Origin of the sequence: Yonghaparkia sp. Soil809, assembly GCF_001429705.1 — a bacterium.
Lineage (GTDB): Bacteria > Actinomycetota > Actinomycetes > Actinomycetales > Microbacteriaceae > Microcella.
This window is the reverse complement of record NZ_LMSV01000001.1, coordinates 351,089-465,052: the sequence shown is the minus strand read 5'-3', so window position 1 is coordinate 465,052 and position 113,964 is coordinate 351,089. Positions and strand designations below refer to the sequence as shown.

General features: G+C 72.0%; 104 protein-coding genes, 1 tRNA gene and 2 pseudogenes. 81 read left to right on the top strand and 26 right to left on the bottom strand.

The window, feature by feature from the left end; genetic code table 11:
• Positions 1-54: 54 nt before the first annotated feature.
• From ASG83_RS02240 to ASG83_RS02225, 4 genes are read left to right on the top strand one after another with little or no spacing between them, the layout of a single operon-like run.
• Complete coding sequence (locus ASG83_RS02240; protein ID WP_055856629.1) at positions 55-990, top strand: carbohydrate ABC transporter permease; 936 nt, start codon at positions 55-57, stop codon at positions 988-990.
• Positions 987-1,811 (top strand): carbohydrate ABC transporter permease, encoded by an 825-nt coding sequence (locus tag ASG83_RS02235; protein ID WP_055856626.1) that lies wholly within the window; start codon positions 987-989, stop codon positions 1,809-1,811. Before ASG83_RS02240 ends, ASG83_RS02235 begins: the two co-directional genes overlap by 4 nt.
• Entirely contained in the window at positions 1,808-2,758 is a 951-nt protein-coding gene (iolC, locus tag ASG83_RS02230; protein ID WP_055856623.1) for a 5-dehydro-2-deoxygluconokinase, read from the top strand. The genes ASG83_RS02235 and iolC overlap by 4 nt, the downstream gene beginning before the upstream one ends.
• On the top strand, positions 2,755-3,642 hold the full coding sequence (locus ASG83_RS02225) for a class I fructose-bisphosphate aldolase (RefSeq protein WP_055856622.1): 888 nt from the start codon (positions 2,755-2,757) through the stop codon (positions 3,640-3,642). The genes iolC and ASG83_RS02225 overlap by 4 nt, the downstream gene beginning before the upstream one ends.
• Before the next feature lie 11 nt (positions 3,643-3,653).
• On the opposite strand, the gene ASG83_RS02220 is transcribed toward ASG83_RS02225, so the two are convergent.
• Entirely contained in the window at positions 3,654-4,439 is a 786-nt protein-coding gene (locus ASG83_RS02220; protein ID WP_055856619.1) for a GntR family transcriptional regulator, read from the bottom strand.
• A 98-nt stretch (positions 4,440-4,537) separates the two neighbouring features.
• Between ASG83_RS02220 and ASG83_RS02215 the strand changes: the two genes are divergently transcribed.
• Positions 4,538-5,530: an alcohol dehydrogenase catalytic domain-containing protein gene (locus ASG83_RS02215; RefSeq protein WP_055856616.1), complete on the top strand. Its 993-nt coding sequence runs from the start codon at positions 4,538-4,540 to the stop codon at positions 5,528-5,530.
• Here the strand turns inward: ASG83_RS02215 and ASG83_RS02210 are convergent.
• Together ASG83_RS02210 and ASG83_RS02205 are read right to left on the bottom strand one after the other, a co-directional pair.
• On the bottom strand, positions 5,517-6,494 hold the full coding sequence (locus tag ASG83_RS02210) for a hypothetical protein (RefSeq protein ID WP_156710913.1): 978 nt from the start codon (positions 6,492-6,494) through the stop codon (positions 5,517-5,519). The two genes, ASG83_RS02215 and ASG83_RS02210, sit on opposite strands and share 14 nt — an antisense overlap.
• The gene (locus tag ASG83_RS02205) at positions 6,491-7,273 is read right to left on the bottom strand and encodes an SDR family NAD(P)-dependent oxidoreductase (protein WP_055856610.1); all 783 of its coding nucleotides are present in this window, start codon (positions 7,271-7,273) and stop codon (positions 6,491-6,493) included. Before ASG83_RS02205 ends, ASG83_RS02210 begins: the two co-directional genes overlap by 4 nt.
• A 78-nt stretch (positions 7,274-7,351) precedes the next feature.
• Between ASG83_RS02205 and ASG83_RS02200 the strand changes: the two genes are divergently transcribed.
• The 3 genes from ASG83_RS02200 to ASG83_RS02190 are packed head-to-tail and all read left to right on the top strand — an operon-like array spanning position 7,352 to position 10,370.
• Entirely contained in the window at positions 7,352-8,539 is a 1,188-nt protein-coding gene (locus ASG83_RS02200) for a Gfo/Idh/MocA family protein (protein WP_055859087.1), read from the top strand.
• Positions 8,536-9,453, top strand: a complete 918-nt coding sequence (locus ASG83_RS02195; RefSeq protein WP_055856608.1) for a sugar phosphate isomerase/epimerase — start codon at positions 8,536-8,538, stop codon at positions 9,451-9,453. The genes ASG83_RS02200 and ASG83_RS02195 overlap by 4 nt, the downstream gene beginning before the upstream one ends.
• Positions 9,453-10,370: a Gfo/Idh/MocA family protein gene (locus ASG83_RS02190; protein ID WP_055856606.1), complete on the top strand. Its 918-nt coding sequence runs from the start codon at positions 9,453-9,455 to the stop codon at positions 10,368-10,370. Before ASG83_RS02195 ends, ASG83_RS02190 begins: the two co-directional genes overlap by 1 nt.
• On the opposite strand, the gene ASG83_RS02185 is transcribed toward ASG83_RS02190, so the two are convergent.
• Together ASG83_RS02185 and ASG83_RS02180 are read right to left on the bottom strand one after the other, a co-directional pair.
• The gene (locus tag ASG83_RS02185) at positions 10,367-11,140 is read right to left on the bottom strand and encodes an amidohydrolase family protein (protein ID WP_082514869.1); all 774 of its coding nucleotides are present in this window, start codon (positions 11,138-11,140) and stop codon (positions 10,367-10,369) included. The genes ASG83_RS02190 and ASG83_RS02185 overlap by 4 nt on opposite strands.
• Positions 11,137-12,222: a Gfo/Idh/MocA family protein gene (locus tag ASG83_RS02180; protein ID WP_055856602.1), complete on the bottom strand. Its 1,086-nt coding sequence runs from the start codon at positions 12,220-12,222 to the stop codon at positions 11,137-11,139. The genes ASG83_RS02185 and ASG83_RS02180 overlap by 4 nt, the downstream gene beginning before the upstream one ends.
• A gap of 139 nt (positions 12,223-12,361) precedes the next feature.
• Between ASG83_RS02180 and ASG83_RS02175 the strand changes: the two genes are divergently transcribed.
• From ASG83_RS02175 to ASG83_RS02125, 11 genes are all read left to right on the top strand, one after another.
• The gene (locus ASG83_RS02175) at positions 12,362-13,060 is read left to right on the top strand and encodes an HAD hydrolase-like protein (protein ID WP_055856599.1); all 699 of its coding nucleotides are present in this window, start codon (positions 12,362-12,364) and stop codon (positions 13,058-13,060) included.
• Positions 13,057-14,097 carry a Gfo/Idh/MocA family protein gene (locus ASG83_RS02170; protein ID WP_055856598.1) on the top strand — a complete coding sequence of 347 codons (1,041 nt, stop codon included), beginning with the start codon at positions 13,057-13,059 and terminating at the stop codon, positions 14,095-14,097. The genes ASG83_RS02175 and ASG83_RS02170 overlap by 4 nt, the downstream gene beginning before the upstream one ends.
• Positions 14,094-15,458 (top strand): glucuronate isomerase, encoded by a 1,365-nt coding sequence (uxaC, locus tag ASG83_RS02165; protein ID WP_055856596.1) that lies wholly within the window; start codon positions 14,094-14,096, stop codon positions 15,456-15,458. The genes ASG83_RS02170 and uxaC overlap by 4 nt, the downstream gene beginning before the upstream one ends.
• A gap of 20 nt (positions 15,459-15,478) precedes the next feature.
• Positions 15,479-16,786, top strand: coding sequence for a mannitol dehydrogenase family protein (locus ASG83_RS02160; protein WP_055856593.1), 1,308 nt, complete (start codon positions 15,479-15,481; stop codon positions 16,784-16,786).
• A complete protein-coding gene (manD, locus tag ASG83_RS02155) occupies positions 16,783-18,021 on the top strand; it encodes a D-mannonate dehydratase ManD (RefSeq protein WP_055856590.1) in 1,239 nt (412 codons plus the stop codon). The genes ASG83_RS02160 and manD overlap by 4 nt, the downstream gene beginning before the upstream one ends.
• Positions 18,018-18,512 carry a gluconokinase gene (locus tag ASG83_RS02150; protein ID WP_235459992.1) on the top strand — a complete coding sequence of 165 codons (495 nt, stop codon included), beginning with the start codon at positions 18,018-18,020 and terminating at the stop codon, positions 18,510-18,512. Before manD ends, ASG83_RS02150 begins: the two co-directional genes overlap by 4 nt.
• Positions 18,509-19,549 carry a lactonase family protein gene (locus tag ASG83_RS02145; protein ID WP_055856587.1) on the top strand — a complete coding sequence of 347 codons (1,041 nt, stop codon included), beginning with the start codon at positions 18,509-18,511 and terminating at the stop codon, positions 19,547-19,549. The genes ASG83_RS02150 and ASG83_RS02145 overlap by 4 nt, the downstream gene beginning before the upstream one ends.
• Positions 19,550-19,786: 237 nt before the next feature.
• The gene (locus ASG83_RS02140) at positions 19,787-21,208 is read left to right on the top strand and encodes an L-serine ammonia-lyase (RefSeq protein ID WP_235459991.1); all 1,422 of its coding nucleotides are present in this window, start codon (positions 19,787-19,789) and stop codon (positions 21,206-21,208) included.
• 36 nt (positions 21,209-21,244) lie between these two features.
• Complete coding sequence (locus ASG83_RS02135; RefSeq protein ID WP_055856585.1) at positions 21,245-21,646, top strand: SRPBCC family protein; 402 nt, start codon at positions 21,245-21,247, stop codon at positions 21,644-21,646.
• A complete protein-coding gene (gene glmU, locus ASG83_RS02130; RefSeq protein ID WP_055856582.1) occupies positions 21,643-23,070 on the top strand; it encodes a bifunctional UDP-N-acetylglucosamine diphosphorylase/glucosamine-1-phosphate N-acetyltransferase GlmU in 1,428 nt (475 codons plus the stop codon). The genes ASG83_RS02135 and glmU overlap by 4 nt, the downstream gene beginning before the upstream one ends.
• Before the next feature lie 69 nt (positions 23,071-23,139).
• Entirely contained in the window at positions 23,140-24,117 is a 978-nt protein-coding gene (locus tag ASG83_RS02125) for a ribose-phosphate diphosphokinase (protein ID WP_055856579.1), read from the top strand.
• 180 nt (positions 24,118-24,297) lie between these two features.
• Here ASG83_RS02125 and ASG83_RS02120 read toward each other — a convergent pair whose 3' ends face one another.
• Complete coding sequence (locus tag ASG83_RS02120) at positions 24,298-25,659, bottom strand: transaminase (RefSeq protein ID WP_082599017.1); 1,362 nt, start codon at positions 25,657-25,659, stop codon at positions 24,298-24,300.
• 245 nt (positions 25,660-25,904) lie between these two features.
• Complete coding sequence (locus ASG83_RS02115; RefSeq protein ID WP_055856577.1) at positions 25,905-26,279, bottom strand: hypothetical protein; 375 nt, start codon at positions 26,277-26,279, stop codon at positions 25,905-25,907.
• A gap of 219 nt (positions 26,280-26,498) precedes the next feature.
• On the opposite strand from ASG83_RS02115, the gene ASG83_RS02110 reads away from it, so the two are divergent.
• From ASG83_RS02110 to ASG83_RS02100, 3 genes are all read left to right on the top strand, one after another.
• The gene (locus tag ASG83_RS02110) at positions 26,499-27,881 is read left to right on the top strand and encodes an APC family permease (protein ID WP_055856574.1); all 1,383 of its coding nucleotides are present in this window, start codon (positions 26,499-26,501) and stop codon (positions 27,879-27,881) included.
• 24 nt (positions 27,882-27,905) lie between these two features.
• Positions 27,906-29,957 (top strand): CoA transferase, encoded by a 2,052-nt coding sequence (locus ASG83_RS02105; protein WP_055856571.1) that lies wholly within the window; start codon positions 27,906-27,908, stop codon positions 29,955-29,957.
• Positions 29,958-30,081: 124 nt separating this feature from the next.
• A complete protein-coding gene (locus tag ASG83_RS02100) occupies positions 30,082-31,338 on the top strand; it encodes a low temperature requirement protein A (protein ID WP_055856568.1) in 1,257 nt (418 codons plus the stop codon).
• A gap of 64 nt (positions 31,339-31,402) precedes the next feature.
• Here ASG83_RS02100 and gndA read toward each other — a convergent pair whose 3' ends face one another.
• Positions 31,403-32,851, bottom strand: a complete 1,449-nt coding sequence (gene gndA, locus ASG83_RS02095; protein WP_082599016.1) for an NADP-dependent phosphogluconate dehydrogenase — start codon at positions 32,849-32,851, stop codon at positions 31,403-31,405.
• A gap of 124 nt (positions 32,852-32,975) precedes the next feature.
• Between gndA and ASG83_RS02090 the strand changes: the two genes are divergently transcribed.
• The 5 genes and pseudogenes from ASG83_RS02090 to ASG83_RS02070 all read left to right on the top strand — a co-directional run bounded on the left by ASG83_RS02090 (position 32,976) and on the right by ASG83_RS02070 (position 39,079).
• Positions 32,976-33,491, top strand: coding sequence for a gluconokinase (locus ASG83_RS02090; protein WP_055856565.1), 516 nt, complete (start codon positions 32,976-32,978; stop codon positions 33,489-33,491).
• A 150-nt stretch (positions 33,492-33,641) separates the two neighbouring features.
• A pseudogene (locus ASG83_RS02085) lies at positions 33,642-34,106 on the top strand (50S ribosomal protein L25/general stress protein Ctc); the annotation flags it as partial.
• A gap of 167 nt (positions 34,107-34,273) precedes the next feature.
• Positions 34,274-34,861 (top strand): aminoacyl-tRNA hydrolase, encoded by a 588-nt coding sequence (gene pth / locus ASG83_RS02080; protein ID WP_055856559.1) that lies wholly within the window; start codon positions 34,274-34,276, stop codon positions 34,859-34,861.
• Positions 34,862-34,933: 72 nt separating this feature from the next.
• Complete coding sequence (gene mfd / locus ASG83_RS02075; RefSeq protein WP_055856557.1) at positions 34,934-38,476, top strand: transcription-repair coupling factor; 3,543 nt, start codon at positions 34,934-34,936, stop codon at positions 38,474-38,476.
• Between the two features lie 120 nt (positions 38,477-38,596).
• Positions 38,597-39,079, top strand: coding sequence for a CHRD domain-containing protein (locus ASG83_RS02070; RefSeq protein ID WP_162242496.1), 483 nt, complete (start codon positions 38,597-38,599; stop codon positions 39,077-39,079).
• Between the two features lie 45 nt (positions 39,080-39,124).
• Here ASG83_RS02070 and ASG83_RS02065 read toward each other — a convergent pair whose 3' ends face one another.
• Entirely contained in the window at positions 39,125-40,009 is an 885-nt protein-coding gene (locus ASG83_RS02065; RefSeq protein ID WP_055856552.1) for a CPBP family intramembrane glutamic endopeptidase, read from the bottom strand.
• A gap of 188 nt (positions 40,010-40,197) precedes the next feature.
• Here ASG83_RS02065 and ASG83_RS02060 point away from each other — a divergent pair, with 188 nt between their 5' ends.
• The 10 genes from ASG83_RS02060 to ASG83_RS02015 all read left to right on the top strand — a co-directional run.
• On the top strand, positions 40,198-41,610 hold the full coding sequence (locus ASG83_RS02060; RefSeq protein ID WP_082514876.1) for an MDR family MFS transporter: 1,413 nt from the start codon (positions 40,198-40,200) through the stop codon (positions 41,608-41,610).
• Between the two features lie 187 nt (positions 41,611-41,797).
• The gene (locus tag ASG83_RS02055) at positions 41,798-42,538 is read left to right on the top strand and encodes a MazG family protein (RefSeq protein WP_055856546.1); all 741 of its coding nucleotides are present in this window, start codon (positions 41,798-41,800) and stop codon (positions 42,536-42,538) included.
• Positions 42,539-42,585: 47 nt separating this feature from the next.
• Entirely contained in the window at positions 42,586-43,509 is a 924-nt protein-coding gene (locus ASG83_RS02050) for an ABC transporter ATP-binding protein (RefSeq protein ID WP_055856543.1), read from the top strand.
• On the top strand, positions 43,506-44,591 hold the full coding sequence (locus ASG83_RS02045; RefSeq protein WP_235451388.1) for an ABC transporter permease: 1,086 nt from the start codon (positions 43,506-43,508) through the stop codon (positions 44,589-44,591). Before ASG83_RS02050 ends, ASG83_RS02045 begins: the two co-directional genes overlap by 4 nt.
• Positions 44,592-44,654: 63 nt before the next feature.
• Positions 44,655-45,989, top strand: coding sequence for a histidine--tRNA ligase (gene hisS / locus ASG83_RS02040; protein ID WP_055856540.1), 1,335 nt, complete (start codon positions 44,655-44,657; stop codon positions 45,987-45,989).
• Between the two features lie 94 nt (positions 45,990-46,083).
• Positions 46,084-47,364, top strand: coding sequence for a phosphopyruvate hydratase (gene eno, locus ASG83_RS02035; RefSeq protein WP_055856537.1), 1,281 nt, complete (start codon positions 46,084-46,086; stop codon positions 47,362-47,364).
• 78 nt (positions 47,365-47,442) lie between these two features.
• Entirely contained in the window at positions 47,443-47,961 is a 519-nt protein-coding gene (locus ASG83_RS02030; protein ID WP_082599013.1) for a septum formation initiator family protein, read from the top strand.
• Positions 47,958-48,476, top strand: coding sequence for a DUF501 domain-containing protein (locus ASG83_RS02025; RefSeq protein ID WP_055856535.1), 519 nt, complete (start codon positions 47,958-47,960; stop codon positions 48,474-48,476). The genes ASG83_RS02030 and ASG83_RS02025 overlap by 4 nt, the downstream gene beginning before the upstream one ends.
• On the top strand, positions 48,449-49,729 hold the full coding sequence (locus ASG83_RS02020) for a S8 family serine peptidase (protein WP_235451389.1): 1,281 nt from the start codon (positions 48,449-48,451) through the stop codon (positions 49,727-49,729). The genes ASG83_RS02025 and ASG83_RS02020 overlap by 28 nt, the downstream gene beginning before the upstream one ends.
• Before the next feature lie 67 nt (positions 49,730-49,796).
• On the top strand, positions 49,797-51,027 hold a 1,231-nt coding region (locus tag ASG83_RS02015), incomplete at its 5' end, for an NAD(P)/FAD-dependent oxidoreductase (RefSeq protein ID WP_156711002.1).
• 8 nt (positions 51,028-51,035) lie between these two features.
• On the opposite strand, the gene ASG83_RS02010 is transcribed toward ASG83_RS02015, so the two are convergent.
• Positions 51,036-52,058 (bottom strand): LacI family DNA-binding transcriptional regulator, encoded by a 1,023-nt coding sequence (locus tag ASG83_RS02010; RefSeq protein WP_055856533.1) that lies wholly within the window; start codon positions 52,056-52,058, stop codon positions 51,036-51,038.
• Positions 52,059-52,232: 174 nt separating this feature from the next.
• Here ASG83_RS02010 and ASG83_RS02005 point away from each other — a divergent pair, with 174 nt between their 5' ends.
• The 6 genes from ASG83_RS02005 (at position 52,233) to ASG83_RS01980 (ending at position 57,744) form a co-directional block, all read left to right on the top strand.
• Positions 52,233-53,588 carry an ABC transporter substrate-binding protein gene (locus ASG83_RS02005; protein WP_235459989.1) on the top strand — a complete coding sequence of 452 codons (1,356 nt, stop codon included), beginning with the start codon at positions 52,233-52,235 and terminating at the stop codon, positions 53,586-53,588.
• A gap of 142 nt (positions 53,589-53,730) precedes the next feature.
• Positions 53,731-54,570, top strand: a complete 840-nt coding sequence (locus ASG83_RS02000) for a carbohydrate ABC transporter permease (protein WP_055859057.1) — start codon at positions 53,731-53,733, stop codon at positions 54,568-54,570.
• A complete protein-coding gene (locus ASG83_RS01995) occupies positions 54,567-55,391 on the top strand; it encodes a carbohydrate ABC transporter permease (RefSeq protein WP_055856531.1) in 825 nt (274 codons plus the stop codon). Before ASG83_RS02000 ends, ASG83_RS01995 begins: the two co-directional genes overlap by 4 nt.
• A gap of 63 nt (positions 55,392-55,454) precedes the next feature.
• Positions 55,455-56,438 carry a glycosyl hydrolase family 32 gene (locus ASG83_RS01990; protein WP_055856528.1) on the top strand — a complete coding sequence of 328 codons (984 nt, stop codon included), beginning with the start codon at positions 55,455-55,457 and terminating at the stop codon, positions 56,436-56,438.
• Positions 56,435-57,601 (top strand): serine hydrolase, encoded by a 1,167-nt coding sequence (locus ASG83_RS01985; protein WP_055856525.1) that lies wholly within the window; start codon positions 56,435-56,437, stop codon positions 57,599-57,601. The genes ASG83_RS01990 and ASG83_RS01985 overlap by 4 nt, the downstream gene beginning before the upstream one ends.
• A gap of 69 nt (positions 57,602-57,670) precedes the next feature.
• Positions 57,671-57,744, top strand: a tRNA-Leu gene (locus ASG83_RS01980).
• 48 nt (positions 57,745-57,792) lie between these two features.
• On the opposite strand, the gene ASG83_RS01975 is transcribed toward ASG83_RS01980, so the two are convergent.
• Positions 57,793-59,913, bottom strand: coding sequence for a hypothetical protein (locus ASG83_RS01975; RefSeq protein WP_055856522.1), 2,121 nt, complete (start codon positions 59,911-59,913; stop codon positions 57,793-57,795).
• Positions 59,914-60,087: 174 nt separating this feature from the next.
• Between ASG83_RS01975 and ASG83_RS01970 the strand changes: the two genes are divergently transcribed.
• Both ASG83_RS01970 and ASG83_RS01965 read left to right on the top strand, forming a co-directional pair.
• Positions 60,088-60,654 carry a LemA family protein gene (locus ASG83_RS01970; protein ID WP_055856519.1) on the top strand — a complete coding sequence of 189 codons (567 nt, stop codon included), beginning with the start codon at positions 60,088-60,090 and terminating at the stop codon, positions 60,652-60,654.
• 47 nt (positions 60,655-60,701) lie between these two features.
• Positions 60,702-61,460 (top strand): annotated as a pseudogene (locus ASG83_RS01965) (M48 family metallopeptidase); the annotation flags it as partial.
• Between the two features lie 197 nt (positions 61,461-61,657).
• Here the strand turns inward: ASG83_RS01965 and ASG83_RS01960 are convergent.
• Entirely contained in the window at positions 61,658-62,866 is a 1,209-nt protein-coding gene (locus tag ASG83_RS01960; protein ID WP_055856516.1) for a winged helix-turn-helix domain-containing protein, read from the bottom strand.
• Positions 62,867-63,065: 199 nt separating this feature from the next.
• On the opposite strand from ASG83_RS01960, the gene ASG83_RS01955 reads away from it, so the two are divergent.
• From ASG83_RS01955 to ilvA, 6 genes are all read left to right on the top strand, one after another.
• Complete coding sequence (locus tag ASG83_RS01955; protein ID WP_055856512.1) at positions 63,066-64,190, top strand: ABC transporter substrate-binding protein; 1,125 nt, start codon at positions 63,066-63,068, stop codon at positions 64,188-64,190.
• Positions 64,191-64,344: 154 nt separating this feature from the next.
• The gene (locus ASG83_RS01950) at positions 64,345-65,166 is read left to right on the top strand and encodes an ABC transporter permease subunit (protein WP_055856509.1); all 822 of its coding nucleotides are present in this window, start codon (positions 64,345-64,347) and stop codon (positions 65,164-65,166) included.
• Positions 65,163-65,978, top strand: coding sequence for an ABC transporter permease (locus ASG83_RS01945; RefSeq protein ID WP_055859050.1), 816 nt, complete (start codon positions 65,163-65,165; stop codon positions 65,976-65,978). Before ASG83_RS01950 ends, ASG83_RS01945 begins: the two co-directional genes overlap by 4 nt.
• Positions 65,975-67,036 (top strand): ABC transporter ATP-binding protein, encoded by a 1,062-nt coding sequence (locus ASG83_RS01940; RefSeq protein ID WP_055856505.1) that lies wholly within the window; start codon positions 65,975-65,977, stop codon positions 67,034-67,036. Before ASG83_RS01945 ends, ASG83_RS01940 begins: the two co-directional genes overlap by 4 nt.
• Positions 67,037-67,062: 26 nt before the next feature.
• Positions 67,063-68,226 (top strand): AI-2E family transporter, encoded by a 1,164-nt coding sequence (locus tag ASG83_RS01935; RefSeq protein WP_235451390.1) that lies wholly within the window; start codon positions 67,063-67,065, stop codon positions 68,224-68,226.
• Positions 68,223-69,530, top strand: a complete 1,308-nt coding sequence (gene ilvA / locus ASG83_RS01930) for a threonine ammonia-lyase (RefSeq protein WP_055856503.1) — start codon at positions 68,223-68,225, stop codon at positions 69,528-69,530. Before ASG83_RS01935 ends, ilvA begins: the two co-directional genes overlap by 4 nt.
• A gap of 65 nt (positions 69,531-69,595) precedes the next feature.
• On the opposite strand, the gene greA is transcribed toward ilvA, so the two are convergent.
• Complete coding sequence (gene greA / locus ASG83_RS01925) at positions 69,596-70,090, bottom strand: transcription elongation factor GreA (protein WP_055856500.1); 495 nt, start codon at positions 70,088-70,090, stop codon at positions 69,596-69,598.
• 83 nt (positions 70,091-70,173) lie between these two features.
• Positions 70,174-70,683 carry a DUF4307 domain-containing protein gene (locus tag ASG83_RS01920; protein WP_156376737.1) on the bottom strand — a complete coding sequence of 170 codons (510 nt, stop codon included), beginning with the start codon at positions 70,681-70,683 and terminating at the stop codon, positions 70,174-70,176.
• Between the two features lie 98 nt (positions 70,684-70,781).
• Between ASG83_RS01920 and ASG83_RS01915 the strand changes: the two genes are divergently transcribed.
• Positions 70,782-71,114, top strand: coding sequence for a hypothetical protein (locus ASG83_RS01915; RefSeq protein ID WP_235459985.1), 333 nt, complete (start codon positions 70,782-70,784; stop codon positions 71,112-71,114).
• Here ASG83_RS01915 and ASG83_RS01910 read toward each other — a convergent pair.
• A complete protein-coding gene (locus ASG83_RS01910; RefSeq protein ID WP_082599009.1) occupies positions 71,058-71,834 on the bottom strand; it encodes a hemolysin III family protein in 777 nt (258 codons plus the stop codon). The two genes, ASG83_RS01915 and ASG83_RS01910, sit on opposite strands and share 57 nt — an antisense overlap.
• 85 nt (positions 71,835-71,919) lie before the next feature.
• Between ASG83_RS01910 and ASG83_RS01905 the strand changes: the two genes are divergently transcribed.
• From ASG83_RS01905 to ASG83_RS01895, 3 genes are all read left to right on the top strand, one after another.
• Positions 71,920-72,702: an isoprenyl transferase gene (locus ASG83_RS01905; RefSeq protein WP_255357365.1), complete on the top strand. Its 783-nt coding sequence runs from the start codon at positions 71,920-71,922 to the stop codon at positions 72,700-72,702.
• A gap of 13 nt (positions 72,703-72,715) precedes the next feature.
• Entirely contained in the window at positions 72,716-73,846 is a 1,131-nt protein-coding gene (locus tag ASG83_RS01900; protein ID WP_055856493.1) for an aminotransferase class V-fold PLP-dependent enzyme, read from the top strand.
• Between the two features lie 166 nt (positions 73,847-74,012).
• Complete coding sequence (locus ASG83_RS01895; RefSeq protein ID WP_082599007.1) at positions 74,013-75,392, top strand: PhoH family protein; 1,380 nt, start codon at positions 74,013-74,015, stop codon at positions 75,390-75,392.
• Positions 75,393-75,447: 55 nt separating this feature from the next.
• Here the strand turns inward: ASG83_RS01895 and ASG83_RS01890 are convergent, their stop codons facing one another.
• Positions 75,448-75,744, bottom strand: a complete 297-nt coding sequence (locus tag ASG83_RS01890; RefSeq protein ID WP_055856490.1) for a winged helix-turn-helix domain-containing protein — start codon at positions 75,742-75,744, stop codon at positions 75,448-75,450.
• 125 nt (positions 75,745-75,869) lie between these two features.
• On the opposite strand from ASG83_RS01890, the gene ASG83_RS01885 reads away from it, so the two are divergent.
• The 3 genes from ASG83_RS01885 to ASG83_RS01875 are packed head-to-tail and all read left to right on the top strand — an operon-like array spanning position 75,870 to position 79,953.
• Positions 75,870-77,195, top strand: coding sequence for a proton-conducting transporter membrane subunit (locus ASG83_RS01885; RefSeq protein WP_055856488.1), 1,326 nt, complete (start codon positions 75,870-75,872; stop codon positions 77,193-77,195).
• Positions 77,192-79,633 (top strand): putative inorganic carbon transporter subunit DabA, encoded by a 2,442-nt coding sequence (locus ASG83_RS01880; protein WP_055856485.1) that lies wholly within the window; start codon positions 77,192-77,194, stop codon positions 79,631-79,633. The genes ASG83_RS01885 and ASG83_RS01880 overlap by 4 nt, the downstream gene beginning before the upstream one ends.
• A complete protein-coding gene (locus ASG83_RS01875) occupies positions 79,630-79,953 on the top strand; it encodes a hypothetical protein (RefSeq protein ID WP_055856483.1) in 324 nt (107 codons plus the stop codon). Before ASG83_RS01880 ends, ASG83_RS01875 begins: the two co-directional genes overlap by 4 nt.
• Positions 79,954-80,038: 85 nt before the next feature.
• On the opposite strand, the gene ASG83_RS01870 is transcribed toward ASG83_RS01875, so the two are convergent.
• Genes ASG83_RS01870 through xseA form a run of 5 tightly spaced genes read right to left on the bottom strand, consistent with a single transcriptional unit; the run spans position 80,039 to position 84,404 of the window.
• Complete coding sequence (locus ASG83_RS01870; RefSeq protein WP_082599006.1) at positions 80,039-81,442, bottom strand: aspartate ammonia-lyase; 1,404 nt, start codon at positions 81,440-81,442, stop codon at positions 80,039-80,041.
• Positions 81,443-81,489: 47 nt separating this feature from the next.
• Positions 81,490-82,128, bottom strand: a complete 639-nt coding sequence (locus ASG83_RS01865; protein WP_055856481.1) for a carbonic anhydrase — start codon at positions 82,126-82,128, stop codon at positions 81,490-81,492.
• 48 nt (positions 82,129-82,176) lie between these two features.
• Positions 82,177-82,818, bottom strand: coding sequence for a DUF4245 domain-containing protein (locus ASG83_RS01860; RefSeq protein ID WP_055856479.1), 642 nt, complete (start codon positions 82,816-82,818; stop codon positions 82,177-82,179).
• Positions 82,819-82,828: 10 nt separating this feature from the next.
• Positions 82,829-83,095 (bottom strand): exodeoxyribonuclease VII small subunit, encoded by a 267-nt coding sequence (locus ASG83_RS01855; protein WP_082514884.1) that lies wholly within the window; start codon positions 83,093-83,095, stop codon positions 82,829-82,831.
• A gap of 19 nt (positions 83,096-83,114) precedes the next feature.
• Positions 83,115-84,404, bottom strand: coding sequence for an exodeoxyribonuclease VII large subunit (xseA, locus tag ASG83_RS01850; protein WP_055856476.1), 1,290 nt, complete (start codon positions 84,402-84,404; stop codon positions 83,115-83,117).
• 88 nt (positions 84,405-84,492) lie between these two features.
• Between xseA and ASG83_RS01845 the strand changes: the two genes are divergently transcribed.
• The 5 genes from ASG83_RS01845 to ASG83_RS01825 all read left to right on the top strand — a co-directional run bounded on the left by ASG83_RS01845 (position 84,493) and on the right by ASG83_RS01825 (position 89,954).
• On the top strand, positions 84,493-85,404 hold the full coding sequence (locus tag ASG83_RS01845) for an ATP-binding cassette domain-containing protein (RefSeq protein WP_055856473.1): 912 nt from the start codon (positions 84,493-84,495) through the stop codon (positions 85,402-85,404).
• On the top strand, positions 85,401-86,252 hold the full coding sequence (locus tag ASG83_RS01840; RefSeq protein WP_055856469.1) for a hypothetical protein: 852 nt from the start codon (positions 85,401-85,403) through the stop codon (positions 86,250-86,252). Before ASG83_RS01845 ends, ASG83_RS01840 begins: the two co-directional genes overlap by 4 nt.
• A gap of 138 nt (positions 86,253-86,390) precedes the next feature.
• Positions 86,391-87,395 carry a 4-hydroxy-3-methylbut-2-enyl diphosphate reductase gene (locus ASG83_RS01835; protein WP_055859030.1) on the top strand — a complete coding sequence of 335 codons (1,005 nt, stop codon included), beginning with the start codon at positions 86,391-86,393 and terminating at the stop codon, positions 87,393-87,395.
• A gap of 70 nt (positions 87,396-87,465) precedes the next feature.
• Complete coding sequence (locus ASG83_RS01830; RefSeq protein WP_055856466.1) at positions 87,466-88,665, top strand: ATP-binding protein; 1,200 nt, start codon at positions 87,466-87,468, stop codon at positions 88,663-88,665.
• Positions 88,662-89,954, top strand: a complete 1,293-nt coding sequence (locus ASG83_RS01825; protein ID WP_055856463.1) for a hypothetical protein — start codon at positions 88,662-88,664, stop codon at positions 89,952-89,954. Before ASG83_RS01830 ends, ASG83_RS01825 begins: the two co-directional genes overlap by 4 nt.
• 4 nt (positions 89,955-89,958) lie before the next feature.
• On the opposite strand, the gene fbaA is transcribed toward ASG83_RS01825, so the two are convergent.
• The gene (gene fbaA / locus ASG83_RS01820; RefSeq protein ID WP_055856460.1) at positions 89,959-90,987 is read right to left on the bottom strand and encodes a class II fructose-bisphosphate aldolase; all 1,029 of its coding nucleotides are present in this window, start codon (positions 90,985-90,987) and stop codon (positions 89,959-89,961) included.
• A gap of 155 nt (positions 90,988-91,142) precedes the next feature.
• On the opposite strand from fbaA, the gene glpX reads away from it, so the two are divergent.
• From glpX to ASG83_RS01805, 3 genes are all read left to right on the top strand, one after another.
• Positions 91,143-92,135, top strand: a complete 993-nt coding sequence (gene glpX / locus ASG83_RS01815) for a class II fructose-bisphosphatase (RefSeq protein WP_055856457.1) — start codon at positions 91,143-91,145, stop codon at positions 92,133-92,135.
• A gap of 99 nt (positions 92,136-92,234) precedes the next feature.
• Positions 92,235-93,968 carry an ABC transporter ATP-binding protein gene (locus ASG83_RS01810; protein ID WP_055856454.1) on the top strand — a complete coding sequence of 578 codons (1,734 nt, stop codon included), beginning with the start codon at positions 92,235-92,237 and terminating at the stop codon, positions 93,966-93,968.
• Complete coding sequence (locus ASG83_RS01805) at positions 93,965-95,872, top strand: ABC transporter ATP-binding protein (protein WP_055856452.1); 1,908 nt, start codon at positions 93,965-93,967, stop codon at positions 95,870-95,872. The genes ASG83_RS01810 and ASG83_RS01805 overlap by 4 nt, the downstream gene beginning before the upstream one ends.
• A 128-nt stretch (positions 95,873-96,000) precedes the next feature.
• On the opposite strand, the gene ASG83_RS01800 is transcribed toward ASG83_RS01805, so the two are convergent.
• The gene (locus tag ASG83_RS01800) at positions 96,001-96,411 is read right to left on the bottom strand and encodes a VOC family protein (protein WP_055856449.1); all 411 of its coding nucleotides are present in this window, start codon (positions 96,409-96,411) and stop codon (positions 96,001-96,003) included.
• 10 nt (positions 96,412-96,421) lie between these two features.
• The gene (locus tag ASG83_RS01795) at positions 96,422-97,747 is read right to left on the bottom strand and encodes a DNA recombination protein RmuC (protein WP_055856448.1); all 1,326 of its coding nucleotides are present in this window, start codon (positions 97,745-97,747) and stop codon (positions 96,422-96,424) included.
• A gap of 66 nt (positions 97,748-97,813) precedes the next feature.
• On the opposite strand from ASG83_RS01795, the gene ASG83_RS01790 reads away from it, so the two are divergent.
• The 10 genes from ASG83_RS01790 to ASG83_RS12595 all read left to right on the top strand — a co-directional run bounded on the left by ASG83_RS01790 (position 97,814) and on the right by ASG83_RS12595 (position 107,553).
• On the top strand, positions 97,814-98,728 hold the full coding sequence (locus ASG83_RS01790) for a LysR family transcriptional regulator (protein WP_055856445.1): 915 nt from the start codon (positions 97,814-97,816) through the stop codon (positions 98,726-98,728).
• Positions 98,729-98,840: 112 nt separating this feature from the next.
• The gene (locus tag ASG83_RS01785; RefSeq protein ID WP_055856441.1) at positions 98,841-100,331 is read left to right on the top strand and encodes a CoA-acylating methylmalonate-semialdehyde dehydrogenase; all 1,491 of its coding nucleotides are present in this window, start codon (positions 98,841-98,843) and stop codon (positions 100,329-100,331) included.
• A gap of 272 nt (positions 100,332-100,603) precedes the next feature.
• Positions 100,604-101,155, top strand: coding sequence for a TasA family protein (locus ASG83_RS01780; RefSeq protein WP_055856437.1), 552 nt, complete (start codon positions 100,604-100,606; stop codon positions 101,153-101,155).
• Positions 101,156-101,312: 157 nt separating this feature from the next.
• Positions 101,313-101,975 carry a signal peptidase I gene (locus ASG83_RS01775; protein ID WP_055856435.1) on the top strand — a complete coding sequence of 221 codons (663 nt, stop codon included), beginning with the start codon at positions 101,313-101,315 and terminating at the stop codon, positions 101,973-101,975.
• Positions 101,976-102,063: 88 nt separating this feature from the next.
• A complete protein-coding gene (locus ASG83_RS01770) occupies positions 102,064-103,869 on the top strand; it encodes an Ig-like domain-containing protein (RefSeq protein WP_055856432.1) in 1,806 nt (601 codons plus the stop codon).
• 47 nt (positions 103,870-103,916) lie between these two features.
• On the top strand, positions 103,917-104,261 hold the full coding sequence (locus tag ASG83_RS01765; RefSeq protein WP_156376738.1) for a hypothetical protein: 345 nt from the start codon (positions 103,917-103,919) through the stop codon (positions 104,259-104,261).
• Position 104,262: 1 nt separating this feature from the next.
• Positions 104,263-105,024, top strand: a complete 762-nt coding sequence (locus tag ASG83_RS01760) for a response regulator transcription factor (RefSeq protein ID WP_055856427.1) — start codon at positions 104,263-104,265, stop codon at positions 105,022-105,024.
• Entirely contained in the window at positions 105,017-106,309 is a 1,293-nt protein-coding gene (locus tag ASG83_RS01755) for a HAMP domain-containing sensor histidine kinase (RefSeq protein ID WP_055856423.1), read from the top strand. Before ASG83_RS01760 ends, ASG83_RS01755 begins: the two co-directional genes overlap by 8 nt.
• 94 nt (positions 106,310-106,403) lie before the next feature.
• The gene (locus ASG83_RS01750) at positions 106,404-106,955 is read left to right on the top strand and encodes an OsmC family protein (protein ID WP_082599003.1); all 552 of its coding nucleotides are present in this window, start codon (positions 106,404-106,406) and stop codon (positions 106,953-106,955) included.
• 67 nt (positions 106,956-107,022) lie between these two features.
• On the top strand, positions 107,023-107,553 hold the full coding sequence (locus tag ASG83_RS12595) for a hypothetical protein (RefSeq protein ID WP_156710910.1): 531 nt from the start codon (positions 107,023-107,025) through the stop codon (positions 107,551-107,553).
• A gap of 33 nt (positions 107,554-107,586) precedes the next feature.
• Here ASG83_RS12595 and ASG83_RS01740 read toward each other — a convergent pair whose 3' ends face one another.
• On the bottom strand, positions 107,587-108,201 hold the full coding sequence (locus ASG83_RS01740; protein WP_055856417.1) for an exonuclease domain-containing protein: 615 nt from the start codon (positions 108,199-108,201) through the stop codon (positions 107,587-107,589).
• A 106-nt stretch (positions 108,202-108,307) separates the two neighbouring features.
• On the opposite strand from ASG83_RS01740, the gene ASG83_RS01735 reads away from it, so the two are divergent.
• Genes ASG83_RS01735 through ASG83_RS01720 form a run of 4 tightly spaced genes read left to right on the top strand, consistent with a single transcriptional unit; the run spans position 108,308 to position 111,407 of the window.
• Positions 108,308-109,330: a DMT family transporter gene (locus ASG83_RS01735; RefSeq protein WP_055856415.1), complete on the top strand. Its 1,023-nt coding sequence runs from the start codon at positions 108,308-108,310 to the stop codon at positions 109,328-109,330.
• Positions 109,331-109,358: 28 nt separating this feature from the next.
• Entirely contained in the window at positions 109,359-110,417 is a 1,059-nt protein-coding gene (locus tag ASG83_RS01730; protein ID WP_082599001.1) for an LLM class flavin-dependent oxidoreductase, read from the top strand.
• 22 nt (positions 110,418-110,439) lie between these two features.
• The gene (locus ASG83_RS01725) at positions 110,440-110,898 is read left to right on the top strand and encodes a GNAT family acetyltransferase (protein WP_055856409.1); all 459 of its coding nucleotides are present in this window, start codon (positions 110,440-110,442) and stop codon (positions 110,896-110,898) included.
• On the top strand, positions 110,895-111,407 hold the full coding sequence (locus ASG83_RS01720) for a metallophosphoesterase (RefSeq protein WP_055856407.1): 513 nt from the start codon (positions 110,895-110,897) through the stop codon (positions 111,405-111,407). The genes ASG83_RS01725 and ASG83_RS01720 overlap by 4 nt, the downstream gene beginning before the upstream one ends.
• 137 nt (positions 111,408-111,544) lie before the next feature.
• Here ASG83_RS01720 and ASG83_RS01715 read toward each other — a convergent pair whose 3' ends face one another.
• On the bottom strand, positions 111,545-113,386 hold the full coding sequence (locus tag ASG83_RS01715; RefSeq protein WP_055856401.1) for a gamma-glutamyltransferase family protein: 1,842 nt from the start codon (positions 113,384-113,386) through the stop codon (positions 111,545-111,547).
• 116 nt (positions 113,387-113,502) lie between these two features.
• On the opposite strand from ASG83_RS01715, the gene ASG83_RS13005 reads away from it, so the two are divergent.
• On the top strand, positions 113,503-113,964 hold a 462-nt coding region (locus ASG83_RS13005; protein ID WP_235459984.1), incomplete at its 3' end, for a GTPase.

Here is a 113,964-nt window from a genome sequence, read left to right as displayed (position 1 = left end):
GGCTCGTTCACGGCCCGCACCGGCGCCCTCTCCCCCGACGCCCCGGAGGTTCCCATGACCCGCATCCAGCTCGCCCCGAGGGGCCGAGCGCAGAGGCGCAGCACGAGCAGCTACGCACGCAAGGATCTCCGGCTCGCCCTCTATCTCGTGCTGCCCGCGGCCGCCGCGATCTTCATCGTCATGATCGTCCCGCTCGGCTTCGCTCTCATCGCCAGCACGTTCGAGTACAGCCTGGGTCAGGAAGAGTCGGCGGTCTTCGTCTTCCTTGACAACTACGCCAAGTTCTTCGCTGACCCCGTGGCCATCTCCTCGTTGCTCAACACCGCCCTGTTCACCGTGATGTCGCTGTTCCTCTGCATGCTGATCGGCGTCGGCATGTCCGTCCTGCTCAAGAGCCTGAACCCGCGCACCGGCAACATCCTCCGGGCGATCTTCGCGATGCCGCTGCTGATCTCCCCGATCATCGTCAGCCTCATCTGGCGGTACATGTACGACCCCACCTACGGACTCGTCTACTACGTGCTGAGTTGGTTCGGGCTGGAGGAGTGGGGCGGTCTGACCGACACCACCACGGCCCTCTTCAGCATCGTGATCACCGATGTCTGGCACGCCGTCCCGTTCATCATCCTCGTGACGTCAGCGGGTCTGACCGTGATCCCGGAAGAGCTCTACGAGGCGGCCCGCATCGATGGAGCAGGGACGATCGGCACGCTTGTCAACGTCACGCTGCCGCTCCTCGTCAAGACATTGATCGTGCTCATCCTCATCCGCGGCACCGACGCCTTCCGCGTCTTCGACCTCATCTACGGACTCACGGGCGGCGGCCCCGCGAACTCGACCTCATCCCTGAGCATCTACGCCTACAAGCAGGCCTACGAGAACAACGAGATGGGCTACGCCATGGCCGTGGCGATGATCACGCTCATCGCCCTTGTGATCCTGTTCGGACCGCTCATGCGCAACTCCGCTCGAAGCAAGGGCGACTCATGACCAAGCGCGCGCTCGTCACCATTGCGAAATGGCTCGTGATCGTCCTCTTCCTGCTCTGGACGGTCGTCCCGATCGCGCTCATCATCGTCAACTCGTTCAAGCGGGCGAAGGACATCTTCACCGACGTCCCGAAGATCTTTTTCGAACCGACGCTCGATAACTACGTGAACGCCTTCACGAAGAGCGACTTCGGCCTCTACTTCATCAACAGCACGGTCGTCGCCGTGTGCTCGACCTTCATCGTGATCGTGCTGGCGACCTTCGCGTCGTACGGCCTCACGAGCTTCGAGCTGCGGTTCGCGAACTCGGTGGCGAACGGCTTCCTGGTCGGCAAGCTGGTCCCTGGTATCGCGATGATGCTCCCGATCTTCGTGATCATCAACGCGGTCGGATTGCGCGGCACGCTCGTCGGGCCCGTGCTGGCTCACGTGGCGCTGAATCTTCCGTTCGCGGTGTGGCTGCTCATGGGGTTCTTCCGCGACATCCCGCGCGAGCTCGAGCACGCCGCGATGATCGACGGATGCACGCGCATGCAGGCGTTCTGGCGCGTCATGCTCCCTGTCGTCGTCCCAGGGATCGCCGCGGTGTTCATCCTGAGCGCGCAGTACTCGTGGAACGAGCTCCTGTTCTCGCTGCAGCTGACCACCTTGGAGACCTACACGCTGCCCGTCGGCATCGCGAGCTTCGTCGGCGCCATCTCGGTCGACTGGGGGCTGTCGAGCGCCGCAGCCACCGTGACCATGGTGCCCATGATCATCATCGGCTTCTTCGTGCAGAAGTACATCGCTGAGGGCACGACCGGAGGGGCGGTGAAGGGATGACCGCGCCACTGGACGTCCTCACGATGGGTCGGGTCGGCGTCGACCTCTATCCGCTGCAGGACAGCACGCCGCTCGAGGACGTCGCGACCTTCAGCAAGTCGGTCGGCGGAAGCGCCACGAACGTCGCGATCGCGGCCGCTCGACATGGTCGGGCGAGCGCGGTAATCACCGCCGTCGGCGACGATCCGTTCGGCCGCTTCGTCGCACGCGAGGTGGCGCGACTCGGAGTCGACCCGCGGTACATCGCGGTCACGGCTGGCCTCAACACGCCCGTCGCGTTCTGCGAGATGTTCCCGCCCGATCACTTCCCCATCTACTTCTACCGCGAGCCCGTCGCACCCGATCTCATGATCGAGGCCGGGTCCCTGGATCTCGAGGCGGTGCGGGAGTCCAGGATCTACTGGTCGACGGTCACAGGCCTCTCCCGGGAGCCCAGTCGCGCCGCTCACCATGCGGCCTGGTCGGCGCGGGGACGAGCGGGAATCACGGTGCTCGATCTCGACTACCGACCGATGTTCTGGGACAGCGCGCAGCAGGCGCGGGCGCAGGTGGCGAGCGCGCTCGAGCACGTGAGCGTCGCCGTCGGCAATCGCGAGGAGTGCGAGATCGCGGTGGGGGAGACCGACCCGCATCGAGCGGGGGATGCTCTGCTCGAGCGCGGCGTCGAGCTGGCGATCGTGAAGCAGGGCCCGAAGGGCGTTCTCGCGAAGACTCGCGACGAATCCGTCGAAGTGGCACCGTTCCCCGTCGACGTCGTCAACGGCCTCGGGGCGGGGGACGGATTCGGTGGCGCACTCTGCCACGGGCTCTTGAGCGGCTGGTCGCTCGAGGCCACGCTGCGCTTCGCCAACGTCGCGGGAGCGATCGTGGCGAGTCGGCGCGAATGCTCGACCGCGATGCCGAGCACCGACGACGTTGAACGCCTCTTGGAAGGGACGCCTCAGTGACGACTCAGCGAGACTTCGAGGCGGTTCGCCACGCCAGGGCATCCGATCCGGAGGCGATCCGCCGTGCGCTGGTGAACCGATCGCGGCGGCCTCTGCTCGTCGGCGACAACCGGCTGTTCATCCTCGCTGCTGATCACCCGGCGCGAGGGTCGCTGGGTGTCGGCACCGACGGCATGGCGATGGCCGATCGCTACGACCTGCTCGACCGCCTCGCGGAGGGTCTGGCCAACCCTCGAGTCGACGGGTTCCTCGGCACTGCCGACCTCGTCGAGGACCTCGCGCTCATGGGCGCTCTGGAGGACAAGATCGTCGTCGGCTCCATGAATCGCGGAGGCCTCAAGGCCGCGGTGTTCGAGATGGACGACCGATTCACTGCGTACGACCTCGACACCATCCGCGAGCTGAATCTCGACTTCGCGAAGCTCCTCGTGCGGATCAATCTGCAGGACGCCGGCTCGGCTCAGACGCTGCACACCGCCGGCGATATCGTGACGCGCGCCGCCGAGGCGCGGATGCCGCTCATGATCGAGCCGTTCATGAGCGAATGGTCGGAGGGCTCGATCAAGAACGACCTCACGGCCGACGCCGTCATCAGGTCTGTGGCGATCGCGTCTGCGCTGGGCGCGAGCTCGGCGTACACGTGGCTCAAGCTCCCGGTCGTTCCCGATATGGAGCGAGTCATGAAGGCCACGACGCTCCCGACCCTCCTGCTGGGCGGCGACCCGGCGATGGCATCGGAGGACATCTACCGATCGTGGGAGAACGCACTCGGCCTGCCAGGCGTTCGCGGACTGGTCGTCGGTCGGACGATCCTGTACCCCCCGGATGGCGACGTGGGCCGTGCTGTGGAGCGCGCCGCCGAGCTCGTGCACGGCGCCCGCTGACGCCGCTCGTGCTACTTCTCGACGAGCGTGACCTCGAACGAGTAGAGGTCGGGCCGGTAGGAGTGCTCGCCGTACTCGACGGCGTGTCCCGACTGGTCGTACAACGTGCGCGACATGACGAGCACCGGCGAGCCCGCCTTTTGCGCGAACAGCTTCGCCTCCTCCGGCGTCGCGCTCCGCGCGCCGATCGTCTGGCGGGCGACGCGCATGGTCGTGCCACGCGCTCGCATGAGCTGGTAGAGCCCATGCTTCTCGAACTGATCGGCGGTCAACGTCAGAAACTCGGGCGGGAGGAAATTCTCCAGGAGGGCGAAGGGCACGCCATCGGATGCCCGAAGTCGCTTGATATGGAGGACCGACGTCCCGGCGGGGAGGGTCAGCGACTCGAGGACCTCCGCGGACGGCACGACCTCTTCGTGCAGCAGGACGGTTGTGGAGGGGGAGCGGTTCGACAGGCTGAGGTCGTCGTAGAGACTCGTGAGCTCGACGCTGCGCGTGAGCCGTCCCCTGACGACCTGGGTGCCCACCCCGCGTCGTCGCACGAGAAGGCCCTGGTCGACGAGCTCCTGGATGGCGCGGCGGATCGTCGGTCGCGAGATGGCGAGCTGCTCGGCGAGCGCGAGCTCGTTCTCGATCCGAGAGCCGGGCGGCAGCGCCCCGCTCTCGATGGCCGCCTGCATGCGACGAGCGATCTGGTAGTAGAGCGGCACGGGGCCCGAGCGATCGAGGTCCATGAAGAGTTCGGCCGTGGGGATGGTCGGCTCGGCCTGCGAGGCGGACGGCGGAGGCAAGGGCATACCAAAATGATAAGACAAAGAAACATAATGGCAAGTGTGAACGGGTTCGCGAGTGGCGCGGAGCCGATTCGGCCGCACCGAGTACGAGGAGAGAGCGCATGAAGGCAGTGGTCAAGATGGGGCGGGGGCCGGACAATGTCGTCCTGCGCGACGTGGAGGAGCCGGTCGCGGTCCCCGGCCACGTCCGCGTGCGCGTCGTGGCGACGGGCATCTGCGGCACGGACATCCATGTCGCCCACGACGAGTACGCCCACGAAGTCCCGGTGATCATGGGGCACGAGATCCTCGGAGTGGTCGACGCGGTCGGGGACGGGGTCGACGAGCAGTGGATCGGCGCCCGCGTCGCGTGCGAGACCTACTACTCGACCTGCGAGACGTGCGAGTGGTGCCGGGCCGGACGGCGCAATCTCTGCCCGTCTCGCCGATCGCTCGGTTCGTTCGAGAACGGGGGCTTCTCGGCATTCGTCGTCATGCCGGTGACCAACCTGCACCGACTTCCGGATTCGCTCGGGCCGCTGGACGGCGTGCTGGCGGAGCCTCTTGCGTGCGTGGTGCAGTGCCTGCTCGACCCCGCGGTCGTCAACGCCGGCGATCGCGTGCTCGTCACGGGGCCGGGAGCGATGGGGCAGCTCGCGGCGCAGGTGGCTCTCGCGCAGGGAGGGAGGGTGACGCTGATCGGCCTCGCGAAGGATTCCGACCGACTCGCGATCGCCGCGGCACTGGGCATCACCACGAGCACGGAAGCGCCCGAGACGGACGCCTATGACGTCGTCATCGAATGCTCGGGAAGCGCCCCGGGTGCTGCGGCGGCGCTGCGCGCCGCCCGGCGCGGCGGTCGCTACGTCCAGGTCGGGATCTTCGGCAAAGAGGTGACGCTGCCGTTCGACGTCGTGCTCTACAAGGAGCTCGTGGTCTCGAGCGGCTTCGCCTCGACCGCCACGTCCTGGCGCCGCGCCATCGCGCTGATCGAGCAGGGCCAAGTGTCGCTCGGCCCGCTCGTGACGCGAGAGGTGCCGATCGAACGATTCGCTGAGGCCTTCGCCGCGGCGGCCGCCGGCGAGGGCATCAAGACGGTCATCATCCCGTCGTGACGATCCCCTCCCGCGAGATCCCCGTCACCTGATCGTCGGTGGCGGGGAAGACGGTCATCGTGATCCAGCTCGATGTGCTCTCGCCGGGCTCGAGGACGATCTGCTGTCCTCGCTCGATCGCACCGACCAGCCCGTCGAACGGCCACGAGCGCTGTGGCTCGAGGCCGACCATCCGGGCCCGGCCGTACCAGGGGAATCCCGGGTCGCCGTTCTGCAGCCACAGCCACATATGCGGGAAGGTGGCGAGATCCCACGCGAGACCGACTGCGGGCCGGCCGTCGGCCAGCGGAGGTCGCAGCGCCACCCAGCCTTCGGCGAGATTGGGCAGATAGGTCACTCTCACCTGCTCCTCGGCGGGGATGACCGACAGATCGGCGGAGCCGCCGTCCGATCGGGGGAGTGTCGGCCATGCGCCGCTCCCGGTTGCGAGCGGACCGGGGATCGTCGGCTCGACGATCGCCGTGGGTGCGCTGGGGAGGTCGATCCGAGATCCGGTGATGGCGGGGAAGGTCGGATGGTGGCCCCAGATGAAAGGGACGGGCCGGGCGCCGACATTGACGACGGTCTCCTCCACGAGCACGGCGGGGTGGTCTTGCGCGAGACGGATCGTCCTCGTGAGCTCGAGGGGCAGTCGGGCGACCGCACGCAGTGAGCACGAGTCGACGGTCTCGGACAGGACCGAGAGCCGGGCGAGCGCGGTCTCCCCGTGGAAGGCGACAGGTACGCCGTCGACCACTCCTTCGGCGCCCGCGTTCGGGAACAGCACCTGCCAGCCGGCTCGGTACATCGACAGGAAGTCCAGCTCGCTCGAGCCGTACCCGGGCCCGTCCGCGGCGGACAGCGGAGCATCCCATTCGTGCCATGCGAGCAGATTGGGGGATCCATGCGCCACGACGGACTGCAGCTCTCCTCCCCGATTAGGGTCGAGGCGAACCGTCAGATGGGGGGAGCGCAGCGTGATCATGCGCTGCGCTTGTGCCCGACGGAGCCGTTGAGCGTGAGCCCGCCGTCCACCAGCAGCATCTGCCCCGTCACATAGCGCGCGCCCGAGGATGCCATCATCACGATGCAGTCGGCGATCTCCTCCGGAGCCGCGATCCGGGCGAGCGGGATGCGCGCTCGGTAGGTCTCTCGGACGTCATCCGTGTAGCTCTCCGCGTTGAGCGGCGTCTCGGTGGCTCCGGGCGCCACGGAGTTCACGGTGACGCCGGTCGGCCCGAGCTCGACCGCCAGCGCGCGCGTCAACCCGCCGATGCCACCTTTCGCGGTCACATAGGCCGTCATGTCGGTCGGCGGGAGCGGGTCGACCGCCGAACTGACATTGATGATGGTGCCTCGACCGGCGGGGACCATGACGCGCGCCGCCGCACGAGCGCCGCGCACGTACCCGAGCAGGTTCGTGTCGAGAAGCCTCTGCCAGTCCTCGTCCGACATCGACAGGAACGGCTGCACGAGGAGACGTGCCGCGTTGTTCACCCACACGTCGATGCGGCCCCATCGACGAACGACCTCCGCAGCGAGCGCGTCCACGTCGTGCGTCGAACCGGTGTCGCCCACAGCGATGCAGGCCTCGCCCCCGCGTCCGATGATCTCCTGCTCGAGCTCTCGGGAGACCTCCGGATCCGCTCCCCGGTGCATGCCGGCGACGCGGAAGCCCTGCTCGGCGAAGGCGAGGGCGGCTGCGCGTCCGATGCCGCGGGATATCCCCGTGATGACGACGGTCGGCGAATCGGTATTGGCCACGAGCTCCTCCTACGTTAGTATGTAAAGACATTCTGACCGCATGGTCACCCTGATGTCCAGCCGAGAGGGCCGATGCGCATGTCGAGCTCGACCGAGCGGCCCCGTGCCGCCATCGTCGGAACCGGATTCATCGGCGCCGTCCATCTGGACGCGCTGCGGCGACTCGGCGTTCCCGTCGCGGGCGTTCTCGGATCCTCGCACTCGCGCAGCGTGGAGTTCGCGCAATCGTGGGGCCTCGGACGCGCCTATCGCGACTACGACGAGCTGCTGTCGGATGAGGCTGTCGATGTCGTGCACATCACCTCGCCGAACGATCAGCACTTCCCTCAGGCGCGCGATGCCCTGCGGGCCGGCAAGCACGTCGTGTGCGAGAAGCCGTTGGCGATGGATTCGGTCGAGACCGGGCAGCTCGCGGCGCTCGCCGAGTCGACGGGTCTGGTCGCGGCGGTCAACTTCAACATCCGCTTCTATCCGCACGTGCACGAGATGCGGAGTCGCGTCGCGACGGGCTCCGTCGGGCGCCCGTATCTCGTCACCGGGTCATACCTCCAGGACTGGCTGCTGCTGGACACGGACTGGAACTGGAGGCTCGACAGCGCTCGGGGGGGCGACCTCCGCGTTGTCGGAGACATCGGCTCGCACTGGTTCGATCTCGCAAGCTTCGTGACCGGTCAGCGCATCGTGGAAGTCATGGCCGATCTGACGACGTTCATTCCGGTCAGGAGGCGGCCGAGCGGAGAGGTCGCGACCTTCAGCGCCGTCTCGGGGCCCACGACGGACGCGAAGATCGGATCCGAGGACGGCGGAAGCATCCTTCTCCGTTTCGACGGCGGAGCGCGCGGGGCCGTCTCCGTGTCGCAGGTGAGCGCAGGGCGGAAGAACGCGGTGTCGATCGAGGTGAGCGCATCGACGGCATCCCTGTCGTGGCGCGGCGAGCGGCCCGACGAGCTCTGGATCGGTCACCGCGAGTCGCCGAACGAGGTCCTCCTCCGCGACCCCGCCCTGCTCTCTCCTTCGGCAGCGAGTATCACAAGGCTGCCGGGTGGTCATGCCGAGGGGTTCGAGAACGGATTCGCAGCTCTCTACGCGGCCGTCTACGGGGATGTCGCAGCCGGCGGACCTGCCGCAGATCCGACGTACGCAACCTTCGCCGACGGGCACTACGAGGCTCTCGTGATCGATGCCGTCGCGGAGAGCGCACGCACCTCGTCGTGGACGGCCGTCGCCGACCACGGATTCGGAACAACAGGAAGTGAGCGAACATGAAGCTGGGACTCCTCACCGCGGCGTTCCCCACGCTGACCCTCGACGAGGTCGCGGACTGGGCGTCGAGCAACGGGTTCGAGGCGATCGAGATCGCCGTCTGGCCGACCGGCGCCGGCGCCTCGCGGCGGTACGCGGGAACCGCCCACATCGACGTCGAATCGCTCGATGCATCGAGCGCGCAGCGCATCGTCGACGACCTCGCCGAGAAAGGACTTTCGATCTCGGCCCTCGCCTACTATCCCAATCCGCTCTCGGCCGACGAGACGGAGGCCGCGGCCGCCTTCGAGCACCTCAAGGCGGTCGTGCGCGCCGCGAAGCTCCTGGGGGTGTCGACCGTCGGGACCTTCGCGGGCCGCGACAAGGGCACGTCGCTCGACGAGAACTTCGATCGATTCGCCGCCGTCTGGCCGGAGATGGTGCATTATGCGGGGGATCATGGCATTCGGATCGCCATCGAGAACTGCCCCATGATCTTCAGCGGGGATGAGTGGCCGGGGGGGACGAACATTGCCTTCAGCCCGGCGAACTGGCGGCGGATGTTCGAGATCATCCCGGACGAGAACTTCGGTCTGAACTTCGACCCCTCGCACCTTGTCTGGCAGTTCATCGACATCCCCCGAGCCGTCCACGAGTTCGGCGACCGGATCTTCCACGTGCATGCGAAGGACCTGGAGATCCGGAGGGACGGGCTGTACGACCACGGGATCATTAGCGCCGGAGTCGGATGGCAGGTGCCTCGGCTCTGCGGCCTCGGCGAGGTGGATTGGGGCGCCTTCTTCGGAGCGCTCTACGCGGTCGGCTACGACCATGTGGCTTCGGTCGAGCACGAGGATCGCGCGTTCGAAGGGTCAGTGGAACTCGTTCAGCGCGGGTTCCGAATCGCGAGAGACACCCTGCGACCGTTCGTGCACTGATGCCGGCCGCTCTGCGCTTCGGCGTGATCGGCAGCGGCACCTGGGCGCGATCCGTCCACATCCACGCCGCAGCCTCGGAGCCGCTGGTGCAGCTCACCGGTGTGCTCGGCCGCGACGCCGATCGAACGACGGCCGCAGTGGACGGCACGTCGGCGCAGCCGTTCTCTCAGCTCGAGAAGTTCCTCGATGCGGTCGACATCGTCGGATTCGCGGTGCCGCCCGCGGTGCAGATTCGCATGGCACGGAGCGTGATCGAGGCGGGCAAGCACGTGCTGCTCGAGAAGCCCGTCGCGATCGATGCGGACGACGCGGCCGACCTCGCTGCACGCGCTCGCGCACGCTCGATCCGATCCCTCGTGTTCTTCACGCATCGCTTCGTTCCCGAGCTCGCGAAGTGGACGGCGGAAGCGAAGGGCGAGGGCCCGTGGGCCATCGGCCGGGTCGACAGCTACTCGTCGCTGCTCGCAGTCGCAGGCGATGCGGTCGCCGACTCCGCCTGGCGCCACGAGCATGGGTCGCTCTGGGATGTCGGCCCGCATGCGGTGGCTCGTCTGTGCGGCGTGCTCGGCCCGGTTGCGACGGCCGTCGCCCGCCGCGGGAGGGGCGACTGCCGCACGATCGTGCTCCAGCACGACTCCGGGGCGATCGGCATCATCTCGCTCGCCGCCGACCTGCGCATCGCGCCGCCCGGCGGCATGCAGCTGGTCGGCTCGCTGGGCAGCGCCGCTCCGCCAGCGGTCACGGACTGGGTCACCGGTGCGCGGCGCGCGTACCGCTGCGCTCTCCAGCGCCTCGCAGCAGAGGTCACGCACGGCGGCCCTGCGCACGAGTGCAATCTCGAGTTCGGCGCGCACGTCACGCGAGTGCTCTCCGCCGCGGAGCGCTCGACTCAGACCGATCGCGTCGAGGTCGTCTAGAGCGAGGCCAGGAGTGCCTCGGCGTTGCCCGAGAAGATCGCTGCGCGGTCGTCGTCGCTGATCTCGGCCTGCTCCACAGAGCGGATGACGTCTCGAGCGGAGAAGAACGGGGCGTCACTGCCGAACAGCACCCGACTCGCGCCGACCTCGCGAACGAAGTACTCGGTGACCGCTGGGTCGGCCTGATAGGCGATGTCCACGTGCAGGTTGGGCGTGGCCGTGACGGCTCGCACCGCTTGCGACCGCTGATCCTCGGTGAACAGGGGATGGCCCATGACGAACGTGAGCAATGGGTAGTCGGCCGCGACCTGGGCGATCGCGCTCGGGCTGGCCTTCGGATCCGGCGTCGAGTGCAGAAGGATGAGCGCAGGCGTGCTCGCGACGGCGTCCAGCACTGCTGAGAACGCGGCCGACCGCACGGTGAACCCTTCGAAGGTCGCATGAAAGGCGAGCCCCTTAAGCCCCAGCTCATCGATCGCGCGACGTGCTTCGGCAACCCCCGCCAGGCCGTGTCGCACCTCGACGCTGCCGAGTCCGGCGAGGAACAGCCCAGGATGCGCGACCACTGCCGCGGCCACGGCATCGTTCGCGCGGCGGGTGTCGATGATGCCCTCGGTCTGAAGACCGCCGGCTGCGACCGAGATGACCGACCTCGTGACCCCGCTCGCCGCCATCTCGGCGATCCACTCGTCGACTGTCTGGCCGACGTCGGAGGTGATCGTGCGTCCGATGTGCGCGTGCACGTCGATGACGGAGTGCGCCACCGTCACGACCCGATCGGCAGCTTGCGACCCTGCCGACCCGACTCGTAGGCGGCATCGAGGATCAACTGGGTCTTGAGACCGAACCGCGCGTCGCTGCGCACCTCCGTGTCATCCAGGCATGCGTCGACGAAGTGCTGGTGCTGCGGAACCCAGGGGCTCTCCTCGCCGTTGATGTGCATCGAGAACTCGCGGTGGTCCGCGGCCATCACGGGGAGCTTGGGGCTGATCCAGCCGTCTGAAAGCAGTTCGTCGGTCGCCGACTTCTCGCTCGTGAAGACGCGGAACGTGGGCCGCGCCGCGGCATCCCACTGCACGGTGCCCTTCGTGCCGTATACGGCCCACTGATCCTTGAAGGCCATCGTTGCCCCGCCCGGCTCCTGCAGCCGGTTGGAGCCTGAGATCTCGAGGATCGCCGAATCGGTTCGAATCACCATGACCGCCGTGTCTTCGACCTGGATGTCGGCGGTGAGCGCCCCGTACTCGGCGTACACGCTCTGCACCTCGGGATTCCCGAGCAGGTAGAGCGCATTGGAGACGTGGTGCACGCTGCCGTCGAGCATGATGCCGCCGCCCGCGAGCGCCGGATCGAATCGCCAGCTGCTGGTCACGTCGGGAGTGTGCCAGGCCATGATCGCCTTGAAGAGGAAGGGGTCGCCGATGAGCCCTGCCTCGATGATCGCGCGAGCGCGCTCGATGGGGGGGAGGAAGAGCTCGAAGAACGAGACCATGAGCTTGAGGCCGGTCGTGTCGGCGAGCTCGAGTGCGGCGCGCGCCTCGTCGACGTTCGCGGTCATCGGCTTCTGCACGAGCACGTGCTTGCCGGCCTCCAGTGCCTTGATGATCAGCGGGCCGTGCGACTTCGATGACGTCGAGATCACGACGGCGTGGACGTCGTCGCGCTGGAGCACAGCATCCAGGTCGGTCGAGTGCGTCTCGAAACCGAATCGTTCCTTGAATCGGAGCGCGGCCGCCTCATCGATGTCGACGCTCGCGATCAACCGGGCGCGAGCCACCTTGGTGAGCGCGAAAGCGTGGCTGCGGGCGATGCCGCCGCAGCCGACCATGGCGATGCCGAGAGTGTCGGGCATGGAGTGTGGGTCCTTTCGACGGCGAAGATCGGGCGGCTCGGCGGGTTGGCCATCGCGCTACGACTATGACAGAATGTTCGCACATAGTCTGACGCGCCGTCAAACCCCGACGCGTCTCGCCGAGAGATCGGATCCGCTCATGACCGCAGGCGCGCTGACGAGGGTGTCGTGCGTGCTCTTCGACCTCGACGGTACTCTCGTCGATTCGGCGCCCGGCATCACGGAATGCCTTGCGCAGACGGTGCGAGACTTCGGCGGCGACGACCATCCGCCCGAGTCGTTGCGGGAATTCGTCGGGCCGCCCGTCGTCGAGACCCTTCGAGCGTTGACACGGGTGCCCGCTCCCGAGTTGCCCCGGGTGGTTCAGCACTACCGAGCCCTCTACTGGGAGCGCGGCATGCACGAGAGCTCGGTGTTCCCGGGTATCCGCGCGCTGCTGGATGCCATCCATCGCTCGAACGTGCCCATCGCTGTCGCAACCTCCAAGCGGGAGAGTCACGCACGCGCGATCCTGCAGCTCCACTCGCTCGACAGCGGCTTCATCGCGGTGCACGGTGCCGGTGAGGACGACGAGGGAGGAGGGAAGGTGACGGTGATCCGCGCCGCCCTCCGGAGCCTGGCAGCAGCAGCGGAAGCGCCCCTCATGATCGGCGACCGGTCCTTCGACATTCGCGCTGCGAGTGCGGTCGGTATTCCTTCATTGTTCGCGCAATGGGGGTACGGTCGCCGCCACGAGTCCGAGGGCTCGATCGTCACCGCGAGCGACCCCCTGCACGCGCGCGAGCTCATTAGCCCGCTGCTCTCCCGTCACGCCGAGCTGAACCCAGGAGAACGATGACTGCCTTCCCGACCTCGCTTCCCGCTGCGCGAACCGTCGCCCTGCGCGGCGGGCCCGCCCTGCGCTGGGGCATCCTCGCTCCCGGCGACATCGCGAAGGACTTCGTGCGAGCCGTCCACACGCACACCGATCAGCGCATCGAAGCGGTCGCCTCGCGATCCCTCGAACGCGCGCAGCAGTTCGCGGCGACGCACGGCATCGCCCGTGCCTACGGGGAGCACGCTCAGCTCGTCGACGACCCTGACATCGACATCGTGTACGTTGCCTCTCCGCACACCGAGCACAAGCGCCTGGCACTGCTCGCGATCGCGGCGGGGAAGCACGTGCTGATCGAGAAGCCCATCGGCGTCACCGCTCAGGACGCGCGCGACATCCAGGCCGCGGCGCGCCAGGCGGGCGTCTTCGCGATGGAGGGCATGTGGTCCCGCTATCTGCCGCAGACCGACGTCATGCTTCAGCTCTTCGAGGACGGTGTGCTGGGTGACGTTCGGCTCGTGCTCGCCGACTTCGCCACGATCGCGCCGACCGACCCGACCGGCCGGAACTACAACCCCGACCTCGCCGGCGGGTCCTTGCTCGATCTCGGCATCTACCCGATCTGGTTCAGCCAGCTCTTCCTCGGCGCTCCCGACCGCGTGTCGACGTTCGGCAGCCTGACCACGACCGGCGTCGATGCGCAGACCGCCATGGTGCTCGAGTTCGAGGGCGGTGCGCAGTCCGTCCTCACCACGAGCCTGCTGCACTTCAGCCCCGAGCGCGCGAGCGTCAACGGCACCGCTGCGCGCATCGAGGTGAATTCGTGGTTCGTGGTGCCGGCGGGCTTCGACCTGATCGCCCCCGGCAAGGGCGACAAACGCTTGTCGTTCGTCAACGACACCGGGCTCGAGTTCCGCGATGGGATCGCATGGGAGGCCGCGGCGGTCGCGCAGCATGTCGACGACGGTCTGCTCGAGTCGCCGGTCCACCCGCTCGACCTCTCCATCGAGATCATGACCACGATGGATGCGGTGCGCCGTTCGGTCGGGACGCTCGCGTGACGAGCGACGAACCGCTCGACCCCGACCGGCTCTTTCCCGTCGAGGGCCGCACGCGGGCGATCGCCCGCGAGCTCTACGCTCTCGTGGACGAGGCCCCGATCGTCTCGCCGCACGGGCACGTTCCTGCTCGACTGCTGCTCGACGACGCGCCGTTCCCCGACCCGTCGACGCTGCTCGTCTCCGCAGATCACTACGTCACTCGGCTGCTGCACGCCGCGGGAGTCGAGCTCGCCGCTCTGCGGGAGAACCCCGACCCCCGCGAGGTCTGGCGACTGTTCTGCGATCACTGGCATTGGTTCCACGGCACGGCGGTCGGTTTCTGGATGAGGGAGACGCTGTCGACCGTGCTGGGCGTGAACGGAGCACCGCGCGCGACCATGTACGACACCCTCGTCGCGGCACTCGCGCAGCCCGGCATCCGGCCCAGGGCCCTGTTCGATGCGTTCCGAATCGACGTGCTCGCGACGACGGATGATCCGCTCGACGACCTCGCGGCGCATCAGGCGCTTCGTGCGGACCCGAGCTTTCGCGGTCGAGTGCTGCCCACGTTTCGGCCCGACGCCTACCTGGACCCGTCGATGCCGGGCTGGGGCGACCGGGTCGAGCGACTGGGGGCGACGAGCTACGCGACCTACCTCGATGCTCTGCGCGAGCGTCGCGCCTACTTCATCGCGCACGGTGCCGTCTCGGCCGATCACGGGGTCGCGCACGCCGCCGCGATCGACATCGACGACCGCGACGCAGCCGCGCTCTTCGAGCGAGCGCGATCCGGTGACCTTGACGCGAGCGAAGCGGCCATCTTCAGCGCTCACATGCTCCTCGCATCGGCGGAGATGTCGGTCGACGACGGCCTCGTCATGACGGTGCACGCGGGCGTGCAGCGGAATCACCACACGGCCACCTTCGATCGATTCGGTGGCGACACGGGTCACGACATCCCTCTGGCGACATCGTTCACCCAGCCCCTGCGCCCTCTTCTCGAGCGGTTCGGCACGACGCCCGGCTTCCACCTCGTGCTCTTCGCGATCGATGAGTCGGTGTGGTCGCGTGAGATCGCGCCGCTCGCCGGCTTCTATCCATCGGTGTTCATCGGGGCTCCGTGGTGGTTCCTCGACGCGCCGGACGCGAGCCGACGTTTTCGGGAGGCCACCGTCGAGACGGCCGGCTTCTACCGCGGCTCGGGGTTCATCGATGACACCCGAGCCTTCCTGTCGGTGCCGGCTCGACACACCATGGCGCGTCGAATCGACTCGGGCTTCCTCGCTCAGCGGGTCGTGGAAGGTCGGCTGACGATGTCGGAGGCCTCGAGAGTCGCGACGGACCTCGTCGGAGCGATACCGAGAGCGGCCTTCAAGCTGTGAGAGAGCTCAGCCGAGCCGCCATGGGCTCCTCCCCGGCGCCCGTCAGGATCGCTCACCTCGGGCTGGGAGCGTTCCATCGTTCGCACCAGGCCTGGTACACCGACGCGGTGACCGACGAGTGGGGGATCGCCGCATTCAGTGGCCGCCGCTCGACGGCCGCCGACGTGCTCGCGGGCCAGGGCGGCCTCTACACGCTCATCGAGCGGGGAGCGGATTCTGACCGCGCGTCCGTCGTCGCGAGCATCGTCGAAGCGACCGACGGGTCACGGGTCGATCGCCTGGTGGAGGTCGTCGCCGCCGAGACGACCGCGCTCGTCACCCTCACGATCACGGAGGCCGGCTATCGGCTCACGAGCGACGGCCGGCCGGACGAGACCGACCCGATCATGGCCGCCGATCTGGCAGGCGGAGTCCCGATCTCTGCGCTCGGTCGCCTCACCGTCGCTCTCGAAGCGCGGCGCCGAACGGGCGCTCCGATCGCGGTGGTGCCGTGCGACAACCTGCCGTCGAACGGCCCCTTCCTGCGGTCCGGTGTGCTCGCCATCGCCACACGGCGAGACCCCCGACTCGCCGAGTGGATCGAGACCAACGTGTCATTCGTCTCGACCTCGGTCGACCGCATCACCCCGAGACTCACGGAGGACGAGCGAGCGGTCGCCGGACGACTGGGCGGCTGGCTCGACGCGGCACCGGTCGTCACCGAACCCTTCACCGACTGGATCCTGAGCGGGGAGTTCCCGCTCGGGCGGCCTCGATGGGAGGACGCCGGGGCCCGATTCGTCGACCGCATCGACGCCTTCGAGCATCGCAAGCTCTGGCTGCTCAACGGGGCGCACTCCCTCCTTGCATCCCTCGGAGTCGTGCGCGGCTTCGCCGTCGTGGCCGAGGCCATCGTCGACCCGGTGTGCCGCGCGAGTGTGCTCGAGTTCTGGCGCGAGGCTCGTCGAGCTCTCGACGACGAGACGCTGGGGCTCGACGAGTACTGCACGGCGCTGCTCGGCCGCTTCGAGAATCCGCGCATTCGGCATGAGCTCGCGCAGATCGCCACCGACGCAGCCGCCAAGCTGCGGCTCCGCGTCGTGCCGACCGCACGCGCAGAACGTGAGGCCGGTCGCGATGCGGCAGGATGCGCGACCGCTGTGGCCGCGTGGATCGCCACGGTCCGAGCCGGACGATCGGGAGCCGACTCGGCGTCGGATGCCATCGCGGCCAGCGAGGGCGACCTCCGCGCTCTGGTCGCGATCCTCGACTCCGACCTCGCGGCCGATCGCGCCTTTCTCGACACCATCACCAACGCCCTCACGAACCTGCAGAAGGAGTCATCATGATCATCGAGCGTGCCGACGTCATCGTCACGAGTCCGGATCGGAACTTCGTCACCCTCCGGTTGGAGACGAGCGACGGCCACGTCGGACTCGGCGACGCCACCGTGAACGGCCGCGAGCTCGCCGTCGTGAGCTACCTGCGCGACCATGTGGTGCAGCTCCTGATCGGGCGAGATGCCTCACGGATCGAAGACACCTGGCAGTTCCTCTACCGGAGCGCCTACTGGCGACGCGGCCCCATCACCATGGCCGCGATCGCGGCCGTCGACATGGCGCTGTGGGACATCAAGGGCAAGGCGGCGGGCCTGCCGGTGTACCAGTTGCTCGGAGGCGCCAGCCGCACCGGACTGCTGGCTTACGGCCATGCATCCGGCCGAGACAACGAGGAGCTGTTCGACAGCGTCCGCAAGCACCAGGCGGAGGGCTACAAGGCCATCCGGATCCAGGCCGCGGTACCCGGCCTCACCTCGATCTACGGGATCGCGTCCAACGCGACCTTCGAAGCGAACAAGGGTGCCCGGTACGACCACGAACCCGCGCAGCGAGGCGCGTTCCCTGCCGAGGAGGATTGGGACACTCGCTCGTATCTCCGGCACATCCCCACCGTGTTCGAGGCGGTTCGGAACGAATTCGGACCGGAGATCCCGCTGCTGCACGACGGCCACCACCGCATGACACCGATCCAGGCCGCCTCACTCGGCAAGTCGCTCGAACCCTTCGACCTCTTCTGGCTCGAAGACCTCACGCCGGCCGAGAACCCCGAGGCGCTGCGGCTCGTCCGGCAGCACACCACGACGCCCCTGGCGATCGGCGAGATCTTCAACACCGTGTGGGACTACCAGCAGATCATCCGCGAGCAGCTGATCGACTACGTGCGCGGGGCCGTCACGCACATGGGAGGCATCAGCCACCTCAAGAAGACGCTGGAGTACGCGGCGCAGTACCAGATCAAGTCGGGCATGCACGGCCCGACCGACATCTCGCCGGTCGGCATGGCAGCGGCGATGCACCTCGGGCTGAGCATCCACAATTTCGGGATCCAGGAGTACATGAAGCACGGCGCAGCGACGAACACAGTGTTCGAGCAGTCGTTCAGCTGGTCGAACGGCATGCTGCACCCCGGCGACAAGCCCGGTCTCGGCGTCGAACTCAATCGCGATGAAGCAGGCAAGTACCCCTACGAGCAGGCCTATCTGCCCTACAACCGCCTCGCAGATGGAACGGTGCACGATTGGTGAGTCTCGTCGTCGTCATGGGCGTGACGGGTAGCGGCAAGTCCACCGTCGGCGGCCTGCTCGCCGCGCGGCTGGGGGTGCCTTTCGTCGACGCCGACGATCTGCACTCCCACGAGAGCATTGCCAAGATGACCCGCGGCGAGCCGCTCGTCGATGCGGACCGCTGGCCGTGGCTGGAGCGGGTCGCCGACGAGGTGGCCAGCGCGCGCGAGCGTGACGGGCTGGTCGTCGCGTGCTCCGCGCTGCGGGCGTCGTACCGCAAGGCGATCCGGCGCGGCGAGAACGACATCCTCTTCGTTCACCTCGCCCCCTCTGACGAGCTGCTCGCCCTGCGTCTGCATGCGCGTACGGGGCACTTCATGCCCCCGTCTCTTCTCGCGAGCCAGCTCGCCGTCGTGGAAGAGTTGTCGGTGGACGAAGAGGGAGTGACGGTGGATTCGGCGGCTTCAGCGGCGGAGATCGCCGACCTTGTCATGGACCGGCTCGTGCGATGACCGAAACGCTGCTGCTCGGCAGCTACACCGAGGAATTGCCGCACGTGCACGGTCGCGCGCAGGGCCTCATGGTGGCCGAGTACGGCGACCCCATTGGTCCGCTGCGCACGGTTCGCGTGCGCAACCCCTCCTGGCTCGCGGCCTCCGCAGACGGTTCGCACGTCTACGCCGTGATCGAAGCGGGTGGGGGCGACGCAGGGGAGGTGGCAGTCTTCTCGAGCCGCGACGGCTCGCTCGCGCTCAAGCAGCGCGCCTCGAGCGGCGGTCACGAGCCAGCCCACCTCGCCGTCGATCCTTCGGGCAGATTCCTGATCGTCTCCAACTACGCAGACGGGCGTGTGGCAGTCCTCGCACTGCGGTCCGATGGCTTCGTGGATGGTCTGACGCACGTCGTGCAGCATCAGGGTGCGAGCGTGCATCCGCGCCGGCAGCGAAGCGCGCACCCTCACCAGGTGGTGCCAGACGGCCGCACAGGCACCCTCCTCGTCACCGATCTGGGGCTCGATGCGGTCATCAGCTATGCGCTTGACGACTCGGGCAGGTTGAGCGAGCTGGGTCGGGTTGCCCTCCCCGCTGGCTCAGGCCCGCGCCACCTCGCCCTGCACCCCGACGGCCAGCACGTACTCGTGGTCAACGAACTCACGAGCACAGTCGCGGTGCTCGCGCGGTCGGGTAGCACCTTCGTCGTCCGGTCAGTGATCTCGACGTTGCCGGCAGGGCATTCAGCACCGAACCAGGCGAGCGCAGTGGCGGTGACCTCGGTGGGCGACGCGGTGTACGTCAGCAACCGCGGGCATGACAGCATCGCGGTCTTCGCCTGGAACGCGGGAGCGCTCAAGCCGCTGCAGTTCGAGCCGACTCGCGGCCGCACCCCGCGCGACGTCGCCCTGTCTCCCGACGGCGCGCTGTTGCACGTGGGCAACCAGGATTCCGACAGCGTCGTGACATTCGAGCGGACGAGCACCGGTCTCCTCGAGTTCCGCGATCAGTTCTTCGCTCCCACACCCGTTTGTCTCGTCATCGCCTCGCTCTCCTAGGCACTGCTCGCCGCCCCCGAACAACTTTCGCGTCGCTGGTGCGTGCGCGGCGTGACTTCCTCACTGACGCGCACCTGCGCAAGGTCGTGCGCCCCCGAACGATCAGGGCCACAATAGAGACGCGGCTCGACGACGCCCGCACGAGGGGCGTCGCCTGCGCCGCCGACCCGCGCAGCGCGAGCAGAGCGGGTCGCTCCACTCCTCGGCCGTGACCCGGCCCCACCGATCGGAGCCCTCGTGAGCATCCCCGTGGCGGTCAGCCTGCCGCTCGCCGAGCGCGAGTTCATCTCGGTGCACCACCTGTTCCGCGTCGGCATCGGCCCCTCGAGCTCTCACACGGTCGGGCCGCTCCGCGCCGCCAAAGCGTTCGTGAGCGCCCTGAGCGATGCCGAGATCTCCAGAGTGAGCACCGTGCAGTGCACCCTCTTCGGCTCGCTCGGCTCCACCGGCGTCGGCCATGGAACCCCCGACGCCGTGCTCGCCGGGCTCGCCGGCCACGAGGTCGAGCACGTCGTGCGCGACGACGTCGTGGCCGTCCGCGGGCGCGCCGACACCGAGCGGCGCCTCAGGCTCGACGGCCGCCACGACATCGCGATCGACGAGAGCTGGCTGACGTTCGCGCCGCGCGAGCTCAAGCCGCGGCATCCCAACGCCCTCACCCTCACCGCCCGCGACGCGGATGGCGCGGTCGTCGCGGAGGAGACCTACTACTCGATCGGCGGAGGCTTCGTCGAGCAGGAGAGCGCGCCCGCCTCCGAGCGCGCCGGCGACGCGCACGTCGGGGCCCCGCGAGTCCCGTACCCGCACGACACCGCCGCCGAGCTCCTGCGCCTGTGCCGCGCCAACGGGCTCACGATCGCCCAGCTGGCGCGCGCCAACGAGGAGTCGCTGCGCACCTCCGACGAGTCGAGCGCCGCCCTCCGCCGCATCTGGCACGCCATGAACGCGTGCATCGACGCCGGCCTCGAGACCCGCGGAACCCTGCCCGGCGGGCTCAACGTGCCGCGCCGCGCCGCCGCGATGGCCGGCCAGCTGCGCGACATCGACGAGGCGCACACGCGCGACTGCACCCTCGAGTGGCTGCAGGCCTACGCGATCGCCGTCAACGAGGAGAACGCCGCGGGCGGCCGCGTCGTCACCGCGCCGACGAACGGGGCGGCGGGCATCATCCCGGCCGTGCTGCGGTACGCGCTCGACGTCCTGCCGATCACCGACAGGGATGCCGCGGCCGAGGACTTCCTGCTCGTCGCGGGAGCCATGGGCGCCCTCATCAAGAACAACGCGAGCATCTCGGGCGCCGAGGCCGGCTGCCAGGGCGAGGTCGGCTCCGCCGCGTCGATGGCCGCCGCCGGATTCACCCACCTGCTCGGCGGCAGCAACGAGCAGATCGAGAACGCCGCCGAGATCGCCATGGAGCACTCGCTCGGCCTCACGTGCGACCCCGTCGCGGGCCTCGTGCAGCTGCCCTGCATCGAGCGCAACGCGATCGGCGCGGGGAAGGCCGTCGCGGCCTCCCGCATGGCGATGCACGGCGACGGCACGCACCTCATCAGCTTCGACACCGTCGTCGCGACGATGCGCCAGACGGGCGACGACATGTCGCGCAAGTACAAGGAGACGTCCGAGGGCGGCCTCGCTGTGAATTACGTGGAGTGCTGATTCCCTCCGCCCGCGCCCGACCGACAGACTGACCCCATGTTCAGAGCCCGGCACGTCAGCGAGTCGATCGCCCGCCCGCCCTCGGTCGTCATGGCCATCGCCCGCGACCCGCTGAGCCTGCCCGAGTGGGCCGCGGGGCTCGCCGAGGGCATCCGCCGCGAGGGCGACGCGTGGATCGCGAGCTCGCCGATGGGCGACGTGCGGGTCGAGTTCCGCACCGACATCGAGCGGGGCATCCTCGATCACGACGTCACGATGCCCGACGGCACCGTCGTCACGAACGCGATGCGCGTCCTGCCGAACGATGGCGGAAGCGAGGTCGTCTTCACGCTCTTCCAGCGCGACGGGATGTCCGACGCCGAATTCGACGCCGACGCGGCCGCCGTCGCGGCCGACCTGCGATCCCTGCGCGAGCTGTGCGAGAGAATGGCCGGATGACCGATTCTCAGCTCGCCGTCATCGTCCTCGCCGCCGGCCAGGGCACCCGCATGAAGTCGCGCACGCCGAAAGTGCTGCACCGGCTCGCGGGAGTCCCGCTCATCGGGCACGTGCTCGCGACCGCCCGCGCGCTCGACCCCGCGCACGTCGTCGCCGTCGTGCGGCACGATCGCGACACGGTCGCCGCCGCGATCACCGAGCTCGACGCCGACGCGCTCATCGCCGACCAGGACGAGATCCCGGGCACCGGCCGGGCCGTCGAAGCAGCACTGGATGCCCTTCCCGCCGACTTCGCGGGCGACGTGCTCGTCGTCTCGGGCGACGTGCCCCTGCTCGACGCCGACACCCTCGCCCAGCTCATCGCCGAGCACCGGACCCGCGCCGCCGCCGCGACCGTGCTGAGCGCCGTGCTCGACGACGCCACCGGGTACGGCCGCATCGTGCGCTCGGCCGCCGGCGACCTCGACCGCATCGTCGAGCAGAAGGACGCCACCGACGACGAGCGCGCCATCACCGAGATCAACTCGGGCACCTACGTCTTCAGCGTCGCCCCGCTGCGCTCGTCGCTCGCGCTCGTGTCGACCGACAACGCGGCGCAGGAGAAGTACCTCACCGACGTCATCGGCCTGCTGCGCGGCGACGGGCAGGGCGTCGCGGCGCTGCCCGCCGGCCAGTCGTGGCTCGTCGCGGGTGTCAACGACCGCGTGCAGCTCGCCGACGCGGCGCTGCGGCTCAACCAGATGATCGTGCGCGGCTGGCAGCTCGCGGGCGTCACGATCAGCGACCCCGCCTCCGTGTGGATCGACCGCACCGTCACGCTCGAGGCCGACAGCGAGGTGCTGCCCGGCACGCAGCTGAAGGGCGCGACGACGATCGCGGCCGGCGCCGTCGTCGGCCCCGACTCGACGCTCACCGACACCGAGGTCGGGGTCGATGCGCGCGTCAGCCGCACCGACGCCACGCTCGCGGTGATCGGAGCGGGAGCATCCGTCGGCCCCTTCGCCTACCTGCGCCCCGGCACCGTCGTGGGCGAGAAGGGCAAGATCGGCACGTTCGTCGAGACGAAGAACACGACCCTCGGCGCCGGCAGCAAGGTGCCGCACCTGTCGTACATCGGCGACACGACCGTCGGCGAGGGCTCGAACATCGGCGCGGGCACCATCACCGCCAACTACGACGGCGTCAACAAGCACAAGACCGTCGTGGGCTCGCAGGTGCGGACGGGCTCGCACAACGTGTTCGTCGCCCCCGTTAGGATTGGCGACGGAGCGTACTCCGGCGCCGGAACGGTCATCCGCAAGGATGTCGGGCCGGGCGAGCTGGCCGTGAACGTCGCTCCGCAGCGGAACATCGCCGGCTGGGTGGAGAAGAACCGGCCGGGAACCGCGGCGGCCGAGGCGGCTGCCGCAGCCTCGGACGACTAACACCCCCCTGCCGCCACAGTAGAACCACACCGATCGCAACGTCGCCGCGGCGGCAGAAACCGAGGACTCGTGGCCAGCATCAAGATCACCGGCCAGAAGCGCCTCGTCATCATCTCGGGGCGCGCCTACCCCGAGCTCGCCGAGCAGGTCGCGGCGGAGCTCGAGACCGAGGTCCTGCCCACCGACGCGCGCACCTTCGCCAACGGCGAGATCTACGCGCGCTTCGACGAGAGCGTGCGCGGCTGCGACGCCTTCGTCATCCAGTCGCACGCGCGCCCCATCAACGAGGCGCTCATGGAGCAGCTGATCATGGTCGACGCCCTCAAGCGCGCCTCGGCCAAGCGCATCACCGTCGTCGCGCCGTTCTACCCGTACTCGCGACAGGACAAGAAGGGGCGAGGCCGCGAGCCGATCTCGGCCCGCCTCATCGCCGACCTGTTCAAGGCCGCCGGCGCCGACCGCATCATGAGCGTCGACCTGCACGCCGCGCAGATCCAGGGCTTCTTCGACGGGCCGGTCGACCACCTGTTCGCGATGCCCGTGCTGCTCGAGCACTTCCGCGCCAAGCTCGACCCCTCGACCCTCGCGGTCGTCTCGCCCGACATGGGGCGCGTGCGCGTCGCCGACATCTGGAGCGACAAGCTCGGGGCGCCGCTGGCGATCATCCACAAGCGCCGCGACCCGCTCGTGCCGAACCAGGTCTCGGTGCACGAGATCGTCGGAGAGGTCGAGGGCAAGGTCTGCCTCCTCGTCGACGACATGATCGACACCGGCCGCACGATCGTGAAGGCCGCCGAGGCGCTCAAGAAGGCCGGCGCGATCGGCGTCGTCGTCGCCGCGACCCACGCGATCTTCTCCGACCCCGCGTTCGACATCCTGCAGGCGGAGGCGATCGACCAGGTCGTCGTGACCGACACGCTGCCCATCCCGGAGGACAAGCGCTGGGATCGCCTCACCGTCCTGCCGATCGCCCCGCTGCTCGCGCGGGCCATCCACGAGGTGTTCGACGACGGGTCGGTCACGAGCATGTTCGACGGGGCCGCGTAACCGCACCTGCGCCCCGCGCACCGTGCACCTGCGTCCTCGCGCCCCCGCGCCGAACCGCTTGCCCGCGGTTGAGCCCGAAAGTCGCGGTTGAGCCCGAAAATTCGGGCCCAACCGCGACTTTTCGACTCATTCGGCGCTGATCGACGCCCCGCCGACGCCGAGTCCACGCCCCGCGGCGCGCTACGCGGCCACGAGCTCCCGGATGCACTCCTCGAAGACGCGGTGGTGGGCATCCACATCGGCGCGCGTCGTCATGGGAGCCATGAGCGCCATGTTGTGGAAGGGCGTGAGCATGATGCCGCGGTTGGCGAGGTACAGGTGGATCATGTCCTCGAGCTCGCCGTCGGCCGCCTCAGCCGCCTGCGTCCCGTTGAGCGGGTAGGGCCGCGCGAAGCGGTACTCGGCCCGCGCGCCGAGCTGGTTGATCGCCCACGGCAGGTCGTACCGGTCGAAGAGCGCGTTGACCCCGTCGGTGAAGTACGTCGCCGTGTCAATCATGTGCGCGAACGCCTCGTCGGTGAGCACGTGCTCGAGCGTCGCGCGCATGGCGGCGACCGAGACGGGGTTGCCGGCGAGGGTTCCGCCGACGCCGCCCATGTCGACGAGGTCGAGGTCGGTGCGCGCGAGGGCGCGCTCGGCGAACTCGGCCGACAGACCGTAGGCCCCGGTCGGGATGCCCCCGCCGATCGACTTGCCGATGACGACGAGGTCGGGCTCGAGGTCGTAGGCCGTCGTCATGCCGCCGGGCCCGGCCGAGAACGTGTGCGTCTCGTCGATGATGAGCAGCGCGTCGTACTGGCGCGTCAAGGCGCGCACGCCCTCGAGGTAGCCGGGCTCGGGCAGCACGATGCCGATGTTGGTGAGCGCGGGCTCGATGAGCACCGCGGCGACGTCGCCGTGCGCGAGGGCGCGCTCGAGGCCGGGCAGGTCGTTGTACTCGGCGGCGCGCGAGGTCTCCGTCACGGGCACGGGGGCGCCGACGTTGCCGGGGCGCGACATGCTCTCGCCGTCGGGCCCGACGACGACGAGAGACTCGTCGACCGATCCGTGGTAGCAGTACGAGTGGAAGACGATCTTGCGTCTCCCGGTGATCGCGCGCACGAGACGAATCGCCCAGCGATTCGCATCCGTCGCCGTCAGTGAGAAGCTCCAGCGGTCCATCTTGAAGCGGCGCGAGAGCTCGGCGCCGACCCACTCCGCGTCCTCCGTCGGCAGCATCGTCACGAGGCCGCCGAGCTCGCCGATGCGGCGCGTGACGGCCTCGACGACGATCGGGTTCGAGTGCCCGGCCATCGAACCGGTGTCGCCGAGGGCGAAGTCGATGTACTCGTGCCCGTCGATGTCCCACACGCGGTTGCCGTGCGCGCGGTCGAGGTAGATGGGGAAGCCGCCGGCCTTCTTGTTCATCCAGGTCATGGGCACGCGGCCGAACAGGTGCTCGGCGCGCTCGTAGGCGGCCTTCGACTTCGGGCGGGCGGCGGTGAACGCCTCCTGCTCGCGGGCGTACATCTCGGCCAGGCGGGTGCGATCGATCGTGATCATGGGGTCCTCATTCGTTTCGTCGACGGTGCCAGCGCTGCCGGGCGCGGAGTCTCCGCGGGCAGGGCGCACCGGCTCCGTGCTGGTGATCGCATGAGGTGACCGGAAGCGATGAAAGCAACCACCGCTCCTCGACGGGTCAGGCGCTGCGCCCTCCAGGGCGCGGCCTTCGGCGAACACGGAACGCTCTTATCATCGCAAACCGACCCGGCATCCCGAAAGAGGGGCGACGGATGCGCGGCGCGGGTTCAGGCGCCGCTGCGCGGCCGCAGGTCCGGCGCCCCCGGGATCACCCCGAGCACGGCCACGCGCACCTCGCCCGTGGGGGCGAGCGCGTAGCAGTTCCAGCCCACGGTCTCGAGGCTGCCGAGCTCGAAGGCGACGCGGGTGGGGATGCGGGCATCCGCCTGCGTGTCGACGGCGAGGCGGCACGCGCGCGCCGCGGTCGACTGGGCGAGCGCCCACGTCGCGAGGGCGCCCGGGACGATGAGGGAGAGGAGGGCGACGATGCTGACGATGCGCATGACGCGGGCACGGCGCCCCCACGCGGGGGAGCGACCGTCGGCACCGTCTCCGTCGTCGGGCCAGTCGGCCTCGCGGAGCTCGCGGGGGTCGTCGTCCATCCCGGCCAGTCTCGCACGCGGGGTCGCGGGCCGCGTGCCCGGGGGANCCCGCCGCACTCATGATGTGGAGGAATGACGAAAAAGCATTACGTCACTCCTCCGCATCGTGAACGGGTGCGCGACTGACCGTGGTCGCCGGCGGCCTGGACACCCCGACGTGCGTCGCGCGCCCGCCCCGTCCACCCCGCCCCGTCCACCCCGCACCGGTAATCTGCGCGCGTGACCTCCGACGCCGACGCCGACGCCGACGAACCGCCGACCGGCGCCGAGCCGCCGACGCCGCCAGGTCGCTCCGCCCTCGCGCGCAGCGTCGCGCTCGGCGGCGCGATCGGCATCGGGCTCGCGTCGATGATCGGGGCGGGCGCGTTCTTCGTGTGGGCTCCCGCGGCGGCAGCGGCCGGCGAGCTTCTCCTGCTCGCGCTGCTCATCGCCGCCATGGTCGCGACGCTCAACGCCTTCAGCTCGGCCCAGCTCGCCATGGCGCACCCCACCTCCGGAGGTGCGTACGCGTTCGGCCGCCGCTACGTCGGCCCGTGGATCGGCTTCAGCGCGGGCTGGCTCTTCGTCGTCGGCAAGACCGCCTCGGCCGCCGCGATCGCCTCGGTCGCCGCCACGTACCTCGGCACCGCCCTCGGGCTCGACGCCGTCCCGACCCGCATCCTCGCCGCCGCGTTCATCGCTGTGCTCGCCGCACTCAACATGTCGGGAGTCCGCACGACCGCGCGCGTCGCGATCACGATGGTGAGCATCGTGCTCGCGGGCCTCGCGGTCTGGTTCGTCGTGACGGCGCTCACGGCGGCCCCCGACTTCGGCGGCGTCGACGGCCCCGTCGTCGGCTCGGTGGGCGACCCGGGGTCGGGCGACGGAGCCCCACCGCCCGCGCCCGAGCCGACGCTCGGAGGCCTCCTCGAGGCCGCGGCCCTCCTCTTCTTCGCCTTCGCCGGATACGCGCGCATGGCGACCCTCGGCGAGGAGGTCCGCGCGCCGCGCCGCACGCTCCCCCGCGCGATCCTCATCGCGCTCGGGGTCGTGCTCGCGCTCTACGCGGCCCTCGCGCTCGTGCTCGTCGACCGGCTCGGGGTCGACGCGCTCGCCGCGAGCAGATCACCGCTCGCCGACGCGATCGACCCGCGCTGGGCGCTGCCGATCGCGCTGCTCGCGGCGCTCGCGTGCCTCGGGTCGCTCGCGGGCATCCTCGCCGGGCTCAGCCGCACGAGCCTCGCGATGGCGCGCGAGCGCGACCTGCCCGGCCCGCTCGCGCGCATCTCGACCCGCACCGGGGCGCCCGTCGTCTCGGAGGCGCTCATCGCGCTCATCGCGATCGGCATCGCGTTCCTCCTGCAGCCCGCCCAGCTCGTCGCCGCCTCGAGCGCCGCCGTGCTCGTCTACTACGCCATCGCCCACCTCTCCGCGCTCCGCCAGCCCGCGGGCGAGCGGTGGCAACCGCGGCTCCTCGCCGGCGCCGGGCTCGTGGGGTGCCTCGTCCTCGTCGCCGCGCTGCCGGCGGCGTCGCTCCTCGGCACGGCGGGCATCCTCGTCGTCGGGCTCGTCGCCCGGGCCGTCGCCCTCCGGGTCCGCGCCGGAACGAGCGGCGCGCGCTGAGCGCGACTGGGGCAGACTGAGGGCGTGACCCGACACGCCCACCCCGGCGCGCCCGGCGCGGCGAACGGCGAGCCCGACGACCCCGGTCGGCTCGGCGACAGCGGCGACGTGCGCGCGCTCGAGCTCGCCGCCGCCGCCCTCGCGGCGAGCGCGGGCGTCGCGGGCGGCGTCACCGCCCGCGGACGGCCCGCACTCGGCGGCGCCTACCCCGTCGGCGCCTTCGCGGCCGCCGCCGTCTCCACGACCGCGCTCGCGCTCGCCGACCTCATCGACCACGACGGGCCCGTGACGGTCGACGCGGCGCTCGCGGGAGCCTGGTTCCGGGCGGCCGTGCGGCCGCGGGCCGAGCAGCCGAGCCCGTGGGACCCGCTCAGCGGCGACTACCGCGCCGTCGACGGCTGGATCCGGCTGCACATGAACGCTCCGCACCACCGGGCGGCGGCCCTCGCCGTGCTCGGCCTGGCCCCCGCCGGCGTGACGGCCGACACCGCGGCGGCGCAGCCCGACCGCGAGACCGTCGCTCGCGCCGTCGCGCCCTTCGGCTGCGACGCCCTCGAGGCCGCGGTCGTGCAGGCGGGCGGGGCGGCCGCCCGACTGCGGTCCGTCGCGGAGTGGAGCGAGCATCCCCAGGGCGTCGCCGTCGCCGCCGAGCCCCTCATCGCCGTCGAGACGACCGCGATCGCGCGGCCGGACCAGCCGTTCCCGCCCGGCGTGCCCGAGCGCCCCCTCGTCGGCGTGCGCGTGCTCGACCTGACGCGCGTGCTCGCCGGGCCCGTCGCGACGCGCACGCTCGCGATGCTCGGGGCCGATGTGCTGCGCATCGACCCGCCCGGCTGGGACGAGCCCGCCGTCGAGCCCGACATGACCCTCGGCAAGCGCTGCGCCCGCGTCGACGCGCACACCGTCGAGGGGCGCAGCGAGCTCATCGCGCTCGTCGCCGAGGCGGACGTGATCGTGCACGGCTACCGGCCGGGGGCCCTCGCCGGGCTCGGCCTCGACGACGACACCCTGCGCGCGATCCGCCCCGGGCTCGTCGAGGTCCAGCTCGACGCGTGGGGGTACTCGGGGCCGTGGGCGGGCCGGCGCGGGTTCGACTCGCTCGTCCAGCTCGCGACCGGCATCGCCGATCCCGCGACCGCGAGCGTCGCGGCCCCCGCGCCCTCCGAGGGGGATGCGCACCGCGCACCCGACGCCCCGATCGCCCTGCCCGTCCAGGCCCTCGATCACGCCACCGGGTGGCTGGCCGCGACGGCCGCCCTGCGCGCTGTCGCGCACGCGCGCCGCACGGGGGAGGGGTCGCGCAGCCGCCTGTCGCTCGCCCGCACCGGCCTCGAGCTCGAGCGCTTGCGCGACGCGCTCGGGCCCGCCGAGGCGCACGCCGAGCCGCGCGTGCCGTCGACGCCGCTCGACACCCCGTGGGGGCTCGCCGACGTGCTCGCCTCGCCGCTCGAGGTCGGGGGAGTCCGCTTGCACACCGTCCACCCGCCGCGCCACCTCGGCTCCGACGACCCGTTCTGGCTCGTCGACGAGCGGCACGACGAGGCGGAGGCCGAGCGGGTCGCTCCGCGCGGGCCGCGCGCGGTCATCATGCGGCCGACGCGCGCGATCGTGTGGGCGCTGCTGAGCGCCGCGCTCGTGTGGGCGATGCAGGGGCTGCCCGAGACGCTCGGCGCCGCGCTCCTCGCCCAGCCCGACATCGGCGCGCGCTGGTGGTCGAACCCCGGCTGGGCGGTCGGCGCCGCCGCGCAGGCGCTCGCGCTCGCGCTCGGCTGGGTCACCCTCTCGCGCCGCCTCGCGGTCGGCCCGACGCTCGCGATCACGAGCGCGCTGGGTCTCGTCGCGCACGTGGTCGGCGCGACGCTCGCCTACACCGGGTCGCTGCCGACCTCCGGCGAGGCGGCCTGGAACCTCGGGGTCGGTCTCGGCCTCGCGGTCGCCGTCTCGGGGGCGGCGCTCATCCAGCTCGCCGTCCCCGTGCTGCTCGCGCTGACCCGACCGTTCCTGGGGCGAGCGTCCGCGCGGTCGCGCGCGGTGACGCCGGGCTACGCGCGTCGCCGCGGCCGCCGGGCCCGCTGAACGCGCGGGAGCGCCTCGCCCGAGACGACGGGGGAGGCACGCCGTTCCGCTCCCCGTCGCGGTCACGTGCCACAATCGGGCGGCGGCTCCATCGCGGCGAGGGGCGCAGGACAGGAGCATCCTCATGACGTCGTCCCAGGCCATCGCACGTGGACGCATCGGACGCATCGGTCTCATGGTCGGGCGGGACCCGCGCGAGCGCGGTCGGGTCGTCACACCGCTCGAGCTTCTCTTCGATCTCGCCTTCGTCGCGGCGATCGGGGTCGCCGCCGACCAGTTCGCCCATCTGCTCACGCACGGGCACCCGGCCGAGGGCGTGTTCGGCTTCGGATTCGCGATGTTCGCGATCTCGTGGGCCTGGATCGCGTTCTCGTGGTTCGCCTCGGCGTTCGATACCGACGACTGGTTCTATCGCATCACGACGATGGTTCAGATGACCGGCGTCATCATCCTCGCGCTCGGGCTCCCCGTCTTCTTCCACTCGCTCGAGGAGGGGCAGCCGCCAGCCAACCTCGTGGTGGTCTCCGGGTACGTGGTCATGCGCGTGGCCATCGTCGTGCAGTGGCTCCGCGTCGCCCGGCAGGACCCCGAGCATCGGGCGACCGCCATCGGCATGTCCGTCACGACCCTGGTCATTCAGCTCTTCTGGGTCGCCCTGGCGATCGCCGCGCTCCCGCTGCCGCTGTTCATCGTCATCGGCGTCACGCTCACCGTGATCGAGCTGGCGGCCCCCCGCGTCATCGAGCGGCGCTCGGGCAGCACCCCGTGGCATCCGCATCATCTGGCGGAGCGGTACGGACTGTTCGCGATCATCGTTCTCGGTGAGGGGGTCTTCGGAACGATCGCCGCGGTCAACGCGCTCGTCGACGTGCAGGGCTGGAGCGGCGACGCGATCATGGTGGTCGTCGCCGGCACCGCACTCACCTTCGCCATGTGGTGGGCGTACTTCACCCTGCCATCGGGGCCCGTCCTCGCGCGGTATCGCGACCGTCTCGTCAGCTGGGGCTACGGGCACATCGTCCTCTACACCTCGATCGCCGCCGTCGGCGCCGGCCTGCACGCGGCCGCGTACTTCATCGAGGGCGAGTCCGAGCTGAGCTCGCTGCTCACGGTGGTCGCGGTCTCGCTTCCCGTGCTCGTCTTCGTGGTCGCGCTCTTCGTGCTCCACACCGCGCTCGTCGGCGAGGGCGACCCGTTCCACTGGGGCCTGTTCGCCGGAACGATCGCGCTGCTGGTGCTCGCGGTGGCCCTCGCCGCTGCGGGCGTCGCCCTGTCGATCTGCCTCGTGGTCGTCACGCTCGCGCCGATCCTCATCGTCGTGGGCGATGAGACCGTCGGGCATCGCCACCGCACGGAGCTCCTGTCGCGCGTGCTCTCCTGATCTCGGCGCGTCGTCGAGTGCCCCCCGCCGCAGCGGCGGCCGCGCGACGACGCAACCGTGAGGCTCAGTGCGCGTCCGCCGCCGAGATCTCGCTCCGGTCGCCGCTCCACAGCGTGTGGAACGTGCCCTCGCGGTCGACGCGCTCGTACGTGTGCGCGCCGAAGAAGTCGCGCTGGCCCTGCACGAGCGCGGCCGGCAGGCGGTCGGCCCGCAGCCCGTCGTAGTACGAGAGCGACGACGCGAACGTCGGGGTCGGGATGCCCGCGAGCGCGGCCCCCGAGACGACGCGCCGCCAGGAGGGCAGTGCGCCCGCGACCGCGTCGGCGAAGTACGGCGCCGTGACGAGCGCGACGAGCTCGGGGTCGTCCGCGTAGGCCTCGGTGATGCGGTTGAGGAACTGGGCGCGGATGATGCAGCCCGCACGCCAGATCTTCGCGATCTCGCCCTTCCTGATGTCCCAGTCGTACTGCTCGGCGCCGGCGACGATCGCGTCGAAGCCCTGGCTGTAGGCGATGATCTTCGAGGCGTAGAGGGCGCGGCGCACGTCCTCGACGAACGCGGCGCGGTCGCTCACCTCCCACGCGTCGACGGCGCCCGGGAGGTCGCGCGCGGCGAGGCGCTGGGCCGGCTTCGACGAGAGCGAGCGGGCGAACACGGCCTCCGCGATGCCCGACACGGGAACGCCGAGGTCGAGCGCCGACTGCACGGTCCATGCGCCGGTGCCCTTGGCGCCGGCCTGGTCGAGGATGACGTCGACGAGCGGCTTGCCGGTCGTCGCATCCACCTGCTTCAGCACCTCGGCGGTGATCTCGATGAGGTAGCTCTCGAGCTCGCCGCGGTTCCACTCGGCGAAGATCTCGGCGATCTCGGCCGGCTCGAGGCCTCCGACGCGGCGGAGCAGGTCGTACGCCTCGGCGATGAGCTGCATGTCGGCGTACTCGATGCCGTTGTGGATCATCTTGACGAAGTGGCCGGCGCCGTCGGTGCCGACGTGGGTCACGCACGGCTCGCCGTCGGCGACCGCCGCGATCGAGCGCAGGATGGGCCCGAGCGTCTGCCACGCCTCGGCCGAGCCGCCGGGCATGATCGAGGGGCCGTTGAGGGCGCCCTCCTCGCCGCCCGAGATGCCGGCGCCCACGAAGTTGATGCCCGTCGCCCGCACGGCCGCCTCGCGGCGGATCGTGTCGGTGAAGAGCGCGTTGCCGCCGTCGACGATGATGTCGCCCGGCTCGAAGACCGTCGTGAGGGCGTCGATCACGGCGTCGGTTCCGCGACCGGCCTGCACCATGATGATCGCCGTGCGCGGCTTCTGCAGCGCCGCGGCGAACTCGTCGTACGTGCTCGTCGCGATGAACCCGGCCTCGGGGTGGTCGGTGATGAGCGTCTCGGTCTTCTCGTACGAGCGGTTGAAGACGGCGACCGTGTTGCCCTCGCGGCTGGCGAGGTTGCGGGCGAGGTTCGAGCCCATCACGGCGAGTCCGACGACTCCGATGTTGGCCTGGGGCTGGGTCACGAGGTGCTCCTGAGGGGGTGGGGGCGCTCGGCGCCGCGGTCAGAGAGGTGGTGGCACGACCGTCTCCAGCCTATTCCCTGAACGCTCGGCGCCGGCCCGACGGCCTCCCGCCTACGGTGGAGGCATGCCCGATCGCCCCTCCCTCGTGCTCATGGGCGTCTCGGCCGCCGGCAAGACGGTCGTCGGTCGTGACGCGGCGGCCCGCGCGGGCGTCGTCTTCCTCGACGCCGACGACCTGCACCCGGCCGCCAACGTGGCCAAGATGGCGGCGGGGCATCCGCTCGACGACGCCGACCGCGCCCCCTGGCTGGATGCCGTGGGCGCGGCCCTCCGCGACCACCGCCCCTGCGTCATGGCCTGCAGCGCCCTCAAGCGCTCCTACCGCGCACGACTGCGCGAGCTCGCCCCGGGCACGCTCTTCGCGCTGCTCGACGTCCCCCGCACCGTCCTGGAGGGGCGGCTCGCGCGGCGTCAGGGCCACTACATGCCGGCGAGCCTGCTCGACTCGCAGCTCGCGACGCTCGAGAGCCCCGCGCAGGGCGAGCTCGTCACGGTGCTCGACGGCGAGCGGAGCATCCCGCAGCTGGCACAGGAGGTCGCCGACCTGCTGCCGGTGCCGGCGTCGCCGGATGTCGCGTAGACTGGCCCACTGAACTTCGGCGAGGAAGGGCGCGTGCCCTTCGTTATCGACGCGGTGGGCGAGGCGCCAGGTCTTTCCTCACGCGTGAACGCGTTCGAGTCGACACACACGACCGGGTCTCAACGGCCCACTGATCACAAGGAGTCCGGCATGTCCGAGAACACCCACCTCGCAGCGGAGGTGCGCTCGAGCTTCGGCAAGGGCGCCGCGCGCAAGATCCGTGCGACGAACAAGATCCCCGCCGTCATCTACGGCCACGGCACCGAGCCCCGCCACGTCACCCTGCCGGGTCACGAGACGGCTCTTCTGCTCCGCAAGAAGAACGTCGTGCTGACGCTCGACATCGAGGGCGACGAGCAGCTCGCGCTCGTCAAGGACGTGCAGAAGGACCCGGTGCGCCAGCTCATCGAGCACATCGACCTCATCGTCGTCCGCAAGGGCGAGAAGGTCGTCGTCGACGTGCCCGTGCACCTCGAGGGCGAGAGCTTCGCCGGCACCATCGCGATGCTCGAGCACACGACCCTCTCGGTCGAGGCCGAGGCCACGCACATCCCCGAGAGCTTCGTCGTCTCGATCGAGGGCCTCGAGGAGGGCACGCAGATCCTCGCGGGCCAGNCCCCGCAGCTCGACACGACCTCCGACGCCGACGGCACGACCGAGGCCGAGGGCGCCGAGGGCGAGGCCGCTGAGGGCGCCGAGGGCGAGACCGCCGAGGGCGAGTCGACCGAGGCCGCCGAGTAGGCATCATCGTCGGATTCACGAGGCGTCAGGCACCTCCGGCTGTGGCCGACGACGTCTGGCTCGTAGCCGGGCTCGGGAACCCCGGGCCCGGCTACGCCGGCAATCGGCACAACGTCGGCCAGATGGCGCTCGACGAGCTCGCGCAGCGGCTCGGCGGGAGGTTCTCGCGCCACAGGTCGACGACGATGCTCGCCGAGGTGCAGCTGCGCCCCGGCGGCCCGAAGCTCGTGCTCGTCAAGCCGCTCAGCTACATGAACACCTCCGGCGGGCCCGTCTCGAGCGCGGCCAAGTACTTCGGCATCCCGCCCGAGCGCGTCGTCGTCCTGCACGACGACCTCGATCTGCCGTTCGAGTCGATCAAGCTCAAGGCCGACGGCGGGCACGGCGGCCAGAACGGCGTGCGCGACATCATCAAGGCGCTCGGCACGCAGGAGTTCCCGCGCGTCCGCATCGGCATCGGCCGCCCGCCCGGGCGGCAGGATGCCGCCGATTACGTCCTGAAGGACTTCCCGGCCGCCGAGAGGGCGCGCCTGCCGTTCCTCCTCGGCGACGCCGCCGACGCGGTCGAGCTGCTCGTCGAGCAGGGGCTGCTCGCGGCGCAGCAGAGGTTCCACGGCCCGCGCGCCTGACCCGCAGCGCACCCGCTCCGCGCCGCCCGCCACCCGCGCAACCCTCAGCCGCCCGCGCGTACACTCACTTCAGTGAGTCTCGAGCGGTTGATCCCGGCCCTGTCGCGCGCCCGCACGCTCCAGGAGGCGCTCGAGGCCGCGAGGGTCTCGACCGATTTCTCGGTCGTCGAGGGCCTCCGCGCTCCGCTCGTGGCGAGCATCCTGACTGCTCGTGACGCCCCGAAGTGCCTGCTCGCGATCACCGCGACCGGCCGCGAGTCCGAGGGCCTCATCGACGCGCTTCGCTGCCTGCTGCCCGACGCGACGATCCTCGACCTCCCCGCGTGGGAGACCCTGCCCCACGAGCGCCTGAGCCCGAGCGCCGAGACCGTCGGCCGCCGCATCCGCACCCTGCGGGCGCTCGCGCAGTGGGCGGATGCCCCCACCGGCCACCTCGTCGTCGTCGCCTCCGTGCGCGCGGCGCTGCAGCCCCTGCCCACGGGTCTCACGAGAATCGAGCCCGTCGTGCTCGCCGCAGGCGAGCGCGGGCACGAGCTCGCCCCGACGGTCGAGCGGCTCATCGACCTCGCCTACGCGCGCGTCGACATGGTCACGCGGCGCGGCGAGTTCGCGGTGCGCGGAGGCATCCTCGACGTCTTCCCGGCCGTCGCCGAGCACCCCGTCCGCATCGAGTTCTTCGGCGACGAGGTCGAGCAGCTGCGCGAGTTCTCCGTCGCCGACCAGCGCTCGCTGCCCGAGCCCGTCGCGCGCATCGAGCTGCCGCCGACGCGCGAGCTCCTGCTCACTGAGAGCGTGAAGCAGCGGGCGCGCGAGATGCAGCACGAGTTCCCGAGCCTCGCGCAGATGCTCGCGAAGATCGGCGAGGGGATCCCGGTCGAGGGCATGGAGAGCCTCGCCCCCGCGCTCGTCGACGAGCTCGTCCCCCTCACGCACTACCTCCCGGCCGGCGCGGCGGTCGCCGTCCTGAGCCCCGAGCGCGTCGCGAGCCGGGCCACGAACCTTGTCGAGACCAACCGCGAGTTCCTGTCGGCGGCGTGGCACGCGGCCACGGCCGGAGCCGAGGCGCCCATCGACCTCGACGCGGGCGACTTCCTCACCGTGAACGGCCTGCGCGCAGCATCCGGTGACCGCCCCTGGTACACGATCAGCGCGTTCGACGCCGACGACCCGGATGTCCTGCGCATCGACGCGACCGAGCCGCCGAGCTTCGCAGGGCTGGCCGGGGGAGCCGTCGACCACGTCGTCGATCGCGTGCGTGACGGGTGGGCCATGGTCGTCGTCGCGGGCGGCGCGGGCCTGCTCGAGCGCGCGAGCGACGTGCTCTCCGAGCAGCAGGTCGCCGCGCGCATCGTCGACGAGCTGCCCGAGACGCTCGAGCCCGGCGTCGTGCACCTCGTGCGCGGCAGCGTCGAGCACGGCTTCGAGCTGCCCGAGCTGCGGATCGGCCTGCTGAGCGAGACCGAGTTCTACGGCCGCGCCGTCGGCTACGACTCGCGCCAGCCGAAGAAGCTCGCGAGCCGACGGAAGAACGTCGTCGACCCGCTGCAGCTGAAGACCGGCGACTTCGTCGTGCACGCCACGCACGGCATCGGGCGCTTCCTCGAGCTCGTGCAGCGCGAGGTGTCGACCGGCGGCGGGCGCAGCGCGGTGAAGAGCACGCGCGAGTTCTTGGCTCTCGAGTACGCGCCCTCCAAGCGCGGCTACCCGGGCGACAAGCTCTACGTGCCGACCGACCAGCTCGACCTGCTCACGCGGTACGTCGGCGGCGAGGCGCCCGCGCTCAGCAAGATGGGCGGCAGCGACTGGGCGGCCGCGAAGGGCAGGGCGCGCAAGGCCGTGCGCGACATCGCCGTCGAGCTCGTGAAGCTGTACTCGGCGCGCATGTCGAGCCGCGGGCACGCGTTCGCGCCCGACACCCCGTGGCAGCGCGAGCTCGAGGAGGCGTTCCCGTACGCCGAGACCCCCGACCAGCTCACGACGATCGATGAGGTCAAGCGCGACATGGAGTCGCCCATCCCGATGGACCGCCTCCTCGCGGGCGACGTCGGCTACGGCAAGACCGAGGTCGCCGTGCGCGCCGCGTTCAAGGCCGTGCAGGGCGGCAAGCAGGTCGCGATGATCGTGCCGACGACCCTGCTCGTGAAGCAGCACATGGAGACCTTCGCCGACCGCTTCGCCGGATTCCCGGTGCACGTGCGGGCGCTCAGCCGGTTCCAGACCGACAAGGAGGCGAAGGAGACGATCGAGGGGCTCGCCCGCGGCACGGTCGACGTCGTCCTCGGAACCCACCGCATCCTGAGCCAGGGCGTCACCTTCAAGGACCTCGGCCTCGTCATCATCGACGAGGAGCAGCGCTTCGGCGTCGAGCACAAGGACGCGCTCAAGAAGCTCAAGACCAACGTCGACGTGCTCGCGATGTCGGCCACGCCCATTCCCCGCACCCTCGAGATGGCCGTGACGGGCATCCGCGAGATGTCGACCCTCGCGACGCCGCCGGAGGACCGCCACCCGATCCTGACCTTCGTCGGGCCGTACAGCGACAAGCAGGTCGCCGCGGCGATCCACCGCGAGCTGCTGCGCGAGGGCCAGGTGTTCTACGTGCACAACCGCGTCTCGAGCATCAACCGCGTCGCCGCCCACCTCGCCGAGCTCGTGCCCGAGGCGCGCATCGCCGTCGCGCACGGGCAGATGAGCGAGTCGAGCCTCGAGCAGGTCATGGTCGACTTCTGGGAGCGCCGCTTCGACGTGCTCGTCTCCACGACGATCATCGAGACCGGCCTCGACGTCGCGAACGCCAACACGCTCATCATCGACCGGGCCGACAAGTACGGGCTCAGCCAGATGCACCAGCTGCGCGGGCGCGTCGGCCGCGGCCGCGAGCGCGCGTACGCGTACTTCCTCTACGACGAGCTCAAGCCGCTCACCGACACCGCGAACGACCGCCTGCAGACCCTCGCCGCGAACACCGACCTCGGCGGCGGCATGCAGATCGCGATGAAGGATCTCGAGATCCGCGGTGCAGGCAACCTGCTCGGCGCCGAGCAGGCCGGCCACATCGCGGGCGTCGGCTTCGACCTCTACCTGCGCATGATCGGCGAGGCCGTGAGCGCCTTCCGCGGCGACGCGGCCGACGAGCAGACCGAGCTGCGGCTCGAGCTGCCGGTCGACGCGCACATCCCCGAGGAGTTCATCGAATCCGAGCGCCTGCGCCTCGAGGCGTACCAGAAGCTCTCGGCGGCGGCGGGCCCCGCGAGCCCCGATGACGCGCTGGATGCCGTGCTCGACGAGCTCACCGACCGCTACGGCGACCCGCCGCAGACGGTGCTCGCGCTCCTCGCGGTCTCTCGCCTGCGCCGCCAGGCCCAGGCTCTCGGACTCAGCGACGTCGTCGTCATGGGCTCCAACCTCCGCATCGTCGGCAAGGAGCTCCCCGATTCGCGTCAGCTGCGCCTGCAGCGCATGTACCCCGGCTCGAAGTACTTCGCGCAGCAGAAGGTCGCGACGATGCCGCTGCCGAAGGACGCGAGCGACGACGACCTCATCGCGTGGGTCGGCTCGGCGCTCACGAACCTCTACGCGGTCGAGCCCGCGCCGTCGGCCGCGCCCTCCACCTGACGATCGAGTGCGACATCGCTCCCGGTTCGCTGGGGGCGGGGGTCGCTCTCGGGAGGGCCGGGTGAGCATCATCGGGCGCGGCGCTGCGCCGCGGTTCCCCCGATGAGTCTGGAGCACCACATGATCGCCACTCGAACCCGCTCGATCATCACCGCGGCCGCGGTTCTCGGCCTGCTGAGCGCGCCCGCGGCCGCCCATGCCGCCTCGGTCAGCGACGACGGATCCTCCGGCCGCCCGCTCGCCGCCGAGCTCAGCGGCGCCAACGAGGTCGGCGCGACCCCCGGCGCCGTCGTCGGCGACCCCGACGGCATGGGCACGGCGAACGTCACGGTGAACGTCGGCCAGGGCGAGCTCTGCTACGACATCGCCTTCAGCGGCGTCGCGCCGATCTTCGGGCACGTCCACGCGGGCGGGGCCGGGGTCAACGGACCCGTCGTCATCACGCTCGCCGCGGTCGCCGGAGCCGACGGCGTCGCCGCCGGGTGCGTCGACGCGCCGCGCGAGCTGCTGCGCGACATCGTCCGCGATCCGGGCGCGTACTACGTCAACATCCACAGCGACGAGTTCCGCGCGGGCGCGATCCGCGGTCAGCTCGAGCGCTGACGCAGGTCGAGGGGTGAGGGGCGGGGCGCTTCGGCGCTCCGCCCCTCATCGCGTCTCGGGTGTCTCCGCGTCCGCGTCCGCGTCGGCCTCGGCAGTCGGCTCCGGCTCCGGCTCCGGCTCCGGCTCGCTGAGCGACAGCGCCGCGAGCGCCGGAGGGAACCGCCGAGTCCCCGGCACGCGGTGCACGTCGTACACGGCGACCGGCACGAGCACGAGCGTGCGCAGGTCGAGCAGCGCGTGCAGCACGATCGCGACGACGACGCTGCCGCTCAGCACGTACGCGGCCGTCAGCAGGAGCCCGACGACGAGCGTGCCGATCACGCCCGGAACCCCCTGGTAGGCGTGCAGCGCCGCGAACAGCAGCGCCGCGAGCCCGAACGCGCTGAGCGGCTCGCCCGTCACGACGAACAGCAGCGCCGGCAGGCACAGCCGGAACAGCAGCTCCTCGACGACCCCCGCGTTGACCGCGAGCGCCGACGCCCAGCCGAGCTCCGGGCGGTTGCGGGGCAGCAGCGCCGCGATGTCGCCGATCATCACGACGCCGCCCTCGCGGCGGGCGGAGCGCACGCCCACGATCGTGAGCGCCACGGCGAGGGCGGCGGCGAGCGCGAGGACGAGCATCCCGACCGGGCTCGAGAGCCAGCCCACGACGGCCGCGACCCACCCGACCGCGCGGGCCGCCTCGAGGACCGACCCCGTGAGCGGATGCACGACCGCGGCCAGCACGATCGCCGAGCCGCCGAACAGGAGCAGCGACTCGATCAGCCAGCGCCGCATCATCGCCCGGCGCTTCGCGCTCGAGCGGTAGCGACGGAAGCGGGAGTACTCGCGGCGGTCCTTGCGGATCGCCCGCCAGATCAGCAGCGCGACGAGCCCGACCGCGATCGCGGCCGCGATGCCGCGGCTGAGCGGGTCGTCGGGGGTGAGCACGGGGCCATCCTGACAGGGAGCGGATGATCGGCTCCCGAGCGGTCGCCTCCCAGACTGCGGTGCCAGCATGAGCCGACCGCGCGCAGCGGCCAGCAGCGCGCCGATGACGGCCCCGAACCGAGGAGCGACCCCTGAGCACTGCCGACGTCGGACTCCGCTCCTCGCGCGGGCCGATCCTGCTCTCGCTCATGGTCACCACGGGCCTCGTCGCGATCGACGCGACCATCCTCGCGACCGCCGTGCCGACCCTCGTCGCCGAGCTCGGCGGGTTCGAGCAGTTCCCGTGGCTGTTCTCGATCTACCTGCTCGCCCAGGCCGTCTCGGTGCCGATCTACGCGAAGCTCAGCGACGTCGTCGGGCGCAAGCCGATCATCCTCACCGGCATCGCGCTCTTCCTCGTCGGCTCGATCCTGTGCGGCCTCGCCTGGAGCATGCCCGCCCTCATCGCCTTCCGCGCCGTGCAGGGCCTCGGCGCCGGTGCGGTCGGCCCCATGTCGATCACGATCGCAGGCGACATCTACTCCGTCGCCGAGCGCGCCAAGGTGCAGGGCTACATCGCGAGCGTGTGGGGGGCATCCGCCGTCATCGGGCCCCTGCTGGGGGGCCTGTTCGCCGAGCTCGACGCGTGGCGCTGGATCTTCCTCGTCAACGTCCCGCTGTGCGTGCTGGCGGGGTGGATGCTCATCCGCCACTTCCACGAGACCGTCGAGCGCCGCACCCACCGGGTCGACTACCTCGGCGCCGTGCTTCTCACCGCCGCACTCGCGCTGCTCCTCGTCGGAGTGCTCGAGGGAGGCCAGTCGTGGCCGTGGCTCTCGTGGCAGAGCGCGCTCGCGTTCGGAGGGGGCGGGGCGCTGCTCGTCGCGTTCGGCCTCGCCGAGCGGCGCGCATCCGAGCCCATCCTGCCGATGTGGGTATTCTCGCGGCGGCTGCTGCTCACCACGACGCTCGTGTCGACGGGCATCGGCGCGGTGCTGTTCGGGCTCACCTCGTACGTGCCCACCTACCTCGAGGGCTCGCTCGGGGTCTCGCCGCTCATCGCCGGTCTCGCGCTCGGCGCCCTCACGATCGGCTGGCCCATCTCGGCCGCGCAGTCGGGGCGGCTCTACCTGACGGTCGGATTCCGGAACACGGTGCTCATCGGCATGGTGCTCGTGATCGCGGGGCCCGTCGTGCTCGCCGCCACGGCCGGGGTGCCGTCGGTCGCCGTCGTCGCGGTCGCGTGCTTCGTCAGCGGCCTCGGCATGGGGCTCGTCGCCACGCCCTCGCTCATCGCCGCGCAGTCGAGCGTGCCCTGGAACGAGCGCGGAGTGGTCACCGGCACCAATCTCTTCGCCCGCTCGATCGGCAGCGCCGTCGGCGTCGCCATCTTCGGAGCCATCGCCAACGGCATCATCGGCCGCGAGGGCGCTCCGGCGGGGGAGGGCGTGAGCGCGGAGGCGATCATCGCGGCGTCGTCGGCCGTCTTCGCCGCGACGCTCGTCGCCGCCGTCGTCACCCTCGTCGCGGCGTCCACGATGCCGCGCACGCCCGCGCCGAAGGGCGACGAAGCGCACGCCGCGCCCGACCGCGCGGCCGCGGACGCTGCCGCGCCCGCCTGAGCTGCACCCGCCGAACTGGGTGGGCCGGCCCACCCCGCGCGCGCCCTGACGACCAAATGAAGGGCGGCGACACCTCGGCATCGGCGTGTCGCGGCGACACGCCGGGTGCGCCGCCGCGTCGTCCTGCATTTGGTATCGAGAGCCGCGAGGGGGCCGGGGAGTGGCGAGCCGATGCCAGGATGACGGCATGAGTTCGCCGACCCCCGCCGCCTCCGCCGCGCCCCCGGCCGGCACCCCGGTCGAGCCGCACCCCGCGCTCGACGCGCTCATCGGCGTGATGGCGCGGCTGCGCGCCCCCGGCGGCTGCGCGTGGGATGCCGAGCAGACCCACGAGAGCCTCACGAAGTACCTCATCGAGGAGGCGCACGAGCTCATCGAGGCGATCGAGCACGGATCCCGCGACGACCTGCTCGAGGAGCTCGGCGACGTGCTCTACCAGGTGCTCTTCCACGCCGACATCGCCGCCGCCGACTCCGACGCGCCCTTCACGATCGAGGATGTCGCCGCCCGCAGCATGCTCAAGATGGTCGGCCGCCACCCGCACGTCTTCGCCGACGTCGTCGCCGACACCGCCGACGAGGTCTCCGCCAACTGGGAGACGTGGAAGGCCGCCGAGAAGCCCACCCGCACGAGCGTGCTCGACGGGCTGCCGGGCGGACTGCCGGCGCTCGTGCGCGCCGACAAGGTGCTGAGCAAGGGCGGCGCGCTCGGCGTCGCGCCGCAGACTGCGGGGCGCGAGCGCCCTGACCTCGCCGACGAGCGGGCCCTGGGCGAGGAGCTCCTCCACCTGGTCGCGGTCGCCCGCGAGCGGGGGTGGGATGCCGAGCGCGCCCTCCGCACGGCGACGCGCGATCTGGAGGCGGGCATCCGCGCCGCCGGTTCGACGGCCGCGACCGCGACGGTGTCCGGCGAGGAATCGTCGCCATAGGCGAGTCCTCCTCGACACCGGGTGCCGTGAGTGCTTGACTCACCCCCATGACCACCCAACCCGCGATCGCGGTCGAGGGCGTCGCGCGCAGCTTCGGCGACGTGCACGCCGTGCGCGACGTGACCTTCGAGGCGCGAGCGGGCGCCGTGACGGCCCTCATCGGGCCCAACGGCTCCGGCAAGACGACGCTGCTGCTCATGCTCGCGACCCTCCTCGAGCCCGATCGCGGCTCGATCCGCATCGAGGGCCACGACCCGATCTCCGACCCCCGCGCCGTGCGGCGCGTCATGGGGTGGATGCCCGACGTGCTCGGTTCCTGGGCCACGCTGACCGTGCGCCAGACCCTCGAGACCACCGCGCGCCTGTACGAGATCGAGGCCGCGCAGGCCCGCGTCCGCGCATCCGAGCTCATCGATCTGGTGGGCCTGGAGGCGCTCGCCGACCAGCCGACGCGCGTGCTGAGCCGCGGGCAGAAGCAGCGCCTGAGCCTCGCGCGGGCCCTCGCGCACCGCCCGAGCGTGCTGCTGCTCGACGAGCCCGCGTCGGGTCTCGACCCGGCCGCGCGCATCGACCTCCGCGTCCTCGTGCGGCGGCTCGCGAGCGAGGGCGCGGCGATCCTCGTCTCGAGCCACGTGCTCGCCGAGCTCGACGAGATGGCCGACGAGGCCGTGTACATCGACGCCGGCGTCACCGCGTCGCGCGCGAGCGTCGAGGCGAGCCGCGCGACGGTGCGCGACTGGCGCATCCGCGCGCTCGACCCCGCCGCCCTGACCGCGGCGCTCGCCGAGTTGGGAATCCCCAGTTCCGGCGCCGACCATCTGGGCGTGCTCGTGCCCGTCGCGGGCGAGCCGGAGGCCGCGGCCCTGCTGGCCCGGCTCACGGCGCACGGCGTCGGCATCAGCGCGTTCGGGCCCGCGGTCGGCGACCTCGAGCACACCTTCCTCGACCTCGCGAAGGGCGGCCGCTCGTGAACCGCTGGATCATCGGCCTCGGCACGATCGCGAGCCTCGAGCTGCGCCAGCGCGTCCGCTCGGTCGCGTGGATCGTCCTGCTCAGCGTCGTCTTCGTCGTGGTCGGCGTCGTCACGCTCCTGCTGTGGCTCGCGCTCACGCAGTTCGGCGCAGGCAGCCTCGACAACGCGGCGATCTACTCGAGCATCATCTTCTTCGTGCTGCTCGTCGGCACGCTCGTCACGCCGGCGGTCTCGGGCGGTGCGATCAACGCCGAGCGCGACGCCGGCACTCTCGCGACCACGCAGGTGACGCTCGTCAGCGCGGGGCAGATCGTGCTCGGGAAGTTCCTCGCCGCCTGGACGATCGCCCTGACGTTCCTGGCGGCGAGCCTCCCGTTCATCGTCCTCGCGGTCGTCCTCGGCGGGGTGCCGTTCCTGACGATGCTCACCTCGCTCGGCGTGCTCGTGCTCGAGCTCGGCGTCGTCGCGGCGGTCGGCGTCGGTCTGTCGGGCCTGCAGACCCGCGCGCTGTTCTCGGTCGTCACGACCTACCTCGTCGTCGCTGCACTCAGCATCGGCACGCTCATCGCGTTCGGGCTCGGCGGCCTCGTCAACCAGACCGAGGTGCGCAACGTCTACATCGGGCTCGACTACTCGGGCGAGATCGACCCCGAGACGGGCATCCCCGAGGAGATCCGCTGCCTCGAGCCGGAGGTCACCACCTACCAGTCGCCGCGCTTCGACCGGGTGTGGTGGCTGCTCGCCGCGAACCCCTACATCGTGCTCGCCGACGCCTCGCCGACGACGTTCGACAGCAACGGCAACCCGGAGGACCTCTTCGGCGGCATCGGGCTCGGCATCCGTCAGGCGCAGATCGCGCCGGACGCCGAGACCGTCTACGACGAGTGCGAGAGCGCCCGCAACGGCTTCCAGGATCCGTACGACTACCCGACGCCGGAGGAGATCTACGCCTCCACGGTGCCGAGCTGGTTCGTGGGTCTGCTGATCCACGCCGGTCTCGCGGCACTCGCGCTGTGGGGCGCGGTCGCCCGCACGCGGACGCCCTCCCGACGTCTGCCGAAGGGCGCGCGCGTCGCGTGAGGCTCCAGGCGGAGCATCCGCCGCTCGCCGGGACCCCGCCGCGCGCTCTGACAGAATCGAGGCATGGCCAGCCCGGTGACCCCGCCCCGCGGGATGCGCGACTTCCTGCCCGGTGACAAGGCCCGCCGCGAGCACGTGCTCGCGCGGATCCGCGGGGTCTACCGCGCGCACGGCTTCGACGAGATCGAGACCCCTGTGATGGAGGACGCCTCGCGCCTGCATGCGGGCCTCGGCGGCGACAACGAGAAGCTCGCCTTCGCGGTCATGAGGCGGGCGCTGACGACGGATGACCTGCGCTCCGCCGCGACCGCGCTCGACCTCGCCGACCTCGGCCTGCGGTTCGACCTCACGGTGCCGCTCGCGCGCTTCTACGCGAGCAACCGCGGACAGCTGCCCGGCGTCTTCCGGGCCATCCAGATCGCGCCCGTCTGGCGCGCGGAGCGCCCGCAGAAGGGCCGGTTCCGCCAGTTCGTCCAGTGCGACATCGACATCATCGGCGAGCCGGGAGTCATCGCCGAGATCGAGCTCATCGCGGCGACGTCGAGCGCGCTCGACGCCCTCGGGATCCCCGGCTGCAGCATCCGCATCAACGACCGCCGGTTGCTCACGAGCATGCTCACGGTGCTCGGCTTCGCCCCCGAGAGCCCCGCCGAGGTGCTCATCACCCTCGACAAGCTCGACAAGATCGGCACGGCCGGCGTGCTCGCCGAGCTGCGCGAGCGCGGCCACGCGACCGACGCGATCGAGGCCCTCGCCGCGGTTCCGGCGTTCGCCGCGTTCGGGGCGGAGGCGGCGTCCGCCGCCGACGGCTCGGGGGAGCGCCGCGCGCCCGCCGCCGGCGGCGCCCTCACCGCCGAAAGCATCGCCTCGCTCCTCCCGGCCGGCGTCGACGAGGCGGCCCTGACCGACCTGGCCGCGATCGCCGCGGGCCTCGGCGACGCGGTGCCGCTCGTCTTCGACCCCTTCCTCGTGCGCGGCATGGGCTACTACACGGGCCCGATCTTCGAGGTCGCTCACCCCGAGCTCGGCTACTCGCTCGGCGGCGGCGGGCGCTACGACGGCATGATCGGCCGCTTCCTCGGCAGCGACGTGCCCGCGACGGGCTTCTCGCTCGGCTTCGAGCGGCTCATCGACCTCGTCGAGCTGCCCGAGGGCGACGGCGACGGCGACGCGGCCCTCGTCTACGACCGCGACGTGAGCGCCGCCGACCTCATGGCGCTGAAGTCGACGCTCGTCGCCGAGGGCGCCCGCGTGCGGCTCGTGAAGCGCCCGAAGAACATGAGGACGGCGCTCCACCAGCTCGCCGCCGACGGCTTCGCCCGGTTCGCGACGGTCAGCGCGAGCACCGGGGCGGATGCCTCGGCTCTCGACTGGCGGCCGCTCGAGCGCAGCGCCTGAGGCGACCGGGGCCGCGTTCCTCGCGGCGAGTAGGATTCCCTGCGGACGACCACCACCGTCGCGTCCGCACCCCCACTGGTTAGGAGACCCATTCGTGGCAGCTATCGAGGCCGTTGGAGCCCGTGAAATCCTCGACTCGCGAGGCAACCCGACCGTCGAGGTCGAGGTCCTGCTCGACGACGGAACCGTCTCGCGCGCGGCCGTGCCCTCGGGTGCGTCGACCGGTGCGTTCGAGGCCTACGAGCTGCGCGACGGCGACAAGGGCCGCTACCTGGGCAAGGGCGTGCTGAAGGCCGTCGACGCCGTCATCGACGTGCTCGGCCCGGCGATCGAGGGCCTCGAGGCCAGCGACCAGCGCCTGATCGACGGCGAGCTGCGCGCCGTCGACGGCACCGAGAACAAGTCCAAGCTCGGCGCGAACGCCATCCTCGGCGTCTCGCTCGCGGTCGCGAAGGCCGCCGCCGACTCGGCCGACCTGCCGCTCTTCCGCTACCTCGGCGGCCCCAACGCCCACGTGCTGCCGGTGCCGATGATGAACGTCATCAACGGCGGCGCGCACGCCGACACCGGGGTCGACGTGCAGGAGTTCATGATCCTCCCGATCGGCGCCGAGAGCTTCACCGAGGCCCTGCGCTGGGGCGCCGAGACGTACCACGCGCTCAAGGGCGAGCTCAAGGCCGGCGGCTTCGCCACGGGCCTCGGCGACGAGGGCGGCTTCGCCCCCGACCTCGCGGGCACGACCGCCGCGCTCGACTTCCTGCTCGCCGCGATCGAGAAGGCCGGCTTCACGCCCGGCACCGACATCGCGCTCGGCCTCGACGTCGCCGCGACCGAGTTCTACCGCGACGGCGCGTACCACTTCGAGGGCTCGCAGCGCTCGGCGACCGAGCTCGCCGCGTTCTGGGCCGACCTCGTCAAGAACTACCCGCTCGTCACGATCGAGGACCCGATGTCGGAGGACGACTGGGACGGCTGGGCCGCGCTCACGACCGAGATCGGCGGCGCCGTGCAGATCGTCGGCGACGACCTCTTCGTCACCAACCCCACGCGCCTCGCCGACGGCATCGCGCGCGGCACGGCGAACTCGCTGCTCGTGAAGGTCAACCAGATCGGCTCGCTCACCGAGACGCTCGACGCGGTCTCCCTCGCGCAGCGCAGCGGCTACACGGCCGTGCTCTCGCACCGCTCGGGCGAGACGGAGGACACCACGATCGCCGACCTCGCCGTCGCGACCAACTGCGGGCAGATCAAGACCGGTGCGCCCGCCCGCAGCGAGCGCGTGGCGAAGTACAACCAGCTGCTCCGCATCGAGGAGGAGCTGGGCGACGCCGCCGTGTACGCGGCGCGGACCGCCTTCCCGCGCTTCCGCGGCTAGTCCGTCCGCCGCGTCAGCGCTCCGGGGCCCGCCCTCTCCCTCCCGGGAGGAGGCGGGCCCCTCGCGTAGGCTGGAGGCATGGCCGGCCGCTCGCGACACCTCCCCGTCGAGCTGCCCGCCGACGCTCCGGCCTCCACCCCGTGGTTCCGCAATCTCGAGATCTCGGGCTTCACCGTCACGGTGCTCGTGCTCATCATCGGCGCCCTCGTCGTGCTCGCCCCGTCCCTGCGCATCCTCGTCGAGCAGCAGCAGGAGATCGCGGCGCTCGAGGCCCGCGTCGCCGAGCAGGAGCGCGCCGTCGAGGGTCTCTCCTCCGAGATCGACCGGTGGTCCGACCCCGCCTACATCGAGTCGCAGGCCCGCGACCGCCTCCTCTACGTCAAGCCCGGCGACATCAGCTACCTCGTGATCGACGACGGCGCGACGATCGACGTGGGCCCCGTGCAGCCGGTGAGCGACGAGATCCAGCGCACCCGCATCGACTGGAGCCGCGCCGTGCTCTCCTCCGTGCTCACCGCCGCCCTCACCGACCTCCCGGCCGTCGAGCTCGTCGGCCCCGAGACCGAGACCCCGCCCGCGACGGAGCCCGCCCCGTGAGCCGTCCGCCCTTCGACCCCGCGAGCGAGCGGGATGTCCGGATCGTCTCCGCGCAGCTGGGCCGGCCCGCGCGCGACGTCATCGGCATCCCCGCCCGCTGCGTCTGCGGCGCTCCGACGGTCGTCGCGACCGCCCCGCGGCTCGAGAGCGGCACGCCCTTCCCGACCCTGTACTACCTGACGCACCCGGCCGCGACCGCCTCCGCCTCGCGGCTCGAGGCGAGCGGCGTCATGGCCGAGTACCAGGCCGAGCTCGCCGACGACCCTGCGCTCGCCGCGGCCTACGCCCGCGCCCACGAGAGCTACCTCGCCGATCGCGCGACCTTCGGCGACGTCGACGAGATCGCGGGCATCAGCGCCGGCGGCATGCCGACGCGCGTGAAGTGCCTGCACGCCCTCATCGGCCACAGCCTGTCGGTCGGCCCCGGCATCAACCCGATCGGGGATCGCGCTCTGGCCGAGTGCGACTGGAGTCCCGAGGTGTGCGCGTGCGCCCCCGACCAGCGCGGCTCGTAGCGGCCGCGCTCCTCCTCGCCGCGATCGCCGGCGCGGCGCCCGCGGTGCCCGCCTCCGTCGCCGTCGCGGCCCCGGGCATCCTCGCCGCCGACGCCGTCCGCGACCGGCAGTACTGGCTCGACGAGTACGGGATCCGCGCGGCGTGGGCCGTGACGCGCGGGGCGGGCGTCACGATCGCGATCATCGACTCGGGGGTGGATGCGACGCATCCCGATCTGCGCGGAGCCGTCGTCGACGGCATCGACCTCTCCGGCGTCGGCTCGTCCGACGGCACGCGGCCGGTCGGAAGCGATGCTCCCGATCACGGCACGATGGTCGCCTCGCTCGCCGCCGGCCGGGGGAGCGCGCCCGGCGACGGGGTCATCGGCGCGGCCCCCGAGGCGAGCCTCCTCAGCGCCTCGCTCGCGTTCGGCCCCGAGCAGCGCGACGGCGACGCCCAGGTCGCCGAGGCCGTGCGCTGGGCCGTCGACGCGGGCGCCGACGTCATCTCGCTCTCGCTCACCCGCAACACGCTGTCATGGCCGGAGAGCTGGGACGACGCGTTCGGGTACGCCGAGGCCAACGACGTCGTCGTCATCGCCGCGGCCGGCAACCGCGGCAGCGGCACCGAGCAGGTCGGCGCGCCCGCGACCATCCCCGGCGTCGTCGCCGTCGGGGGAGTCGACCGGCGCGGTGTCGCGAGCGACACGGCGAGCGCGCAGGGCATCTCGATCGCCGTCATGGCTCCGAGCGAGCAGCTCGTCGGCGCCGTGCCCGGGGGCGGCCACGTCATCTGGCAGGGCACGAGCGGCGCGGCGCCCATCGTCGCCGGCATCGCCGCGCTCATCCGCTCGGCGCACCCCGAGGCGACCGCCGCCGACGTCGTCGCGCGCCTCATCGGCACCGCCAGACCCGTCACCGCGACCGTGCCGGACCCCCTGTACGGCTACGGGCTCGTGGATGCCGCCGCCGCCGTGCGCGCCGACCTCCCTCCCGTCGCCGAGAACCCCCTCGGCAGCCTCGCGGAGTGGATCTCGCTCAACCGACGGGCCGACGCCGAGGTGCGGAGCGTGCGCGTCGAGAGCGCGCGCGAGGCGGTCGGGCGCGCCGGGCATCCCGGACTGGGTAGGATCGGTGAGGCAGTGCGCCCCGTCGTGGCGGCCATCGCCCCCCTCGCAACCGTCGGGGCAGCCGTGCTCGGCGGCTCGCTCCTCGTCATCGCGGCCGTCTCGATCGGCGCCGCGCGATTCGTCAGGCGTGCTCGCTCGGGGTAGATTGTCCGGGTCCCTCACCACAAGGAGATCGTTCCCCCGTGCCCAGAATCCTGATCGTCGGTGGCGNCGTCGTCGTCGACCCGCTCCCCTACATGACCTACCAGCCCTTCCTGCCGGAGGTCGCCGCCGGTCAGATCGAGCCGCGGCACGCGGTCGTCTCGCTGCGCCGCCACCTCGACAGGACGCGGATCATCACGGCCAAGGTCACGGGCATCGACCACGCCGCGAAGACCGCGACCATCACGCCCGAGGCGGGCGAGCCCTGGCAGCTCGAGTACGACCACATCGTCGTCACCGCGGGCTCCGTGTCGCGCACGTTCCCCATCCCGGGCGTCGCCGACGAGGCCATCGGCATGAAGGCGATCGAGGAGGCCGTCGCCGTGCGCGACCGCCTCATCGACAACTTCGCCCGCGCCGCGCTCCTGCCGGCCGGCCCCGAGCGCGACCGCCTGCTCACGGTCGTCGTCGTCGGCGGCGGCTTCGCCGGCATCGAGACCTTCGCCGAGCTGCGCAGCCTCGCGAGCTCGCTGCTGAAGGAGTACCCGCAGCTCTCGATCGACGACACCCACTTCCACCTCATCGAGGCGATGGGCCGCATCATGCCCGAGGTGTCGCTCGAGACGAGCCAGTGGGTGCTCAAGAACCTCGCGCAGCGCGACGCGATCGTGCACCTCGACACCCAGCTCACGAGCGCCGTCGACGGCGTCATCGAGCTGTCGACGGGCGAGAGCTTCCAGAGCGACCTCATCATCTGGACGGCCGGCGTGATGGCGAACCCCGTCGTTCGCTCGACCGACCTGCCCGTCGAGGAGCGCGGCCGCATCCGCGCCCGTGCCGACCTCCGCGTCGTCGACGAGAGCGGTGCCGTCGTCGAGGGCGCCTGGACGGCCGGCGACGTCTCGGCCGTTCCCGACCTCACCGGCGGCGGCGTGGGCGGCTTCTGCGTGCCCAACGCCCAGCACGCCGTGCGCCAGGGCAAGCGCCTGGCGAAGAACCTCGTCGCGGTCCTGCGCGGGGAGGAGCCCCAGGACTACGTGCACAAGAACCTCGGCGCGGTCGCGGGCCTCGGCCTCGGCCACGGCGTCTTCCAGTCGGGCAGGATCGCGATCAAGGGCTTCCCGGCGTGGGTCGCGCACCGCGGCTACCACGGCCTCGCGATCCCGATGTGGGAGCGCAAGATCCGCGTGTTCAGCGGCTGGCTCTGGAACCTCCTCCTCGGCCGCGACAACGTCACGCTCGCCGCGCGCGAGGAGCCGCAGGAGTACTTCCAGGCCTTCGCCACGCGCCCGAAGGCGTAGTCCGCGGTTCAGGCGGGGGCGATTGACGCCCGCTCGATGACGGGCATCGGGACGAGGATCTCCCCCGACTGCGAGCGGTCGAGCAGCGCCTCGATCGCCGCGCGCCCCATCTGCTCGTGGGGGAGGGCGATGGTCGTGAGGCCGGGTCGCATGTAGGAGGCGAGCTCGTCGTTGTCGAACGACACGATGGAGACGTCCTCCGGGATGCTCAGCCCCGCCTCGGCGAGCGCCTGGCTCGCGCCGAAGGCGAGCCGGTCGTTGAGGGCGAGCACGGCGCGGATTCCTCGCCCGTGCTTCTTGATCATGCGCTTCATGACCGCGTAGCCGTTCTCGGGCTCCCACAGCCAGATCGACTCCTCGGCGAGGAACTCCATGCCGTGCTCGTGCATCGCCTCGCTGATGCCGGCGATGCGGCGCGAGACCGTCATCGAGCGGAACAGGCCCTTCTCCTTCTCGGCGTTGAATCCGAGCAGCAGGATGCCCGATCGATGCCCCGCGCGATGCAGCAGCTCGACGGCCGCTCGCCCGCCGGCCTGCTCGTCGGGGAGGATCGAGACCGGGAAGGCCTCGTTGGTCGCGTTGAGAAGCACGACCCGCGTTCCGTCCGGTACCGGCGGCACGTAGAGCTCGCGCGAGCGCATCGTCGCGAAGATGATGCCGTCGACCTGGCGGTCGAGGACGGCCTCGACGGCCTCGGCCTCGCGCTTGGGGTCTCCCGCGGTCTCGAGCACGGTCATGACGTATCCGGCGGCGTGCGAGGCATCGAGGGCGCCCTTGATGAGTCCGCTCGCGAAGCGCGTGGTGGCGACGACGTCCGAGACGAAGCCGATCGTGTGCGTGCGGTCGGTGCGCAGCCCACGGGCCGCGATGTTCGGGCGGTAGCCGAGCTCGGCCGCCGCCTTGATGACGCGGTCGTGCGCGTCCTGCGACAGCCGGGTATCGGGGCGACCGTTGAGGATCATCGATGCCGCCGACGATGAGAGGCCCGCGCGGCGGGCGACGTCGGCGAGCGTCACGCGTCTGCCGGCCATTCGGATCCTTTCCGGCGCGAGTCTAGAGTGCGCAGTGTGCACCCTGGCTTGACAACACGGTCGAGTGTATTGCTAAATGGATTTAGCAGGGCGGTGTGCCCGTGCAGGACGGCGCGGTCCCTGGCGACCGGACGCTCGTCTGATACCAAGAGTCACGACAAAGGAGTCCCCACGATGCGTTCTCACATGACGCGGCGCGCCACCCCGCGCGCAGCGATCGGGGCGTCGATCGCGTTCGCGATGCTCGCCCTCGCCGGCTGCGCTCCCGGCGCCCCCGCCGCCGACCCCGCCGAGACCGACGACGTCACCGTCAGCACGGAGCTGACCGACGAGGAGGTCGTCCTCACGATCGCCGACGAGACCGGCTTCCCGGCCACCGACGCGCTCACCGAGGAGTTCACGCGTCAGCACCCGAACGTCACGTTCGAGATCACGCGCGACACGTTCCAGAACCTCACCGCGAACGCCCCGCGCCTGCTCGCGGGCGACAACCCGCCCGACCTCATCCGCCTGCCGACGATCGGCGACACGGTGAAGGACGGCCTGCTCGCGAACCTCGACCCGTACTTCGACGCCTACGGCTGGGACGCCTGGCCGGCCTCGCAGCTCTCGCCGCTGCGCATGTCGGAGGAGGGCGTGCGCGGCTCGGGCTCGCTCTACCAGCTGGGCCTCGGCTACAGCGTCACTGGCGTGTACATGAACCTCGCGATCGCCGAGAGCCTCGGCTTCACGGAGCCCCCGACGACCATCGCCGAGATGGAGGAGATGATGGAGGCCGCCAAGGCCGCCGGCGAGCTCCCGATCATGGCCGGTGACAGCGACGGCGTCGTGAACTTCGTCGTGCAGGCGCTCATGAACCAGTACGCCGACCAGGACGAGTTCCTGAGCTGGATGTTCAACGAGCCGGGCGCGACCTACGCGACCGAGGGCAACATCCAGGGCGCCGAGAAGGTGCGCGAGTGGGCCGACGCCGGCTACTTCCCGTCCGACATCAACGCGATCGACTACTTCACGTTCGTCACGCGCTTCTCGGAGGGCGAGGGCCTGTTCACGTTCAACGGCAACTGGGCCGCGGCCGGCTACCAGGAGGCGCTCGGCGATGACGTGACCTTCTTCCTCGCCCCGCCCGCCAACGAGGGCGACCGCTTCATCGCGATGGGCGCCGCGAACTCGTTCTCGGTCGCCGCGGGCAGCGACAACATCGATGAGATCGTGTACTTCCTGAACTGGGTGCACACCGACCCGGCCGCGCGCCAGATCGTCGTCGACGTCACGGGCGCCTCGCCCGGTGGCGACCCGACCCTGCCGCTGCCCGAGGTCGAGCCCGGCTCGCTCATCGAGCGCGCGCTCGAGATGTCGGCGCAGATCGGCGCCGACAACGGCCAGGTCGACTTCATGGCCAACACGACCGCGGGCATCTACGCCGGCTCGATCATCCCCGAGTCGCAGCTGCTCGTCACCAGCCAGATCACCGGGCAGGAGTTCGTCGAGCGCGTCCAGGCGTTCTACGAGCAGGAGATCGCGGGCTGACCATGAGCGCGTTCGAGCGGCGTCCGGCCGCCTCCTCTCGCCTGGATGAGGGCGCAGCGTGATCGCGACTCGAGTCTCGAACGCACCCCGTCGGGCCGCCGCACGCGCGGCGGCCCGACGGGGTGACCTCTCGGGCTGGCTCATGCTGGTGCCGGCGCTCGCCGCCTACGGGGGGTTCGTCATCTACCCGCTCGCCACGGGCATCCAGTACTCGTTCTACGACTGGAACGGCATCGGCGTCGCCACCTGGGTCGGCCTCGACAACTACGCGCAGGTGTTCACGAACCCCGACCTGCTCGGGGCGATCCGCAACTCCTTCGTGCTCATCGCCTTCTTCACGATCATCCCCGTCGGCACGGGACTCGTGCTCGCCACGCTCATCCGCAGCATGCGCGACGGATTCGTGCTGCGGGCATCCCAGACCGTCCTCTTCCTGCCGCAGATCATCCCGCTCGCCGCGGCCGGCATCGCCTGGTCGTGGATGTACGCGCAGACCGGCGCCGTCAACCAGATCCTCAGCGGCCTCGGGCTCGGATTCATCACCCGGCCCTGGCTCGCCGACTACGGCACGGCGCTGCCCGCGGTCGGGCTCATCGGCTCGTGGGTGCTCACGGGCCTCTGCACCGTGCTTCTGCTCACCGGCATCGGCAAGATCGACCAGTCGCTCTTCGAGGCCATCCGCCTCGACGGCGCCGGATGGTGGCGCGAGTTCTTCACCATCACGCTGCCGGGCCTGCGGCAGGAGATCGCGGTGCTCGTGACGCTCACGGTCATCGCCGCGCTCAGCACCTTCGACATCATCTACACCTCGACCCAGGGCGGGCCGGGGCGCGCGACGCTCGTGCCCGGCCTGCTCATCTTCCGCATCGGATTCACGCAGAGCGACGTGGGCCTCGCCTCGGCGTTCGGCATCGTCATGATGCTGCTCGTGCTCGCCCTCGTGCTGCCGATCCAGCGCCTCTCGAGAGCGAGCGACCGTTGATCATCTCCCGCACCGAGGTCGTCCTCGGCCGTCTGCTGCTGGCCCTCGCGGTCGTTCTCACCCTCATCCCGCTCGCCAACATGCTGTCGGCGGCGCTGCAGCCGGCCGACCGCAACCCGATCGGTCTGACGTGGCCCACCGATCCGCAGTGGGGCAACTTCGTCACCGCCTTCGAGGTCGGCAACGTCTGGCGCCTCATGGGCTCGAGCGCGTTCATCGTGATCTGCGTCGTGCCCGTCGCGCTCATCATCGCGACGCTCGCGGGCTATGCGCTCGGGGGCCTGCGGGTCCGCGGGGCGCGCGGCATCCTCATCGTCTTCGTGCTCGGGCTCACCATCCCGTTCGAGGCGCTCATCATCCCGCTCTACTACCAGGCGCAGGGGCTCGGCACCCTCAACACCCAGTGGGCGGTGATCCTCCCGCTCATCGGCCTGTTCATGCCGTTCTCGGTGTTCTGGATGCGCGCCCACTTCGTGAACGTGCCGCGGGAGCTGTCGGAGGCGGCGCGCGTCGACGGCGCGACGATGTGGCAGGAGTTCTTCCGCATCCAGCTGCCGCTCGCGCTGCCCGCCGTCAGCGCGCTGACCATCCTGCTGTTCATCTGGACGTGGAACCAGTTCCTGCTGCCGGTCGTGCTCATCGCCGACCCGCTCGACCGCACGGTCGCGGGGGCGCTGACCTTCTTCCAGGGCCAGTACTACCTGAGCATCCCGCTGCTCAACGCGGGCGCGCTCCTCATCATCCTGCCGGCCATCGCGGTGTTCCTGATCTTCCAGCGCCAGTTCATCCGGGCGCTGCTGCAGGGAGCGGTCAAGGGCTGACCGCCCCGCCGCACTCCGCTCCGCCCCCACACTGCTCACCCCCCTCAGTCAGAGAGACTCGCCATGCCCTTCTCCCTTCGCGACCACTGGGTCTGGGACTTCTGGTTCGCCGACGACGGCGAGCGGTTCCACCTGTACTACCTGCACGCGCCGTGCTCGCTCGGCGACCCGCACCTGCGGCACCGCAACGCGCGGCTCGGCCACGCGATCTCGACCGACCTGCGCGAGTGGGAGGACCTCGGGCCGTGCCTGCTGCCGAGCGGCGGCGACGCCGTCGACGCCGACGCGACCTGGACGGGCAGCATCGTGCGCGACCCCGCGGGCGGCTGGCGCATGCACTACACGGGCTCGCGGTTCCTGCGCCCCGACTCCCACGCGAACATCGAGACGGTCGCCGTCGCGACCTCGACCGATCTGCACACCTGGGTCAAGCATCCCGAGCTCTCGCTCTCGGCCGACCCCGCGCTCTACGAGACGCTCGGGCACTCGGTCTGGCCGGAGGAGGCGTGGCGCGACCCGTGGGTCATGCCCGCGCCGGGCGGCGCGACCGGCTGGTGGATGCTCGTGACGGCGCGATCGCGCGACGGCGCCGATGAGCTCGATCGCGGCGTCGTCGGGCTCGCGGTCTCGGACGACCTCGTGACCTGGCGCGCCGCTCCCGCGCTCTCGGCGCCGGGCGCCGGGTTCAAGCACCTCGAGGTGCCGCAGATCATCGACATCGACGGCCACGACGTGCTGCTGTTCTCGTGCGACACCCCCGCGCTCGCCGGAGCGCGCGAGGCGCGCGGCGAGACGGGCGGCGTGTGGGCGGTCGAGGTGCCGCGCGAGGGCGGGCCGTACGCGCCGGAGGGCGCGCGGCTGATCCTCGACGAGTCGACGTACGCGGCGCGGGCGGTGCGGGATCGCTCCGGCCGCTGGCAGCTGCTGGGCTTCCGCAACCTCGACGAGTCCGGAGCGTTCGTCGGCGGCATCACGGATCCGATGCCGCTGAGCTGGTCCGCCGAGTCGGGGCTCGTCGTCGGCGCGGTCGCGGAGGTCGGCCGATGAGCGCGCTCATCGCCGGCGCCGTCGAGCCCGGCTTCGAGCCCGTGGCCGACGCCTTCGTCCGCGCGTTCGACGGCCATGAGCGCATGGGCGCGGCGCTGAGCATCCGCGTCGGGGGCCGCGCGGTCATCGATCTGCACGGCGGCGTCCGGGATGTCCGGACCGCCGAGCCCTGGACCCCCGAGACCGCGAGCGTCATTTTCTCGTGCACGAAGGGTCTCGCCGCGCTGCTCGCCGCTCGGCTGGTGCAGGAGGGGCGCCTCGACTACGACGCCCCGGTCGCGCACTACTGGCCCGAGTTCGCCGCCGCCGGCAAGGAGGGCGTGCTCGTGCGGCACGTGCTCGCGCACCGGTCGGGGCTCAGCGCGCCCGACGTCGATCTCTCGACCGAGGACATCCTCGACTGGTCGACGGTGACGAGCGCGCTCGCCGCGCAGCGACCGCTGTGGGAGCCGGGGGAGGCCTACGCGTACCACGCGATCACGCAGGGCTGGCTCGTCGGCGAGGTCGTCCGGCGCATCGTCGGCACGAGCGTGGGCGACTACTTCCGTGACGCCGTCACGGCCCCGCTCGGCGTCGACGCCTGGATCGGCCTGCCGCCCGAGCAGGAGCACCGCGTCGCCCACCTCACGGTCGGCCCGACCCTGCGCGGGCTCGTCGACCGGCAGACCGCCGAGCGCGACCCGTCGCAGATCGACTGGCTCGACCGCGCCATGACCCTCGGCGCCGCGCTGCCGGCGACGCTCGTCGAGGACACCGAGGGCTTCAACGACCCGCGGCTGCACGCCGCGCAGATTCCGGCCGCGGGCGGCATCGCGACCGCGAGCGCGCTCGCCACGATCTGGTCGGCGACCGTCGTCGACGAGGGCGGGATGCGCCTGCTCGACGACGCGACGCTCGATCGCGCTCTCGAGGTGCAGACCAGCGGCGCCCCGCACTTCGCCGCGCCGCCCCCGTGGCCGCGCTGGGGCATGGGCTTCCAGCTCGACTCGGAGGCCCGTCGCTACCTCACCGGCGCGAGCTTCGGCCACGACGGAGCGGGCGGGCAGGTGAGCTTCGCCGACCCCGTGCACGGCGTCGGCTTCGCCTTCCTCACGAACGTCATGGAGGCCGAGGATCCGCGGGCGACGCGCATCATCGACGCGCTGCGGGCGTGCCTGTCCTGAGGGCGCTCCCGTGTCGCGCCGTGCTCGCCGCGTAGGCTCGGGGGCGTCCCCGGCGTCGCACGGGGGCGCGCCCCGGTAGCCCAACCGGCAGAGGCAGCCGACTTAAAATCGGCCCAGTCTGGGTTCGAACCCCAGCCGGGGCACGCAGCGGGGTCTCGTCGTGCGCGTCGCGCCGCCCGCCCGGCGGCCGCTCACGCGAGCGCGGGCTCGACCCACTGCACCCACAGCGTCGTGCCGACGAGCACCGCGCCGATTCCGGCAGCGGCGAGCCCGAGACCGACGAGCGGGAAGCTCGCACCGGAGGCGAGGACGGCCCCGGTCACCGTCGCGACGGCGAGCGACGCGAGCGCCCACGTCGTGCGCGAGATCTGGAACACCGCACGGCCGGGGAACGCGCCGACGGGCAGCAGCATGAGCAGGAGCGACCCGAGCCCGCCGAGCGCGACCGTCGCGGCCGTCTCGGCCGCGAAGCTCACCCAGAACCCGGTGCTGGGCGTCAGCGCATCGTGCACCGCCCACCCGACGAGCGCGAGCACCGCGACGGCCACGAGCTGCGCGACGGCGAGGCCCACGCGCACCCGGAACCGCGCGGCCCCGACGACGCTCGCGGCGACGAGCACGCCGATGAGGATGGCCGGCCGCAGCTCGGCCACGCGCGAGAGCAGAGCGGCCGCGATCGCCGCGACGAGGATGCCCGGCAGCAGTCGCGTGACGACCGGGACCCGCGAGACCCGCCGGACGGCGGCCGCCGGCATCAGCACCCCGGCCGTCGCGAGCACGAGGAGCCCGAGCCCGATCGCGGCGGTGAGGCGCAGGTAGCGCACCTCGAGGTCGAGACCGCCGCCGACCGCGGCGACGACGGCGGCCCCGGCGAAGACGCCGATCGCGGTGATCGCGGGGGAGAGGACGGGGTCGTCCTCGCTCAGCAGCGTCCCCCGGTTGCGTCCCGTGAGTCGGGGCATCGCGAGGCGGATGCGCGGCGCGGCCCGCGTCGCGAACCAGCGCAGCGGCAGCGCGATGAGCGCGAGGTATCCGAGCGCGATGAGCGGCGCGATCGCGAGCCGCTCGCGCTCGAGGATCTGCGCGACGGTCGGCAGCGTGCCGCCGAAGCCGGTCGGGGTGCCCCAGTTCGACGCGGGCTCGTCGCTGGACGCGCCGGGCGTCGCGGGCTCGGCCGGGGGAGCGGCCGCGTCGCCGTCGCCCTCGCCGGGCGGCCCGCCGCCGGCCCCGGGGTCGCCGCCGGATCCGGACCCGCCCCCCTCGCCGCCGGGCGCGGGCGCCGCGGTCGGCCCTCCGGGCTCGGCGGGGTCGCTCGGCGAAGCGGGAGCCTCGCCGGGTGGCACCTCGCCGGGGCCCTCGCCCGGCCCGGCACCCGGCTCCTCGCCCGGGAGCGCCCACTCGACCCGCACGCCCGTGCTCGCCGAGCTGAAGTTGCCGGCCGGGTCGCGCTGCAGCGCCCGGAGCTCGCGCACCCCGGGCGCGGGGAGGCGCGCCTCGCACGCCCAGAGCTCGCCGGGGTCGACGGTCGTCGCGCACACCATCTCCCCGTCGACGTAGAGCTGGAGCGTCGCGCCGGGCTCACCGGCGCCCTCGGCGCGGACGATCGCGGTGGCCGTCCGCGTTCCCGTCCGCGGGACGTCGATGGTCGGAGCCGCCGGCACATCGCGGTCGACCGTCGCGACGGTCGCCGCCGACCAGCCGGACGGCTCCGGCCCGATCTCGGCGAGCGACTGCCGGGCGCTCGTGCGGTACTGCCCGCTCGGCACCGTCACGATGCACGACCAGTATCCGTCCGGCAGCGCGGCCGGGCAGTCGTGCACGATCGAGCCCCGCGGCCCGATCGTGCGTACCTCGATCGCCGCCCCGGACGCCGCCGTGCCGGTGAAGCGCCCGGCCGTGAGCAGCGTCCCGCCGCCCCCGTCGATGCGCGGAGGGCCGAGCACCCGCACCGGCAGGGGCCCGAACTCCTCCGTCGTGCCGTCGTCGAGCGTCTCGACGCCCGCGAGCTCGATGACGCCGTCGGGCAGATCGACGCCCTCGCAGCGCCAGACGGTCGAGGCGTCGGCGACGATGCAGACGACGGGGCCGCCGACGACGGCGACGCGCACGCCGCTGCCGGCATCCTTCGTGCCCGCGACGGTCACGCGATCGCTGCCCACGAATCCGCCCGACGGCTCCGCGAAGGATGCCGCCGCGGCGGCCGGCGACGCCGGCAGCGCGATCGAGGCGAGGGCCGCGATCGCGGCGAGGGCGATGACGAGGGCGCGGGTCGCACCGCGGCGCCGCGCGGGGCGGTGCGGGTGCGCGCGCATGCCGCCTCCTCGGGCCGATGGTGCTCGGTCGTCGTGCGGGGGAGGTGCTGCCCTCCCGCCGCTCGACATTCTTCCAGGTGCGTGCTGAGCGATCGTCGCGATCCGGGCGGATCCATAGCCGGGGTCGAGCGGGCCACCTGTCGGCGGGTCGGCGGCGGCCCTAAGCTGTGCCGCATGGAAATCCTCATCCTCGTCGGAGTGGTCGTCCTGCTCGCGGTCATCGTGGGCATCTACCTCTGGGCGACGTACAACTCGCTCGTCACGCTGAACGTCCGCGTCGACGAGGCATGGAGCGACATCACGGTGCAGCTCAAGCGCCGCGCCGACCTCCTGCCGAACCTCATCGAGGCCGTCAAGGGCTACGCGGCCCACGAGAAGCAGGTGTTCGAGAGCGTCACGCGCGCCCGGGCCGAGACGCTCAGCGCGCAGGGCCCCGCCGATGCCGCCGTCGCCGAGGGGCACATGCAGCAGGCGCTCAAGAGCATCTTCGCCGTCGCCGAGGCCTACCCGCAGCTGCAGGCGAGCCAGAACTTCCTCCAGCTCCAGGGCGAGCTCGTCGACACGGAGGACAAGGTGCAGGCCGCCCGCCGCTTCTACAACGGCGGCGTGCGCGAGCTCAACGTCAAGATCAAGCAGTTCCCGCACACCCTGTTCGCGCGCCGCCTGGGCTTCCACGAACGCGACTTCTTCGAGGTCTCCGACGCCGCGGCGATCGCCGAGCCGCCCCGCGTCCAGTTCTGACCCCGCCCCGAGCATCCTGACCCCGATCCCGCCCGAGGAGGGCTGACGTGTATCGCGCGATCGCCGCGAACAAGCGCAACACCATCGTCATCATGCTCGTGTTCCTGGTGCTCATCGGGCTGCTCGGCCTCGTCGCCGACTACCTCTACGGGGGCGGCTACAGCATCTTCATCGGCACCCTCATCGGCGCCGCGGCCTACACCGCCTTCCAGTACTTCGCCGCGGGCAGGCAGGCGCTCTCCATGGCGGGCGCACGGCCGATCGAGAAGGCCGATAACCCGCGGCTGTACCGCATCGTCGAGAACCTCGCCATCACCGAGGGGATGCCGATGCCGAAGGTCTACCTCGTGGAGGACCCGGCGCCGAACGCGTTCGCGACCGGGCGCGACCCCGAGCACGCGAGCGTCGCCGCCACCACCGGGCTCCTCGAGATCATGACCGACCGCGAGCTCACGGGCGTCATGGCGCACGAGCTCGGGCATGTGAAGAACTACGACATCCGCGTCTCGACGATCGTGTTCGGCCTCACCGTCGCCGTCGGCCTCATCGCCGACATCCTCGCCCGCATGGCCTTCTTCGGCGGCAACCGCAACAGCAACGGCGGCAACCCGATCGTGCTCGTCTTCGGCCTCGTCGCGATGCTCGTCGCCCCGCTCGTCGCGGCGATGATCCAGGCGGCGGTCTCCCGGCAGCGCGAGTACCTCGCCGACGCGACCGGGGCGCTCACGACGCGCGACCCCGAGGGTCTCGCGAGCGCGCTGCAGAAGCTCGGCGACTACGCCCGCCCGATGCGCCGGCAGAACTCGNCCCGCCGATCCCCGACCGGGTCAAGCGCCTGCTGGAGAACTCGGCGCGCTTCTAGCGGAGGCGCTGGCTCCGCCGCCGGCTCCCGCCCGCGCTCGCGAGTGAGCCCGTTCGTCGCATCTGAGCCCGAATTTTCGGGCGCATTCGCGACGAATGGGCTCAGGTGCGCGAGTGCGGTGGTTCTGCGGCGGCCGCGGCCTCAGCCGCGGTCGAGGGCCGCGCGCACGGCGGCCGCCGCGTCGCCGCGGTCGGCGACCACGACATCCCCCAGCCCCTGCCACGCGGCGGCCGCCCGCAGGGCCGGCGCGACGCGCTCGGCCATCGCCCCCGCGTCGGCGCCCTCCTCGGCCCACGCCGACTGGACGCGCAGCACGCCCGCCGCGCGGTCGCTCTTGAGGTCGATGCGGCCCGGGAGCGCGTCGTCGACGAGCACGGGCAGCGAGTAGTAGCCGTACACGCGCTTCGGAGCGGGCGTGTAGATCTCGATGCGGTAGTGGAAGCCGAAGATCCGCAGCGCGCGGTCGCGGTTCCAGACCACGGGATCGAAGGGCGACAGCAGCGCCGTCGCGTCGATGCGACGGGGGATGCGCGTGCCCGGCACCCGGAACGCCGGCAGCGACCTGCCGCCCCGCTCCCACCCCTCGACCGCGACCTTCTCGACGTCGCCGGCCTCCACGAGCTCGCGGAGCGCGGCCTGCGTCGGAGCGATCTTCAGCCGGTGGTAGTCGGCGATGTCGCCGACGGTGCCGACGCCGAGGGCGCGCACGCCGCGCAGCACGAGCTCGCGCACCGCATCGGCCTTCGGCACGGCGACCTCGTGCAGCTCGGCGAGGCCGACGTGCTCGGGCAGGGCGTAGACGCGCGAGAAGCCGCGGCGACCGCCGCTCACGACGTCGCCGAAGGCGAAGAGGTACTCGAGCCCGTTCTTGACGTCCGACCAGCCCCACCAGGGCCCGCGCCGCCCGGTGGCGTCGTGCTCGACCTCGGCGACCGTCAGCGGGCCCTTGTCGGCGAGCTCGGCGCGCAGCCACGCCATGAGCGCGGCGTTCTCGCCGACCCACGGCACCTTCCGCGTGAAGCGCTCGCGCAGCTCGCCGCGCTTCCAGTGCCAGAGCGGCCAGTCCTCCCGACGGATGACCGCCGCCTCGTGCGCCCAGTACTCGGTGTAGCGGCCGCCGTGGGCGAACAGCAGCCGGTCGAGGACGGCGCGGTCATAGGCGCCGAGCCGCGCGAGGAGGGGCAGGTAGTGCGAGCGCGCGAACACCGACACCGAGTCCAGCTGCAGCACCTGCAGGCGGTCGACTGCGGCCGTCAGCTGCCGCGACCCGACGGCGGCGGGATGCGCGCGGTCGAAGCCCTGCGCGGCGAGCGTGAGGCGGCGCGCGGCGGCGGCGGAGAGGTGGTCCACGCCGCCACGGTAGCGGCTCGCTCCGACAGCGACGCGGCGCCCGGCCCAGTCGTGAAGCACGCTCGTCCACCGATGGTTGGTTCGGCGTTCACCCGCCGGGGGCCGCCCGGTCACGGCGCCTTCGTACGGTTCGACCAGTCGCGGTTCCCCGTGCTCGTCAGCCCTCGAGCCGCCGCGACGCACCCACGGAGGAAACACAGTGATCCGTTCTCGCACTCTCGCCGGCGCCGCCCTGCTCGCCGCGACCGCGATCAGCCTGTCGGCGTGCGCCGCCGACGCCGAGCCCGTCTCCGACGTCGACGCCGCCGGCGCGACGAGCCTGGCCGACTTCGGCTCGTTCGAGGCCCTCGAGGCCGCAGCGAAGGCCGAGGGGCAGCTCAACGTCATCGCCCTGCCGCGCGACTGGGCCAACTACGGCGAGATCCTCGACCTCTTCGCCGAGCGCTACCCCGAGATCACGATCACCGAGGCCTCGCCCGACGCCTCGAGCGCCGAGGAGATCCAGGCCGCCGAGAACCTCAAGGGTCAGGACACCGCGCCCGACGTCTTCGACCTCGGCCTCGCGGTCGCGCTCAGCAGCACCGACTACTTCGCCCCCTACACGGTGCAGCGGTGGGATGAGATCCCCGCCGAGCTCAAGCACCCCGACGACCTCTTCGTCGGCGACTACGGCGGGTACATGGCCGTCGGCTACGACCCCGACGCGGTGCCCGCGCCGGAGTCGCTCGACGACCTGCTCGGCGAGGAGTACCGCGGCAAGGTCGCCATCAACGGCGACCCCACGCAGGCCGGCGCGGCGTTCGCGGCGGTCGGCATGGCCACTGTGCAGAACGGCGGCGACCTCGACGACTTCCAGGCCGGCATCGACTTCTTCGCCGAGCTCGACGAGGTCGGCAACTTCGTGAAGATCGACCCCACGCCCGCCACGGTCGCCTCGGGCGAGACGCCCGTCGTCTTCGACTGGGACTACCTCAACAGCGGCTACGCCTCCGAGCTCGAGGGTCAGCGCAACTGGGAGGTCGTGGTCTTCGACGGGGTCGGCTACGCCGGCTACTACAACCAGGCCATCAACATCGACGCGCCGAACCCCGCCGCGGCGCGCCTCTGGATGGAGTTCCTCTACTCGGCCGAGGTGCAGAACCTGTGGCTGAAGGGCGGCGCCCGCCCCGTGCTGGAGGCCGCGATGGTCGAGGCCGGCGAGATCGACGAGGCGCTGTACGCGGCGCTCCCCGAGGCTCCCGCCGAGACCGTCGTGCCGACGGCCGAGCAGAGCGAGGCCGCGGCCGCGCTCCTCGGCGAGAAGTGGGCGACGGCTGTCCAGTAGCGCGCCCGTCGCGATCGCGACCGACCCCCGGGGCGACGCGCTCCGGGGGTCGGCCCGCGCGACCGGCACCGCCCGCCTCGGCCGCTCCGGCCACCCCCCGCGCGCCGGCGGCGCCCGACGACTCCGCTCGGCGCTCGCCCACCCCGGGTGGGGCGTGGCGCCCTTCGCCCTCTACGTCCTGCTCTTCCTCGCCCTCCCGACCGGCATCGCCCTCGGCACCGGCTTCCTCGACGGCGACGGCGCACTCACCCTCGACAATCTCGCCGCCCTCGGCGACCCCTTCGTCGTGAGCGGCCTGCTGACCTCGGTGCAGCTCTCCGCGGTCACGGCGGTCGTCGGCGCGGTCCTCGGCGCGCTCGTCTGCTACGCGCTGCTCGGGCTCCGCCCGGAGGGGCCTGTGCGCTCGGTCATCGACGCGGCCAGCGGCGTGCTCGCCCAGTTCGGCGGCGTCATGCTCGCCTTCGCCTTCGTCGCGACCATCGGCATCCAGGGAGTCATCACGGTTCTGCTGCGCGACCGCCTCGGCATCGACATCTTCGCCGACGGCGTCTGGCTCTACGAGGCCCCGGGGCTCGTGCTGCCCTACATCTACTTCCAGGTGCCCCTCATGGTCATCATCTTCATGCCGGCCCTCGAGGCGCTCAAGCCGCAGTGGGCGGAGGCGAGCGCCACCCTCGGCGGCACGACGGCGACGTTCTGGTGGCGCATCGGACTGCCCGTGCTCGCCCCCTCGTTCCTCGGCTCGCTCCTGCTCCTTTTCGCCAACGCCTTCTCGTCGTACGCCACGGCGGCCGCGCTCACGAGCCAGGGGCAGGCGATCCTGCCGCTGCAGATCCGCGCCGCGCTCACGAGCGAGACGCTGCTCGGGCGCGAGAACCTCGCCGGAGCCCTCGCGCTCGCGATGATCCTCGTCATGGCGGTCGTCATGCTGCTGGACGGCCTGCTGCAGCGCCGCGCCTCCCGGTGGCAGCGATGAGCGGGATGCCCGGCGCGGGCATCCCCGTCCCCTCCCGCCGCGCCCGCTGGACCATCCTGGGTCTCGTCGGCGCCGTGTTCGCGATCCCGCTCGTGGCGATGCTCGAGTTCACCCTCCGCCGCGGGCTCGAGGGCGGGTACGACCTCTCCCGCTGGGCCGCCGTACTCACGGGGAGCCTCGGGCCCGAGTACCGCGTCCTCGGAACCGCGATCGGCAACTCGCTCGTGCTCGCGGCGGCCACGGTCGCGATCGTGCTCGTGCTGCTCGTGCCGACGATGATCGTGGTGCACCTGCGGCTCCCGCGCCTGCGCCCGGTGCTCGAGTTCGTCTGCCTGCTGCCGATCAGCATCCCCGCGATCGTGCTCGTGGTCGGGCTCGCCCCCGTCTACGGGGTCATCGCGCGCGCGGCAGGCAGCGGCGTGTGGAGCCTCGCGTTCGCCTACGGGATCCTCGTGCTGCCCTTCGCCTACCGCGCCGTGCAGTCGAACCTCGACGCGGTCGACGTCGCGACCCTCACCGAGGCGGCGCGCTCCCTCGGGGCGAGCTGGCCCGTCGTGATCGCGCGCGTGCTGCTGCCGAACCTCCGCCCCGGGCTCCTCGCGGGCGCCTTCATCACCGTCGCGGTCGTGCTCGGCGAGTTCACGATCGCCTCCCTCCTCAACCGCCAGAACCTGCAGACGGCGCTCGTCATCGTGCAGAAGGACGACCCCTTCATCGCCGTCATCGTCGCGCTCCTCGCCCTGTTCCTCGCCCTCGCCCTGCTGCTCGTCATCGGGCGGCTCGGGCGCATCCGCTCCGGAAGGACCCCATGACCTCCGTCACCGCCGCTCGCGTCTCGGCCCCCGTCTCGCTCCGCGGAGTCGTCAAGCGATTCCTCGGGCTGACCGCGCTCGACGGGGTCTCCCTCGACCTCGCGCCGGGCGAGCTCGTCGCCCTCCTCGGGCCGTCCGGCTGCGGCAAGACGACTGCCCTGCGCGTCCTGGCCGGGCTCGAGGCGGCCGACGAGGGCAGCATCCTCATCGACGGCGACGACGTCGACGGCACGCCCACGAACAGGCGCGACATCGGGATGGTCTTCCAGTCGTACTCGCTGTTCCCGCACCTCACCGCGATCGAGAACGTCGAGTTCGGCCTGCGCATGCGCACGGTGGCCGCGCTCGACCGGCGGCGTCGCGCGGCCGAGGCGCTCGAGCTCGTCGGGCTCGACCACCATGCCGCCCGCTACGCCCACCAGCTCTCCGGCGGCCAGCAGCAGCGCGTCGCCCTCGCGCGCGCCCTCGTCACGCGACCGCGCGTGCTCCTGCTCGACGAGCCGCTCAGCGCGCTCGACGCGAAGGTGCGCGTGCAGCTGCGCGACGAGATCCGCCGCATCCAGACCGAGCTCGGCATCACGACCCTCTTCGTCACCCACGACCAGGAGGAGGCGCTCGCCGTCGCCGATCGCGTCGCCGTCATGCGCGCCGGCCGCATCGAGCAGATCGGCAGCCCGGAGGAGCTCTACGCGCGCCCGGCGAGCGCCTTCGTCGCCGACTTCGTCGGCCTGTCGAATCGGATGCCCGGCTGCGTCGTCGACGACGTCGTCCTCGTCGCGGGCCAGCCGCTCCCCCTCCTCGACCCCGGCTCGGCGAGCGGCGACGTCCACGCCCTCGTCCGTCCGGAGGACGTCGAGCTCGTGGGCCAGCACGAGCCGGGATCGCACGCCGGGCGCGTCATCACCACCTCGTTCCTCGGCGCGTTCCGCCGCACGCGCGTGGAGCTCGACGGGGGAGCCGAGCTCCTCGTCCAGCACCCCGCCGGCGCGGTCGCGCACCCCGGCGATCGCGTGCACGTGAGGCTGTCGGGCCGGCCGGTCGCGGTCGCACCGCGCTGAGGACCCCGCGCTCGTAGACTGGGGCGATGTTCCGACGCCTGCGCACGCCCGTCGAGTCCACGACGCTCCGCCCGGACGACGTGCCCCGCGGCATGCGCATCGCCGGCGCCTACTCGTGGCGGCTCCTCGCGGTCGCGGGAGTCGTGGCCGTGGTCATCTTCCTCGTCATGCAGCTGCGACTGCTCGTCATCCCGGTCTTCGTCGGCGTGCTCCTCGCGGCCCTGCTCGGCCCGTTCGTCGGCTGGCTCCGACGCCGGCGCGTGCCGAACGGGCTCGCGGCGACCATCGGCCTGCTCACCCTGCTCGGCGTGATCACCGGTCTGATCTGGCTCGTCGTGAGCCAGGTCCGGTCGGGGATGGCCGACCTGCAGGAGCGCTCTGCCGAGCGCTTCGACGAGCTGCTCTCCTTCGTCGCCACGACCTTCGGTCTGTCGCAGACCGAGATCCAGGCCTCCATCGACGAGTTCTTCGGTCAGTTCGAGCTCACGGACGACTGGTTCGTCGACGGCGCGCTCTCGATCGGGGCGACCACCGCCGACATCCTCACGGGGGCGGTGCTCGCGCTCTTCGCCCTCCTGTTCTTCCTCCTCGACGGCCGCCGCATCTGGCTCTTCGTCGTCGGGCTCTTCCCGCGCAGCGCGCGCGAGGCCGTCGACGGCGCCGCGAGCGCCGGATGGCGCACCGTCACCGAGTTCGCCAAGGTCCAGATCTTCGTCGCCTTCGTCGACGCGCTCGGCATCGGGCTCGTCGCTCTGGCCCTGCAGCTGCCGCTCGTGCTGCCCATCGCGGTCGCCGTCTTCCTCGGCAGCTTCGTGCCGATCGTCGGCGCCGTCGTGACGGGCAGCCTCGCGGTCGTGGTCGCGCTGGTCTACGCCGGGCCCGTGCCGGCGCTCATCATGCTCGCCGGCGTCCTGCTCGTGCAGCAGATCGAGGGCAATGTTCTGCAGCCGCTCGTCATGGGCTCGGCGATCAAGGTCCACCCGCTCGCGGTCGTGCTGGCCGTCGCGGCGGGCGGCTTCCTCGCGGGCATCCCGGGCACGCTCTTCGCGGTGCCCATCGTGGCGTTCCTCAACGTGTTCGTCCGGTACATTGCGACGGGGGCGTGGCGTGCCGACCCGGCCGCGCTCGCACCCGGCCCGCTCACCCCGGGGGCCTCGCCACCACCTCTCGCAGACAAGAGACCCCGATGACCGACATCGCCGCCGCCGCGCCCGCGGCCGGTGCTGCGCCTGCCGCTGACGCTGCGCCTGCGGCCGGCGCGCTTCCGCGGTACCCCGGCCCGTCGCTCGCCGAGGTCGAGGAGGCTCGGCGCGTCGTGAGCGCGGTCGCCGAGGTCACCCCGATGGAGACCTCGCGCTACCTCAGCGAGATCCTCGGCGCCCCCGTCCTGCTCAAGGCCGAGAACCTCCAGCGCACCGGCTCGTACAAGATCCGCGGCGCCTACTACCGGATGTCGCGGCTCACCGCCGACGAGAGGTCCCACGGCGTGGTCGCCGCGAGCGCCGGCAACCACGCGCAGGGCGTCGCGTTCGCCGCGCGTGAGCTGGGCATCCGCGCCACGATCTTCATGCCCGTCGGTGTCGCCCTGCCCAAGCTGCAGGCGACCCGCCACTACGGCGCCGACGTCGTGCTGCGCGGCCACACCTTTGACGAGTCGCGGCGCGCCGCGCAGGAGCACGCCACCGCGACGGGCGCCGTGTTCATCCCGCCCTTCGACCACCCCGACGTCATCGCGGGGCAGGGGGCGCTGGCCCTGGACATCCTCGACCAGGTGCCGGACATGGAGACCATCGTCGTGCCCATCGGCGGGGGCGGGCTCATCGCCGGCGTCGCGACCGTGCTCAAGCAGCGGGCGTCGGCCGAGGGGCGGAGCATCCGCGTCATCGGCGTGCAGGCCGCGAACGCCGCCGCCTACCCCGCGAGCCTCGCGGCGGGAGAGCCGACCGCCATCACCATGACACCGACCATCGCCGACGGCATCGCGGTCGCCAAGCCGGGGAAGCTCAACTTCGCGATCGTCCGCGAGACCGTCGATGAGGTCGTCACGGTCGACGACGACGACATCGCCCGCGCGATGCTCGTGCTGCTCGAGCGGGCCAAGCTCGTCGTCGAGCCCGCCGGAGCCGTCGGCGTGGCCGCCGTGATCACCGGTCGCCTGCGCGCGACGGGGAAGACGGTCGTCGTGCTGTCGGGCGGCAACATCGACCCGCTCATCATGGAGCGCGTCATCAGCCACGGCCTCGCCGCGAGCGAGCGCTACCTGAAGCTGCGCATCCCGCTGCCCGATCGCCCGGGTCAGCTCGCGCGCACGAGCGAGATCGTCGCCTCGCAGAACGCCAACGTCGTCGAGGTGCTGCACACCCGGCACGGCTCGGGCCTGCAGATCAGCCAGGTCGAGCTCGAGCTGCACATCGAGACCCGCGGCCCCGAGCACGCCGAGCAGGTGCTCGCCGCGCTGCGTGACGCCGGGTACGAACCGCGCCGCACGCTCTGAGGCGTCGCGGCCCCGCAGACGCCGACGGCGCCCGCCCCGAGGGAGCGAGCGCCGGCGACTCGTGATCAGGGGCGGTAGGTCTGCACGTCGAGGATCTCGACGTCGATCTCCTTGCCGCTGGGTGCGGTGTAGGTCGTGAACTCGCCGATCGTGAGCCCGAGGATCGCCGCGCCGAGGGGGCTCTGCTCGCTGTAGACGTCGAGATCGCTGCCGTCGGCGAGGATCTCGCGGCTGCCGAGGAGGAACTTCTCCTCGTCGCCCATCACCTTCGCGGTCACGACGGTGCCGGGCTCGACGACGTCGGTCGCCTCGGGCACCTCGCCGACCGTCGCGGTGCGCAGCAGCTCGGTGAGCTGGCGGATGCGCGCCTCGATCTTCCCCTGCTCGTCTTTCGCGGCGTGGTAGCCGCCGTTCTCCTTCAGGTCACCCTCGTCGCGCGCGGCCTCGATGCGCTTGGCGATGTCGGAGCGCCCCGTCGTCGACAGGTACTCGAGCTCGGAGCTGAGACGGTCGTGGGCCTCCTGCGTGAGCCACTTGGTGGAGCTGCCGGTGTCGCTCATGGGAGTGCCCTTCGGTCGGTCGTTCGTGTCAACGCACGAGAACCGGCCACATGGGCCGGTTCCGCGGATCGATTCCGTGGATTCTACGGAAGCCAGCAGCGATACGGCAAACCCGTCACCGCGGGCTCCGCGGTCCGCAGAGACTCCTCGAAGACGCGCGTGCGCCGCTCCGACGCCCCGAGGTCGATGACCCGCCAGCCCACGATGCCGAAGCTGCCGTTGAGGGCCTGGATCGCGCACGACACCTCCGTGCCTGGCTCGGTCGTCACCTCCCAGCGGACGGAGATCGACGTGTCGGTCGCGTCGCTGTAGCCGAGCTCGCGCACCTCCAGGGTCGCGTTCGTGCCCGAGAGGCCGCCCCACACGACCCACGCGGCGAAGACCACGACGAACGCCGCGGCGGTCGCAATGACGATGGTCCGCGTCCGGCGGCGCTCGCCGGGCGTGCGGCCGTACCGGGCATCGAGCCGCGCCTGCGCCGTCATCGGCCGGCCGTGTGCGGCCGCGGCGGAACCGGCGCTCGTGCCACCGGTGCTCCTGCGGTCGGAGGTCGCGTCGTCGGGCATCGCGCGGAGGGCATCCTGTCTGCTCACGGAATCGGACGGATAGTCTGGAGCAACGCTACTGCGCGGCGCTGAGCGCCGACCGCACCGGGCCCCCCGCGCGGTCCACCCTTCTCGAGGAGCTCGTCGTGAACTGGCTGTCGTCTCTCGCCCCCGTCACCGTGGGCCCCGGCCCTGTCGACGACCCGGGCGACCCGTTGATCCCGCCCATCGAGGTCGACCCGAACTCGGTCACCCCCGGCGTCGTCGGCTTCCTGGCGATCGCGCTCGTGACGATCGCCGCGATCCTGCTGATCATCGATATGGCGCGCCGGGTCCGGCGCGTGCGCTACCGCGGCGAGGTGCGCGAGCAGCTGGAGGCGGAGCGCGCCGAGGCGGCGCTGCGGGCCGCGAACCCCGGCGCGTCAGCCGCCGAAGGGCGGGTCGAGGGCGACGAGCAGGATCCCCGTCCAGTGGCATAGGAACGCCACGACGGTGAGCGTGTGGAAGATCTCGTGGAAGCCGAAGACGCCGGGGACGGGGTTGGGGCGCTTCATCCCGTAGATCACCGCGCCGGCCGTGTAGGCGAGGCCGCCGACGATCACGAGCACCATCATCGCCCGGTTCGCCGCGTAGAGGTCTGCCATGTACAGCACGGCGGCCCAGCCGAGCACGACGTAGAGCGGCACGTAGGCCCAGCGCGGAGCGTGGATCCAGAACACGCGGAACCCGATGCCGATCGCGGCGCCGGCCCATACGAGCGCGAGCAGCAGCAGGCCCTTCTCGGGCGGGAGCGCGAGCACGGCGAGCGGCGTGTAGGTGCCCGCGATGAGCAGGAAGATGTTCGCGTGGTCGAGGCGCTTGAGCAGGATGCGCGTCCGCTCGCTCCACGTGAACCGGTGGTAGGTGGCCGAGATGCCGAAGAGCAGCAGCGACGTCGTCATGAACACCGCGCTCGACCACGTCGCGCTCGCGCCGTCGGCGAGCACGAGCAGCACGACGCCGAGCACGATCGCGAGGGGGAAGGTGCCGGCGTGGATCCAGCCTCGCCAGAGCGGCTTGCCCTCGACCGGCGGGTGCTCGAGCTCGTCCTCCAGGAGCGGGATGTTCGGGATGTCCGCGCCCGCCTCGCGGTCGACGGCCGCCTCGTCCGCCGACTCGTCGTGCGATCGCGGCGAACCGGGGGAGGGGGTCGAGGTCATGCGCCCACGCTACGCGGCCCGGGGTGCCCCGCCCAATCCCTTGACGCTCGGGCACAAGCCCTCGGCAGTGGACTACCGTAAGCCTGTGCGTTCGAGGAGAATCCCCGGCGGGAGCGGGCTGCTCTACGAGCTCTACATGCGCCGGCTGCGCCGCCAGCTGGCGGAGACCGTGCACCCCCGCCACGTGGCGATGATCATCGACGGCAACCGGCGGTGGGCCCGGCAGTTCGGCGGAACGACCGAGCACGGCCACCGCGCCGGCGCCGAGAAGATGCGCGAGTTCCTGTCGTGGTGCGACGAGGCCGGCATCGGCGTCGTGACGCTCTACCTGCTGTCGACCGACAACCTCACCGGGCGCGACGAGGCCGAGCTGGCCTCCCTCACGGGCATCATCGCCGAGCTCGCCGACGAGCTCTCGCGCGTCCCGCAGTGGAGGGTGCAGCACGTGGGCAGCCGCGAGGGGCTGCCGGAGCCGCTGCTCGCCGCCCTCGACGCCGCCGAGGCGCGCACCGCCGACGACCGCGGCCTGCACATCAACCTCGCCGTCGGCTACGGCGGTCGCCGCGAGATCGCCGACGCCGTGCGCTCGATCGTGCACCATCACGCCGAGCGCGGCGGCACCCTCGACGAGCTCGCCGAGCAGGTCACGCCCGAGAAGATCGCCGAGCACCTGTACACGGGGGGCCAGCCCGACCCGGACCTCGTGATCCGCACCTCGGGCGAGCAGCGCCTGAGCGACTTCATGCTGTGGCAGAGCGCGCACAGCGAGTTCTACTTCGTCGAGGCCCTCGGCCCCGACCTCCGCGAGGTCGACTTCCTGCGCGCCCTCCGCGACTTCGCCCGCCGCCAGCGACGCTTCGGCGCCTGAGAGGAGCAGACGGATGCCCGCCATCGACGACTACGCCGCGCGCTTCTCCGAGGAGCCCGGCTACCTCAACTTCCCCTCCTTCGGCCCTCCCGGCGAGGCCGCGCTCGCCGAGCAGCGCGCGCAGTCGGAGCTCCTGGCCCGCGCGCGGTTCGGCTCCGTCCCCTCCATGGACGCAGAGGAGGAGCGAGCGGATGCGGCGGTCGCCTCGCTCATCGGCTTCCGCCCCGATCAGGTCGTCTTCCAGCCGTCGACGAGCCAGGCGCTCATGCACACGATGTTCGGCGTGACGGGCGGCGTCGCGGCGAGCCAGGGCGAGTTCCCCTCCATCGGGTACGGCGTCGCTCGCGCGGCCGAGGCGCTCGGCGTGCTCGTGCCGCACACCATCACGCCCGACCACGATCGGGTGACGCCGGCCGTCGTCCGCGACCAGATGGCGAGCTCGGTGGTCGCGGTCGCGGTGAGCCTCGTCGACTACCGCACGGGGCACCTCATCGACCTCGAGGGGATCCGCCAGGTCATCGGCGACCGGTTGCTCATCGTCGACGCCATCCAGGGCCTCGGCGTCGTCGAGGCGCCGTGGGAGCTCTGCGACGTCATCGTGGCGGGCGGCCAGAAATGGCTGCGCGCCGGGTACGGCACGGGCTTGCTCGCGCTCAGCGACCGCGCGCGCGAGCAGCTCACGCCCGTGTGCTCGGGCTGGAACGCGATCGATCACCCCCTCGACGACGGGCCCGTCCACGAGATCGTCGCGCCCCACCCGACGGCCCGCGCGTTCCGCGTCGGCTTCGCCGATCCGGTCGCGCAGGCGCGTCTCGCCGGTGCCGTCGAGGAGGTCGTCGCCGTGGGCGTCGCGGCCATCCGCGAGCGGGTGCTCGAGCGCGCCTCGGCCATCATCGCCGCAGCGGACGAGGTCGGGCTGCCCGTGAGCTCGCCGCGGGACGACGCCGAGCGGGCGGGGATCGTCGTGATCGATCCGCCCGCGGAGGAGCTGAGCATCCTCACCGCCGCACTGCACAACCACGGGGTGTCGACGACCGTCCGCGGGGGCCGGGTGCGCCTGGGCCCGCACGCGTCGACGACCGACGAGACCATCGAGCTGCTGCGCGCCGCGCTCGGCGAGTACCAGGCCGGCACGCGCGTCTGAGTCGGCACGGTCGGCACGGATGACCATTGCATGTCGCGCGCGTGTCGGTCCCGCGGGTCCGTTCCGGCGGGTCTAGCGTCAGCCGCATCGGGCACCTCGCCCGGTCGGGACGGCCTCGAATCGTCTCGCGAGCCCCTGGCCGTCTCGTCGCGACAATGGTCCGGGGATGCCCGCGCTCCCCGGGGATGGAGCACCGGTGGCCTCTTCCCGCACTACTCGCCAGGCAGCAACCAGCAGCGCGACGTCGGGGGAGGTGGCCCAGCGCACCTATGTGCTCGACACGTCCGTCCTGCTGAGCGATCCCACGGCGCTCTTCCGCTTCGCGGAGCACGCCGTCGTCATCCCCGTCGTCGTGATCGGCGAGCTCGAGGCCAAGAGGAACGACCCCGAGATCGGCTACTTCGCGCGGCAGGCGCTGCGCAATCTGGATGATCTGCGCGTGCAGCACGAGCGCCTCGACTTCCCCATCGCCGTCGGCGACGGGGGTTCGCTGCGCGTCGAGCTCAACCACTCCAACCAGTCGGTGCTGCCCTCGGGGCTCCAGCTCGGCGACAACGACTCGCGCATCCTGGCCGTGGCGATGAACCTCGCGAGCGAGGGCCTCGACGTCGTCGTCGTGTCGAAGGACCTGCCGATGCGCGTGAAGGCCTCCTCGATCGGCCTCGCCGCCCAGGAGTACCGCGCCGAACTCGCCGTCGACTCCGGGTGGACGGGGCAGGCCGACGTCACGCTCTCGAGCGACGAGATGGCCAGGCTCTACGACCGCGAGACGATCGAGACGTCGGCCGTCGCCGACGTGCCGATCAACACCGGGCTCGTCATCCACTCCGACCGCGGCTCGGCGCTCGGGCGCGTCATCGAGAAGGGTCGCATCGGGCTCGTGCGCGGCGACCGCGACGTCTTCGGCTTGCACGGGCGCTCGGCCGAGCAGAGGCTCGCGATCGACCTGCTCATGGATCCGCAGATCGGCATCGTCTCCCTGGGCGGTCGTGCCGGCACCGGCAAGTCGGCCCTCGCCCTCTGCGCGGGGCTCGAGGCCGTGCTCGAGCGGCAGCAGCAGCGCAAGATCATGGTCTTCCGCCCGCTGTACGCGGTCGGCGGGCAGGAGCTCGGCTACCTGCCGGGCGATGCGAGCGAGAAGATGAACCCCTGGGCGCAGGCGACGTTCGACACGCTCTCGAGCGTCGTGTCGCAGAACGTGCTCGACGAGGTCATCGACCGCGGGTTGCTGGAGGTTCTGCCGCTCACGCACATCCGCGGTCGGTCGCTGCACGACGCCTTCGTGATCGTCGACGAGGCGCAGTCGCTCGAGCGGAACGTTCTGCTGACGGTGCTGAGCCGCATCGGCCAGAACTCGAAGGTCGTCCTCACGCACGACGTCGCCCAGCGCGACAACCTCCGCGTCGGTCGTCACGACGGCGTCGCGAGCGTCATCGAGACGCTCAAGGGCCACGGGCTGTTCGGGCACATCACGCTGACGCGCAGCGAGCGCAGCGCCATCGCCGCCCTCGTGACCGACCTGCTGGAGGGCAACGAGCTGGCCTGAGCCGGGCATCCGCGATCGGACGGCGCTCGCCCCGCGGGGCGGGCGCCGTCCGTCGTCAGTCGGTCGACCGGGCGCGGCGCGACTGCGCGACCGCGGCGAGCAGCTCGCCGAGGGTGTGGTCGCCCTCGACGCGGTGGCGGAGGCTCGCGCTGCCGACCACCGAGTAGCGGTTGCGGCGGCCGTCGCGCTCCTTGAGCAGGTAGCCGCCCTCGACGAGCTCGGCGATGATGCGCTGGGTGGCGCGCTCGGTGATCCCCACGAGCTCGGCGATCTCGCGGATGCGCAGCTCGGGGTCGGCGGCGAGGCACACGAGCACGTGCGAGTGATTGGTCAGGAACGTCCACTCGGCCACCCGCCCACTGTAGAGCGAGAATCCTCCGATCGGCCGGATGAGCGCCAACACACGACGCCGATCGCGCGAACGACAAAACGCGATACGAATTGCGTGTATTGTGTGTCGCGTAAGGAGGTTCGCCCATGCCATCCGCCCCTCTCCTCAGCCTCGAGCCGCTCTCGGTGCTCCTGCTCGTGCTCGTCGGCGGCATCGCGCTCGCCGTGCTGCCGTACGCCCACCGCTCGCTGCGCGGCGATCGCCACGGGGTCGCCGTGACCGTCGCCCTCGCAGGGATGCTCTCGGCGACCGCGCTGCTCGCCGTCGCCGCACGGCCCTGGCTCGTCGCCCTCGCGTGGAGCGCGGCGACCCTCGCGACGCTCACGGCGCTCCGACTCGGCGGCGGCCCCTCCGCCGTGCGGCGCGCGCTGCCGTGGCTCCTCGTCGGCGACCTCGCGCTCTGGGGCGCCGTCGCCGCGATCGCGGCGGGAGGGCGCGCCGATCTGGCGGCCGTCCTGCTCGTCGTGGCGGCGGGCATCCGCTGCGCCGCACCGCCCGCGCACGGCTGGCTCGTCGACTCGCTGCACGCCCCGACGCCGGTGAGCGCCGCCCTGCACGGCGGCATCGTCAACGGCGGCGGAATCCTGCTCCTCAGCCAGCTGCCGGTTCTGCAGCGGAGCCCCCTCGCGCTCGCGCTGCTCGCCGCCCTCGCCGCCGTCGCCGTGGTCGCCGGAACGATCGGCGCTCTCGTGCGCACCGATGTGAAGGGCCGCCTGGTGCTGTCGACCGTCGCGCAGATGGGCTTCATGCTGCTGTGCATCGCGCTCGGCCTGCACGCCGCCGCAGCGCTCCACCTCGTCGCGCACGGCTTCTACAAGAGCGCCCTCTTCCTCGGCTCCAGCGACGGCATCGACCGCCGCGCGGCCGACCGTCGCGCCCCGGCACCGATCCGCCTGTCGACGGCCGGGCGGCGAGGGCGGATGCTCGTGGGCGCGCTGCCCGCCGTGCTCGCCCTCGTCGTCACCGCGCTCGCCCTCTACCCGGGCGGCCGCGGCCTGCCCGAGGCGCTCCTGCTGCTCGTCGCGGCCACGGCCATCGCCACCGCCGGCTCCCGCGCCGCCCTCGCCGTGCGCAGTCTCCCGCACGCGCTCGGCGTCGGAGCCCTCGCCGCGCTCGCCGCCGCCGCGTTCGCCGCGCTGACCTCCGCGCTCTCCGGAGCGCTCGCGCTTCCCTCCGGTGACGCGGCGATCGGCGGGAGCACCGTGCCGCTCGTGCTCGCCGCGCTCGCGCTGTCGGCGCTCGCCGCGATCGCCGCCGTGCGCGGCACGGCGCCCACCGGGCGGCTCGCGCTGCGCATCCTCGCCCTCGGGCACCGCCTCGGCGGCCCCCGGACCCGCCGCCTGCACCGCCCCGGTGCCGCGCGCCCGGCTCGCACCGCCCGCGCGCTCGACCCGATCGGAGCCTCCGCATGACGACACTCCTGCCCACGACCGCGCGCATCCTCCGCGCCCGAGCCGACGCCGAGGTCGCCGCGAGCGTCATCGCCCCCTTCTACGGGCTCGACGCCGCGATCGCCGTCAACCCCGTCCTGCCCGCGCTGCGTCAGGGGATGCCCGCGGCACTCCGCGACGCCGCCCCCGCCCTCGGGGCGCGCGGCTCCGTCTCGGAGGCCTACGGGCGCGCCTGCGTCGAGTCGGGGCGCATCGCGCGCGCCGAGCTCGCCGCGGCGCTGCGCGAGCGGCTCGGCTCCGAGCACCCTGCGGCTGCGGAGCCCGACGCGACTCTCGTGGCGCGGTTCCTGGCCGGAGGCGAGTCGATGGAGAAGCACGCCCCCGCGACGGGCGGCGCGGAGCCCGACGGATCCGAGCGCATCGACGAGCTGCTCACCGCCTGGTGCCGCGCCGCGCTCGCGCCCGAGGCGGCCGCCTGGCCCGTCCCGGTCGCCGAGCTCGGCTTCTACGGCGCCTGGCGCGCGCTCGCGGCCGTCGACCCGACCCTCCCGCGCGAGGCCCGCCGTCTCATCGAGGAGGCGCCGGCCACGGCGGAGGCCGCGCTCGCCGCAGCCCTCGAGGCCAGCGGGATCCCGCAGGCCGAGCGCGCCGAGGCTCTGCGCCGGGAGCTCGCCCGCACGCCCGGCTTCACCGCGCACGTGCGGTGGCGGGCCGAGACGCGGGGCGACGTCGAGGTCGTCGACCTGCTCGCCGTCCGGCTCACGCTGCGCGCGGCCCTCGGCCTGCCGCTCCCCGCCGACGGGTCCGCCGCGACGACCCGCCCGCGACGGGACCCGCTCGGGCTCGACGACGTCGAACGGGCCCTCGTCTGGCAGGTCGCCCTCGAGGCCCGGGTGCACGGGCGTCTGCTGTCGCGCGTGCATACGGCGGCGACCGCGCTCGCCGCCGTGCCGCCGCGCGCCCACCTCGTGTTCTGCATCGACGTCCGCAGCGAAGGGATCCGCCGCCACCTCGAGGCGCAGGGTCCGTACGCGACCTCCGGGTTCGCGGGATTCTTCGGCATCGCGGCCGAGATCGAGCCGCTCGCCGCCTCCGGCGTCTCCGCAGCCTGCCCCGTGCTCCTCGCGCCGCGCTACCGCGTGAGCGAGCGGCCGGCACCGGGGGAGTGGCGCGGCGCGCGGACGCTCGTCGACCGGCTCGCCGGAGGCCGGGCGTGGCGCTCGGCGCTGAAGGCGCCCGACTCCGTGGCCGGTGCGCCGCTCGGGTGGGCCGAGATGACCGGCTGGCTGTGGGGTCCGGTCGCGGCGACCCGCAGCATCCTCGCCGGTGCCGCTGGACGCGGCCGCCGACCGGACGAGCCCGCGAGCGCGCCGTCGACGCTCTTCGACGTCGACTCGGCGATGACGGTCGAGGACCAGCTGGACGCGGCGGAGGTGATCCTGCGCACGATGGGCATGACCGCGCCGGATGCCCCGCTCGTCGTGCTCGTCGGCCACGGCTCCACGACCACCAACAACGCCTACCGGACGGCTCTCGACTGCGGCGCGTGCGGCGGCCATCGCGGAGCCCCCAACGCCCGCATCGCCGCCGCGATCCTCAACGCCGTCGCCGTGCGCGTCGGGCTCGCGGCCCGCGGCATCGAGATTCCCGCCGAGACCGTGTTCGTCGCCGCCGAGCACGACACCGTGAGCGACGCGATCCGCATCGTCGACGCCTCCGCGCTCCCGGCCGAGCGGCGAGGCGAGCTCGACGCGCTGCGGGCCGACGCGGCACGGGCGGCCGTCGCCCTCCAGCGCGAGCGCGCCGCCGAGCTCCCCGGCGCCCGCGCGCGCCGCCGCACCCGGCTCGAGCGCCGCGGCCGCGACTGGGCGCAGGTCTACCCCGAGTGGGGTCTCGCCGGCAACGCCGCGATCATCATCGCTCCGCGCTCGCGCACCGCCGGGGCCGACCTCGAGCGCCGGGCCTTCCTGCACTCCTACGACCCGGTGGCGGATGCCGATGGCTCCGCTCTCGAGACGATCCTCACGGCGCCGCTCGTGGTCGCGCACTGGATCAACGCCCAGTACTACTTCTCGGCCGTCGACCCCGACGTGCTCGGCGCCGGATCGAAGACCGTGCACAACCTCGTCGGCGGCGCGGGCGTGCTCACGGGCCCCGGCGGCGACCTCCGCATCGGACTGCCCTGGCAGTCGATCGGCACGCGCGCGGGGCTCCACCACGAGCCGCTGCGGCTGCTCGCCGTCGTCGACGCCCCCCTCGAGCGCATCGACGGCATCATCGCGCGCGCCGACGTGGTCGCCGACCTCGTCTTCGGTGACTGGGTCGTGCTCGTGGCACCCGGCGCCGAGCCCGGCACATGGGTGCGCCGCACACGCGATGGCTGGGCGCCGTATCCACTGACCCCCCTCACCGCAGCGGCCGAGCCGGCCGTGAGCCCCGACCGGAAGGAGGCGGCATGAGCCGCGACTCGCTCACCAGGATGACCAAGATCGAGGTCGTCGCCCGCACCGCCGACTCCGACGCCGTGCGTCGGCAGATCGTCGCGTCGGGCGCGACCGGCTACACGAGCCTCCCGGCCGTGACCGGGCTCGGCCACCACGGCGCGCACGAGGGCCGGGCGCTGTTCAACGACCGCGATGCGCTCACGCTGACCATCACGGTCGTGCCCGACGACCGCGCCGACGACCTCATCGAGGGCCTGCGCTCGCTCCTCGAGCGCTCGACGGGCGTCATGTTCGTGAGCGACACCTACGTCAGCCGGCCGCACTACTTCAGCTGACGCGGGGCGCGAGCCGGGCATCCGCGCATGAGGACGGCGCCCGCCCCGGGAGGGTGCGGGCGCCGTTCCGCGACGAGAACCGGGCCTACAGGCCGGGCGAGGTCATCGAGAGCACGTCGAGGAGCTCGTCGAGCTGCTGCTCCGTGACCTCGCCGCGCTCGACGAAGCCGAGGTCGACGACGGCCTCGCGCACCGTGAGGCCCTTCGCTACCGAGTGCTTGGCGACCTTCGCCGCGGCCTCATAGCCGATGACGCGGTTGAGGGGCGTGACGATCGAGGGCGAGGACTCGGCGAGCGCGCGGGCGCGCTCGACGTTCGCCTCGAGCCCGACGACGGTCTTGTCGGCGAGCACGCGCGTCGAGTTCGCGAGCAGGCGGATCGACTCCAGCAGCGAGGTGCCCATGACGGGGATGGCGACGTTGAGCTCGAACGAGCCGGAGGCGCCCGCCCACGCGACCGTCGCGTCGTTGCCGATGACGCGCGCGCACACCATGAGCACGGCCTCGGGCACGACGGGGTTCACCTTGCCGGGCATGATCGAGGAGCCGGGCTGCAGGTCGGGGATACTCAGCTCGGCGAGGCCCGTGTTGGGGCCCGAGCCCATCCAGCGGATGTCGTTGCAGATCTTCGTGAGAGACACCGCGATGACGCGCAGCGCACCGCTCGCCTCGACGAGGCCGTCGCGCGCGCCCTGCGCCTCGAAGTGGTCGAGCGCCTCGGTGATGGGAAGGCCGGTCGAGGAGGCGAGCTCGGCGATGACCTTCTGCGAGAAGCCGAGCGGGGTGTTGATGCCCGTGCCGGTCGCCGTGCCGCCGAGCGGCACCTCGGCGACGCGCTCGATCGTCGCCTGCACGCGGGCGATGCCGAGGCGGATCTGGCGGGCGTAGCCGGCGAACTCCTGGCCGAGCGTGACGGGCGTCGCGTCCATGAGGTGCGTGCGACCCGCCTTGACGACCGTCCTCCAGAGCTCGGCCTTCCCCTCCAGGGCCCCGGCGAGGTGGTCGAGCGCGGGGATGAGGTCGGCGAGCAGCGCGCTCGTGACCGCGAGGTGCACGGAGGTCGGGAAGACGTCGTTCGACGACTGCGAGGCGTTCACATGGTCGTTGGGGTGCACGGCGAGGGCCTCGGTCGACGCGAGCGTCGCGAGCACCTCGTTCATGTTCATGTTCGAGCTCGTGCCCGAGCCCGTCTGGTAGGTGTCGACGGGGAAGTGCTCGTGGTGGCGGCCGGCGATGATCTGGTCGGCCGCGGCGACGATCGCGCTCGAGCGATCGGCGTCGAGGATCCCGAGCTCGGCATTGACGATCGCGGCGGCGCGCTTGATCTGCGCGAGCGCGACGATCTGGCCGGGCTCGAGGCCCGAGCCCGAGATCGGGAAGTTCTCGACGGCGCGCTGCGTCTGCGCGCGGTAGAGGGCGCTGCGCGGGACGCGCACCTCGCCCATCGTGTCGTGCTCGATCCGGTACTCCGGCTCAGTGGTCTCGCTCACGGCGATCTCGTCCTTCTCGTAGAGGCGTGCGGGGGTCGGTGCGCCGGTCAGATCTGGCCGACGACGATGTCGGGCACTGCTCGACCCTCGAGCAGGCGGTAGTTGGCGCCGACGATAGCCAGGGTACCGGCGGCGACGGCGTCGCTGATGAGCTCCGAGGCCGCGAGCAGCTCGCCGACCGTGTCGCGCAGGTGCTCGCGCCCGACGTCCTGCGCGTCGAGCTCGTGGATGTCCGTGGTGCCCGTCGCGAGCAGGCACCGGTCGACCGCGGGCTGGATGCGCTCGACGAGCCCGTGGATGTGCGGGGGCAGCGGAGGAGCATCGGGGCCTCGCGAGTCGATGGCGGCCCGCACCGCACCGCACTCGTCATGGCCGAGGACGAGGATGAGCGGCACGCCCAGCACGCCGACCGCGTACTCGAGCGAGCCGACGACGCTGCTCGAGATCACCTGCCCGGCGTTGCGCACGACGAACAGGTCGCCGAGGCCCTTGTCGAAGATGATCTCGGCCGCGAGCCGCGAGTCGCTGCAGCCGAACAGCGCCGCGTGCGGCGCCTGCGCGAGGGCGACCTCGGTGCGGCGGTCGACGTCCTGCCGCGGGTGCGCCGGCTCCCCGGCGACGAAGCGGGCGTTCCCGCGCTCCATCTCGCGCCAGACGTCGGCGGGGGTGCGCGTGGGTGTCGTCATGGTCGTCCTCCGCGTGCGTCGTTCGGCTCGGGCGGTCGAGATCGGCGGTCAGCCGTCGGTGCCGTCGAGCTCGGCCGCGACCGCGGTGGCGAGCTGGGCGAACTCCGACTCCGACGCCGTGCCGTACAGCACGAGGGTGCTGCCGGTCGTCTCGGTCACGAGGGCGTAGCCGCGATTGCCGGCGCCCTCCACCTCTCGTCGATCGTAGAGCGTCCACTCGACGCCGCCGATCTCGACGCTCTCGCCCTGGCCGCTCGGCTGCCGCAGCGCCTCGTCGAGCCAGGTCGGGTTCGCGTCGAAGCCCTGCAGGACTCCGATGAAGCGGTCCTCGCCCGTGATGAGGCCCACGTACCACTCCTGCACCGAGCCGTCGCTGCCGAGATCGGCGCGGTTGGCGTACCAGCCCTCCGGCAGCTCGGGGGCGACCACGGGCATCCCCAGCCCCGCCTCGGCCTGCTGGGCCGTCGCTCGGTAGTCGACGCTCTCGGGGGTCGGGTCCTCCCGCACCGTCACGACGACGAGGAACAGCACGATGAGCAGCGACGCGGCGATCGACAGCAGGAGGTTCGTGGACGACTGATTCGCGCGCCGCTTGCGGCGATTCTCGGCGACGCGGGCCGCGCGCTCGTCGTCGGTCTCGGGGCGGCCGAGCTCGGCGACGATGGGGCGGCCGGTGACGGGGTCGGTCATGCGCGGATGCTCAGCCCTGGCCTGCGGCGGACCGCGCGGCATCGAGGCGCTCCTTCGCGCCGATCAGCCACTCCTCGCAGCGGCGCGCGAGCGCCTCGCCCCGCTCCCAGAGCGCGATGGACTGCTCGAGCGTCGCGCCGCCCTGCTCGAGCTCGGTGACCACGCGCACGAGCTCGTCGCGCGCCTGCTCGTACGACAGCGCGTCGACGCCATCGGCCGCGGCCGCGGCGGGGGCGCCGGCGGGAGCGGGAGCGGCGGGAGGGGTCACATCAGCCATGGTAGGAGCGTCTCTCTGTCTACAGGGTGGGCGTCTGCGGCTCGGGGGCTGGCGGGGTGGGCGTCCGCGTGCCGGACGCCGGGTTCGCGCTCGCCGACGGGTGCGCCTCGCCGGCGGTCGCCGCGATGCGGCCGCGCGCGAGCGTCAGCACGAGGGCGTCGCCGGGCGCGGTCTCGGCCGCGTCGCGCACGACGCCGCCCGCGCCGGTCTGCACGATCGCGTACCCGCGGTCGAGCGTGTGCTGGGGCGAGAGGGCGCGGAGCTGGCCGCGGCGCTCGGTGAGGTCGAGGTGCGCGCGCTCGAGGCGGCGCGCGGTGAGCTCGACGCCGCGCGCGACGAAGCGCGTGAGCTCCTCCGCCCGCTGGTCGATGATCCAGGTCGCGCTCGCGAGCGCGGGCCGCGAGCGGATCTGCGCGAGCCGGTCGATCTCGGTGCCGATGAGCCCCGTGACGCGCGTCAGCAGGCGCGAGCGCACCTGCTGCACCTTCGCGAGCTCGTCGCTCACGTCGGGCACGACGCGCTTCGCGGCGTCGGTCGGCGTCGAGGCGCGCAGATCGGCGACCTCGTCGAGCATGGGCCGGTCGTTCTCGTGCCCGATCGCGCTCACGAGCGGCGTCTCGCACGCGGCTGCCGCCCGCACGACGGCCTCGTCGCTGAACGGCAGGAGGTTCTGGAAGTCGCCGCCGCCGCGCGCGACGATGATGACGTCGACCTCGGGGTCGGCGTCGAGCGCGCGGATGCCCGCGATGATCTCGCCCACCGCGCGCTCGCCCTGGACGGCGGAGTGGTGGACGTGGAAGCGGACCGACGGCCACCGCAGCTGGGCGTTGCGGAGGACATCCTTCTCGGCGTCGCTGTCGGCACCCGTCACGAGGCCGATGCAGTGCGGCAGGAAGGGGAGCGGCTTCTTGCGCGAGGGGTCGAAGAGCCCCTCGGCGCGGAGCTGCTGCTTGAGCCGCTCGAGCCGCTCGAGGAGGTCGCCGAGCCCGACGCGGCGCATCTCGAAGACCTGCATCGTGAGCGAGCCGCCCTTGACCCACCAGTTGGCCTTGACGAGCGCGACGACGCGGTCGCCCTGCCCGAGACCCTGCGGGAGCTTCGCCTTGACCGACGACCACACGGCGAACGAGACGGTCGCATCGACCGCGAGGTCCTTGAGCTTGCCGTAGACGTTGCCGCCCGAGACGCCCCACTGGGTGATCTCGCCCTCGACCCAGACGCTGCCGAGGCGGTCGATGTAGCCCTTGATCTTCTGCGACAGCTCGCCCACGGGCCAGGGCGCGTCGGCGGTGGACGGTGCCTCGCTCATGACCCTCCCTTGCCTCGATCGGCGGCCTCCGCCAGGGTAGTGGACGCCCCCGACGCCGACGCGGGCCCGCCGCCGACCGGAGGACACCATGCCGTTGCCCACACCCCTCGCGGTCGAGCGGCTCTCGAAGGTCTACGGCGAGGTGACCGCGCTCAGCGACGTGTCGTTCACGGCGCGGCCGGGTCGCGTCACGGGCTTCCTCGGTCCGAACGGCGCCGGCAAGACCTCGACGCTGCGCATCCTGCTCGGGCTCAACGCCCCGACCGCGGGTACGGCGACGATCGCAGGGCTGCCGTACCGCGCGCTCGACCGGCCGCTCGCGCGCGTCGGCGGGTCGCTCTCGGCCGACGTCTTCCACCCCGGCCGCAGCGCCCGCGACCACCTGCGCGCGCTCGCGCTCGCGGCGGGCATCCCGACCTCCCGCGCCGACGCCGTCCTTCAGCAGGTGGGGCTCGCGCACGCGGCGCGCCGCGCGGTCGGCGGCTACTCCCTCGGGATGCGCCAGCGACTCGGCCTCGCGAGCGCGCTCCTCGGCGACCCCGACGCGCTCGTCCTCGACGAGCCGATCAACGGGCTCGACCCCGACGGTATCCGCTGGATGCGCGGCCTGCTGCGCGCTCTCGCCGACGAGGGCCGCACCGTGCTGCTCTCGTCGCACGTGCTGAGCGAGGTGCAGCAGACGGTGGATGACGCGGTCGTCATCCGCCGCGGACGCATCGTCTTCGACGGCCCGCTCTCCGATCTCGAGGCGGGCACCGCGCAGGTGCGCGTGGACGCGCTCGACCGCGCCGCGCTCGCGGCGGCGCTCGCCGCGGCCGGGGCCCGCGTCGAGCCGGCCGAGCAGCCCGGCCACGGCCTCGTCGTCGCCGGGCTCGACGCCGCGCGCACGGGCGAGGTCGCGCGCGACGCGGGGATCGCCCTCACGCACCTGAGCGACGAGGGCGACGGCCTCGAGTCGGTCTTCCTCGCGCTCACCGCCGATGCGGAGGGAAGCGCGTGACCGCGCTCGCGACCGCCCTCGCCCGCCAGACGGCCTCCGAGTTCTCGAAGGTTCTCTCGCTGCGCGCGTGGTGGCTCCTCGGACTCGTGCTCCTGGTCTACGTGGGCGTGACGGCAGGCGGCCTCGCCTTCTTCCTGAGCGACGTGGGCGCCCGGTTCGGGGGAGCCGGCGCGCCCGCCCTCGACCCCGTCGTCTCCGCGAATCTCGTCTACAGCAGCGTCACGGCGGTCGGGCTGGTGATCCCGCTGCTGTTCGGCGCGCTCCTGGCGACGACCGAGCACCGCCACCGAACGCTCACCCCGACCGTGCTGGCCCAGCCCCGCCGCGGCGTCGTCCTCGCGGCGAAGGCGGTCGTCGCTCTCGTCGTCGGCGCCCTCTACGGCGCGATCGGCCTCGTCGGCTCGGTCGGCGTCGGCGCGCCCGTGCTCGAGGCGCTCGGCGAGAGCGCGGCGCTCGACGAGCCCGAGGTCATCGGTCTGCTCCTGCGCACGCTGGTCGCCACGGCGCTGTGGTCGCTCCTGGGGCTCGGCCTCGGCGCGCTGCTGACGAGCCAGATCGCGGCGATCGTCATCGTGCTCGCGTTCACGCAGTTCGTCGAGCCGATCCTGCGGATCCTCGCCGGCGTCTGGGAGACCACGGCCGCGATCGGGCGCTTCCTGCCCGGGGCGGCGACCGACGCGCTCGTCGGCGCGGGAATCCTCAGCTCGCTCGGGTCGATCGATCCGACCGTTCCGCAGGCGGCGACGGATGCCCTGCTCTGGTGGCAGGGGGGCCTCGTTCTCGCGGCCCTCGCCGCGGTGCTGCTCGTCGTCGCCGCCCTCACGACGCTGCGGCGCGACGTCGAGTAGCGCGAGCGAGCCCGACCCCGGCCGCGCACGGCGGTCCCCCACGTGAGCCCTCGTAGACTGGCGACCGTGAGCACGATCACGAACGGCGCCCTCGGCGTCACCCTGACCACGCCCGTCGTCCCCGAGCGGCGCGAGCGCCTGCGCGCGACCGACGTCGCCGCGCCCCGCCGCATCCTGCTCGCCGCGCCGCGCGGCTACTGCGCGGGAGTCGATCGTGCCGTCATCGCGGTCGAGAAGGCGCTCGAGCAGTACGGCTCGCCCGTGTACGTGCGCAAGCAGATCGTGCACAACGTGCACGTCGTGAGCGAGCTCGAGCAGGCCGGTGCGATCTTCGTCGACGAGGTCGAGGAGGTTCCGGAGGGCTCGCACATCGTGTTCTCGGCCCACGGCGTGAGCCCGGCCGTCGTGCAGGGCGCGGCCGACCGCAACCTCGCCGCGATCGACGCGACGTGCCCGCTCGTGACGAAGGTGCATCGCGAGGCCGTGCGCTTCGCCAAGCAGGACTACCGCATCCTCCTCATCGGTCACGCCGGCCACGAGGAGGTCGAGGGCACGATGGGGCACGCCCCCGAGCGCACGATCCTGATCGGCACGCCGGAGGAGGCCGACACGGTCGAGGTCCCCGCCTCCGACGCGCTCATCTGGCTGTCGCAGACGACGCTGAGCGTGGACGAGACGATGGAGACCGTGCGCCGGCTGCGCGCCCGCTTCCCCCACCTGCAGGACCCCCCGAGCGACGACATCTGCTACGCCACGCAGAACCGCCAGGTCGCGATCAAGAAGGTGGCACCGGATGCCGACCTCGTGATCGTCGTCGGTTCGGCCAACAGCTCCAACAGCGTGCGGCTCGTCGAGGTCGCGCTCGAGTACGGCGCGAAGGCCGCGTACCGGGTCGACTACGCGAGCGAGATCAAGCAGGAGTGGCTCGAGGGCGTCGCCACGGTCGGCGTCACGAGCGGCGCGAGCGTGCCCGAGGTGCTCGTCGAGCAGGTGCTCGCCGACCTCGCCGACGCCGGATTCGCCGACGTGGAGGTCGTGAAGACGGCGGAGGAGGACCTCATGTTCTCGCTGCCGAAGGAGCTCCGCACGACCGCGAGCGGAGAGCAGGACGCCCGCGCTCTCGGCGGCCGCACCCGCGCGTAGCCCCCGCTCGGCGCTCGCGCGCCCGGTAGTCTGCGAGCAGCGCGCCGCGCGGCGCGCACCGGGAGGGCCCATGGCATCCATCGCGCTGCCCCGCGACGTCGCCTCGGGCATCATCGTGCGCGGCTTCGCGACCGCGCAGCGCGCCATGGTGGTCGTGGGCGCGGCGCTCACGGCGGTGGCCAGCACGGTCGCGGTGCTCGCGCGTGGCGGCGAGCCGCTCGCGCTCGTCCCCGTCCTCGCCGCGCTCGCCGTGATGGGCGTCCTCGCCCTGCGGCTCCTGCTCCGCCCGACCGCCGCTCGTGCGACCGTCTTCCTCGCCGTGGGCGCGGTGGCCTCCGTCGTCTACACGGTCGCGCTCCTGACCGCGGATGCCCGGCTCGACGAGCCCGGCCCGTCTCTCGTGAACCGCGCCGCGGCCGGGCTCGTCCTCGTCGGGGCCCTGCGCGGCAGCGCCCGCAGCGGCGTGCTGTGGACGGCGGCGGGCCTCGTGCTCGCCGAGCTCTCGCTCGTCGTGGGCTTCGCGCTCGCCGGGCGGCCGCCGGAGACGGGGGTGGCGCCGCTGCTCGGCGCGATCATCGTCCTCCTCGCCTACGGCGCCCTCGTTCTCAGCCATGCGCGCGCGCGCCGCCGTGTGCCCGACCTCGATCGTCTGCAGCGCGAGCTCGAGCTCGGCGATCGGGAGCGCGAGCTCGAGCGCCGCGCCGCTCGAGTCGCCCACGACACCGTGCTCGCCGACCTTGCGATCATCGCCGCGCGCCCGGGGCCGCTCGACCCGGGTGCGCGCGCCCGCCTCGAGCGCGACCTCGCGCTCGCGCTCGCGGGGACGGTCGCGCTCGACACCGCGGAGCCGTCGGAGCCTCGGCGCTCGCCGATCGCGGACGACCTCCTCGAACTCGTCCGCGAGTACCAGTGGAGCGGTGTCACCGTGGACGTCTCGGGCTGCGACGACCTCGTGGTCGCGGTCGACGAGCCCGTCCGCGCGGCCGTGCTGGGCGCCGCGCGCGCCGCACTCGACAACGTGGTCCGTCATGCCGCGACCGACCGGGCCGAGCTCGTCGTGGGGGAGCGGGACGGGACGCTCTCGGTGCTCATCGTCGACGACGGGGTCGGGTTCTCCTCGACCTCCGTCGACGCCGATCGCCTGGGCGTGCGCTCCTCGATCGACGCGCGCGTGCGCGAGGTGGGCGGCTCGGCGCGCGTGTGGTCGGGCGAGGAGGGCACCACGGTCATGCTCTCGGTCCCGATCGGCGGAGACGGGACGCCGTCGTGATCGGCCGGGCCGCCGCGCGGCGCAGGGCGGCCGACCGCTCGCGCTCGCCCTGGAGCGCGGACCCGCTGAGCTGGCTCGCGATCGACCTGCTGGCGCTCGGCTGCGCCGCGTACGCGGCCGTGCGCTCTCTCGTGATGCTCCTGCTGATGGACCCGGACGACTCGCGCCCCCTCCTTCAGGTGGCCGCCGCGGTCCTCCCCATCGTCGCCTTCCTGCTCGTGCACGTCACGACCCGCCCCCATCGAGGACCTCTGCGGGAGCCCGTCGCCTGGGCCGCCATCGCCATCGTGATCGGTGCCCTCGCCCTCTCGGCGTACGGCTACGCCGGCTCGCCGTTCCCCGCCGACATGTGGTCGGCTCCCGCGAGCGTCGCGCTCATGCTCGTCGCGCTCACCCCGTTCTCGACCGGCCTGCAGCTCGCGCGCTACGGCGCCGTCTCCTTCGCCGTGACGGCGTTCGCCACCCTCGCGCTCGAGGCGGAGGCCTCTCTCGGCTGGCCGGTGCTCGTGACGGTCTACCTCGTGGAGCTGCAGATCGTTCTCGCGGCGGTCGGCTGCATCGTGTTCGTGGCCGTCGTCACGCGCCTGTTCGAGACCTGGAACGAGAGGCCGCTGGGGAACGACGGCGACACGATCGACGCGATCGACCCGGTCGGCGCGGTCGGCGCCATGGACGGTGCCGATGGGGCACGCGTGCCGGCGGCATCCGATCCTGGCGCGGCTCTCGCGAGACGCGTCGACGGCCAGATGTCCGCCCGCCTCGCCGTCCCCCTGCGCTTCGTGCGGGAGATCCTCGATCGCGGTGCGGTGACCCCGGAGGACCGCGAGCGGGCGCGCGCGCTCGCGGCGGCGCTGCGGGCCGAGCTCATCGCCGAGGCGGAGGACACCTGGCTCGCGCGCCTCGTGCGCGGCAGGCCGATCGAGGTCGACGACGTCGACCGCCTGGCCGAGCGGTTGAGCCTCCCGCAGCGCACGGCGCTCCGCGCGATGCTGGATGCCCTGCTCGCTCAGCCCGATTCGGGCTTCGTCGCGGGGCAGGTCGAGCTGAAGGCGGCCGATCGCGGAACGGTGGCGGTCGCGCTGCGGATCCTCAGCACGCTGCCGGAGGGGCGACGCGTGACGTTCCTCGCGCCGTACTACGTGACCCTGCAGGCGACGGTCGACGACATCCGCTGGCGCAACGGCACGACCCTCGTCGTCGACTTCGAGGTGCCGCTGAACGACCTCGCGCCGCGGGCGGTCGTGCAGCACTCGCCCGCCCCGGCGCCCGCCCGCCCGCGCGCGATGTGACTCGCTACTTCCCCGAGTGACCGGCCGAGCCGAGCTGGCGCGTCGCGTCGACGACGCGCTCGGCCATCGCCTTCTCCGCGATCTTGCCCCAGGCGCGGGGGTCGTAGATCTTCTTGTTGCCCACCTCGCCGTCGACCTTGAGGAAGCCGTCGTAGTTCTTCAGCACCGTGTCCGCGATCGAGCGGCTGAAGGCGTACTGCGTGTCGGTGTCGATGTTCATCTTGATGACGCCGTTGCGCACCGCCTCGGCGATCTCGGCGTCGGTCGAGCCCGAGCCGCCGTGGAAGACGAGGTCGAGGGGCAGGGCATCCGTGCCGTACTTCTGAGCGATGCCGGCCTGGATCTCGGCGAGCAGCTCGGGGCGGAGCTTCACGTTGCCCGGCTTGTACACGCCGTGCACGTTGCCGAAGGTGAGCGCGGCCATGTAGCGGCCGTTCTCGCCGAGGCCGAGGGCCTCGACGGCCTGGGTGACGTCGCCGAGCGTCGTGTAGAGGGCCTCGTTCGAGCCCTCGTGCTGGACGCCGTCCTCCTCGCCTCCGACGACGCCGATCTCGACCTCGAGGATGGCGTTGATGCTCTTCATGCGGGGCAGGAGCTCGCGGGCGATCTCGATGTTCTCCTGCAGCGGCACGGCCGAGCCGTCCCACATGTGCGACTGGAAGATCGGGTTGCGGCCCGCCCTGACCTCGGCCTCGCTCGCCTCGATGAGCGGCATGACGAAGCCGTCGAGCGCGTCCTTCGGGCAGTGGTCGGTGTGGAGGGCCACGGTGATGGGGTAGTTCTTGGCGACCTCGGTCGCGAAGGCGGCGAAGGCGAGGGCGCCGGAGGCGCGGGCCTTGACGCTCTGGCCGGCGAAGTAGTCGGCACCGCCCGTGGTCACCTGGAGGATGCCGTCGGAGCCCGCCTCGGTGAGGCCCTGAAGCACGGCGTTGATCGTCTGCGACGACGACACGTTGATCGCGGGGTACGCGAACCCGCCCTTCTTGGCCTTGTCGAGCATCTCGGCGTACTGCTCGGGGGTGGCGATGGGCATGGGACTCCTTCGACGGCGGTGTGGTGGATTTCGTGCGTCAGTCTAGCGACGGGGCCCGCCGCCGTCAGCGGCCCCGCGGTAGGGTTGGCGCAGCGCTGTGCTACCACCCGGCGCGTCCTTCACTCAGCTCGCCACGACTCGAGAGGACGCCACTCATGGTGACCACGCAGACCGGATCCCTCTACCTCCAGCCCGACCGCAACCTCGCCATGGAGCTGGTCCGGGCGACCGAGGCGGCGGCCATCCGCGCCACCCCCTTCATCGGCAAGGGCGACAAGAACGCGGCCGACGGGGCGGCGGTGGATGCGATGCGCAAGTTCCTGGGGACGGTCAACTTCGCCGGCGTCGTCGTCATCGGAGAGGGCGAGAAGGACAAGGCGCCGATGCTGTACAACGGCGAGGAGGTCGGCAACGGCCAGGGGCCCGCGTGCGACATCGCCGTCGACCCGATCGACGGCACCTCGCTCACGGCCGCGGGCCGCTCGCACGCCATCTCGATGCTCGCGGTCGCCGACCGCGGCTCGATGCTCGACGCCTCGAGCGTGTTCTACATGGACAAGATCGTCACGGGCAACGAGGGCATCGGGGTCGTCGACATCCGCCAGTCGGTCGGCGAGAACATCCGCGCCCTCGCCAAGGCCAAGGGCAAGCCGGTGGAGGAGATGCGCATCGCCGTCCTCGACCGTCCCCGCCACGAGCAGCTGATCGAGGAGATCCGCAGCGCCGGCGCCGGCACCCGCATCATCCTCGACGGCGACGTCGCCGCGGGCATCAACGCCGCCCGTCACGACTCGCGCATCGACATGGCCATCGGCACCGGTGGGAGCCCCGAGGGCGTCGCCACGGCGTGCGCGATCCGCGCGCTCGGCGGCTTCATCCAGGGTCGGCTCGCGCCCGGCTCGCAGGAGGAGATCGACAAGGGCCTCGCCGCGGGCCTGAAGTTCGACCACGTCTACGAGGCCAACGAGCTCGTGCGCAGCGACAACACCTTCTTCGTCGCGACGGGCGTGACCGACGGCGAGCTCGTGCGCGGCGTGCGCCGGCAGGGCGACATCATCACGACCGAGTCGATCGTGCTGCGCTCGCGCTCGGGCACCGTCCGCCGCGTCGTGGCCGACCACCTCGCGTCGAAGTGGCTCGACTTCTGAGCCTCCTCGGGCGGAGCTGACCGCTTCCCGCGAGAGCGGTGACGCTCACGGCGAACGCGGGCGCTCGCCGGGCATCCGCGGGTGAAGAATGAGCCCACGATGCTCGCGCGAATCCTTAAGCGGTACCTCCGCCCCTCCGCACCCCTCATCGTCGGCGTCGTGGTGTTCCAGCTCGCGCAGGCGCTCGCCTCGCTGCTGCTGCCCGCGCTCAACGCCGACATCATCGACCGCGGCATCGCGCGCGGCGACACAGGGTACATCCTCGGCGTCGGCGGCATGATGCTCGGCATCGCGCTCGTGCAGATCGCGTGCGCGATCACCGCCGTCTACTTCGGCGCGCGCGTGGCGATGGCGCTCGGCCGCGACCTGCGCGGCGCGATGTTCGCCCACGTCGGCACCTTCAGCGAGCGGGAGGTCGCCCGCTTCGGCGCCCCCTCGCTCATCACCCGGTCGACGAACGACGTGCAGCAGGTGCAGATGCTCGTGCTCATGAGCCTGACGATGCTCGTGAGCGCGCCCATCCTCGCCGTCGGAGGCGTCGTCATGGCGCTGCAGCAGGATGTCGGGCTCTCGGCGATCATGGCGGTCGCGATCCCCGTCCTCCTCATCGCCGTGAGCCTCATCATCGTGCGCATGGTGCCGCTCTTCCGCGTCATGCAGGAGCGCATCGACGGCGTCAACCGGGTGCTGCGCGAGCAGCTCGCGGGCATGCGGGTCGTGCGCGCGTTCGTCCGCGAGCAGCACGAGATCGACCGGTTCGCCGACGCGAACGCGGCGCTTACGCAGACCGCGCTGCGGGCCGGGCGGCTGTTCGCGCTCATGTTCCCGATCGTGCTGCTCGTGCTCAACGCCTCGAGCGTGGCGGTGCTGTGGTTCGGCGCCGCGCGCATCGAGGCGGGCCAGATGCAGGTCGGGGCGCTCACCGCGTTCCTCACCTACCTGATCCAGATCCTCATGGCCGTGCTCATGGCGACCTTCATCGCCGTCCTGCTGCCGCGCGCGACCGTCTCGGCCGACCGCATCGGGGAGGTGCTCGAGACGCGGTCATCGGTCGTCCTCCCGAGCGCGCCGGTGACGGAGCTCGCGACGCGCGGGCGCGTCGAGCTGCGCGGCGTCGGCTTCGAGTACCCGGGCGCCGCCGAACCGGTGCTCGCCGGCGTCGACCTCATCGCCGAGCCGGGAACGGTCACAGCCATCATCGGCAGCACCGGCTCGGGCAAGACGACCCTCGTGAGCCTCCTCCCGCGGCTCATCGACGCGACCGCGGGCCAGGTGCTCATCGACGGGGTCGACGTGCGCGACCTCGACCCCGACGTGCTGTGGGCGCGCATCGGTCTCGTGCCGCAGCGCCCCTTCCTGTTCTCCGGCACGATCGCGTCGAACCTCCGATTCGGCAAGCCCGACGCCGCCGACGACGAGCTGTGGGCAGCGCTCGAGATCGCGCAGGCCGCCGACTTCGTCCGGGCCATGCCCGACGGTCTCGACACCGCGGTCGCCCAGGGCGGCACGACCGTGTCGGGCGGACAGCGCCAGCGACTCGCGATCGCCCGTGCGCTCGTCAAGCAGCCGCCGATCTACGTCTTCGACGACTCCTTCTCGGCCCTCGACACCGCGACGGATGCCCGGCTCCGTCAGGCGCTGCGCCGCGCCGTCGCCGACGCCACGGTCATCATCGTCGGCCAGCGCGTCGCGACCGTGCAGGACGCCGACCAGATCATCGTGCTCGAGGACGGCGCCGTCGTCGGCCGCGGCACCCACGCCGAGCTGCTCGCCCGCAATGGGACGTACGCCGAGATCGTCAGCAGCCAGCAGCGGGTGGAGGCGGGAGCATGAGCGAGCGGGCCAGCGCCCCCGAGCGCCCGGTCGGCCCTCCCGGCGGGGTGCGGCGCGGCCCGATGGGGGGTCCGATGGGCGGCGGCATCGGCATGCCGGCCGAGAAGGCGACCTCGTTCGGGCCGTCGGCGAAGCGACTCGTGGGCCGGCTCCGACCCGAGCGGGGCCGCGTCATCGCGGTCATCGCGCTCGGCGTCGTCAGCGTGCTGCTGAGCGTCGTCGGCCCCGCGCTGCTCGGACTCGCGACGAACCTCATCGTCGAGGGGGTCTTCGGCAGCGCCGACCTCGCCGGCGAGGCCGGCGACGGCGGGGGAATCGACGTCCCCGCGCTGCAGCTGCTGCTCGGCGGCGTGCTGCTCGTCTACGTCTTCTCGTCGCTGTTCTCGTGGCTGCAGGCCTACGTGCTCAACGGCGTCACCCAGCGCACGATCTACCGACTGCGCGAGGAGGTGCAGGCGAAGCTCAACCGGCTGCCGCTGACCTACTTCGATCGCGTGCAGCGCGGGGAGGTGCTGAGCCGCGTCACCAACGACATCGACAACGTCTCGCAGAGCCTGCAGCAGACGATGAGCCAGCTCCTCACCTCGCTGCTCACGGTCATCGGCGTCGTCGTGATGATGTTCGTCATCTCGCCCGTGCTCGCGCTCGTGTCCCTCATCACCATCCCGCTCACGCTCGTGATCACCGCGGTGATCGCGAAGCGCTCGCAGTCGCTCTTCGCGGCGCAGTGGCGGCACACCGGCGAGCTCAACGCGCAGATCGAGGAGACCTTCACCGGCCACGCCCTCGTGAAGGTCTTCGGCCGGCAGCGCGAGGTCGAGGCGCGGTTCCGCGCCAAGAATGACGAGCTCTACGCGGCGAGCTTCGGCGCCCAGTTCGTCAGCGGCATCATCATGCCCGCCATCATGTTCGTCGGGAACCTCGTCTACGTCGCGATCGCCGTCGTCGGCGGCCTGCTCGTCACGACCGGGGCGATGACGATCGGCGGCGTGCAGGCGTTCATCCAGTACTCCCGGCAGTTCACCCAGCCCCTCAGCCAGCTCGGCTCGATGGCGAACCTCCTGCAGTCGGGCGTGGCGAGCGCCGAGCGCGTGTTCGAGCTCATGGACGCGCCCGAGCAGTCGGCCGACCCCGACCCGGGGGAGCGGCCCGAGGCATCCACCGGTCGACTCGTGTTCGAGGGGGTGTCGTTCCGCTACGAGGCCGGCCGGCCCCTCATCGACGATCTGTCGCTCGTCGCCGAGCCCGGCCAGACGGTCGCGATCGTCGGGCCGACGGGCGCCGGCAAGACGACGCTCGTGAACCTCATGATGCGCTTCTACGAGCTCGACGGCGGTCGGATCACCCTCGACGGGGTGGACATCGCCGCGATGACGCGCGACGACCTGCGCTCGCGCATGGGCATGGTGCTGCAGGACACGTGGCTGTTCGGCGGTACGATCCGCGACAACATCGCCTATGGCCGCCCGGACGCGACCGAGGAGGAGATCCTCGACGCCGCCCGCGCGACGTACGTCGACCGGTTCGTGCACTCGCTGCCGGACGGCTACGACACCGTGCTCGACGACGACGGCGGGAACGTGAGCGCGGGCGAGAAGCAGCTGCTGACCATCGCGCGGGCGTTCCTCGCCCGGCCGAGCGTGCTGATCCTGGACGAGGCCACGAGCTCGGTCGACACGCGCACCGAGGTGCTCGTGCAGCACGCCATGGCGGCGCTGCGTCGCGACCGCACGAGCTTCGTCATCGCGCACCGCCTGTCGACGATCCGCGACGCCGACCTCATCCTCGTCATGGAGGCGGGACGCATCGTCGAGCAGGGCAGCCACGCGGAGCTGCTCGTCGCCGACGGCGCCTACGCGCGGCTCTACGACGCGCAGTTCGCTGAGCCCTTGGGCGAGGCGTAGCCAGCACAGTGCTGAGCCCTTGGGCGAGGCGTAGCCAGCACAGTGCTGAGCCCTTGGGCGAGGCGTAGCCGGCACAGTGCTGAGCCCTGGGCGAGGCGTCGGCACGGCGCCGAGAACGCCGCTCGTGATCAGATCGGTGCGGCCTCGTCGCGCGGCGGGTTCTGCAGCACCGAGATGATGTTGCCCGCGGGGTCGGTGAACCAGGCGATGTCGGGGCCGCGGTCGGTGGTGATCCCGCGGGCGATGCCCCGGGCATCCTGCCCGAAGCCCTCGTAGCGCAGGAGCGTCACGCCGGCCGCCTCGAGCTCGTCGACGGCCCGGTCGATGTCGTCGACCTCGAGGTTCAGCACCGTGTAGGTGGCGGGCTCGTGGTCGGGCTTCGGGTAGATGAGCACCCAGCCGCCGCCGGGCAGCTCGAGCGAGAGCTGCCCCATCATCTCGGTGGCGACCTCGAGGCCGAGCACGCCCCCGTAGAACGCTCGCGCCGCGTCGGTGTCGGGAACGGCGAACCCGGCGAAGGCGAAGGCGAGGTTCCTCATGGACGGGAGGCTACTCCCGTGCGGGCAGCGCGTCGACGGGCTGCCCGCCGGAGGCGAGCTCGTCGGTGAGCTCGGGAGCGGTGAGCTGTCTCGGCTGCTCCTCGATCGTGCGCGGAGCGGGCACGACCTTGCTCTCATCGAGCCCGTCGAGCCGTCGGGCGGTGACGAGCACGCGGCTCTCGAGCGAGCTCGCGAACTGGTTGTAGGCCTTCACGCTGCGCTCGATCGCGCCGCCGAGAGCGTCGGCGTGCTCGGCGAGCTTGGCGAGGCGCGAGTAGAGCTCCTTCGACAGGTCGAACAGCAGCTTCGCCTCGTCGGTGAGCACCTCCTGCTGCCAGGTGAAGGCGATCGTCTTCAGCACCGCCCAGAAGCTCACCGGGCTCGCGAGCGCGATGCGCTTGGAGAACGCGTACTCGAGCAGGCTCGGGTCCTTCTCCAGCGCGGCGGCGAGCAGCGGCTCGTTCGGGATGAACGCGATCGTGAACTCGGGGCTCGCCTCGAGGCCCGTGAAGTAGTTCTTCGCGGCGAGCGCGTCGACGTGCACCTTGATGCGCTTGGCGTGCTCGGTCAGCAGCGAGGCGCGACGCGCCTCTTCCTCGCCGGTCGCCGTCGCGGGGATCGCGCTCGCCTCGATGTAGCTGTTGTACGGCACCTTCGCGTCGACCGCGATCGACTTGCCGCCGGGCAGTCGCAGCACCATGTCGGGACGACGCGCCGCGCCGTCGGCCTCGATCGACTCCTGCAGGAAGAAGTCGACGCGGTTGAGCAGCCCGGCCGACTCGACGAGAGTGCGCAGCTGGGTCTCGCCCCAGACCCCGCGCGTGGCGTTGTTGCGCAGAGCGCTCGCGAGCGACTCGGCGGTCGCCCGCAGGCGCTCCTCCGCCTCGGTCGCCTGCCGCAGCTGCTGCGAGAGCTCGCCGTGCTGCCGGCTGCGCTGCGTCTCGAGCTCGGTGACCTTCGCCTGCATCGTCCGCAGCATCTCCTGGACGGGGGTGAGCTGCTGCAGGACTCGGCTCTCGGCGCGCTCTCGCTCCGTCTGCACCTGCTGCTCGGCGCGCTGGCGCTCCACGAGCTCACGGTGCTGCTCCTGCTGCTGCACGACCTGATCGCGCAGGGCCGCGGCCGTCGCCTGCAGGCCGGCGAGCTCGCTCGAGAGCCGCGCCCGATGCGAGGCCTCCTCCGCGCGCACCTCGGCCAGCAGGGCCTGATGCCGCGCCTCGATGATCGCCGGGTCCTCCGTCGCGGGGCGTGCGCGTCGCGCCAGCAGCACGCCGACCGCGAGGCCGAGCAGCGCACCGAGCAGCGCGCCGATGAGGAGGGGGAGGAGGAAGTCCATAGCGAGGAGTGTGGCAGGGGCGTCCGACATCGCCGGCGCCCGCGCACCGCGCCATAGGGTGAGCGCATGGCCTCCGCTCCGCGCCCGCAGGACGTCTCGACCGACGACGTGCGGTACCTCGTCGCCGTCGCTCGCGTCGGGCGCATGACCTCCGCGGGCACGCTCCTCGGGGTCGACCACACGACCGTCCGCCGCCGCATCGACCGGCTCGAGGCCGCGCTCGGCGCTCGGCTGCTCGACCGGGGCGCCGACGGATGGGAGCTCACCGCGATCGGGCGCGAGGTCGTCGATCGGGCATCCGCCCTCGAGGGCATCGTCGAGCAGGTCGTCGCGGCCGCCTCGGGCGACGGGGCCGTGCGCGGCACCGTGCGCGTCGCCGCCCCGGACGGCTTCGGGGCGATGTTCGTGGCTCCGGCGCTCGCCGCGGTGCGGGCCCGGCACCCCGGCATCGCCCTCGAGCTCGTGACCTCGACGCGGCCGCTGAGCCTGCGCGGCTCCGGCTTCGACCTCGCCGTGACGATCGGCGCGGCCCGTGCGGCGCGGGTGCAGTCGGAGCCGCTCGCGGAGTACGCGCTGCGCCTCTACGCCTCGCGCGACTATCTCGCCGCCCGCCCGCCAGTGCGCGCGCTCGCCGACCTCGAGGGCCACGACCTCGTCTTCTACGTCGACGCGCTGCTCACGGTGCGCGAGCTCGACCTCGCGCCCGTGCTCGGCGGCATGCGGCTCGGCTTCGGCTCGACGAGCGTGTTCGCGCAGGTGGAGGCCACGCGCGCTGGCGCCGGCATCGGCCTCCTCCACGCCTTCATGGGCGAGGCGGATGCCCGGCTCGTGCCCGTGCTGCCCGCGCTCGTCGACTTCCGGCTGGAGCTCACCCTCTCGACGCGGCCCGAGAGCCCCGCCGTCGACGCCGTCGCGATCGTGCGCGACGCCCTGCGGGCGGAGGTCGCGCGCCGGCGGGACGAGCTCGTCCCGCCGCGCTGAGACGCATCTGCAGATCTGCACATCGACTGTGCACCTTCACCGCTTGAGTGCAGATCACAGGGAGCGCAGACTGGGCACGAACCCCACCCTCTTCGCTGTCAGGAGCATCCCCATGACCATCGTCCAGCACTGGGTCGACGGAGCCGCGTTCGCGGGCTCCTCGACGCGCACCGCTGCCGTCTACAACCCCGCCCTGGGCTCCGTGGCCCGCGAGGTCGCGCTCGCGACGACCGCCGACGTCGACGCCGCCGTCGCCTCGGCGAAGGCCGCCCTGCCCGGCTGGTCCCGTACGCCCGTCGGCAAGCGGCAGCAGATCATGTTCGCCTTCCGCGAGAAGCTCAACGCGCGCAAGGACGAGCTCGCGGCGATCCTCACCTCCGAGCACGGCAAGGTCACCTCCGACGCGCTCGGCGAGATCGCCCGCGGCCTCGAGGTCGTCGAGCTCGCCTGCTCGATCCCGCAGCTCATGAAGGGTGAGTACGCCGAGCAGGTCTCGACCGGCGTCGACGTGTACTCGATCAAGCAGCCCGTCGGCGTGGTCGGCATCATCAGCCCCTTCAACTTCCCGGCCATGGTGCCGCTGTGGTTCTTCCCTCTCGCCGTCGCGGCGGGCAATACCGTCGTCCTGAAGCCGAGCGAGAAGGACCCGTCGGCGTCGATCTGGCTCGCCGAGCTCCTCACCGAGTGCGGTCTGCCGAACGGCGTGCTCAACGTCGTCAACGGCGACAAGGAGAGCGTCGACGCCCTCCTCGACAACCCCGACGTCGCGGCGATCAGCTTCGTCGGCTCGACGCCCATCGCGAAGTACATCTACGAGCGCGGCACCGCGAACGGCAAGCGCGTGCAGGCCCTCGGCGGCGCGAAGAACCACATGCTCGTCCTCCCCGACGCCGACCTCGATCTCGTCGCCGACTCGGCCGTCAACGCCGGCTTCGGCTCGGCCGGCGAGCGCTGCATGGCGATCTCGGTCGTCGTCGCCGTCGAGCCCGTCGCCGACGAGCTCATCGCCAAGATCTCCGAGCGCATGAGCACGCTGAGGGTCGGCGACGGCACGCGCAACTGCGACATGGGCCCGCTCATCACGAAGGAGCACCGCGACAAGGTGGCCGGCTACCTCGACGTCGCCGAGACCGACGGCGCCGAGATCGTCGTCGACGGCCGCGGCATCGACATCGACGGCGACGCGAACGGCTTCTGGCTCGGCCCGACGCTCATCGACAAGGTGCCGACCTCGTCACGCGTCTACACCGAGGAGATCTTCGGCCCCGTGCTCTCGATCGTGCGCGTGCAGAGCTACGACGAGGGCCTCGAGCTCATCAACGGCTCGCAGTACGGCAACGGCACGGCGATCTTCACCAACGACGGCGGTGCAGCGCGCCGATTCCAGAGCGAGGTCACCGTCGGCATGATCGGCATCAACGTGCCCATCCCCGTGCCGGTCGGCTACTTCTCGTTCGGCGGCTGGAAGGACTCGCTGTTCGGCGACACGAAGGCCTACGGCACGCAGGCGATCCACTTCTTCACGCGCGAGAAGGCGATCACCTCGCGCTGGCTCGACCCGAGCCACGGCGGCATCAACCTGGGCTTCCCCCAGAACGGCTGATCACCGCCGCCGCTGCCTCCCATCGGGGCAGGGGCGGGGCGGATGCGGGGCTCGCGCCGAGGCGCGAGCCCCGTTCTCGTTCTCCGGCGACCGTTCTCGTTCTCCGGCGACCGTTCTCGGTCGCTGACAGGCGGGCGAGTTGTGGAGGAGCCGTGGATGAGCGATGGACGACGTGTGGCCGATCGGTGGATCGCGGCTTCGTAGTTTGAACCCATCGCACCACCCCCAGACCTTCAGAGCTCGTCCGCTCCACCCCACCAAGGAGAACCCCCATGAAGCACGCAGCCGCTCCCGCCAAGAAGTCCGCCGGCCTGAAGTTCCTCGTCCCGGTCGCCACCCTCCTCGCTGCCGTCGCGCTGACCGCCGGCTCGGGCGCCGACTTCGTCTCCACCTCGGTCAACACGAGCAACGTCTACGCCTCCGGCACCCTGACCCAGAGCAACAGCAAGGCGAACGCCGCGATCTTCTCGCTCTCGAACCTCAAGCCGGGTGACTCGGTCGTCGGCAGGGTCACGATCACCAACACGGGAACGCTGCCCGCGACCTTCCGCCTGAGCGAGGCCGCGACGAACGGCTTCGTGAACAAGGCCAACCTGTCGCTCTCGATCGCCGCGGCCTCGGCCCCCGGCACCCCGGTCTGGGCCGGAACCTTCGGCACCGCAGGAACCGTCGCCCTCGGCAACTTCGCCGCCGGCGAGGCCCGCGAGTACATCTTCACGGTCACCCTCGCGCAGTCGGCCGACAACACCGAGCAGGGCAAGACCGCCTCGGCGACCTACACCTGGGACGCCATCCAGACCGCGGCGACGACCTACAACCAGTAGTCGCTCGCCCCGCCAGCCGCGCCGGCGCGGGCCTCCCTCCTGGGGCCCGCGCCGGCGTCGCCGCATCACCGCATCGCATCACCGCATCGCATCACCGCACTGCCGCACCGCTCCGCCGCTCGACTCTCCGTCCGCCCCGACCGCGAAGGACCCCACGATGCTCTCGATCGCCCGCCGCGCAGCCCGCCGCACCGCCCGCGTCCTCGTCGGCGTCGTCGGCGTCGCGACCCTCGTCTTCGCCCTCATCATCCTGATCCCGGGGATGCTCGGCCTCGAGCGCTACGTCATCACGGGCGGCTCGATGTCCGGGTCCATCGAGCGGGGCGACCTCGTGTTCTCCGAATCCCGCCCCGTCGGCGATCTCGCGGTCGGCGACGTCATCACCTACATTCCGCCGGCCGAGTCCGGCCTCACCGAGCTCGTGACCCACCGCATCATCGAGGTGGAGCAGAGCGCCGAGGGCCCCCTCTTCCGCACGCAGGGCGACGCGAACGCCTCGGCCGATCCGTGGCAGTTCCGTCTCGACGGCGAGTCGCAGGCCGTCCACATCGCGACCGTTCCGGCGCTCGGCTGGGTCTTCATCGCCCTCGCCGACTCCGCCAACCGCATGCTGCTGCTCGGCGTGCCCTCGGCGATCATCGCCCTCATGGCGCTCCGCGAGATCGTCCGGCTCCTCCGCCCCGCCCCCGGCACCGTCCGGAACCTGGACGAGCTCTCGGCCCGCGCTCGAGCCACGGACTCCGCCGCGACCGCCGCCGACGCGGAGGCCCCCCGCGTCCTCGCGGCGTCGCGCGTCACCGCGATTGTGGATCAGCCGTAACCATCGCGTTGACGGGGTGTGGGCGCCTCCTCCGTAGTTTCGGAAGCAGCCCCGCACCCGCGGGCATCGAGCAGAGAGGAGACACGTCATGTCCGGGCGCTCCTCTCTGCTCGTCTCCTCGCTCGGGCTGCTCGTCGGCGCCGCCGTCCTCGGCGCCCCGGCCTTCTCGACCGCCGCGTTCACGGCCAGCACGAGCAACGCCGCCTCGACCGTCTCGGCCGCCGCCGACTGGACGCCGCCCACCGTGGCGATCGCCGACCCGGGCTCGCCCGTGAAGGGCACGGTCGCTCTCTCGGCGACGGCCTCCGACGGCGAGTCCCTCATCGCGACCGTCGTCATCCAGTACCAGCTGCCCGACGCCGCCGCCTGGACCACTGTCTGCACCGACACGACTGCCCCCTACTCGTGCGCCTGGAGCACCGCGGGCCTCGCCGACGGCAACTACGACGTCCGCGCCATCGCCACCGACGCTGCCGGCTACTCGACCGCGTCGGCACCGGCCCGCACGCTCGTCGCCAACAACGTCCTCGTCGTCCTGGCCGCTCCCGCCGACGTGGTCCGCGCGACCGTGCCCCTCTCCGCGTCGATCGTCAACGGCGGCACCGCCGCCTACTCGATGCGCATCGAGTACGCCCCGGCCGGCACGACAACGTGGAAGACCCTCTGCACGATCTCCGCCTCCCCCTACACGTGCTCGTGGGTGACGACCGGGTACGCCAACGACTTCGTCGACCTGCGCGCCGTCGCCACCTCCGGCGGCACGAGCCACACCTCCGCCGTGGTCGCCGACATCCTCGTCGACAACCTGGCTCCCGTCGCGACGATGGTCGACCCGGGCTCGCCTCTGAGCGGCTTCGTGACGCTCGCGGCGACCGCGACCGACGCCCACTCCGGCGTCGCCCAGGTCGTCATCCAGTCGGCCCCCACCGGCTCTACGACGTGGACCTCCCGCTGCACCGTCACCGCGGCGCCCTACAGCTGCCGCATCGACAGCGCGGCGCTCGCCGACGGCGGCTACTCGTTCCGCGCCATCGTCACCGACGCCGCAGGCAACAGCACGACCTCGGCGACGATCGCCAACCGGATCGTCGACAACACGGTCTCCTCCGTCTCGGTCGTCGATCCCGGCGCCTACCTCCAGGGGACGGTCTCGGTGAGCGCGAACGCGTCGTCCACCGCGGGGATCACGTCAGTGACCATCCAGCGCTCCCCGAGCGGCGCCGGCACCTGGACGGACATCTGCGTCGACTCCGCGAGCCCGTACGCCTGCTCGTGGACGACCACGGGCGTCGCGGACGGCACGTACGACCTCCGTGCCGTCCTGGTGGATGGCGCCGGACGCACCACGACCTCCGCGATCGTCGCCGCTCGGCAGGTGGACAACACACCGCTGCGCGGCTACGACGTCCAGGCCGTCAACGGCGGCACGACCCTCGGGCGTCTCGAGTCAGGAGACACCCTGACCCTCACCTACAACGACGCCGTGTCGCTCGGCACCGTCACGAGCGGCTGGACGGGCTCGGCGCTCGCCGTCACGCTCCGCCTCCAGGATGGCAACCTGCTCGGTCTGGGCAACGCCGGCGACACGATCGACGTCCTGCGCAGCGGTTCGGCCGTCGCCCTCGGCTCCGTCGCGGTCAGGAACGATGTGATCAAGTCGTCGAGGACGGTCAGCTTCGCCTCGACGATGACGGCCTCCACCGCGGTCGTCAACGGCCGCACCGTCACGGTCGTGAGCATCCGCCTGGGTGCTTCCAGCGGCGGCGGGCTGCGCACCACGAGCCTGACCGGTGCGATGATCTGGACCCCCTCGGGCTCCGTCACCGACGCCTTCGGCAACCGCGCCTCGACCGCCCCGACCACCGAGCTCGGCACGCTCGACCGGGACTTCTGATGCGGTCGTCGACGGCCACTCGGCTCGTCCTCGCCACGGGCGCGGCCATGCAGGCAGCGGCTCACGCGGCGGCGGCGGGGCCGCTCGTCGCCTCCGGCCACGTCATCGGGAGCATCCTGGCCCTCTTCTGCCTCGTGGGCGTGTGGGCCGCACTGCGCCTCCTCCTCGTCGACTGCGTCGAGGGCCGGGCGATCGTCGTCACGCTCGCCGTGCTCACGCTCATCGGCATCGGCCTGTCGACGACGATCGGGTACCCCGGGCAGGAGGCGGCGCCCCTCACCGCGGCGGGGATCGTCGGAGCGCTCTCGAGCGTCACCGCGTGCGCCGCGATGCTCGTCCCGCGCACGGCGCGAGCGCCCGGAGTGACGGAGCGGGCGACCTATCATCGATGAGATGGCGCACACGATTCTCGTCGTCGAGGACGACGACGGCATAGCCCTGCCTCTCACGCGCGCCCTCGGCCGCGAGGGCTACACCGTCGAGCGCAGCGCCACGGGCGGCGACGCCGTCGACCGCGTGGGCGTCGGCGACGTCGATCTCGTCGTGCTCGACCTCGGCCTGCCCGACATGGACGGCCTCGAGGTGTGCCGCTGGATCCGCGTGAACGGCTTCGACGGCCCCGTGCTCATCCTCACGGCGCGCGGCGGGGAGCTCGACCGCGTGGTCGGCCTCGACGTCGGCGCCGACGACTACATGGCGAAGCCGTTCGGACTCGCCGAGCTCCTGGCGCGCGTGCGGGCCCTGCTGCGGCGCGCGGTGCGTCCGGCGACGGATGCTCCTGCCGCGACCCCGTCGGTCGCCTCCGACGCAGCGCCGCCCGCCGACGCCGGGCCGGCCGCGCCGGTGCCGGCGCCCGCACTCCCGTCGACCGCCCTGCGCCTCGACTCGAGCGCCCGCCGCGCCTGGGTCGGCTCCGACGAGATCGTGCTCACCACGAAGGAGTTCGACGTCCTCGCCCTCCTCCTCGTCGACCGCGGAGCGGTCGTCACGCGCGAGGAGCTCATGGATCGCGTCTGGGACGAGAACTGGTTCGGCTCGACCAAGACCCTCGATGTCACGATCGGGCGCCTGCGCCAGAAGCTCAGCGCCGCCGGGTCGGGCTCGCGCGTGACGGCGATCCGCGGCGTCGGCTTCCGGATCGACGACGATGCGTGAACGGCTCATCGCGGCCTTCGTCGGCCTGACGATCGCGGTGGTCGCCCTGTACGGGATCCCGCGCGCCTACATCGTCGCCGAGCAGGTGCAGCAGAACGAGGAGCGCAAGATCGAGCGCTCGCTCGACCTGCTCGCCGTCCTGCTCGTCGAGCGCTCGAGCGACGCCGCCCCCATCACCGAGGACTTCCTGTCGCGACTCCTCAACGAGGCCGAGCGGATCGAGTACGTGGCCCCCGACGGCGCGAGCACGGTCGCGGCCGGCAGCGAGGTGTCGGACGGGTCGCACGACATCGTGCGGAGCATCCCCCTCGAGAACGGCGGGAGCGTCACGCTCTCGCGCGCGAGCGACCTCATCGAGCAGCGCATCGCGGACGCCGTCATGCCCGTCGTGCTCATCGGCATCGCCCTGGTCCTCGGCTCCGTGCTCCTCGGCTTCTGGCTCGCGCGACGGCTCGCCCGCCCGTTCCAGGAGCTCGCACGCGTGGCCGACGAGCTCGGGTCCGGGCGGTTCGACGTCGAGGTGCCCCACTACCGGGTTCCCGAGGCGGAGGAGATCGCCTTCGCCCTGCGATCGAGCACGGATGCCCTGCGCGAGCTCGTCCGCCGCGAGCACGAGTTCGCCGCCAACGCCTCGCACCAGCTCCGCACCCCGGTCACGGCGCTGCGGCTCGAGCTCGAGGACCTCGCGATGTGGCCGGAGACGCCGCCGGTCGTCGCCGACGAGCTCGGCCGCGCACTGCGCGAGCTCGACCGGCTGTCGGAGACCGTCACCGAGCTGCTCGCGCTCGCGCGCGGTCAGCGGCTCGCCGCAGTCGCGGAGGTCGACCTCGGCGCGATCGTGCGCGAGGCGGAGGCGCGCTGGTCGCCCACCGCCTCGGGCGAGCGTCGACGCGTCACCGCGAGCACCCCCGACGCGCCGCTGCCCTCGCTCGTGCCGCCCGGCCCCGTCACCCAGATCCTCGACGTCCTCATCGAGAACGCGCTGCGGCACGGGCGCGGCCCGATCGCCCTCTCGGCCGTCGACCGCGGGACGCACGTCGAGCTCGCCGTCGCAGACGACGGGCCCCGGCCGAGCGATCAGGGCATCTTCGCCCGCGCGACCCGCGGCGATTCCAGCACGGGGGAGGGCATCGGGCTCGCGGTCGCGCAAGAGCTCGCGACGGCCCTCGGCGGCCACCTGCTGCTCGCGGAGGGGCGGACGACGACCTTCACCCTGCTGCTCGCGAAGCCTTCAGACGCGGGCGTCGGGCTCGGCGCCTCGGGCGTGGAGCGCCCCGCACGGTGACGTCGCGTGACGCGCGATGGCGGTTCATGACGGTGCGCGACGCCGCGTGACGGGCCCGCGTGACGCGGGGCGGGCATCCGCCTAGCGTGCCCGCATGACGATTCTCACCGCACCCTCCGTCCCCCTCTCGACCGCCGACGACCGCGCGGCCCGACTCATCGACGCCGGCGCCACGTGGACCGACCGCATCGCCGCGTCGCCGGCCTCCGCGCAGCTCACCTACCGCGTCTCGGGCGAGGGCGAGGGGTCGGTCGCGACGCGCATCCGCGCCGGCGAGCACGAGTTCGTCGTCGACGAGCCGGGAGCCCTCGCGGGCGACGACGTCGCGGCGAGCCCCGTCGAGTACGCGCTCGGCGCGCTCATCTCGTGCCAGGTCGTCGTCTACCGCCTGTACGCGCAGGCGCTCGGCATCCGCGTCGACGAGATCGACATCGCGGCCGAGGGCGACCTGGATGCGCGGCGACTCTTCGGCATCGACGAGAGCGTGCGGGCCGGCTTCAGCGACATCCGGCTCGTCATCACGATCACCGGGCCCGAGACGCTCGAGCGCTACGACGAGCTGCGGGCCGCCGTCGACGCGCACTGCCCGGTGCTCGACCTCTTCGCGAACCCGACGCCCGTGAGCGCGGTCGTGCGCAAGGGCTGACGGGCAGGATCGACCCCGTCTGTCAACGGGGTCACGGCGAGCGGATGCCCGGCCTAGCGTTCGGCGCATGGATCAGTCACAGATCATCACCCTCGTCGTCATCCTCATCGTCGTCGCGGCCCTCGCGGTCGTCGTCGCCGTCGTCGTCTCGCGCAAGCGCAAGGAGCAGCACGCGGAGCAGGAGCGCCGTCGTGCCCAGGAGCTGCAGGCGCAGGCCGAGCGCGACCGCGTGACCGCCGCCGACCGCGAGGCGCGCGCCGCGGAGGCCGAGGCGGAGGCCCGCCGCGCCGAAGCCGACGCCGCGAAGGCCCGCCAGGCCGCCGAGGAGCACGCGAGCTCGGCGCAGGAGGTCCGCGCGCGGGCCGACGAGCGCAGCCGCGAGGCGGCGACCATCGTCGGGGACGATGGTCACGCCGACGGCGCGCACGCGGATGCTCGACACGATGATGTCCGTCACGACGATGTTCGTCACGACGATGTTCGTCACGACGACGTCCGTCACGACGACGTCCGTCACGACGAGGTCCGTCACGACGAGGTCCGTCGGGATGGCGCCCAGCACGAGGGCATCCGCCTGGACGACGAGCCTCGCCGCTGAGCCGACGCTGAGTCGACGCTCTCGGCCGGTCGGCTAAGCGAGCGCGGCGGGGCGGCGCTCCGCCGCGGCCTCCGCGGCAGCCGCTCCGATCGCGCCGATCGTCGTGCCCGTGATGCGGGCGAGCTCATCGAGGTCGCCCGCGTCGTGGCGCTTCGCGGCGTGCACCATGATCGCCGCGCAGGCCTCGGCGTCGGCGAGCGCGTCGTGATGCGCGAAGTCCTCGAAGCCCGCGGCCATCGCCGCCACGGGGAGCCGGTACGAGTCGAGGTGGTAGGTGCGACGGGCGACCCGCAGGCTGCAGGCGTACCGCAGGCTCGGCACCTCGAGTCCGCTCGCCTCGGTCGCGGCGCGCAGCACGCCCATGTCGAACCCCGCGTTGTGGGCCACGAGGGCGTCGCCGTCGACGAACTCGAGCAGGGCATCCAGCTGGTCGGCCCACAGAGCGGCGTCGACGATGTCAGCGGCGGTGATGCCGTGGATGCGCGTGTTCCACTCCAGCATGTGGTCGAAACCGAGCGGCGGCCGGATGAGCCAGCCGGTCTTGTCGACCACGCGGCCGTCGGCGACCTTCACGAGCCCCACCGAGCAGGCCGAGGCCGCGTGATTGTTGGCGGTCTCGAAGTCGATGGCGGTGAAGTTCAGCGGCACCCCTCCAGGGTCGCACGGGGCTCCGACGGCGCCGCACCGAACCGCCGCGCCGATGCGCCCACCATCCGTGTCATCGTTCGGCCCCGCACGGTTCTAGCCTGGTGACGTGCACTCCCTCCGCCGGTTCGCGCCGCCCGTCCTCGCGCAGCTGTTCTGGGCGACGAACTTCATCTTCGGCGCCCGCCTCATCGACGAGTTCACGCCCGTCGAGCTGACGACCTACCGCTGGCTCGGCGCGCTGCCGCTCCTGCTCGTCATCGCCTGGTGGCTCGAGCGCCCCGACTGGCGCGTCGCGTGGGCCGAGTGGACGTGGCACCTGCTGCAAGCGATGCTCGGAATGGTCGGATACACCCTGCTGCTCTACGCGGCGCTCGGCACGAGCTCGTCGGTCAACGCCGCCGTCATCAGCGCCATGAGCCCGGCCACGATCACGATCGCCGCCGTCATCCTTCTCGGCGAGCGCGTCACCCGCATCGGCGTCGTCGGCATCGCGCTGTCGATCGTCGGCGTGCTCCTCGTCGTGCTCGCGGGGCAGGGGGATGCCTCGGCCGGCTTCTCCGTGTCGGTGGGCGACCTGCTGCTGGTCGGCTCCGTCCTCTCGTGGACGGCGTACGTCATCGTCTCGCGCCGCCTCACGACCCCGCCGATCACGGCGACGACCGTGCAGGTCGCGCTGAGCGTCGTCGTGCTCCTGCCCCTGCTGCTCATCACCGGCGCGCCCGCGCAGCCGACCGACGCCGGCTGGTTCGGCCTCGCCTGGATCATCGTCTTCCCCAGCGCCCTCGCCTACCTGCTGTGGAACATCGCCGCCGCGACCCTCGGCCCCTCGAAGACGGGCGTCTTCCTCAACCTGCTGCCCGTGTTCACGACGATCATCGCGATCGCCCTCGGCGACGTGGTCACGGTGTGGCAGATCGTCGGCGGGCTCGTCGTCCTCGTCGGCGTCTACCTCGCGACGCGTCCGCCGCGCGTGCCGGCCGAGCCTCCGCTTTACGCCGACGGCGCCGGCGAGCCGGGGGCCGCGCACACCGCGCCGATCGAGATCGTCGGGCACGGGCATCCGTCGCCCCACGATGCTCACGCGGTGACCGACGCGGGGGATGCCCGAGGCCGGGACCGCGCGGAATAGCGATCGTGCTCCATGCGTTCGCATGAGCATGACGCGACTCGGCTTCCTCTCGTTCGGCAACTGGAGCAACGTTCCCGGCTCGCTCACGCGCACCGGCGGCGAGGCGATCCTGCAGGGCATCGAGCTCGCGGTCGCTGCCGAGGAGGCCGGCGTCGACGGCGCCTACTACCGCGTGCACCACTTCGCGAAGAACTACTCCTCGCCCTACCCGATGCTCGCGGCCGCCGCGGCGCGCACCTCGCGCATGGAGCTCGGCACGGGCGTCATCGACATGCGCTACGAGAACCCGCTCGCGATGGCCGAGAACGCCGCCGCGACCGACCTCATCAGCGGAGGGCGCCTGCACCTCGGACTCAGCCGGGGGTCGCCCGAGACGTCGATCGCGGGGTATCGGAGCTTCGGGCACGTCCCCGGCGAGGGCTCGGTCGGTGACGTGCGCGAGGGCGAGACCGACGCCGACATGGCGCGCCGGCACACCGCGGTCTTCCGCGAGGCGCTCACCGGCGCCGGCATGGCGCCCGCGAACCCGCATATGGTCGGCACGACCGGCCGCCTGCCCGTGACCCCGCAGTCGCCGGGTCTCGCCGATCGCATCTGGTGGGGAGCCGGCACGCGCGCGACCGCCGTCTGGGCCGCCGAGCAGGGCATGAACCTCATGAGCTCGACGCTCCTCACGGAGGACACGGGCGTGCCGTTCGACGAGCTGCAGGCCGAGCAGATCGCGCTGTTCCACGCCGCGTGGCGCGACGCAGGGTGGCAGCGCGCGCCGCGCGTCTCGGTGAGCCGCAGCGTCATCCCGCTCATCGACGACGAGACCGAGTACTACTTCGGGCTGCACGCGCAAGGCCCGCAGCGCGACCAGGTCGGCATCCTCGACGGATCGCGCTCGCGCTTCGGGCGCCAGTACATCGGCACGCCCGATCGCCTCGCGAAAGAGCTCTCTCGCGACGCCGCGGTCCTCGCGGCCGACACGCTGCTCGTGACGGTGCCGAACCAGCTCGGGGTCGACGTCAACGCGCGCATCCTCGCGTCGCTCGCGCGCGACGTCATGCCGGCGGTGCGGGCGGCGGTGCCGTCGCTCGCGTAGTGCGATCTGGGATGCTGGCGAGGTGAGCCGCGCCGCATCCGACGTCAGCATCCGTCCCTTCGACCCCGCGGATGAGCACGCGGTCATTGGGCTGTGGGACGAGGCCGGTTTGCTGCGCCCGTGGAACGACCCGCACGCCGACATCGCGCGCAAGCTCGCCGAGCAGCCCGAGCTCTTCTTCGTCGCCGCGCGGCCCGACGGAGAGATCGTCGGCGCCGTCATGGCCGGGTACGACGGCCACCGCGGCTGGCTCAACTACCTCGCGACGTCGACAGCTGCACGGGGGACGGGCGCCGGGCGCGCCCTCGTCGAACATGCCGAGGCGGAGCTGCTGCGCCGCGGATGCCCGAAGATCAACCTGCAGATCCGAGCGGGCAATGACGCCGTCGCGGGCTTCTACCGGCACCTCGGATACACGGTCGACGAGACGATCGACATGGGCAAGCGGCTGATCATCGACGAGCCGCCGGCGGCGACGTGAAGCTCCTTCTGCTGAGCGATACGCATCTGCCCGTGCGAGCCAAGGCGCTGCAGGATCAGGTCTGGCGGCTCGTCGACGAGGCCGACCTCGTCATCCACGCCGGCGACTGGGTCGACCTCGCGACGCTCGACGCGCTGTCGGCGCGCGCCCGGAGGCTCGTCGGGGTCGCGGGCAACAACGACGGCCCCGAGCTGCGGGCGCGGCTCGGCGAGGTCGCGCGCGTCGAGGTCGAGGGCGTGCGCATCGCGGTGATCCACGAGACCGGGGCGGCCGCGGGTCGCGAGGCACGGTGCGACGTCCGCTTCGGCCCGGCATCGGAGCTCGAAGCCGACGTGCTCGTCTTCGGCCACTCGCACATCCCGTGGGATTCGACGACGCCCGGCGGCGTGCGCCTGCTCAACCCGGGTTCGCCGACCGATCGGCGGCGGCAGCCCGTCGGCACGGTCATGACGCTCGAGGTCTCCGGCGGGGCCGTGCGCGGCGTCGAGCTGGTGCAGACGCCGCGCTAGCCGCGCCCGGCCGCGCCCCGCGGTTCGACGAAGAGCGGGTTTGATGACGAAGAGCTCCGGTGATCGCGCTCGTCGTCACCAAAGCCGCTCATGCTCGCGCCTGCAAGCCTGCGCTGGCTCGATCTAGTCAGCCCGCCCTATCGCCCGGCCGCGTACCCCTGCGCCCCGCGCGAGTTCGACGCCGCGTACATCCAGCCGCGCGCGCGGTCGATGCCGACGCAGCTCATGCGGCCGAGCGTCCACGGCCCGACGACCTTCACATCGTGCCCGCGCGCCCGCAGCCCCGCGATCACGTCCTCGCCCATGCGCGATTCGACCGTGAGCGACGCGACCTGCACCGTCCGCGGCTGGAACGACGCCACCATCGCATCCGTGTGGAACATCGGCGCATCGATCGCCTGCTGCGGCTCGTACCCGCCGACGATGCGGCGCAGCAGGTAGAGCAGCTGCCACTGGTCCTGCTGGTCGCCGCCCGGCGTGCCGAGCGCCTCGAACGCCTCACCGGCGAGCGCGAGCATCGTCGGCGAGAGCGTCGATCGAGGGCGGATGCCCGGCTCGAGCTTCGACGGAGACTCCGGGTCGAGCCACATCATCTGGGCGCGCGTGCCGAGGCAGAAGCCGAGGCCGGGGATCGTGGGGGAGGACTGCAGCCATCCGCCCGAGGGAGTCACCGACACGAGCGTGCCCCACTGGTCGACGACGTCGAGGTGGCACGTGTCGCCGCGGGAGCGGCCGCTGCGGTCGATCGTCGGCTCGCCCGCGCCCGACGACGAGGCCGCGCCGCCCGCGACGGCGGCGGCGTGGTCGACGATCGGCGGCATCCACGGCGTACGGCCGCCGGGGCTGCCGGGTCGCACCTCGCGCGACGCCTCGTCGCCGATCAGCTCGGCCCGCGACGCCAGGTACGACGCCGACAGCAGATCGGAGAGCGGCACGTCCGCCGCCGCCGGGTCGGCGAACCACGCGTCACGGTCGGCGAGCGCGAGCTTGAGCGCCTCGACGATCGTGTGCACGCCGAGCTCGGTCGACGGGTCGAGCACGCCGTCTCCGTGCGTCGCGGCGCGCGCCTCGAGGATGCCGAGCGCCATGAGCAGGGCGGGCCCCTGCGTCCACGCCCCGGCCTTCACGACATCGACGCCGCGGAAGGCGAGCACGACGGGCTCCTCCTCCGACGGGGCGAACGCCGCGACGTCGGCCGCCGTGATGACGCCCGCGTGATCGCCGCCCGTCGAGTGCCGCACGGGAGTCTGCACGAACTCCTCGATCGCCTCGGCGACGAAGCCGTGCTTCCACATGCCGATCGCGGCATGGATGCGGTCCTCGCGCGAGCCCGTCGACTCGCCCGCCGCGATCAGTCGCCTCAGCACCCCGGCCCACGCCTCGTTGCGGATCATGTCGCCCGCCTCCGGCACCTCGCCGCCGGGCATCCACTGCGCCTTCGACGTCGGCCAGTGCTCGTCGAACAGCGGCGCGACCGCGCGGATGGTGCGCACGACGTTCTCGTGCACGGGGTGGCCGTCGGCCGCGTAGCGGAGGGCGGGGGCGAGCACGTCGCGCAGCTCCCACGTGCCGCGCTCGGCGAGCAGCGTGAGCCACGTCACGACCGAGCCGGGCACGGCGGCGGCGAGCGGGCCGGCGCCCGGCACCTCGCTGAGCCCCAGTCCCGTGTAGTGCGAGATCGTCGCGCCCGCGGGCGCCGCGCCCTGCCCCGCGAGCACGATCGGCGCCTCGCCCGCGGGCGCGACGAGCCCCGTGAGGTCGCCGCCCGGCCCGTTGAGGTGCGGTTCGACGACGTGCAGCACGAAGGCGCACGCGACGGCCGCGTCGATCGCGGTGCCGCCGCGCTCGAGCACCGACTGGGCGGTCGCGGTGGCGAGCCAGTGGGTGCTCGCCGCCATGCCGAAGGTGCCGCGCAGCTCGGGGCGCGTGCGATCGGCGAGCGGAGGGGTGAAGGCGGGGCCAGCATCGACGGTGGTCATCCTTCGAGGCTAACCCGGGCATCCGGCGCAGGTGGTCGCTCATGCGGTGGCCACCCAGCGCCCGCCGCACCACCGCCGCCCGGCGGCCCCGACCCCCGCCGGTAGGCTGGTGGATCGTGGCTCTCACTATCGGCATCGTCGGCCTGCCCAACGTCGGCAAGTCCACCCTGTTCAACGCGCTCACCGAGAACGACGTGCTCGCGGCGAACTACCCGTTCGCGACGATCGAGCCCAACGTCGGCATCGTCGAGCTGCCCGATGCGCGCCTGCAGGTGCTCGCCGGCATCTTCGGCAGCGAGCGCATCCTGCCCGCGACGGTGTCGTTCGTCGACATCGCGGGCATCGTCAAGGGCGCGAGCGAGGGCGAGGGGCTCGGCAACCAGTTCCTCGCGAACATCCGCGAGTCTGATGCGATCGCGCAGGTCGTGCGCGCCTTCACCGACGACGACGTCGTGCACGTCGGCGGCAAGGTCGACCCCGCCGGCGACATGGAGATCATCAACACCGAGCTCATGCTCGCCGACCTCCAGACGCTCGAGAAGGCCATCCCGCGCTACGAGAAGGAGGTCAAGGGCAAG

Coding starts and splice junctions, on each gene's coding strand:
- ASG83_RS02180 (WP_055856602.1), bottom strand. CDS start 12,222: ATGCCCGACACTCTCGGCATCGCCATGGTCGGCTGCGGCGGCATCGCC.
- ASG83_RS02135 (WP_055856585.1), top strand. CDS start 21,245: ATGTTCAGAGCCCGGCACGTCAGCGAGTCGATCGCCCGCCCGCCCTCG.
- ASG83_RS02030 (WP_082599013.1), top strand. CDS start 47,443: ATGGCCGGCCGCTCGCGACACCTCCCCGTCGAGCTGCCCGCCGACGCT.
- ASG83_RS01970 (WP_055856519.1), top strand. CDS start 60,088: ATGGAAATCCTCATCCTCGTCGGAGTGGTCGTCCTGCTCGCGGTCATC.
- ASG83_RS01750 (WP_082599003.1), top strand. CDS start 106,404: ATGACGATTCTCACCGCACCCTCCGTCCCCCTCTCGACCGCCGACGAC.
- ASG83_RS01855 (WP_082514884.1), bottom strand. CDS start 83,095: ATGGCTGATGTGACCCCTCCCGCCGCTCCCGCTCCCGCCGGCGCCCCC.
- ASG83_RS01800 (WP_055856449.1), bottom strand. CDS start 96,411: ATGAGGAACCTCGCCTTCGCCTTCGCCGGGTTCGCCGTTCCCGACACC.
- iolC (WP_055856623.1), top strand. CDS start 1,808: ATGACCGCGCCACTGGACGTCCTCACGATGGGTCGGGTCGGCGTCGAC.
- ASG83_RS01885 (WP_055856488.1), top strand. CDS start 75,870: ATGCCATCCGCCCCTCTCCTCAGCCTCGAGCCGCTCTCGGTGCTCCTG.
- ASG83_RS01755 (WP_055856423.1), top strand. CDS start 105,017: ATGCGTGAACGGCTCATCGCGGCCTTCGTCGGCCTGACGATCGCGGTG.
- glpX (WP_055856457.1), top strand. CDS start 91,143: ATGGTGACCACGCAGACCGGATCCCTCTACCTCCAGCCCGACCGCAAC.
- ASG83_RS01795 (WP_055856448.1), bottom strand. CDS start 97,747: ATGGACTTCCTCCTCCCCCTCCTCATCGGCGCGCTGCTCGGTGCGCTG.
- ASG83_RS01775 (WP_055856435.1), top strand. CDS start 101,313: ATGCTCTCGATCGCCCGCCGCGCAGCCCGCCGCACCGCCCGCGTCCTC.
- ASG83_RS02145 (WP_055856587.1), top strand. CDS start 18,509: ATGACCGAAACGCTGCTGCTCGGCAGCTACACCGAGGAATTGCCGCAC.
- ASG83_RS02050 (WP_055856543.1), top strand. CDS start 42,586: ATGACCACCCAACCCGCGATCGCGGTCGAGGGCGTCGCGCGCAGCTTC.
- ASG83_RS01865 (WP_055856481.1), bottom strand. CDS start 82,128: ATGACGACACCCACGCGCACCCCCGCCGACGTCTGGCGCGAGATGGAG.
- ASG83_RS01765 (WP_156376738.1), top strand. CDS start 103,917: ATGCAGGCAGCGGCTCACGCGGCGGCGGCGGGGCCGCTCGTCGCCTCC.
- ASG83_RS01785 (WP_055856441.1), top strand. CDS start 98,841: ATGACCATCGTCCAGCACTGGGTCGACGGAGCCGCGTTCGCGGGCTCC.
- ASG83_RS01940 (WP_055856505.1), top strand. CDS start 65,975: ATGACCTCCGTCACCGCCGCTCGCGTCTCGGCCCCCGTCTCGCTCCGC.
- ASG83_RS02000 (WP_055859057.1), top strand. CDS start 53,731: ATGCTGGTGCCGGCGCTCGCCGCCTACGGGGGGTTCGTCATCTACCCG.
- ASG83_RS01945 (WP_055859050.1), top strand. CDS start 65,163: ATGAGCGGGATGCCCGGCGCGGGCATCCCCGTCCCCTCCCGCCGCGCC.
- ASG83_RS01805 (WP_055856452.1), top strand. CDS start 93,965: ATGAGCGAGCGGGCCAGCGCCCCCGAGCGCCCGGTCGGCCCTCCCGGC.
- hisS (WP_055856540.1), top strand. CDS start 44,655: ATGGCCAGCCCGGTGACCCCGCCCCGCGGGATGCGCGACTTCCTGCCC.
- ASG83_RS01760 (WP_055856427.1), top strand. CDS start 104,263: ATGGCGCACACGATTCTCGTCGTCGAGGACGACGACGGCATAGCCCTG.
- ASG83_RS01975 (WP_055856522.1), bottom strand. CDS start 59,913: ATGCGCGCGCACCCGCACCGCCCCGCGCGGCGCCGCGGTGCGACCCGC.
- ASG83_RS01895 (WP_082599007.1), top strand. CDS start 74,013: ATGCCCGCGCTCCCCGGGGATGGAGCACCGGTGGCCTCTTCCCGCACT.
- ASG83_RS02060 (WP_082514876.1), top strand. CDS start 40,198: ATGGTCACCACGGGCCTCGTCGCGATCGACGCGACCATCCTCGCGACC.
- ASG83_RS01935 (WP_235451390.1), top strand. CDS start 67,063: ATGTTCCGACGCCTGCGCACGCCCGTCGAGTCCACGACGCTCCGCCCG.
- ASG83_RS01715 (WP_055856401.1), bottom strand. CDS start 113,386: ATGACCACCGTCGATGCTGGCCCCGCCTTCACCCCTCCGCTCGCCGAT.
- ASG83_RS02115 (WP_055856577.1), bottom strand. CDS start 26,279: ATGGACGACGACCCCCGCGAGCTCCGCGAGGCCGACTGGCCCGACGAC.
- ASG83_RS01790 (WP_055856445.1), top strand. CDS start 97,814: ATGGCCTCCGCTCCGCGCCCGCAGGACGTCTCGACCGACGACGTGCGG.
- glmU (WP_055856582.1), top strand. CDS start 21,643: ATGACCGATTCTCAGCTCGCCGTCATCGTCCTCGCCGCCGGCCAGGGC.
- ilvA (WP_055856503.1), top strand. CDS start 68,223: ATGACCGACATCGCCGCCGCCGCGCCCGCGGCCGGTGCTGCGCCTGCC.
- ASG83_RS02195 (WP_055856608.1), top strand. CDS start 8,536: ATGAAGCTGGGACTCCTCACCGCGGCGTTCCCCACGCTGACCCTCGAC.
- ASG83_RS01845 (WP_055856473.1), top strand. CDS start 84,493: ATGCCGTTGCCCACACCCCTCGCGGTCGAGCGGCTCTCGAAGGTCTAC.
- ASG83_RS02070 (WP_162242496.1), top strand. CDS start 38,597: ATGATCGCCACTCGAACCCGCTCGATCATCACCGCGGCCGCGGTTCTC.
- ASG83_RS02200 (WP_055859087.1), top strand. CDS start 7,352: ATGTCGAGCTCGACCGAGCGGCCCCGTGCCGCCATCGTCGGAACCGGA.
- ASG83_RS02160 (WP_055856593.1), top strand. CDS start 15,479: ATGGGCTCCTCCCCGGCGCCCGTCAGGATCGCTCACCTCGGGCTGGGA.
- ASG83_RS02170 (WP_055856598.1), top strand. CDS start 13,057: ATGACTGCCTTCCCGACCTCGCTTCCCGCTGCGCGAACCGTCGCCCTG.
- ASG83_RS01780 (WP_055856437.1), top strand. CDS start 100,604: ATGAAGCACGCAGCCGCTCCCGCCAAGAAGTCCGCCGGCCTGAAGTTC.
- manD (WP_055856590.1), top strand. CDS start 16,783: ATGATCATCGAGCGTGCCGACGTCATCGTCACGAGTCCGGATCGGAAC.
- ASG83_RS02120 (WP_082599017.1), bottom strand. CDS start 25,659: ATGATCACGATCGATCGCACCCGCCTGGCCGAGATGTACGCCCGCGAG.
- ASG83_RS01900 (WP_055856493.1), top strand. CDS start 72,716: ATGCCCGCCATCGACGACTACGCCGCGCGCTTCTCCGAGGAGCCCGGC.
- ASG83_RS01730 (WP_082599001.1), top strand. CDS start 109,359: ATGACGCGACTCGGCTTCCTCTCGTTCGGCAACTGGAGCAACGTTCCC.
- ASG83_RS02240 (WP_055856629.1), top strand. CDS start 55: ATGACCCGCATCCAGCTCGCCCCGAGGGGCCGAGCGCAGAGGCGCAGC.
- ASG83_RS02210 (WP_156710913.1), bottom strand. CDS start 6,494: ATGATCACGCTGCGCTCCCCCCATCTGACGGTTCGCCTCGACCCTAAT.
- ASG83_RS01770 (WP_055856432.1), top strand. CDS start 102,064: ATGTCCGGGCGCTCCTCTCTGCTCGTCTCCTCGCTCGGGCTGCTCGTC.
- fbaA (WP_055856460.1), bottom strand. CDS start 90,987: ATGCCCATCGCCACCCCCGAGCAGTACGCCGAGATGCTCGACAAGGCC.
- ASG83_RS02005 (WP_235459989.1), top strand. CDS start 52,233: ATGCGTTCTCACATGACGCGGCGCGCCACCCCGCGCGCAGCGATCGGG.
- ASG83_RS02215 (WP_055856616.1), top strand. CDS start 4,538: ATGAAGGCAGTGGTCAAGATGGGGCGGGGGCCGGACAATGTCGTCCTG.
- ASG83_RS02235 (WP_055856626.1), top strand. CDS start 987: ATGACCAAGCGCGCGCTCGTCACCATTGCGAAATGGCTCGTGATCGTC.
- ASG83_RS01910 (WP_082599009.1), bottom strand. CDS start 71,834: ATGACCTCGACCCCCTCCCCCGGTTCGCCGCGATCGCACGACGAGTCG.
- xseA (WP_055856476.1), bottom strand. CDS start 84,404: ATGAGCGAGGCACCGTCCACCGCCGACGCGCCCTGGCCCGTGGGCGAG.
- ASG83_RS01985 (WP_055856525.1), top strand. CDS start 56,435: ATGAGCGCGCTCATCGCCGGCGCCGTCGAGCCCGGCTTCGAGCCCGTG.
- ASG83_RS01810 (WP_055856454.1), top strand. CDS start 92,235: ATGCTCGCGCGAATCCTTAAGCGGTACCTCCGCCCCTCCGCACCCCTC.
- greA (WP_055856500.1), bottom strand. CDS start 70,090: ATGAGCGACACCGGCAGCTCCACCAAGTGGCTCACGCAGGAGGCCCAC.
- ASG83_RS02055 (WP_055856546.1), top strand. CDS start 41,798: ATGAGTTCGCCGACCCCCGCCGCCTCCGCCGCGCCCCCGGCCGGCACC.
- ASG83_RS02220 (WP_055856619.1), bottom strand. CDS start 4,439: ATGCCCTTGCCTCCGCCGTCCGCCTCGCAGGCCGAGCCGACCATCCCC.
- ASG83_RS02190 (WP_055856606.1), top strand. CDS start 9,453: ATGCCGGCCGCTCTGCGCTTCGGCGTGATCGGCAGCGGCACCTGGGCG.
- ASG83_RS02175 (WP_055856599.1), top strand. CDS start 12,362: ATGACCGCAGGCGCGCTGACGAGGGTGTCGTGCGTGCTCTTCGACCTC.
- ASG83_RS02010 (WP_055856533.1), bottom strand. CDS start 52,058: ATGGCCGGCAGACGCGTGACGCTCGCCGACGTCGCCCGCCGCGCGGGC.
- ASG83_RS01830 (WP_055856466.1), top strand. CDS start 87,466: ATGGCATCCATCGCGCTGCCCCGCGACGTCGCCTCGGGCATCATCGTG.
- ASG83_RS01875 (WP_055856483.1), top strand. CDS start 79,630: ATGAGCCGCGACTCGCTCACCAGGATGACCAAGATCGAGGTCGTCGCC.
- ASG83_RS01990 (WP_055856528.1), top strand. CDS start 55,455: ATGCCCTTCTCCCTTCGCGACCACTGGGTCTGGGACTTCTGGTTCGCC.
- ASG83_RS02100 (WP_055856568.1), top strand. CDS start 30,082: ATGACGTCGTCCCAGGCCATCGCACGTGGACGCATCGGACGCATCGGT.
- ASG83_RS02090 (WP_055856565.1), top strand. CDS start 32,976: ATGCCCGATCGCCCCTCCCTCGTGCTCATGGGCGTCTCGGCCGCCGGC.
- ASG83_RS01880 (WP_055856485.1), top strand. CDS start 77,192: ATGACGACACTCCTGCCCACGACCGCGCGCATCCTCCGCGCCCGAGCC.
- ASG83_RS01860 (WP_055856479.1), bottom strand. CDS start 82,818: ATGACCGACCCCGTCACCGGCCGCCCCATCGTCGCCGAGCTCGGCCGC.
- ASG83_RS12595 (WP_156710910.1), top strand. CDS start 107,023: ATGGATCAGTCACAGATCATCACCCTCGTCGTCATCCTCATCGTCGTC.